Annotated in this window: 107 protein-coding genes (1 of these 107 only partly in view); 40 read left to right on the forward strand and 67 right to left on the reverse strand. The window is 63.2% G+C overall.

All coding sequences use genetic code 11. The features are described from left to right. Window positions 1-198: 198 nt before the first annotated feature. On the reverse strand, window positions 199-873 hold the full coding sequence (locus AWB77_RS28110; RefSeq protein WP_061137748.1) for an alpha/beta hydrolase: 675 nt from the start codon (window positions 871-873) through the stop codon (window positions 199-201). Window positions 874-890: 17 nt separating this feature from the next. Continuing rightward, window positions 891-1280, reverse strand: a complete 390-nt coding sequence (locus AWB77_RS28115; RefSeq protein WP_061137749.1) for an MAPEG family protein — start codon at window positions 1278-1280, stop codon at window positions 891-893. 108 nt (window positions 1281-1388) lie between these two features. On the opposite strand from AWB77_RS28115, the gene AWB77_RS28120 reads away from it, so the two are divergent. Further along, window positions 1389-1784, forward strand: coding sequence for a PPC domain-containing DNA-binding protein (locus tag AWB77_RS28120; protein ID WP_061137750.1), 396 nt, complete (start codon window positions 1389-1391; stop codon window positions 1782-1784). Here the strand turns inward: AWB77_RS28120 and AWB77_RS28125 are convergent. From AWB77_RS28125 to AWB77_RS28135, 3 genes are all read right to left on the reverse strand, one after another. Beyond that, complete coding sequence (locus AWB77_RS28125) at window positions 1768-2619, reverse strand: metallophosphoesterase family protein (protein ID WP_061137751.1); 852 nt, start codon at window positions 2617-2619, stop codon at window positions 1768-1770. The genes AWB77_RS28120 and AWB77_RS28125 overlap by 17 nt on opposite strands. Then, on the reverse strand, window positions 2616-3632 hold the full coding sequence (locus AWB77_RS28130) for a diacylglycerol/lipid kinase family protein (RefSeq protein WP_061137752.1): 1017 nt from the start codon (window positions 3630-3632) through the stop codon (window positions 2616-2618). Before AWB77_RS28130 ends, AWB77_RS28125 begins: the two co-directional genes overlap by 4 nt. 112 nt (window positions 3633-3744) lie before the next feature. After that, a complete protein-coding gene (locus AWB77_RS28135) occupies window positions 3745-4185 on the reverse strand; it encodes a CBS domain-containing protein (RefSeq protein ID WP_061137753.1) in 441 nt (146 codons plus the stop codon). A gap of 257 nt (window positions 4186-4442) precedes the next feature. Between AWB77_RS28135 and AWB77_RS28140 the strand changes: the two genes are divergently transcribed. After that, on the forward strand, window positions 4443-5396 hold the full coding sequence (locus AWB77_RS28140) for a chemotaxis protein (protein WP_061137890.1): 954 nt from the start codon (window positions 4443-4445) through the stop codon (window positions 5394-5396). 109 nt (window positions 5397-5505) lie between these two features. Here the strand turns inward: AWB77_RS28140 and AWB77_RS28145 are convergent, their stop codons facing one another. The 3 genes from AWB77_RS28145 to AWB77_RS28155 form a co-directional block, all read right to left on the reverse strand. Beyond that, a complete protein-coding gene (locus tag AWB77_RS28145) occupies window positions 5506-5784 on the reverse strand; it encodes a hypothetical protein (RefSeq protein WP_061137754.1) in 279 nt (92 codons plus the stop codon). 295 nt (window positions 5785-6079) lie between these two features. Then, window positions 6080-6508, reverse strand: a complete 429-nt coding sequence (locus tag AWB77_RS28150; RefSeq protein ID WP_244158679.1) for a response regulator — start codon at window positions 6506-6508, stop codon at window positions 6080-6082. 63 nt (window positions 6509-6571) lie between these two features. Beyond that, on the reverse strand, window positions 6572-6916 hold the full coding sequence (locus tag AWB77_RS28155; RefSeq protein WP_061137891.1) for a hypothetical protein: 345 nt from the start codon (window positions 6914-6916) through the stop codon (window positions 6572-6574). 247 nt (window positions 6917-7163) lie between these two features. Here AWB77_RS28155 and AWB77_RS28160 point away from each other — a divergent pair, with 247 nt between their 5' ends. Continuing rightward, the gene (locus AWB77_RS28160) at window positions 7164-8186 is read left to right on the forward strand and encodes a transporter (RefSeq protein ID WP_061137756.1); all 1023 of its coding nucleotides are present in this window, start codon (window positions 7164-7166) and stop codon (window positions 8184-8186) included. 22 nt (window positions 8187-8208) lie between these two features. Here the strand turns inward: AWB77_RS28160 and AWB77_RS28165 are convergent, their stop codons facing one another. Beyond that, window positions 8209-8676 (reverse strand): nuclear transport factor 2 family protein, encoded by a 468-nt coding sequence (locus AWB77_RS28165; RefSeq protein WP_061137757.1) that lies wholly within the window; start codon window positions 8674-8676, stop codon window positions 8209-8211. Between the two features lie 98 nt (window positions 8677-8774). On the opposite strand from AWB77_RS28165, the gene AWB77_RS28170 reads away from it, so the two are divergent. Then, on the forward strand, window positions 8775-9359 hold the full coding sequence (locus AWB77_RS28170) for a TetR/AcrR family transcriptional regulator (RefSeq protein ID WP_061137758.1): 585 nt from the start codon (window positions 8775-8777) through the stop codon (window positions 9357-9359). Here AWB77_RS28170 and pdxR read toward each other — a convergent pair. Further along, window positions 9350-10861 carry a MocR-like pyridoxine biosynthesis transcription factor PdxR gene (gene pdxR / locus AWB77_RS28175; protein WP_061137759.1) on the reverse strand — a complete coding sequence of 504 codons (1512 nt, stop codon included), beginning with the start codon at window positions 10859-10861 and terminating at the stop codon, window positions 9350-9352. The two genes, AWB77_RS28170 and pdxR, sit on opposite strands and share 10 nt — an antisense overlap. A 181-nt stretch (window positions 10862-11042) precedes the next feature. Between pdxR and AWB77_RS28180 the strand changes: the two genes are divergently transcribed. The 5 genes from AWB77_RS28180 to AWB77_RS28200 all read left to right on the forward strand — a co-directional run bounded on the left by AWB77_RS28180 (window position 11043) and on the right by AWB77_RS28200 (window position 16509). After that, on the forward strand, window positions 11043-12149 hold the full coding sequence (locus AWB77_RS28180) for an ABC transporter ATP-binding protein (RefSeq protein WP_061137760.1): 1107 nt from the start codon (window positions 11043-11045) through the stop codon (window positions 12147-12149). 56 nt (window positions 12150-12205) lie between these two features. Beyond that, window positions 12206-13240 carry an ABC transporter substrate-binding protein gene (locus AWB77_RS28185; protein ID WP_061137761.1) on the forward strand — a complete coding sequence of 345 codons (1035 nt, stop codon included), beginning with the start codon at window positions 12206-12208 and terminating at the stop codon, window positions 13238-13240. A gap of 64 nt (window positions 13241-13304) precedes the next feature. Further along, window positions 13305-14576 (forward strand): ABC transporter permease, encoded by a 1272-nt coding sequence (locus AWB77_RS28190; RefSeq protein ID WP_061137762.1) that lies wholly within the window; start codon window positions 13305-13307, stop codon window positions 14574-14576. 3 nt (window positions 14577-14579) lie between these two features. Continuing rightward, window positions 14580-15416 carry an ABC transporter permease gene (locus tag AWB77_RS28195; RefSeq protein ID WP_061137763.1) on the forward strand — a complete coding sequence of 279 codons (837 nt, stop codon included), beginning with the start codon at window positions 14580-14582 and terminating at the stop codon, window positions 15414-15416. Between the two features lie 625 nt (window positions 15417-16041). Then, the gene (locus tag AWB77_RS28200) at window positions 16042-16509 is read left to right on the forward strand and encodes a DUF3331 domain-containing protein (RefSeq protein WP_244158680.1); all 468 of its coding nucleotides are present in this window, start codon (window positions 16042-16044) and stop codon (window positions 16507-16509) included. Between the two features lie 26 nt (window positions 16510-16535). Here AWB77_RS28200 and AWB77_RS28205 read toward each other — a convergent pair whose 3' ends face one another. Further along, the gene (locus AWB77_RS28205) at window positions 16536-17150 is read right to left on the reverse strand and encodes an NAD(P)-dependent oxidoreductase (protein WP_061137765.1); all 615 of its coding nucleotides are present in this window, start codon (window positions 17148-17150) and stop codon (window positions 16536-16538) included. Window positions 17151-17587: 437 nt separating this feature from the next. Between AWB77_RS28205 and AWB77_RS28210 the strand changes: the two genes are divergently transcribed. The 9 genes from AWB77_RS28210 to AWB77_RS28250 all read left to right on the forward strand — a co-directional run bounded on the left by AWB77_RS28210 (window position 17588) and on the right by AWB77_RS28250 (window position 31800). Next, the gene (locus AWB77_RS28210) at window positions 17588-17785 is read left to right on the forward strand and encodes a hypothetical protein (RefSeq protein WP_061137766.1); all 198 of its coding nucleotides are present in this window, start codon (window positions 17588-17590) and stop codon (window positions 17783-17785) included. 516 nt (window positions 17786-18301) lie between these two features. Beyond that, on the forward strand, window positions 18302-18757 hold the full coding sequence (gene bcsD, locus AWB77_RS28215; RefSeq protein WP_061137767.1) for a cellulose biosynthesis protein BcsD: 456 nt from the start codon (window positions 18302-18304) through the stop codon (window positions 18755-18757). A gap of 119 nt (window positions 18758-18876) precedes the next feature. Continuing rightward, window positions 18877-19629 (forward strand): cellulose biosynthesis protein BcsP, encoded by a 753-nt coding sequence (gene bcsP / locus AWB77_RS28220; RefSeq protein ID WP_061137768.1) that lies wholly within the window; start codon window positions 18877-18879, stop codon window positions 19627-19629. Further along, window positions 19626-20414: a cellulose biosynthesis protein BcsQ gene (bcsQ, locus tag AWB77_RS28225; protein ID WP_061137769.1), complete on the forward strand. Its 789-nt coding sequence runs from the start codon at window positions 19626-19628 to the stop codon at window positions 20412-20414. The genes bcsP and bcsQ overlap by 4 nt, the downstream gene beginning before the upstream one ends. Continuing rightward, the gene (gene bcsA / locus AWB77_RS28230; protein WP_061137770.1) at window positions 20411-22627 is read left to right on the forward strand and encodes a UDP-forming cellulose synthase catalytic subunit; all 2217 of its coding nucleotides are present in this window, start codon (window positions 20411-20413) and stop codon (window positions 22625-22627) included. The genes bcsQ and bcsA overlap by 4 nt, the downstream gene beginning before the upstream one ends. A gap of 21 nt (window positions 22628-22648) precedes the next feature. After that, window positions 22649-25120: a cellulose biosynthesis cyclic di-GMP-binding regulatory protein BcsB gene (bcsB, locus tag AWB77_RS28235; protein WP_061137892.1), complete on the forward strand. Its 2472-nt coding sequence runs from the start codon at window positions 22649-22651 to the stop codon at window positions 25118-25120. A 1-nt stretch (window position 25121) separates the two neighbouring features. Continuing rightward, a complete protein-coding gene (bcsZ, locus tag AWB77_RS28240) occupies window positions 25122-26273 on the forward strand; it encodes a cellulose synthase complex periplasmic endoglucanase BcsZ (RefSeq protein ID WP_061137771.1) in 1152 nt (383 codons plus the stop codon). Further along, complete coding sequence (locus AWB77_RS28245) at window positions 26267-30817, forward strand: cellulose biosynthesis protein BcsC (protein WP_061137772.1); 4551 nt, start codon at window positions 26267-26269, stop codon at window positions 30815-30817. Before bcsZ ends, AWB77_RS28245 begins: the two co-directional genes overlap by 7 nt. A 29-nt stretch (window positions 30818-30846) precedes the next feature. Next, complete coding sequence (locus AWB77_RS28250; protein WP_061137773.1) at window positions 30847-31800, forward strand: LysR family transcriptional regulator; 954 nt, start codon at window positions 30847-30849, stop codon at window positions 31798-31800. 153 nt (window positions 31801-31953) lie between these two features. Here the strand turns inward: AWB77_RS28250 and AWB77_RS28255 are convergent, their stop codons facing one another. Continuing rightward, window positions 31954-32241, reverse strand: a complete 288-nt coding sequence (locus tag AWB77_RS28255; protein ID WP_157694934.1) for a hypothetical protein — start codon at window positions 32239-32241, stop codon at window positions 31954-31956. An 11-nt stretch (window positions 32242-32252) separates the two neighbouring features. On the opposite strand from AWB77_RS28255, the gene AWB77_RS28260 reads away from it, so the two are divergent. Together AWB77_RS28260 and AWB77_RS28265 are read left to right on the forward strand one after the other, a co-directional pair. After that, window positions 32253-34481, forward strand: coding sequence for a TonB-dependent receptor (locus tag AWB77_RS28260; RefSeq protein WP_061137775.1), 2229 nt, complete (start codon window positions 32253-32255; stop codon window positions 34479-34481). A 58-nt stretch (window positions 34482-34539) separates the two neighbouring features. Beyond that, window positions 34540-35223, forward strand: a complete 684-nt coding sequence (locus tag AWB77_RS28265) for a Fe2+-dependent dioxygenase (RefSeq protein WP_061137776.1) — start codon at window positions 34540-34542, stop codon at window positions 35221-35223. A 1-nt stretch (window position 35224) separates the two neighbouring features. On the opposite strand, the gene AWB77_RS28270 is transcribed toward AWB77_RS28265, so the two are convergent. Further along, the gene (locus AWB77_RS28270; protein WP_061137777.1) at window positions 35225-36184 is read right to left on the reverse strand and encodes a LysR family transcriptional regulator; all 960 of its coding nucleotides are present in this window, start codon (window positions 36182-36184) and stop codon (window positions 35225-35227) included. 160 nt (window positions 36185-36344) lie between these two features. On the opposite strand from AWB77_RS28270, the gene AWB77_RS28275 reads away from it, so the two are divergent. From AWB77_RS28275 to AWB77_RS28285, 3 genes are all read left to right on the forward strand, one after another. Further along, window positions 36345-38435, forward strand: a complete 2091-nt coding sequence (locus tag AWB77_RS28275) for an FUSC family protein (RefSeq protein WP_061137778.1) — start codon at window positions 36345-36347, stop codon at window positions 38433-38435. Window positions 38436-38654: 219 nt separating this feature from the next. After that, entirely contained in the window at window positions 38655-40151 is a 1497-nt protein-coding gene (gene scpC / locus AWB77_RS28280) for a succinyl-CoA:acetate CoA-transferase ScpC (RefSeq protein ID WP_061137779.1), read from the forward strand. Between the two features lie 122 nt (window positions 40152-40273). Beyond that, window positions 40274-40630 (forward strand): host attachment protein, encoded by a 357-nt coding sequence (locus AWB77_RS28285; RefSeq protein ID WP_061137780.1) that lies wholly within the window; start codon window positions 40274-40276, stop codon window positions 40628-40630. Window positions 40631-40681: 51 nt separating this feature from the next. On the opposite strand, the gene AWB77_RS28290 is transcribed toward AWB77_RS28285, so the two are convergent. The 5 genes from AWB77_RS28290 to AWB77_RS28310 all read right to left on the reverse strand — a co-directional run bounded on the left by AWB77_RS28290 (window position 40682) and on the right by AWB77_RS28310 (window position 49262). After that, window positions 40682-42070: an FAD-binding oxidoreductase gene (locus tag AWB77_RS28290; protein ID WP_061137781.1), complete on the reverse strand. Its 1389-nt coding sequence runs from the start codon at window positions 42068-42070 to the stop codon at window positions 40682-40684. A gap of 406 nt (window positions 42071-42476) precedes the next feature. Then, window positions 42477-43148 carry a DUF799 domain-containing protein gene (locus AWB77_RS28295; protein ID WP_061137782.1) on the reverse strand — a complete coding sequence of 224 codons (672 nt, stop codon included), beginning with the start codon at window positions 43146-43148 and terminating at the stop codon, window positions 42477-42479. Between the two features lie 9 nt (window positions 43149-43157). Then, on the reverse strand, window positions 43158-43520 hold the full coding sequence (locus AWB77_RS28300) for a DUF4810 domain-containing protein (protein ID WP_061137783.1): 363 nt from the start codon (window positions 43518-43520) through the stop codon (window positions 43158-43160). Window positions 43521-43545: 25 nt separating this feature from the next. Next, on the reverse strand, window positions 43546-44223 hold the full coding sequence (locus tag AWB77_RS28305; RefSeq protein ID WP_061137784.1) for a CsgG/HfaB family protein: 678 nt from the start codon (window positions 44221-44223) through the stop codon (window positions 43546-43548). 176 nt (window positions 44224-44399) lie between these two features. Beyond that, entirely contained in the window at window positions 44400-49262 is a 4863-nt protein-coding gene (locus AWB77_RS28310) for an NAD-glutamate dehydrogenase (RefSeq protein WP_061137785.1), read from the reverse strand. Window positions 49263-49481: 219 nt separating this feature from the next. Here AWB77_RS28310 and AWB77_RS28315 point away from each other — a divergent pair, with 219 nt between their 5' ends. Then, a complete protein-coding gene (locus tag AWB77_RS28315; RefSeq protein ID WP_061137893.1) occupies window positions 49482-49907 on the forward strand; it encodes a cupin domain-containing protein in 426 nt (141 codons plus the stop codon). On the opposite strand, the gene AWB77_RS28320 is transcribed toward AWB77_RS28315, so the two are convergent. Together AWB77_RS28320 and AWB77_RS28325 are read right to left on the reverse strand one after the other, a co-directional pair. After that, complete coding sequence (locus AWB77_RS28320) at window positions 49904-50398, reverse strand: LEA/WHy family protein (protein ID WP_061137786.1); 495 nt, start codon at window positions 50396-50398, stop codon at window positions 49904-49906. The genes AWB77_RS28315 and AWB77_RS28320 overlap by 4 nt on opposite strands. 25 nt (window positions 50399-50423) lie before the next feature. Beyond that, window positions 50424-50939 (reverse strand): metal-dependent hydrolase, encoded by a 516-nt coding sequence (locus AWB77_RS28325; RefSeq protein WP_061137787.1) that lies wholly within the window; start codon window positions 50937-50939, stop codon window positions 50424-50426. A gap of 259 nt (window positions 50940-51198) precedes the next feature. Here AWB77_RS28325 and AWB77_RS28330 point away from each other — a divergent pair, with 259 nt between their 5' ends. Beyond that, on the forward strand, window positions 51199-51705 hold the full coding sequence (locus AWB77_RS28330; RefSeq protein ID WP_061137788.1) for a YgjP-like metallopeptidase domain-containing protein: 507 nt from the start codon (window positions 51199-51201) through the stop codon (window positions 51703-51705). Between the two features lie 16 nt (window positions 51706-51721). Here AWB77_RS28330 and AWB77_RS28335 read toward each other — a convergent pair whose 3' ends face one another. The 10 genes from AWB77_RS28335 to nthA all read right to left on the reverse strand — a co-directional run bounded on the left by AWB77_RS28335 (window position 51722) and on the right by nthA (window position 65763). Continuing rightward, window positions 51722-52423 (reverse strand): 4'-phosphopantetheinyl transferase family protein, encoded by a 702-nt coding sequence (locus tag AWB77_RS28335; protein ID WP_061137789.1) that lies wholly within the window; start codon window positions 52421-52423, stop codon window positions 51722-51724. A 128-nt stretch (window positions 52424-52551) separates the two neighbouring features. After that, window positions 52552-55053, reverse strand: coding sequence for an ImcF-related family protein (locus tag AWB77_RS28340; RefSeq protein WP_341845006.1), 2502 nt, complete (start codon window positions 55051-55053; stop codon window positions 52552-52554). Window positions 55054-56046: 993 nt separating this feature from the next. Next, on the reverse strand, window positions 56047-57519 hold the full coding sequence (locus tag AWB77_RS28345; protein WP_157694935.1) for a KPHS_23130 family T6SS system protein: 1473 nt from the start codon (window positions 57517-57519) through the stop codon (window positions 56047-56049). Between the two features lie 2 nt (window positions 57520-57521). Further along, entirely contained in the window at window positions 57522-57779 is a 258-nt protein-coding gene (locus AWB77_RS34835; protein WP_074168983.1) for a PAAR domain-containing protein, read from the reverse strand. A 203-nt stretch (window positions 57780-57982) separates the two neighbouring features. After that, complete coding sequence (locus AWB77_RS28350) at window positions 57983-58840, reverse strand: T6SS immunity protein Tli3 family protein (protein WP_157694936.1); 858 nt, start codon at window positions 58838-58840, stop codon at window positions 57983-57985. A gap of 3 nt (window positions 58841-58843) precedes the next feature. Then, a complete protein-coding gene (locus AWB77_RS28355; RefSeq protein WP_082852770.1) occupies window positions 58844-60880 on the reverse strand; it encodes a Tle3 family T6SS lipase effector in 2037 nt (678 codons plus the stop codon). Continuing rightward, complete coding sequence (locus AWB77_RS28360) at window positions 60873-63356, reverse strand: type VI secretion system Vgr family protein (RefSeq protein ID WP_061137794.1); 2484 nt, start codon at window positions 63354-63356, stop codon at window positions 60873-60875. Before AWB77_RS28360 ends, AWB77_RS28355 begins: the two co-directional genes overlap by 8 nt. A 285-nt stretch (window positions 63357-63641) precedes the next feature. Then, window positions 63642-64457 (reverse strand): nitrile hydratase accessory protein, encoded by an 816-nt coding sequence (locus AWB77_RS28365; RefSeq protein ID WP_061137795.1) that lies wholly within the window; start codon window positions 64455-64457, stop codon window positions 63642-63644. Continuing rightward, window positions 64454-65116 carry a nitrile hydratase subunit beta gene (gene nthB, locus AWB77_RS28370; protein ID WP_061137796.1) on the reverse strand — a complete coding sequence of 221 codons (663 nt, stop codon included), beginning with the start codon at window positions 65114-65116 and terminating at the stop codon, window positions 64454-64456. Before nthB ends, AWB77_RS28365 begins: the two co-directional genes overlap by 4 nt. After that, window positions 65113-65763: a nitrile hydratase subunit alpha gene (gene nthA / locus AWB77_RS28375; RefSeq protein WP_061137797.1), complete on the reverse strand. Its 651-nt coding sequence runs from the start codon at window positions 65761-65763 to the stop codon at window positions 65113-65115. Before nthA ends, nthB begins: the two co-directional genes overlap by 4 nt. A 103-nt stretch (window positions 65764-65866) precedes the next feature. On the opposite strand from nthA, the gene AWB77_RS28380 reads away from it, so the two are divergent. Further along, window positions 65867-66061 (forward strand): DUF1059 domain-containing protein, encoded by a 195-nt coding sequence (locus tag AWB77_RS28380; protein ID WP_061137798.1) that lies wholly within the window; start codon window positions 65867-65869, stop codon window positions 66059-66061. A gap of 19 nt (window positions 66062-66080) precedes the next feature. Here the strand turns inward: AWB77_RS28380 and AWB77_RS28385 are convergent, their stop codons facing one another. From AWB77_RS28385 to AWB77_RS28400, 4 genes are all read right to left on the reverse strand, one after another. Further along, window positions 66081-66974 carry a GNAT family N-acetyltransferase gene (locus tag AWB77_RS28385; protein ID WP_061137799.1) on the reverse strand — a complete coding sequence of 298 codons (894 nt, stop codon included), beginning with the start codon at window positions 66972-66974 and terminating at the stop codon, window positions 66081-66083. A gap of 141 nt (window positions 66975-67115) precedes the next feature. After that, on the reverse strand, window positions 67116-67355 hold the full coding sequence (locus AWB77_RS28390) for a hypothetical protein (RefSeq protein WP_061137800.1): 240 nt from the start codon (window positions 67353-67355) through the stop codon (window positions 67116-67118). Between the two features lie 298 nt (window positions 67356-67653). After that, a complete protein-coding gene (locus AWB77_RS28395) occupies window positions 67654-68448 on the reverse strand; it encodes an alpha/beta fold hydrolase (protein WP_061137801.1) in 795 nt (264 codons plus the stop codon). Further along, window positions 68445-69482 (reverse strand): M14 family zinc carboxypeptidase, encoded by a 1038-nt coding sequence (locus tag AWB77_RS28400; RefSeq protein WP_061137802.1) that lies wholly within the window; start codon window positions 69480-69482, stop codon window positions 68445-68447. The genes AWB77_RS28395 and AWB77_RS28400 overlap by 4 nt, the downstream gene beginning before the upstream one ends. Before the next feature lie 239 nt (window positions 69483-69721). Between AWB77_RS28400 and AWB77_RS28405 the strand changes: the two genes are divergently transcribed. Beyond that, complete coding sequence (locus AWB77_RS28405) at window positions 69722-69973, forward strand: DUF4148 domain-containing protein (RefSeq protein ID WP_061137803.1); 252 nt, start codon at window positions 69722-69724, stop codon at window positions 69971-69973. 11 nt (window positions 69974-69984) lie between these two features. Here the strand turns inward: AWB77_RS28405 and AWB77_RS28410 are convergent, their stop codons facing one another. Beyond that, window positions 69985-71166: an acyl-CoA dehydrogenase family protein gene (locus AWB77_RS28410; protein ID WP_061137804.1), complete on the reverse strand. Its 1182-nt coding sequence runs from the start codon at window positions 71164-71166 to the stop codon at window positions 69985-69987. Window positions 71167-71249: 83 nt separating this feature from the next. Further along, window positions 71250-71630 carry a nucleotide pyrophosphohydrolase gene (locus tag AWB77_RS28415; protein ID WP_061137805.1) on the reverse strand — a complete coding sequence of 127 codons (381 nt, stop codon included), beginning with the start codon at window positions 71628-71630 and terminating at the stop codon, window positions 71250-71252. A 269-nt stretch (window positions 71631-71899) separates the two neighbouring features. Here AWB77_RS28415 and AWB77_RS28420 point away from each other — a divergent pair, with 269 nt between their 5' ends. Further along, window positions 71900-73105: an NAD(P)/FAD-dependent oxidoreductase gene (locus tag AWB77_RS28420; RefSeq protein WP_061137806.1), complete on the forward strand. Its 1206-nt coding sequence runs from the start codon at window positions 71900-71902 to the stop codon at window positions 73103-73105. A gap of 19 nt (window positions 73106-73124) precedes the next feature. On the opposite strand, the gene AWB77_RS28425 is transcribed toward AWB77_RS28420, so the two are convergent. Continuing rightward, on the reverse strand, window positions 73125-74108 hold the full coding sequence (locus AWB77_RS28425; RefSeq protein WP_061137894.1) for a 2-dehydropantoate 2-reductase: 984 nt from the start codon (window positions 74106-74108) through the stop codon (window positions 73125-73127). Window positions 74109-74480: 372 nt separating this feature from the next. Between AWB77_RS28425 and AWB77_RS28430 the strand changes: the two genes are divergently transcribed. The 6 genes from AWB77_RS28430 (at window position 74481) to AWB77_RS28455 (ending at window position 77855) form a co-directional block, all read left to right on the forward strand. Then, window positions 74481-74915 carry an Hsp20/alpha crystallin family protein gene (locus tag AWB77_RS28430; protein ID WP_061137807.1) on the forward strand — a complete coding sequence of 145 codons (435 nt, stop codon included), beginning with the start codon at window positions 74481-74483 and terminating at the stop codon, window positions 74913-74915. A 12-nt stretch (window positions 74916-74927) separates the two neighbouring features. After that, window positions 74928-75332: an Hsp20/alpha crystallin family protein gene (locus tag AWB77_RS28435; RefSeq protein ID WP_061137808.1), complete on the forward strand. Its 405-nt coding sequence runs from the start codon at window positions 74928-74930 to the stop codon at window positions 75330-75332. Between the two features lie 150 nt (window positions 75333-75482). Beyond that, a complete protein-coding gene (locus AWB77_RS28440; RefSeq protein WP_061137809.1) occupies window positions 75483-76262 on the forward strand; it encodes an ABC transporter substrate-binding protein in 780 nt (259 codons plus the stop codon). Window positions 76263-76322: 60 nt separating this feature from the next. After that, window positions 76323-76970: an H-NS histone family protein gene (locus AWB77_RS28445; protein WP_061137895.1), complete on the forward strand. Its 648-nt coding sequence runs from the start codon at window positions 76323-76325 to the stop codon at window positions 76968-76970. A gap of 162 nt (window positions 76971-77132) precedes the next feature. Continuing rightward, window positions 77133-77420, forward strand: a complete 288-nt coding sequence (locus AWB77_RS28450; protein ID WP_061137810.1) for a hypothetical protein — start codon at window positions 77133-77135, stop codon at window positions 77418-77420. 174 nt (window positions 77421-77594) lie between these two features. Continuing rightward, window positions 77595-77855: a hypothetical protein gene (locus AWB77_RS28455; RefSeq protein ID WP_061137811.1), complete on the forward strand. Its 261-nt coding sequence runs from the start codon at window positions 77595-77597 to the stop codon at window positions 77853-77855. A gap of 42 nt (window positions 77856-77897) precedes the next feature. Here the strand turns inward: AWB77_RS28455 and AWB77_RS28460 are convergent, their stop codons facing one another. Next, a complete protein-coding gene (locus tag AWB77_RS28460) occupies window positions 77898-79313 on the reverse strand; it encodes an aminotransferase-like domain-containing protein (RefSeq protein ID WP_061137812.1) in 1416 nt (471 codons plus the stop codon). Window positions 79314-79460: 147 nt separating this feature from the next. Between AWB77_RS28460 and aptA the strand changes: the two genes are divergently transcribed. Then, on the forward strand, window positions 79461-80789 hold the full coding sequence (aptA, locus tag AWB77_RS28465) for an omega-aminotransferase AptA (RefSeq protein WP_061137813.1): 1329 nt from the start codon (window positions 79461-79463) through the stop codon (window positions 80787-80789). A 53-nt stretch (window positions 80790-80842) separates the two neighbouring features. Here aptA and AWB77_RS28470 read toward each other — a convergent pair whose 3' ends face one another. The 5 genes from AWB77_RS28470 to AWB77_RS28490 all read right to left on the reverse strand — a co-directional run bounded on the left by AWB77_RS28470 (window position 80843) and on the right by AWB77_RS28490 (window position 86554). After that, window positions 80843-81292, reverse strand: a complete 450-nt coding sequence (locus AWB77_RS28470) for a PaaI family thioesterase (RefSeq protein ID WP_061137814.1) — start codon at window positions 81290-81292, stop codon at window positions 80843-80845. After that, entirely contained in the window at window positions 81289-82755 is a 1467-nt protein-coding gene (locus tag AWB77_RS28475; protein ID WP_061137815.1) for an efflux transporter outer membrane subunit, read from the reverse strand. Before AWB77_RS28475 ends, AWB77_RS28470 begins: the two co-directional genes overlap by 4 nt. Window positions 82756-82782: 27 nt before the next feature. Beyond that, the gene (locus AWB77_RS28480) at window positions 82783-84357 is read right to left on the reverse strand and encodes a DHA2 family efflux MFS transporter permease subunit (protein WP_061137816.1); all 1575 of its coding nucleotides are present in this window, start codon (window positions 84355-84357) and stop codon (window positions 82783-82785) included. 11 nt (window positions 84358-84368) lie between these two features. Then, the gene (locus AWB77_RS28485; RefSeq protein WP_061137817.1) at window positions 84369-85460 is read right to left on the reverse strand and encodes an HlyD family secretion protein; all 1092 of its coding nucleotides are present in this window, start codon (window positions 85458-85460) and stop codon (window positions 84369-84371) included. Window positions 85461-85618: 158 nt separating this feature from the next. Further along, the gene (locus tag AWB77_RS28490; protein WP_061137818.1) at window positions 85619-86554 is read right to left on the reverse strand and encodes a LysR family transcriptional regulator; all 936 of its coding nucleotides are present in this window, start codon (window positions 86552-86554) and stop codon (window positions 85619-85621) included. Between the two features lie 176 nt (window positions 86555-86730). Here AWB77_RS28490 and AWB77_RS28495 point away from each other — a divergent pair, with 176 nt between their 5' ends. Beyond that, window positions 86731-87267 carry a carboxymuconolactone decarboxylase family protein gene (locus AWB77_RS28495; protein WP_061137819.1) on the forward strand — a complete coding sequence of 179 codons (537 nt, stop codon included), beginning with the start codon at window positions 86731-86733 and terminating at the stop codon, window positions 87265-87267. On the opposite strand, the gene AWB77_RS28500 is transcribed toward AWB77_RS28495, so the two are convergent. From AWB77_RS28500 to AWB77_RS28510, 3 genes are all read right to left on the reverse strand, one after another. Beyond that, the gene (locus AWB77_RS28500) at window positions 87264-88037 is read right to left on the reverse strand and encodes a slipin family protein (RefSeq protein ID WP_061137820.1); all 774 of its coding nucleotides are present in this window, start codon (window positions 88035-88037) and stop codon (window positions 87264-87266) included. The two genes, AWB77_RS28495 and AWB77_RS28500, sit on opposite strands and share 4 nt — an antisense overlap. 2 nt (window positions 88038-88039) lie before the next feature. Continuing rightward, window positions 88040-89440, reverse strand: coding sequence for an NfeD family protein (locus AWB77_RS28505; RefSeq protein WP_061137821.1), 1401 nt, complete (start codon window positions 89438-89440; stop codon window positions 88040-88042). A 76-nt stretch (window positions 89441-89516) separates the two neighbouring features. After that, window positions 89517-90011 carry a hypothetical protein gene (locus AWB77_RS28510; RefSeq protein WP_061137822.1) on the reverse strand — a complete coding sequence of 165 codons (495 nt, stop codon included), beginning with the start codon at window positions 90009-90011 and terminating at the stop codon, window positions 89517-89519. Between the two features lie 124 nt (window positions 90012-90135). Between AWB77_RS28510 and AWB77_RS28515 the strand changes: the two genes are divergently transcribed. The 3 genes from AWB77_RS28515 to AWB77_RS28525 all read left to right on the forward strand — a co-directional run bounded on the left by AWB77_RS28515 (window position 90136) and on the right by AWB77_RS28525 (window position 92304). Next, a complete protein-coding gene (locus AWB77_RS28515) occupies window positions 90136-90555 on the forward strand; it encodes a secondary thiamine-phosphate synthase enzyme YjbQ (protein WP_061137823.1) in 420 nt (139 codons plus the stop codon). 80 nt (window positions 90556-90635) lie between these two features. After that, window positions 90636-91877 carry an aspartate carbamoyltransferase gene (locus AWB77_RS28520; RefSeq protein ID WP_061137824.1) on the forward strand — a complete coding sequence of 414 codons (1242 nt, stop codon included), beginning with the start codon at window positions 90636-90638 and terminating at the stop codon, window positions 91875-91877. Window positions 91878-91971: 94 nt separating this feature from the next. After that, window positions 91972-92304, forward strand: coding sequence for a hypothetical protein (locus AWB77_RS28525; RefSeq protein ID WP_061137825.1), 333 nt, complete (start codon window positions 91972-91974; stop codon window positions 92302-92304). Between the two features lie 169 nt (window positions 92305-92473). On the opposite strand, the gene AWB77_RS28530 is transcribed toward AWB77_RS28525, so the two are convergent. The 7 genes from AWB77_RS28530 to AWB77_RS28560 form a co-directional block, all read right to left on the reverse strand. Continuing rightward, window positions 92474-92749, reverse strand: a complete 276-nt coding sequence (locus AWB77_RS28530) for a BrnT family toxin (protein ID WP_061137826.1) — start codon at window positions 92747-92749, stop codon at window positions 92474-92476. 110 nt (window positions 92750-92859) lie between these two features. Then, on the reverse strand, window positions 92860-93624 hold the full coding sequence (locus tag AWB77_RS28535; RefSeq protein ID WP_244158681.1) for a CDP-diacylglycerol diphosphatase: 765 nt from the start codon (window positions 93622-93624) through the stop codon (window positions 92860-92862). Window positions 93625-93753: 129 nt separating this feature from the next. After that, window positions 93754-95217 (reverse strand): dihydropyrimidinase, encoded by a 1464-nt coding sequence (gene hydA, locus AWB77_RS28540; RefSeq protein ID WP_061137828.1) that lies wholly within the window; start codon window positions 95215-95217, stop codon window positions 93754-93756. Window positions 95218-95964: 747 nt separating this feature from the next. Next, window positions 95965-97452: an NCS1 family nucleobase:cation symporter-1 gene (locus tag AWB77_RS28545; RefSeq protein ID WP_061137829.1), complete on the reverse strand. Its 1488-nt coding sequence runs from the start codon at window positions 97450-97452 to the stop codon at window positions 95965-95967. A 74-nt stretch (window positions 97453-97526) separates the two neighbouring features. Beyond that, on the reverse strand, window positions 97527-98813 hold the full coding sequence (gene preA / locus AWB77_RS28550; protein WP_061137830.1) for an NAD-dependent dihydropyrimidine dehydrogenase subunit PreA: 1287 nt from the start codon (window positions 98811-98813) through the stop codon (window positions 97527-97529). A 22-nt stretch (window positions 98814-98835) separates the two neighbouring features. After that, entirely contained in the window at window positions 98836-100170 is a 1335-nt protein-coding gene (locus AWB77_RS28555; protein ID WP_061137831.1) for an NAD(P)-dependent oxidoreductase, read from the reverse strand. A gap of 86 nt (window positions 100171-100256) precedes the next feature. Next, window positions 100257-101537: a Zn-dependent hydrolase gene (locus AWB77_RS28560; protein WP_061137832.1), complete on the reverse strand. Its 1281-nt coding sequence runs from the start codon at window positions 101535-101537 to the stop codon at window positions 100257-100259. A 393-nt stretch (window positions 101538-101930) separates the two neighbouring features. On the opposite strand from AWB77_RS28560, the gene AWB77_RS28565 reads away from it, so the two are divergent. After that, entirely contained in the window at window positions 101931-102638 is a 708-nt protein-coding gene (locus AWB77_RS28565; RefSeq protein WP_061137896.1) for a TetR/AcrR family transcriptional regulator, read from the forward strand. A 166-nt stretch (window positions 102639-102804) separates the two neighbouring features. Here the strand turns inward: AWB77_RS28565 and AWB77_RS28570 are convergent, their stop codons facing one another. The 14 genes from AWB77_RS28570 to gsiB form a co-directional block, all read right to left on the reverse strand. Continuing rightward, window positions 102805-103131, reverse strand: a complete 327-nt coding sequence (locus tag AWB77_RS28570) for a DUF4148 domain-containing protein (protein ID WP_061137833.1) — start codon at window positions 103129-103131, stop codon at window positions 102805-102807. Window positions 103132-103436: 305 nt separating this feature from the next. Next, window positions 103437-104243, reverse strand: a complete 807-nt coding sequence (hutG, locus tag AWB77_RS28575) for an N-formylglutamate deformylase (protein ID WP_061137834.1) — start codon at window positions 104241-104243, stop codon at window positions 103437-103439. Between the two features lie 8 nt (window positions 104244-104251). After that, complete coding sequence (locus tag AWB77_RS28580; RefSeq protein WP_061137835.1) at window positions 104252-105631, reverse strand: formimidoylglutamate deiminase; 1380 nt, start codon at window positions 105629-105631, stop codon at window positions 104252-104254. A gap of 15 nt (window positions 105632-105646) precedes the next feature. Then, window positions 105647-106216: a HutD/Ves family protein gene (locus AWB77_RS28585; RefSeq protein WP_244158682.1), complete on the reverse strand. Its 570-nt coding sequence runs from the start codon at window positions 106214-106216 to the stop codon at window positions 105647-105649. A gap of 5 nt (window positions 106217-106221) precedes the next feature. Beyond that, the gene (hutC, locus tag AWB77_RS28590; RefSeq protein ID WP_061137837.1) at window positions 106222-106917 is read right to left on the reverse strand and encodes a histidine utilization transcriptional repressor HutC; all 696 of its coding nucleotides are present in this window, start codon (window positions 106915-106917) and stop codon (window positions 106222-106224) included. Further along, a complete protein-coding gene (gene hutH, locus AWB77_RS28595) occupies window positions 106914-108443 on the reverse strand; it encodes a histidine ammonia-lyase (protein ID WP_061137838.1) in 1530 nt (509 codons plus the stop codon). The genes hutC and hutH overlap by 4 nt, the downstream gene beginning before the upstream one ends. Before the next feature lie 122 nt (window positions 108444-108565). Continuing rightward, window positions 108566-109045 carry a GNAT family N-acetyltransferase gene (locus AWB77_RS28600; RefSeq protein WP_061137839.1) on the reverse strand — a complete coding sequence of 160 codons (480 nt, stop codon included), beginning with the start codon at window positions 109043-109045 and terminating at the stop codon, window positions 108566-108568. A gap of 163 nt (window positions 109046-109208) precedes the next feature. After that, window positions 109209-109586 carry a fluoride efflux transporter CrcB gene (crcB, locus tag AWB77_RS28605; protein ID WP_061137840.1) on the reverse strand — a complete coding sequence of 126 codons (378 nt, stop codon included), beginning with the start codon at window positions 109584-109586 and terminating at the stop codon, window positions 109209-109211. Window positions 109587-109619: 33 nt separating this feature from the next. Continuing rightward, window positions 109620-109838, reverse strand: a complete 219-nt coding sequence (locus AWB77_RS28610; RefSeq protein WP_096031204.1) for a hypothetical protein — start codon at window positions 109836-109838, stop codon at window positions 109620-109622. 93 nt (window positions 109839-109931) lie between these two features. After that, window positions 109932-110765, reverse strand: a complete 834-nt coding sequence (locus tag AWB77_RS28615; protein ID WP_061137842.1) for a M55 family metallopeptidase — start codon at window positions 110763-110765, stop codon at window positions 109932-109934. Further along, window positions 110762-111772, reverse strand: a complete 1011-nt coding sequence (locus AWB77_RS28620) for a DmpA family aminopeptidase (RefSeq protein ID WP_061137843.1) — start codon at window positions 111770-111772, stop codon at window positions 110762-110764. The genes AWB77_RS28615 and AWB77_RS28620 overlap by 4 nt, the downstream gene beginning before the upstream one ends. Next, the gene (gsiD, locus tag AWB77_RS28625; RefSeq protein WP_061137844.1) at window positions 111769-112659 is read right to left on the reverse strand and encodes a glutathione ABC transporter permease GsiD; all 891 of its coding nucleotides are present in this window, start codon (window positions 112657-112659) and stop codon (window positions 111769-111771) included. The genes AWB77_RS28620 and gsiD overlap by 4 nt, the downstream gene beginning before the upstream one ends. A 7-nt stretch (window positions 112660-112666) precedes the next feature. Next, a complete protein-coding gene (gene gsiC, locus AWB77_RS28630; RefSeq protein WP_061137845.1) occupies window positions 112667-113587 on the reverse strand; it encodes a glutathione ABC transporter permease GsiC in 921 nt (306 codons plus the stop codon). A gap of 46 nt (window positions 113588-113633) precedes the next feature. Further along, window positions 113634-114150 carry the 3' portion of a glutathione ABC transporter substrate-binding protein GsiB gene (gene gsiB, locus AWB77_RS28635; RefSeq protein WP_061137846.1) on the reverse strand. 1031 nt of this gene lie beyond the right edge of the window, so only the last 517 of its 1548 coding nucleotides appear in the window; its start codon lies off the right edge, out of view — the gene reads right to left on this strand; it ends in the stop codon at window positions 113634-113636.

Genomic DNA, 114150 nt, shown 5'->3' on the forward strand with positions numbered 1-114150 from the left:
CTTTCTTTGCCTACTTTCTTTGCAGCAGCAAAGAAAGTAGGTGCCGCCCCGCACAGGGGCAGTGCTAATAAACCAACACGAATACGGGATCCGGCGAATCGAAGCGATCACCACCGCCGCCAAGGGACCGGCCAAACCGCCGCCCCGCACAGGGTCAACGCAAATAAACCACAAAGAAAACGGGATCCGGCGAAAACCCTAAAAAACCAACCGCACCGCAAGCCAGTTCCTCAAAGCCTCAACCTCTTCCATACAAACCGAATGCGGCATGGGATACGTATGCCAATCCACATCACACCCTAACCCACGCGCAAACTCACAAGCCTGCTCTCCAAGACTCACATTGAGCACATCATCGAAATTCCCATGCGCGGCAAAAATCGAAATCGAGCGATTCGCCTCGGACAGCGCTTCATCGATAACGCCTTCCGACGGGATATAACCCGACAGCACGATCAACCCCGCGAGCTTCTGCGGATGCGTCAACCCGACGTGATAAGTCATCGCCCCGCCCTGCGAAAATCCCGCGATAAAAATACGCTCGCTAGGTATCCCACGCGCGTTCTGCTCCGCGATGAGCGCCCGCACACGCTCCACCGAAGCCACGATGCCCGCCTCGTCCACGCGCCGGTTGATGCCCTCGAACGACAATATGTCGTACCACGCGCGCATCACGTAGCCATTGTTGGCAGTAACGGCAATTTCCGGCGCGTTCGGAAACACGAAGCGGATAGCGGGCGCATCGGCGAGACGCAACTCCGGCACGAGCGGCACGAAGTCGTTGGCATCGGCGCCCAGGCCATGCATCAGAATCACGGCGAATTCGGGATTCGGCGCGGTCTCGATCTCGATGGTCGAAGCCTGGTCGGTCATAACCTTCACTCCTCTCGTCAGATGATGGGAACGAGTATCTGCACGATGCCCACGACCGACACCAGCCACGCGAGCGACCGCACGAACGGCACGCCCGCCGCGTAGAGCGGCACGTAGACCAGACGCGCGACGAAATACGCCAGCGCGCCGTAATGCGTGAGCGCGTTCTCGCGCCCCGTCATGTGCACGATCAGCACCGCGATGGCGAAAATCGGCAAAGTCTCGAACAGATTCGACTGCGCGCGCATCAATCTTCCGCAAAGCTTGCCGGGTGGCGGCCTCGCGGCATCGCGCGGGCCAGCCTGGTATTTGATGCCCACTTCGCGATTGCGCACCACAGCAGGCAGCAACACTTGCACCAGCGCAAGCACGAGCGTCCAGGCCAGCATCGTCAGTTCGAAACTCATGGCGTCTCCGCGTCAAGATCAGAATATAGCGACGATGGGTCGATCATCATGCCACCGCGACAGTCAGGCGTGTAGTCTGCAATGCATTGCGCTCCGAGGCTCTCACTCATGCATGCGATGACCCTGCGTCTGTCACCCGGCGACGACCTCCGCGCCGCACTCGATCACGCCTTTCGCACGCACGCGCTTTCGGCGGCCTACGTGCTTCAGGGCATCGGCAGCCTGAGCGTCGCGCGGCTGCGCTACGCGGGCCGCGACGACGCCGCCGAGTTGCGCGGCGATATCGAAATTCTCACGCTCGCGGGCACGCTGTCCGCGCAAGGCCCGCACCTGCACATGAGCATCGCCGATGCCGACGGCCGCGTCGTCGGCGGCCACGTCGCACCGGGCTGCATCGTGCGCACGACGGCGGAGCTCGTCATCGCGCATCTGCCCGGCGAACGCTACACGCGCGAGCACGACGCCGCGACAGGCTTCGCCGAACTCGTCATCCGGGCGTCGTGACGGCGACCGCAGGCTGCGCGACGCCGAGCGCAAGATCGTGGCGCGCGATCAGCTCGAACGCCTCGCTCGCCTCCGAGTAGTCCCAACGCTCGACCGTCGTGCGGCGGGCGCTGTCACCGGCGCCGCTTTCGTCATGGCGGATCACGTTCACCGAATTGTCGATGGTGCCGCGCGTGCGAGACGACAGCGCCGTGCCCGCCTGCACCGCCCACATGCGGCGCGCGAGTCCCGCGAAGGTATCGTGCAGCGGCAATACGTACGGCAGATGAATGTGGCCGCCGAGAATCAGGTCCGCGCCCGCGCGCGCCCAGCGTTGAACCGCGCGCTCGCGTCCATGCAAAAGATTTTTTTCGTCCTGCGTGCGCGTGACGGCTACCGGCTGATGCGTCACCACGACGCGCAACTGCGCCGCGCTCGCCGCCTCCAGCCGCGCGGCCACGCGCTTCACCTGCTGCATCGACACTTCGCCGTCCTTGTGGCGATACGCGCGCGTCGTGTTCACGCCGAGCACGAGCAATTCCGGCGATTCGAACGCCGGTTCGAGATCGGCCCCGAACGCGCGCTGATGATTCGCGTACGGATAGAAAAGCCGCGCGAGCGGATTGAAGAGCGGAATGTCGTGATTGCCGGGCACGACGAGCACGGGCGTCGCGCCGAGCGCATCGACGAACGTGCGCGCGGCGGCAAACTGCCGCTTGCGCGCGCGCTGCGTGATGTCGCCGGAGAACACGGCCAGATCGGGCGCGAGCGCATCGGCAAGACGCAGCAGCGCCGCGACGACCTGGGGCCGCTCGGTGCCGAAATGGGTATCGGATATCTGCAACAGCAAGGTCATGAGCGATTCGCTTCGGCCACCGACGGTTCGGGCTTGAGCAGGTAAAGCGGCTTGCCGGATACGCGGAATTCGAGCGGCATGCGCAGCTTCGCGACTTCGCCGTCGGTTGCGATCTTGACCGGCTTGCGCTTCTTCGACGGATGCGTCACCACGATACGCTCGAACGTCAGACTCACGACATGATCCGAGTCCGACAGCCGCCCCGCCGCGCCGTGCAATGACAGCCACAAGTGCATGAGCCGCCCGACCGGGCGCGGTGCAATGGCGACGAGCAAGCCCTGTTCCAGCGCGTGCGCCTCGTCCGGCATGCCAATCTGCTCCATCTGCAATCGATTGTTGCCGACGAAGAGCGTCGACGAGCGAATCTCGGTCGTGCTGCCTTCGTGATCGATATGCAGACGCAAATGCCGGTGCGGCTTGAGCAGCGTGAGCAGCGCCGACCACAGCGCAACCAGCCGGCTGCGGCCGAATTGACGCTTGTAGATTTCGCGGTCTTCGAGCAATCGCGGATAGAGGCCGAGACTCGCATTGACGAGAAACATCTGCTCGTTGACGAAGCCCACCTGCACCGGATACGCACGCGCATCGAGCAGAAGCCGGGTAGATTGTTCGAGATCGGCGGGAATGCCGTGATCGCGGCTGAAGTAGTTGAACGTGCCGCGCGGCAGCACCGCGAACGGGCATCCGGCTTCGTGCGCCGCATGCGCAACGGTGCATAGCGTGCCGTCGCCGCCCGCGCCGACGAGCACGCCGCCCTCGTCGCACGCCGCCGTGGCGGTTTTGCGGGCGACGTCCGCGAGACGATGCGGATCGTCGACGACATGCAACTCGAAGCGGCGGCCCGCCGCGCCGAGTTCGCGTTCGAGCACGTCGCGCGTCTCGTCCGACTGACGCCGCCCGGAACCGGCGTTCATCACGATGAAGAACGGCGCGTCGGCGGCGAGCGGCTTCGACGTATCGGCGGACGTGGATCCGGTTGGGGCTTTTGCGGCGGTTGCGGCTGTCGGCGTCATCGGCGGCGCTCCCTCGATTCTCGCGCGCGGGACCGCGCGGCAAGGTGGGCCTCACGCTCGCGCGCGAAGCCTGCCGATTATAACGAAATGCTTACAGCCGGATCGCCCGAGATTACGTGTGCTCGCCGCGAATGTAGTACTCGAGCTGCTGGATGGTGTACTGCTGCTCGGCCATGATGTTCTTCACCAGATCGCCGATGGAAATCATGCCGACGAGCTTGCCGTTGTCGATCACCGGCAGATGGCGCATGCGCTTGTCGGTCATGAGCGCCATGCAGTCGTCGGTGGTCTGGTCGGGGCGCACGTAGCGCACCTGCGACGTCATGATGTCGCGCACCGGCGTGTGCTTCGATACGCGGTCCATCAGCACGACTTTGCGCGCGTAGTCGCGCTCGGTCATGATGCCCACGATCTCGTCGCCTTCGGTGACGATCACCGCGCCGATGTGTTTGTCGGCCATCAGCTTGATTGCCTCGAAGACCGACGCCGTGGCGGGGACGGTAAAGACCGTCTGGTCGGGTTTCGAATTCAGAACCTGTGCGACTGTTGCCATCGAGCGCCTCCGTTATGAGCGGGGAACGTTGTTGCGCCTGGGCGACGGAAGATTCATGCGCCTGTATGCAGCGTAAAGCCTCGCGCGCGATGCCTTCATAGGCATTAACCCGACCATTCGAAAAAGTATAGGTCACTGGCGCCACGCGCATCGTCGCCGCATGCCTTCAGTTTCGTCGATTAATGCCGCTAATCATGCATCCGGTGGAAAGTCACGCCACGGGCAAATACACGAAGGCATCGCTTAGGGAGAACGAAGTGAGCAGTTCACAACAGGATATCGAGCAGCGCGTGCGGCTCGCGGGCAGCAACATGTTCGAATTGCTTCTGTTCAGGCTCGGCGAAGCGCCGGCCTCGGAACAGCGCGAGCTTTACGGCATCAACGTGTTCAAGGTGCGCGAAATTCTCGCGATGCCGACGATCACCGCCGTCGCCGGATCGAGCGACGAGATTCTTGGCGTCGCGGATATTCGCGGGCAGATCATTCCCGTGATCGATCTCGCGCGCATCACCGGCTGCCGGCCGAAGAACGGGCCGAAGATTCTGCTCGTCACCGAGTTCGCGCGCACGACGCAAGGTTTCGCGGTCGAGGAAGTCGACGACATCGTGCGGCTCGAATGGAATCAGGTGTTGTCGGCGGAATCGCATTCGGGCGGCAAGACCGTGACAAGCTTCGCGCGGCTCGACGGCAACGTCGACGGCTCGCGGCTCGCGCAGGTGCTCGATGTTGAGCGCATCGTGCGCGACGTGCTGCCGTCGCAGGAAAGCGATATCACCGAGGCCAGCACCGGCCGCCTGCAACTGAAGCCGGGCGCGCGCGTGCTCGCCGCCGACGACTCGGGCGTCGCGCGGGCGCTCATCGAGCAAAGTCTGACCGCGATGGGCGTGCCCTTCGTGATGACCAAGACCGGCCAGGAAGCGTGGGACGTGCTGGAAGCGGCGCTGCGTAAGGCGCAGAAGGAAGGGACGGAAGTCGCGGATCACATCGCGCTCGTGCTCACCGATCTGGAAATGCCGGAAATGGACGGCTTCACGCTGACGCGCCGCATCAAGGCGGAAACCGGGCTGATGCACATTCCGGTGGTGATTCACTCGTCGCTGTCGGGATCGGCGAACGAGCAGCACGTTCGCAAGGTCGGCGCGAACGCGTATGTGTCGAAGTTCGAGGCGTCGGAACTCGCCAGCGTGATGCGCGGCGCGCTCGCGGCCTGAAAAACGATCGGCGCCCGCCGAACGCAGACCTTTTGAGTCTGCGCCAGCGGGCGCCGATACGGTCGTTCAGCCAGTACGCCCGGCGGATAAGCCGGGCCAGCCGATTCGATTAGTGACCGAAGAAGACCGATTGCGGGTTGTTGCCCGATTGCGCCGCACGGTTGCCCGATTGAGCCAGCGTGTCGCGCGAACCGCCGAATGCCGAAGCGTTCACGCCGTGCGCGTTTTCTTCAGCGGCGATCGTTTGTGCGCTCGGGCCTTGCTGCGATGCCGGCGCGCCGACAGCCGGGCGGTACGACGGTGCCGGACCGTAGCCGCTTGCGAAAGCGGGCGCGGCGAGCGAAGCGGAAGCGGCGATCAGAAGGGTAGCGATAAGATTGCGTTTCATGGTGTGAGCTCCAAAGACGGTTGACGTTCAATCAGAAAGCGCCGCAGCGGTCTTGCGAGAAACTGTCTGCTACGTCGATGGAATGCAGTGTATACCCCTACTATCGGTTTTTTATCTCTATAAGTTTCAATTCACTTTTCGCCGTGCGCCAACAATCCCTGGCTGCACGAGCGTTCAGAATTCTCCGAGGGACTTGATCCATAAGGGTTCGCGCGTGTTGCATTGCCGCGCGTTGCGACGCGTCGTTCGGCGGGGACGGAACAATTAAAACAAGAACGAGCGTGCTAAAAATCGGTCAATGAAGGACGCGACCGATGAGACGGACGAGTTCCGCTGGTGGATTGCCCTTCTGACAGTAGCCGTCGAAGCCGGAATGCACGCCTTCGGCCCGCACGATGTCCTCGCCGAGCGCCGTGAACGCGATGATTACGGCGTCGCGCGTCCGGGCGATCCGGCGCAGCACGCGCGCGGTCGCGTAGCCGTCGTGTTCGGGCATCGTGACATCGAGGATGACGACGTGCGGCACCCAGCTGTCGATCGCGTGCAGGGCTTCGACGCCGGAAAGTGCGAAGCGCACGTCGAAACCGTCCGATTCGAGCGCAGCGCAGAGCGCTTCCGCGCTATGGGCGTTGTCGTCGACGATGAGAATGCGCCACGGATCGCGATGCACGTCGACACTGCGGTTCGTCCACAGCGCGCATTGGGAAGGCAAAGATACGGACATGGGCATTGGACGAGGACACATATCCGCGCCGCAGCATGATTCGCGCCTGCCCCGCCTGCAGGCTCAGGCGTCGCCGTCCTTCCTGCTTTTGCGGCGCTTGCCCGATGCACTTTCGCTCTCGCGCAGCCGCGCGTTCGCCTCGACGAGCGAGGCCGCGTCGCGCTGACGCAACGCGACATCCAGTTCGCCGAGCGCGCCGACGAGCGCGGACTGTTCGGCTTCGTCGAGCGGCGCCGTGCCGTGCGCGGAGACGCGCCGCGCTTCCTTGTCGAGCCGCTTCAGTAGCTTCGCGCCGAAGCGGGTATCGATCGCACCTTCGCGCGCGAGCCCCGCGATCACCGACGCCAGACGGACGAGCCCGCCCGCCGTGTTTTGCGTCGCCCCGTCCAGATCGTCACGGTCTTCCACAGCTTTCTCCCCAGTTTTTGCGCGGCGCATCGTGTGCGCCCGTCTTGCGTGGCGCGATGATACGCCGACAATATGACAGCCAAATTTGCACGCACACGCGCGCGCCAGGCGATCGTTTCGCCGGCGCGCACGCGTTACGATCGCGATTCGGGGCGCGACCGGTGGCACACTAGCGCGTGCCTGAAGCGCCGAGGCCCGCGTCCAAAGTACACACGCCGACATCCTCAGAATGCAACCGAACGCCCGCATGAATCCCGCTACCCTGCAAAGAGCGCCCTACGGCTCCGATTTCTCCGGTCTCGTCTGCGGCTTTCGCTTTCACGTCGATCATCCTGGCGAGCCGATCGATGCCGAAGGCGCGAGAGAATGGCTGGCTCGCGAGGATACGACCAGGGAATTCGTCTGGCTGCACTTCGATCTCGCCAACAGCGCGTGCGAGCGATGGATGCGCGGCCGCCTCGGCCTGCCCGACGCGTTCTTCGACACGCTGAACGAAGGCTCGCATTCGACGCGCATCGAGCACCAGGAAGGCGCGCTTCTCGCCGTCATCAACGACGTGATGTTCAACTTCGAGCTTACGCCTTCGGAAATCGCGACGCTGTGGGTCTACACGCATCAGAAGCTGATCGTCACGGCGCGGTTGAAACCCTTGCGCTCGGTCGATTCGCTGCGCGAGTCGGTGAAGCGCGGCGAAATCTTCCGCTCGCCCGCGGAATTGCTCGCGCATCTGCTGCGCGATCAGGCGGACTTGCTCGTGCATATCGTGCGGCGCACGAGCGTCGAGGTCGACGGCATCGAAGATCGTTTTCTCTCGATGCGCGGCGCCGCGACCCGCACCGATCTCGGCGGCTTGCGGCGCGTGCTCGTGCGCCTGCAACGGCTGCTCGCGCCGGAACCCGGCTCGGTGTTCCGTCTGCTCGCGCGGCCGCCGCGCTGGCTGCATTCGCAGGATATTCAGGATTTGCGCGACGCGACCGAAGAGTTCTCGCTCGTGCTCAACGATCTCGCCGGGCTCGTCGAGCGCATCAAGCTGCTGCAGGAAGAAGTCGCGACGCGCATGGACGAGCAGAGCAATCGCACGCTTTTCACGCTGACGCTGGTGACGGTGCTCGCGTTGCCGATCAATATCGTCGCGGGCTTCTTCGGCATGAACGTGGGCGGCATTCCGCTCGCGGAAAATCATCACGGCTTCTGGCTGCTGGTGGCAATCGTCGCGACGTTCACCGCGCTCGCCGGATGGTGGGCCTTCCGGCGTCGCCGCGACATGTAGCCCGTGATTGCCGTGAATGTTCTCAGAAGCCGAGGTCGCTGAGACCCGGATGATCGTCGGGGCGGCGGCCGAGCGGCCAGTGGTACTTGCGGTCCTCCGCCTTGATCGGCCGGTCGTTGATCGATGCATGACGATGCGTCATCAGTCCCGCTTCGTTGAACTCCCAGTTCTCGTTGCCGTAGCTGCGGTACCAGTTGTTGGCGTCGTCGTGCCATTCGTACGCGAAACGCACGGCGATGCGATTGCCCGTGTACGCCCACAATTCCTTGATAAGCCGATAATCCAGCTCGCGCGCCCATTTGCGTTGCAGGAACGCGACCACTTCCTCGCGCCCGTTTGCGAACTCCGCGCGATTGCGCCAGCGCGTATCCACGCTGTACGCGAGCGATACGCGCTCCGGATCGCGCGTGTTCCACCCATCTTCGGCGAGACGGACCTTCAGCTTCGCGGATTCTTCATCGAACGGCGGAAACGGCGGCTTGGATTCCATGGCGAGTCCTCTTTCGGGTCATTGGCGGGAGAAGTAGACAGGTCTGTCTACCCGACGCACTCTAGCGCAGGTAGACGAACCTGTCTACAATCGATTGCATGAACACTTCCGCTTCTTCCGGCGATGTCGCCGATCTTACGCCGGATGCGCGCATCCTTTACACCGCACACGATCTCTTCTATCGCGACGGCATTCGCGCGACCGGCATCGATCGCGTGATCGCGGAATCGGGCGTCGCGAAGAAGACTTTTTACCGCTATTTCCCGAGCAAGGACGATCTGATCGTCGCGTTCCTGGACTTTCGGCACGACAACTGGATGACGTGGTTCCGCGATGCGCTCGCGCGCCACGGCGGCACGCTCAACGCGCTCGTGCCCGCGCTGGCCGAATGGTTCGGCAGCGAAAACTATCGTGGCTGCGCGTTCATCAATTCGGTGGTCGAAGTCGGCGCGACGCTGCCGCAGGCCGTCGACATCTCACGCCGCCACAAGCGCGACATGACCGCAGCGATCCGCGCCCTCATGCCCGCCTCGCGCACGGCGAAAGCGGATGCGCAGGCGCTCGCATTGGCCGTCGATGGCGCGATCGTCGCCGCGCAGTTCGCGGCATCGCCCGCCGATGCGTTGAAGGCGCTCGCACGCGTGGTCCGCGCGATCAAGCGCGGCGCGGCGGATCAAGCCTGAGCCAGCGGCGTCGGCATTGGCGTGTGCATCGGCGTCAATGCGCGTTCGATGACATCGGCGAGCTTGTCGAAGTTGGGCGCGATATCGGCATTAGGCACGCATGCGTAACCGAGCATCAAACCGCGCAGCGCCTTGTCGTGATTCATGAAGTAATGGATGAGCGGACGCGTCACGACGCCGGCCGCGAGCGCGTCGGCGGTGACCGCGCGGTCATCGGCGAAATGGGGCAGTTCGAGCACGAAGTGCAGGCCGGCTTCGTCGCCGCGCACGGCGAGCGTGTCGCCGAAGCGCGCGCGGATCGCGTTTATGAGCAACTCGCGGCGCTCGCCGTACAGCCCGCGCATGCGGCGCACGTGCGAGGTCAGATGCCCATCGAGAATGAACTCGGTCAGCACGGCCTGCTGCATAAGCTGCCCTTCCCGATACAACTCCGCAACACCGAGCCGGAACGTCTCGACGAGCGCTTCGGGCACGACCATATAGCCCATCCGCAAGCCCGGATACAGCATCTTCCCGAGGCTGCCGACATAGATCACCTGCCCCGCGTCGTCGAGCCCTTGCAGCGATGACAGCGGCCGGCTGCCGTAACGGAATTCGCTGTCGTAGTCGTCCTCGATGATCCACACCTTGTGCTGGCGCGCGAATTCGAGCAGCGCACGGCGGCGCGCGAGGCTCATCACCATGCCGAGCGGATATTGATGCGAAGGCGTCACGAGCGCGATGCGCGGCGCTTCGACCATGTCGCGCGGCGTCGGGTTGAGTCCCTCCTCGTCGACGGGAATCGGCACGAGCGTCAATCCCGATGATTGCAGCACGCTGCGCACGCCCCAGTAGCACGGTTCCTCGACCCACGCGCGATCGCCGAAATCGGTAAGCAGACGAACGGCGAGATCGATCGACTGATGGATGCCCGTCGTGATGATGATCTGATCCGGCTGACACTTCACCGAACGCGCGACGCGCAAGTAATCCGACAGCGCGCGCCGCAGCGGACGATAGCCGCCGCCCGGCGCGTACGTCAGCAGATCAGGGCTTGCGCGCTTCCAGAGCCGCGCCTGCAGACGGCTCCAGGTGCGCGCGGGAAATTCGGCGACGTCCGGCACGCCCGGCATGAACGCGCCCCACTGCTTCGGCGACACGCCCGCCTGCGCGATCAGCCGCTCGCCGCGCCGCGAGATCGTGCACGGCGCTTTGCTTTCCTCGGTTTTCGCCTTCTTCGCGACGCCATCGCGCGGGGCCGTATCGGCGACATAGGTGCCGCTGCCGGTCGTCGAATTCACATAGCCTTCGGCCGTCAACTGATCGTAGACATGCAGCACCGTATTGCGCGCGATGCCCAGATCGATCGCGAGCGTGCGGGAACTCGGCAGCTTCGTGCCTGGCGCGAGTTGCCCCGTGAGAATGGCCTGCTGCATCAGTTCCAGCATCTGCCGATAGGTCGGTTCGGCGGCCGTGCGGTCGAGGCGCGCGCTCAGCCAGTCGGCCAGGATGATGGTATCCATGATGTGTCTCGTGGGACGGAACCACTCTTCGAAAAACGTTGAAGTGGTTCCATTTTGAATATTGAAATGGCTCCACATTGTAGAACCGTGGCGGGCTATAGTTATCGCACGACGTGGAAAAAATTTCCGGGCGCGGTGAGGCGTTCGGCAGTATCAGGGTTTTCCGAAGGAGACACGGAAGATGAAATCCGATCAGGTGATCGTCAGCTTTCGCGGCGTTCGAAAGACTTACGACGGTGAAACGCTCGTGGTCAAATCGCTCGATCTCGATATCTATCAGGGCGAATTTCTCACGCTGCTCGGGCCGTCCGGTTCCGGCAAGACGACATGCCTCATGATGCTCGCGGGCTTCGAGTTTCCGACGGGCGGCGAGATCTGGCTCGACGGCAAGCTGCTCAACAAGGTGCCGCCGCACAAGCGCGACATCGGCATGGTGTTTCAGAACTACGCGCTCTTCCCGCATCTGTCGGTGCAGCAGAACGTCGAATATCCGCTGACGGTGCGCAAGATGTCCGCCGAGGAACGCGCGCATCGCGTGAACAACGCGCTCAAGATGGTGCGCATGGAGAGCTTCGCAAAGCGTTATCCCGCGCAGCTTTCCGGCGGTCAGCAGCAGCGCATCGCGCTCGCCCGCGCGCTCGTGTTCGAACCCAAGCTCGTGCTGATGGACGAACCGCTCGGCGCGCTCGACAAACAACTGCGCGAGCACATGCAGATCGAACTCAAGGCGCTGCACGAGAAGCTCGGCGTCACGTTCGTCTATGTCACGCACGATCAGGGTGAAGCGCTTACGATGTCCGACCGCGTCGCCGTGTTCGACAAGGGCATCGTGCAGCAACTGGATACCGTCGATCATCTGTATGAAGCGCCGTGCAATGAGTTCGTCGCGAACTTCATCGGCGACAGCAACCGGCTGCGCGGCACCATCGAACAGATTCAGGGCGATTTTTGCGAGATCCGCCTGGCCGACGGCACGCGTGTCTCCGGGCTGAATGTCGCGAACGCGAAACCGGGCGCGGAGGCGATCGCGTGCATACGGCCGGAGCGCATGAAGCTCACGGATCGCACGCAAGGCAACGGACACGCGAACGGCAACATCAACGCGCTGTCCGGCGAAGCGAAAAGCCTCATCTATTTCGGCGATCACGTACGCATGCGCTGCGGCGTGCGCGAGCAGGACGAATGCTTCGTCAAGGTGCCGCTCGGCACTGCGGCGCTCGACGGGTTCACGCCGGGCGCGCCTATCGCGCTCGAATTCGCGCCCGAACATCTGCGCGTGTTCGCCTGAACTTCCCACCCGTAGGTCCACTGACAAAACCAAGTCGAAGAAAAGAGGAAACCATCATGAAGAAACTCGCTTTGTGTTCCATGGCGGCGGCGCTGGCGTGCGCGTCGGCGGTGTCGGGCGCGGCGGAAATCACCGTCGTCAACTTCGGCGGCGCGAACGGCGACGCGCAGAAAGTCGCGTTCAACCAGCCGTTCGAGCAATCGTCGAAGAACAAGGTCACGGCCGTCGAATACAACGGCGAGCAGGCCAAGGTCAAGGCGATGGTCGAAGCAAAACACGTGAACTGGGACGTCGTCGAAGTCGAATCGGGCGATCTCGGGCGCGGCTGCGACGAAGGTCTGTATGAAAAGCTCGACTGGTCGAAGATCGGCAAGAAGTCGGACCTCGTGCCCGAATCGCCGCAAACCTGCGGTGTCGGCTTCTTCGTGTGGTCCACGGCGCTCGCCTACAACGGCGACAAGCTGAAAACCGCGCCCGCCGGCTGGGCAGACTTCTGGGACACGAAGAAATTTCCTGGCAAGCGCGGCATGCGCAAGGGCGCGCGCTACAACCTCGAATTCGCGCTGATGGCCGACGGCGTCGCGCCGAAGGACGTCTACAAGGTGCTTGGCACGAAGGCCGGTGCGGATCGCGCGTTCAAGAAGCTCGACGAGCTGAAGCCATCGATTCAATGGTGGGAAGCCGGCGCGCAGCCGCCGCAATTCCTCGTCGCGGGGGATGTCGTGATGTCGACCGCGTATAACGGCCGCATCGACGCGGCGCGCAAGGAAGGCAAGAACCTGAAGGTCGTGTGGAACGGCAGCATCTACGACCTCGACTATTGGGCGATTCCGAAGGGCTCGCCGAACAAGGACGTGGCCCAGCAGTTCATCGCGTATTCGGTGTCGCAGAAGCCGCAGGAAACCTATGCGAAGAACATCGCATATGGCCCGGTGAACAAGGCCGCGATCGCCGCGCTCGACGCGAAGACCAAGGCTGACATGCCGAACTCGCCGGAAAACGCGAAGAACGCCGTGCTGCAGGACATGGCGTTCTGGACCGATCACGGCGACGAGCTGGAGCAGCGTTTTACCGCGTGGGCGTCGAAGTAAGCACTTTGAAGGAGCGACGGTCGTGCGTCGTCGAGAGGCCGACCGTCAAGAAGGAGACACAAGCGTGAACACCATGACGATCCCCGCGGACGAATCGCGCGAATCGAGCGCGCGTCTGAAGCGCGAACTGAAAATCGCCGATGCGAAGAAGCGCGCCATGGCGCTCGCGCTGATCGCGCCGCTCGCCATTTTTCTGTTCCTGATTTTCGTCGTGCCGATTGGCGCGCTGCTCACGCGCGCCATCGAAAACCCCGAAGTGGCGAACGCGCTGCCGCACACCGGCGCGGCGCTCGCGAAATGGGACCGCAAGACGCCGCCATCGGATGAAGCGTATGCCGCGCTCGCTCAAGATCTGACAGTCGTCTCCGACGGCGAATCGATGGGCGCCCTCGCCCGGCGGCTCAACACCGAGATTCCCGGCTATCGCTCGCTCGTCGCGAAAACCGCGCGCGCGATGCCGCTCACCGGCGACGACGGCAAGCCGCTGCCGGCGGCGCAGATCAGGTCGAAGATCATCGAGATCGACGAACGCTGGAACGATCCCGCCTACTGGCAGGCGATCGCGAAGAACGCGGGCCGCTATTCGCCGTTCTATATTCTCGCGTCGCTGGATCACAAGCAGGATGGCTTCGGCAATATCGTCCATGCAGACCCGGACCAGTCGATCTATCTCAACGTCTTCGGGCGGACTTTCGTGATCGGCGTCGGCGTGACGCTGTTCGCGCTGCTGCTCGGCTATCCGCTCGCCTACTGGATTTCGACGCTGCCTGAGCGCCGCGCGAATCTCGTGATGGTGCTCGTGCTGATTCCGTTCTGGACGTCGGTGCTGGTGCGCGTCGCCGCGTGGATCGTGCTGCTGCAAAGCGAGGGCCTCGTGAATACGGCGCTGATCGGCGCGGGGCTGATCGGATCGCCGCTCGCGCTGCTGTTCAATCGTGTCGGCGTTTATATCTCGATGACGCACATCCTGCTGCCGTTCATGATCCTGCCGCTTTATAGCGTGATGAAATCCGTGCCGCCTACCTATCAGCGCGCGGCCGTGTCGCTCGGCAGTCATCCGTTCGCCGCGTTCTGGCGCGTGTACGTGCCGCAGACGTATCCGGGCATCGGCGCGGGCGTGCTGCTCGTGTTCATTCTCGCGATCGGCTACTACATCACGCCGGCGCTGCTCGGCGGGCCGAACGATCAGATGGTCAGCTATTACATCGCGTACTTCACCAACGTGACGATCAACTGGGGCATGGCGTGCGCGCTCGGTGCGCTGCTGCTCGCCGCGACGCTGCTGCTCTACGTAGTCTACGGCCGCTTCACGCGCACGAACGTGAGTCTGGGGTAAAAAATGAAACTCGCCAAACCGATGTTCGCGCCGCACACGTCCGCCATCGAACGCGTCTGGTATTTCGCATTGCGCATTCTCTGCGTGCTGACGCTTTTGTATCTGATCCTGCCCGTGCTGGCGATCGTGCCGCTGTCGTTCTCATCGAGCACCTTCCTCGTCTATCCGATCCCGGGCTGGTCGATGCGCTGGTATCACAACCTCGTGATGTCGCAGGAATGGCGCATGGCTGCAAAGAACAGCTTCATCGTCGCGCCTTCCGCAACCGTCGTCGCGACGATACTCGGCACGCTCGCGGCGGTCGGGCTCACGAAGGCGAAGTTCGTTGGCAAGAGTTTGCTGATGGCCGTGCTCATTTCGCCGATGATCGTGCCGGTGATCGTCGTCGGTGTCGGCATGTATTTGTTCTTCGCGCCGCTCGGCATTGCGAATACGTACTTCGGGCTGATCCTGGCGCACGCGGCGCTCGGCGTGCCCTTCGTCGTGACGACGGTCGGCGCGACGCTGCAGAACTTCAACTACAACCTCGTCCGTGCGAGCCAGTCGCTTGGCGCGAGCCCGCTCGAGACCTTCTTTCGCGTGACGCTGCCGGTCATCGCGCCGGGCGTGATTTCGGGCGCGTTGTTCGCGTTCGCCACATCGTTCGACGAGGTCGTCGTCACGCTCTTTCTCGCCGGCGCCGACCAGACGACGCTGCCACGACAGATGTTTACCGGCATCCGCGAAAACATCAGTCCGACGATTGCCGCGCTTGCAACGATTCTCATCGTGTTCTCGACGAGCCTGCTGCTGGCGCTCGAATGGCTGCGCGGGCGTGCGGCGGCGCGGGCCGTGGCGTAAATTCGCCAGTCCGAGGTAGCGATGGCGGACTGGCCGAAACCGGTAATGCGCCTGACTCTGAGCGGGCCTTCGACACCGTCCAGATCCGCCCTTTTGAAGTGTCGTGACTGTCTTTCTGGCCGCAGACGTTCAAACGACGGCTTAGCCAACATCCGCGAAAACATCAGTCCGACGTTTACCGCAGCCGCAGTGATCCTCGTCGTGTTCTCGACTAATCGGCGGCTCGCGTTCGGATGGCTGCGCTGATGTGCACGCGCCGAAGCGTGAACTTGCCGGTCCGAGCTCGCTATGGCGAACCGGCAGAACCCTTAACGCGCCTGCTTCGGAGTGGGACCGCGACGTCAAACACGGCCCGACACTGTTCGGTATTGCCGTACAAAAGCAGCCGCTAGCAAAGAAATCCTTCCTGGAACCAGGTGATTTTCGCATTTGAGACGCTCCGAGCCGGTCCGAGCCACGCCTTACGAATCGCTTAGACGCCCGCCCAGTAAGGCGCAGCTTGGGCCCATTGCGAACGCGTCTCGATTATTCGCAACAACGGGATAGTGTATTCACTGATGCAGTATTTATCGGAATATGCTTAATGACGTACGTTCTAGGTCGAGTCAAAGCCTGGAACAATGCCATGACAGCTTTTTCGAAAAGAGCGGACCCGTGGTCACAGACGGTTCACCTGCTCGAGGCGATGCCCACGGATATCGCCCGCACTGCCCCTTCCCAGAAATCCGCGCGGGCCGAGAGCGCGTTTCTCGAGCGCCTGACGCGCGACTGGAACCGCACGCACCCGCATCATTCCGATGACCGGCTGCCGTTTCCGCAAGCCGTCGTGCGTGTGATAGAGCGCCCGAGCAGCGCGACGGCGCTCGTCTATTGGTCCGATCCCGGCACCTGCCACTATGGCTATCAGGGCTGGCGCGCGACCACGGCGACGGCCGAAGGCGTCTGCTCGTTATCGGGGATGCCGATTCATCGCGGCGATCAGGTGTATCGGCCGTCGCAACGCGATCCGAAGCCGCAGAACGCATCGGCGATGATCCTCGCCGCGGCGATGCCCAAGAACGCCGAGGAGATGGAAGCCGATCTCCACGGCTGAGCGCGCCGCCGCGCGCGTTCGCCCGCTCAATAGCCGACGGTGATGCGCTGTTTGATGTGCGCATCGCGCTCGAACTCATCGAGGAAGGCGATCGCGTAGTCGTCGAAGGAAATCCAGCTCCGCCCCGCGCCGTCGACGAGCAGTTCGTCCACGCCGACGCGGAATTTCTGCGTGCGCGCGCCGGGCACGAATTCCGCCGATGGCGACACGAAGGTCCAGTCGACTTCGCGTTCCCGGCGCAGCGCGTCAAGAAATGCCGCGCCCGCCGTGGCTTCCGGCTTGTAGGCGGCGGGAAATTCGGGCAAGTCGAGCACGCGCTGGCCCGGCGCGGCGTACAGGCTTCCCGCGCCGCCGACCACCAGCAGCCGCCGCACGCCCGCCTGCTTCACCGGCTCGACGATTGCGGGTTCGGAGACCGTTGCGAAGCGCGTTGCGCTGAACACGGCGTCGTGACCGGCGAGCGCGGCCGCGAGCGCATCGGCGTTCAGCGCGTCGACGTTCTTCGCGGTCACGCCGTCGCGTGCGGCAAGCCCGCTCGTGTCGCGCGCGATCGCCGTTACCGTGTGTCCGCGTCGCAACGATTCTTCCAGCAGACGGCTTCCGACGTTGCCCGTCGCGCCAATGATCGCGATTCTGCTCATTGCCACCTTCTCCTTTTTCTAGGGCGTTGCGCCGGCTCGGCCGACCGGCCGGATCATCATAAACGGAAACAAACCACGGCACAGCCGCCGCTTTCGATCGGATTTGTTTTCCGTAAGGACGCAAACGGAGAATCGATTAGCGCGCGGCGATTATTAATAGCCTGCATGGCAAATCATCGGTCATGCAATTTCCGGGCCGTTTCCACCGGGCAAACGCAATACCGATACACCATCTTCATATTGGAACGGCGCTTTCCGACAGACACGACAACGTTAAACTAGAGGCCCCGCACTCTTTCGAGACGCGCGACAGCGGCGATTACCGGCGCGCCGCGCGCAGCAGTTTCGGAGCGAGTTTCCAAATCGAGTCGCCAAAATGTCATGACATTGGTTTATATTGCAGTTCCTCGCCGCTCCATTACCGGAAGGAGTTAATCGTGAAGAATCCGCAATTGCAGGGTGCCATCGAAGGACGCGACAATCCGGCAGGCGAAACCGCCTACGAAGCGATTCCGGTACGCGCCGTCCAAAAGGAGTCCGCCGACGAACCCGGCTACTCCGATTCGCTGGACATCCCGCTCAATTACGGCATTGTGATGGACGCAGTCAGGGACGCGGTACGCGCAAACCCCTGAGCGTCCAGGACCTCATGCAAAGCGCTCCAAATGGAGCGCTTTTTTTTCGCCATCATCGGGCAACTCATTGCCTTTCAGCAGCTTTACTAAGACGAATCAAAGACTTAGAAACTGCCGTCGTATAAAAGTCAATCGGGGCGAATCAGAAGCCGCCCCGCATTGCACTGCTTTAACGAGATGGTACACTGCCGCCTCGCTGCGGCGGGCGGGCTGGAACCGTGCACGGGAACCGCCCCACGCTGTCCACGACTTGTCCATCACGCCCGTTCAAACGTCGGAATTGAGTCGACTGTCGCGCCCTGTTCGCCTGATCCGGCGACGAATCCCCTGTTAGTGTTTCTACTGGCGAAAAAAACTGCATTGAAGTAAGTTCAGACGTGTAATAGCGCCTGGACAAGCGCCCGGATCAATGCTCACGGGTTCAGATATTCCCGGCGAGGACGTTAACAAGACGTCAAGAAGACGTTTTCCAGACCGATCAACACGCGCTGTGGCGAACGCCGCGCTGAACAAAACATGGCCGCTATTTTCGATTATCTGTTGGACAGTCAGATTTCCCGTCAATGGCGTGGCCTGCTGGCCGCCCTTGCGGACGAGTTCGAAGCGCAGATCGGGCGCAACGAACTTCGCCAGTTGATGCACCGTGTCGGCAGCCGCTTCGCCGAGGCTCGGCCGCTGCCCGCCTGCGATTCGACATCCGCGCTCGCCGACGCGCTCAACGCGCTGTGGCGCGACACCGACTGGGGCTTTGTCGAACTGTCCGACGAGCGCGACTTTCTGAGCATCGTGCATTACTGCGCGCCGCTGCCGGCTTTCGGCGAAGACGCACTCGCCTGGACGCCCGCGTTTCTCGAAGGCGCGTATCAACAGTGGCTTGCCGCGCTTGGCGCGCAGGGACTCGCGATCCGGCAGGCGAGCGAGTTCGGCGACGACGCGGCCATCGAATTCAGGCTCGCGCGCGTCGCGGCCTGAAGCGTCTTTCGCGCAGTCCGACCGCCGCCTCGATGCGGCGGCACAGACCGCCCCGACGGGCGGCTCAAAACAGGCAGCACGGCCAGGCATCAAGCACAGCACGACGAGGAAGCGGCATCATGAATACTTCGCGCGATATCGAGAAGCTCTTCGATCATTTCGGCGGCAACGCAGGCGATTATCAGGAAATAGGCCGGGAAAACGAGGCCAAGACGGCCCGCACGCGCTGGCCGCTGCTCGCGACGCTCGACTTCGCGCAGCCGGCGATTCCGGAAATTGCGCCGCGCCGCGATGCTCAGCCGACCGCCGCGCGGGCACGTCCGGACGAAGCGCCCATCGAATCGGCCGACACGCCGACCGACAAACCGACGCCGATTCATCGCGGCCGGCCACAGCTTTTCACGCGGGCACATCGACGTACGATTCCGCCCGTCAACCCGCCAGCGGCCGAGTCGCTCAGCGCGTTGCGTTTTTCCGTGCTCGGCGAAGCGGCGTCGAATGAAACCGGAACGATTCCGGATTCGCCGCCCGCTGCCAAATCGAGCGCGCCGCCGGTTCAGGCGCCCGCGCCAGTCGAACCGGAACCCGCGCGCGCCGCTGCCACGTTCGGCTCGAACTTCCTGTCGCGCCGCGCGCCCGCTCCCGCCGCACCGGTCGCGTCCGTCACGGAGCGAACGCCCGCCGCACCGCAATCGATTCTCGGCAAGCTCTTCGAGCCGCAAACACCGGACGTGCCGAGCGCGAGCACGCGCGCCGGCTCGCTCGACGCCGTCTTCGAGCGACTGCGCCACGCCCGCGCGCCGCGCGACGAATCCACGAACACGCAAGGCAGCACCGTTCCGGCGCGCGCGAGCCGCCTCTCACGCTCATGAAAGTCATTACGGTAGTTTCCGCGAAAGGCGGTGTCGGCAAAACGACGCTCGCCGCCAATCTTGCCTCGGTGCTCGCCGCGCGCAGCCGCCGCGTGATCGTGCTCGATCTCGATCCGCAGAACGCGCTGCGCCTGCACTTCGGCATTCCGCTCGACAGCATCGACGGCATCTCGCGCGCGACCCTCGCCGGCGACGCGTGGCAAACCGTGATGTTCGACGGCGTCGACGGCGTGACGGTGCTGCCCTACGGCGCGGTGATCGAAGACGACCGCCGCCGCTTCGAGGCGCTCGTCGACGCCGATCCCGCGTGGCTCGCCCATGCGCTCGGTTCGCTCGCGCTCGACGCCAACGACATCGTGATCGTCGATACGCCGCCCGGCTCCTCCGTCTATACGCGCACCGCGCTGACCGCGGCGAATTTCGCGTTGAACGTCGTGCTGGCGGACGCCGCGTCCTACGCCGCGATTCCCGGCATGGAGCGCATGATCGACGCCTACGCCGCGCCGCGCGCCGATTTCGCGGGTCAGGGCTATGTCGTGAATCAGGTCGATCAGTCGCGTCAGTTGAGCAAGGACGTGTTGAAGGTTCTGCGCAACATGCTCGGCGTGAAGCTCTTTCCGGGCGTGATCCATCAGGACGAAGGCGTCTCCGAATCGCTTGCGTGCGACACGACGCTCATCCATTACGATCCGCTCTCGCAAGCCGCCGCCGATCTGCGCGCGTGCGGCGACTGGCTGCTCGCCGCCGTCGATTCGATCGCCGCTTCGTCGAGGAAACTCGCATGAGTTCCGCCAAGATTCCCTCGCCCGAAACCGAGGTGAGCGTCGCGACCTCGCGCCTCGAACGTTTCGTCGATGCGGGCATCTGGGGCAGCCGCCTCGTCGTGATCCTGCTCACGCTCTTCGCCGCGTTCGCGCTCTACTTCGTGGTCACGGTGCCGCTCGCGTTCGGCCAGCAACTCGCCTTCGCGACGATCTGCTTTCTCTTCGCGCTCGGCTTTCGGCGCTTGCAAGGCCAGTACGCGACGCTCGTGATGATCATGTTGTCGATCGTCGCATCGGGCCGCTACATGTTCTGGCGTCTCACAGAAACGACCTACTGGGAACGTCCGCTCGATGCCGCATGGGGCCTCCTGCTCGTTGCCGCCGAAGTCTACGCGACACTCGTGCTCATGCTCGGCTACTTCCAGACCGCGTGGCCGCTGAAGCGAAAGCCCTTGCCGCTGCCGGTCGATCGCAGCCAGTGGCCGACCGTCGACGTCTTCATTCCGACCTACAACGAGCCGCTTTCCGTCGTAAAGCCGACGATCTACGCGGCGCTCGCGCTCGACTATCCCGCCGACAAGCTTCAAATTCACGTCCTCGACGATGGCCGCCGTCCCGAGTTCAAGGCGTTCTGCGAGGAAGTCGGCGTCAACTGGACGATCCGCACGCACAACCGGCACGCGAAGGCGGGCAACATCAACGAGGCGCTGAAGATCACAAAGGGCGAATTCCTCGCGATCTTCGACTGCGATCACATCCCGACGCGCTCCTTTCTGCAAATCTGCCTCGGCTGGTTCCTGCGCGACAAGCTGCTGTCGATGCTGCAGACGCCGCACCACTTCTTCTCGCCCGATCCGTTCGAGCGCAATCTCGGCACGTTCCGCAAGGTGCCGAACGAAGGCGAACTGTTCTACGGTCTCGTGCAGGACGGCAACGATCTCTGGAACGCGACCTTTTTCTGCGGTTCGTGCGCCGTGCTGCGCCGCTCGATGGTCGAAGAGATCGGCGGCATCGCGGTCGAGACCGTCACCGAAGATGCGCATACCGCGCTCAAGCTGCATCGGCTCGGCTATACGACCGCGTATCTCGCGATTCCGCAGGCAGCGGGTCTTGCCACCGAAAGTCTTTCGGGGCACATCGGGCAGCGCATCCGCTGGGCGCGCGGCATGACGCAGATTTTCCGCATCGACAATCCGCTCACCGGGCGCGGCCTGAAGATCGGCCAGCGGCTGTGCTATCTCAACGGCATGCTGCACTTCTTCTACGGCGTGCCGCGTCTCGTCTTTCTCACCGCGCCGCTGTCGTATCTGTTCTTCGGCGCGCACGTCATCGAAGCGGCGGCGAGCACCATCGCGGTTTTCGCGCTGCCGCACATGATGCACGCGAGTATCACCAATTCGCGGATGCAGCGCAGCTTCCGCCACTCGTTCTGGGCCGAAGTGTATGAATCGGTGCTGGCCTCGTACATCACCGCGCCGACGCTGCTCGCCGTCATCAATCCGAAGCTCGGCAAGTTCAACGTGACGGCCAAGGGCGGCCAGATCGCGAAGGACTATTTCGACTGGTACATCTCGCGGCCGTATCTGTTTCTGCTGCTTCTGAATCTGCTCGGCTTCGTTGCGGGCATCGTGCATATCGTCATCAACTGGCATGTGCGCAGCGAAGTGAACACGACCATCCTCAATCTCTGCTGGACGGTCTACAACATGCTGATTCTGGGCGCATCGGTAGCGGCGGCGAGCGAGCGCAAGCAGGTGCGCGCGACGCATCGGGTCACGATGAAGATGCCCGTCATGCTCAAGTTCTCGACGGGCCGCACGCTCGCGTGCGAGACCATCGACTATTCGGAAGGCGGCGTCGGCGTCGCGCTGCCGAGCAAGATCGAAGTGCCGATGCACGAGCGCGTCACCGTCTCGCTCTTTCGCGGCGACGAGGAATACGCGTTCCCGGCGACGGTCGGCTATACCGAGCCGGGGCGCGTCGGCCTGCGCTTTTCGCAGCTCTCGCGGGAGCAGGAATACGACTTCGTCAAGACCACGTTCGCGCGCGCGGATGCCTGGACCGGCTGGTCCGAAGGACGCCGCCCGGACACGCCGTTGCGCGGGCTGTCGCACGTGCTGCTCGTCGGAACGCGCGGCATCGCCGGATTATTCGATCATTTGTACAGCGACCTTCGTACCTGGATGAACAAGCGCCCGGTCGACGTGAAAAAGCTGAAAACCAAAGACCAATAAAAAATGGGCACGGGTATGTCGATGTTGCGCGTTGAAAAACAAACGGGCGAGCGCGCGCCACGTTTTCACGAAAGACCGCTGGGCCGCGCGCTGGCCGCTTTCATGGCGTTGCAGACCGCGTTCGCCGCACCGTTCGCGTCCATTGCGGCCGCGGCCGAAAGTACGGCCGCAAGCGGCGGCGCGCAGCAGGCGACCGGCGCCGGCGCCGTGCCCGCGCCGAGTCCCGCCGTCGTCTACAACCCGGCGGCGATCCAGCAGCCGGCGCTCGCGATGCCCGTTCCCGCTTTCTCCGGCAAGCCCGAGAAGCCGCTCACGTCACGCATTCCGACGACCGCCGATCCCGGCACGCTCGTGCCCGGCGGCCGTCGCCAGACGCTGACCTTCGCCGATTACGGCGCGCTCGATCCGCTGCAATTGCGCGGCACGGACGGCCAGAACGGCATCGCGTTCTCGGTGCGCGGCGACGAAGTCGTGACCGGCGCGGTCCTGCATCTGATCTATAGTTATTCGCCGTCGCTGTTGCCGTCGATATCGCAATTGAAGGTGCTCATCAACGGCGAAGTGGCCGCGACGCTGCCCGTGCCGAAGGAACAGGCCGGCACGCTGGTCGCGCGCGACGTGGCGATCGATCCGCGCTTCATCACCGAGTTCAACCACCTCAACGTGCAGTTGATCGGGCATTACACGCAGCAGTGCGAAGACCCGTCGAACTCGACGTTATGGGCGACCGTCAGCAACGCGAGCTCGCTCGATCTCACGTATGCGTCGATCGCGAACAAGCCCGACCTCGCCGCGCTGCCCAATCCGTTCTTCGATCGCCGCGACGTGCGCCGTCTCGAACTGCCCTTTGTGTTCGCCGGCAAGCCGGGGCTGCCCGCGCTCGAAGCGGCGGGCATGGTGGCGTCGTACTTCGGCTCGCTCGCGGGCTATCGCGGCGCGATCTTTCCGGCGCAGACCGACAACGTGCCGCTCTCCGGCAACGCGGTCGTGTTCGCCGTCGGCGACGCGAAGGTTGCGGGCGTCGACATTCCGCCCGTTTCCGGCCCGACTATCGCGCTCGTCGAACGCGACGCCAACGCGCGCGGACGCCTTCTGCTCGTGCTCGGCCGCGACGAAAACGAGCTGAAGATCGCCGCGAAGGCGCTGGGTGTCGGCCAGAACACGCTCTCCGGCACGAGCGCGACGATCACGCAGTTCAACGACCTGCAGCCGCGCCGCCCGTACGATGCGCCGAACTGGCTGCCGACCGATCGCCCCGTGCGCTTCGGCGAACTGGCGGAAGCGCGCGACCTGACCGCGCACGGCTACGATGCCGACGCCGTGCGCGTGAATCTGCGCGTGCCGCCCGACCTCTTCATGTGGCAGACGAAGGGCGTGCCGGTCGATCTCGGCTATCGCTACACGGTGCGTCCCGCGCCGGATCGCTCGTCGCTCAACATCAGCGTGAACAACGGTTTCGTGCAGTCGCTGCGCATTCCGGCGGTGTCCACGTCGACGTTCGATCTCGGTACGTACTTCAGCCGCGTGCTGCCGGACAAGACCGTCGCCGCGCGCCGCGAGATCTTTCTTCCGCCGCTGCTCATCACGCCGCGCGCGCAACTGCGCCTGCACTTCTACTACGACATTCCGAAGACCGGCGAGTGCCAAGGCCGCGTGCTGGATAACGTCGTCGGCGCGGTCGATCCGAATTCGACCATCGATCTGTCCGGCTTTCCGCACTACATGGCGCTGCCCGATCTGGCCGCGTTCGCCAACGGCGGCTTCCCGTTCACGCGCATGGCCGATCTGTCGCAGACGGCGATCGTGCTGCCGAACGAGCCGAACTCGGCGGACTACAGCCTGTACCTGCTCGAAATGGGCCGCATGGGCGCATCGACGGGCTATCCGGTGACGGGCGTGACGGTGACGAGCGCGAACGATGTCGACCGCTTCGCCGACAAGGACTTGCTGATTCTCGGTTCGCCGGGCCGCCAGCCGCTCTTGCAGCGTTGGGCGAAGAACATGCCGTTTTCCGGCGACGGCGACGCGCGCACCTTCCAGCTTTCCGATGTCGCGTTCAAGCTCGTCGACTGGTGGCACGGCGAGCAAGGCCCGGAACGCTCGCCCGCGCGCGCGGACCTGTCGCTCGTCAGTTCCAACGGCGATGCGCTTCTGACCGGCTTCGAATCGCCGTTGAAGAGCGGGCGCAGCGCGGTGGCGCTCATCAGCGCGGCCGGCCAGTCCGACGCCGATCTGTCCGCCGCCCTGCTCGACAACGATTTGCTGCCGTCGATTCAAGGCGCGATGGCCGTGATCCACGGCCGCACGGTGACGGTCACATCCAACGGCGAGGCGTACTACGTCGGCCATCTGTCGCCGATGCATTACATGCGCTGGGCGCTCTCGTCGCATCCGCTTCTGCTGGTGTTCGCGGGCGTGCTCGCCGCGCTCATCATCGCCGCCTTGTTCTACCGTACGCTGCGCTCGATCGCCGCGCGGCGCCTGAGGGATTGATATGCGGCTATCGACCGCCAAGATTTTCGCCGGTGCAATGATCGCCGCGTCCGCGACGAGCGCGGATGCAGCGCAGCAATGCGACTGGCCCGCTTACCGCCTGTTCGTCGAGCGCATCGTGCAGGCCGATGGCCGCGTGATCGACCGCTCGACCGAAGCGCAGCAGACGACTTCCGAAGGCCAGTCCTACGCGATGTTCTTCGCGCTCGTCGCCAACGACCGCGCGACTTTCGACCGCGTGCTCAACTGGACGCGCACCAATCTGTCGGCCGGCCAGTTCGATTCGACCAACCTGCGCCTGCCCGCGTGGCAATGGGGCAGGAAGCCGGACGGCTCGTTCGGCGTGATGGACCCGAACTCGGCGTCGGACTCGGATTTGTGGATCGCATACGACCTGTTCCAGGCCGGCCGTCTGTGGAAAGAGCCGATGTACACGAAGCTCGCCTACGCGCTCGCCACGCAGATCACGAAGCAGGAAATCGTCGATCTTCCGGGTCTCGGTCCGATGCTGCTGCCCGGTCCGCAGGGCTTTCGCATCGGCGACGTGACGCGGCTGAATCCGAGCTATCTGCCGCTGCCCGTTCTGCGCGGCCTCGCGCACGACATGCCCGACGGCCCGTGGACGAAGCTCGCGCAAAGCGCCGCGAGAACGATCAAGGTGACGTCGCCGCGCGGCTATGCGCCGGATTGGGCGGCTTACCAGGCAAACCAGAACGGCCAGTTCGTCGTCGATCCGAAGAATGGCGATATCGGCAGTTACGACGCGATCCGCGTGTATCTATGGGCCGGCATGGCGTCGATGAGCGACCCGCTCGCGCGTCCGTGGCTCGATGCGCTCGGCGGCATGCGCCAGAGCGTCGCGCAGACGGGTTTTCCGCCCGAGAAGGTCAACGTGACGACGGGCGCGGCGACGGGCGAAGGGCCGCTCGCTTACTGGGGCGCGCTCGCGCCGTACTTCAAGGCGCTCAACGACGAACGCGGCCTCGGCCTCGCGCGCACGCATCTCGAAGCGCTGGCGGCACAGCCGGGCGCGGGACGCGAGCCGGTCTACTACGATCGAGTGCTCGGGCTCTTTGGCGGCGGTTTCATCGACGGTCGATATCGCTTCGACGAAAACGGCCGCCTCGTGCCGAACTGGAGAAGCGCATGCTGATCCGGACGAGAAAACGCGTGATCGCGGCGCTGATCTGCGCCGCACCGGTGATGGCCTTCGCGCAGACTGCAGCCGACCCGTTGAACGTGCTCATCGACCAGGGCAAGTACTGGCAGGCGCACCGGCGCGGCGATCTCGCGGAGCAGGCGTGGCAGAAAGTACTGCGCATCAATCCGAAGCAGCCCGATGCGCTGTTCGGCATGGGCATGGTGCTCGCCGATCGCAAGGACGGCAGCGGCGCGCAGCAGTATCTCGCGCAGTTGCGTCAGGTCGCGCCGAATTATCCGAACATCGACGAACTCGGCCGGCGTCTCGGCGAAACCAGTTCGCGCGATCAGACCGTGAACGACGCGCGGCGTCTCGCGCAAAGCGGACAAAGCGCGTCGGCGGTGCAGGAATACAAACGCGCGATCGACGGCAAGCCCGCGACGCCCGGCCTGCAACTGGAGTATTACCAGGCGCTCGCCGCCACGCCGCAAGGCTGGGACGAAGCGCGGCGCGGCCTCGAACAGCTCGCGCGCGACAATCCCGACGAGCCGCGTTATCAGCTTGCCTACGCGCAACATCTGACGTATCGCGACGCGACGCGGCGCGACGGCATCGCGCGTCTCGCGAAGCTGTCGGGCGATAGCGCCGTCGGCGCGGACGCGAAGAAGAGCTGGCGGCAGGCTCTGTTGTGGCTCGGCGCGCGGGCATCGGATGCGCCGCTTTATCAGGCGTACTTGCAAGCCGCGCCCGACGACGCCGCCGTGAAAGCGCGTTTCGATTCGATGGTGCAGCAGGACAAATCCGCCCGCGAACGCTCGCAGGCCGACGCCGCCGTCGATGCGCGCGGACGCACCGTCGCGGAAGGTTTCACCGCGCTCGATCGCGGCGATCTCGTGACGGCGCGCGCGCGTTTTTCGTCGGTTCTGTCGAGCAATCCGAACGACGCCGACGCGCTCGGCGGGATGGGCATCGCGGCATTGAAGCAGGAGCGTTTTTCCGAGGCGCGCACGTATCTCGAACGCGCGTCGCGGGCTGGCAATCCGGCGCGCTGGAAGGACGCGCTCACGAGCGCGAACTACTGGACTTATACGAGCGACGCCATCGGCGCGCGCAGCAACGGCCAGATCGCGCAGGCGAAGGCGCTCTTCGAGCGCGCGATCGCCACCGATCCTTCCGATGTCACCGCGCAAGTGCTGCTCGGCGAAATGCTGCTGGCCAACGGCGACCCGCGCGGCGCGGAAGCGTCGTATCGCATGGCGCTGCGCCGTCAGGCCGACAATCCGGATGCGATTCGCGGGCTCGTCGGCGCACTGGCCGCGCAAGGACGCGGCGACGAAGCGCTCGAATTCGCAAACCGGCTGAATACGGAACAGCAGGCGAAGGCCGGCGGCATCAACAAGCTGCGCGGCGAAGCGCAGGCGGCGCAGGCGCGCGCGGCGGAAGCGCGCGGCGATCTCGGCGCGGCGCGCAGTCTCTTCGAAGACGCACTGCTCAACAATCCCGACGATCCGTGGCTGCGGCTCGACCTCGCGCGCATCTACGTGCGTCAGGGCGCGGTCGGCAATGCGCGCAGCATGATGGACGGCCTGCTCGCCACGCATCCCGACATGACCGACGCGCTCTACGCGAGCGCGCTGCTTTCCGCCGAAACGCAGGACTGGTCGACGGGCCTCGCGCAACTCGACCGCATTCCGGCTGCGCAGCGCACGCCGGCGATGACGGCGCTTCAGCATCGGCTGTGGGTGCAGCAGCAGGCCGAACTCGCGACGCGCGCCGCCGCCGCGGGTCAGCGCCAGCAGGCGTTCGCGATGCTGCGCCGCGCCGAACCCGTCGCGGCGGGCAATGCCGAATTGATGGGCGCGGTGGCGTCGGCGTATGTGAAGGCGGGCGATCCGTCGCGGGCCTTGTCGCTCGTGCGCGGCGCGATGGCGCAGGCGCCGAACGATACCGGTCTCCTGTTGCAATACGCGGGCATTCTGTCGGCGACGCAGCAGGAAGCCGAGCTCGGCTCGGTAATGCGCCGCCTGCAATCGATGCCGCTCACGACGCAGCAGCGCGCGGACTTCAACAATCTGAACGTGGGCATCGTCGTCGCGCGCGCGGATGTCGTGCGCCGGCAAGGCGATCTCGCCGCCGCTTACGACGTGATCTCGCCGTGGCTCGCCGCGATGCCCGACAACGCCGATCTGCAAGCGGCGCTCGGACGCATGTACACATCGTCGGGCGATGACCGCAACGCGCTCACGTGCTATCAGAACGCGCTGTCGCGCCGTCCGGACGATGTCGGCCTGCAGACCGCCGCGATGTCGGCCGCGAGCGGCGTGCGCGATTTCAAGCTGGCCCAGACCTACGCGAATCAGGCTTATGAAGCCGCGCCGAACGATCCGGGCGTGCTCGCCGCGATCGGCCGGATGTATCGCGCGCAAGGCAAGCTGGATCTGGCCGCGCAGTTCCTGCAGCGTTCGCTCCTCGCCGCCAATACACCGGCGCCGGCTTCGCCGGCATCCGCCCGGGGCCGAAGCAATGTCCCGCCTGGCTGGGAGACCGCGATGAGCCGCATCGGCTCGAATCCGCTGCCCGGCACCAATCCGTTCGAAGGCAAGACAGCCGTCGATACAGCGTCGAATCCGGCGCTCGCATCGGGCGCGTCTTATCGCCAGGCCCTACCTCAGAGTTATTCGCAGCCCGTGCCGAACTATCTGCCGCCTCCTCAGCCCGCGCCTTATACGACGCCTTACGTCGCGCCTTCCTCCGCTCCGGCGACGATGCCCAATGCCGCGCCGCGTCCGGTGATGGGCGGCGGCTATGGGCCCGACACGTATGGCTCGGGCCAATCGGGCGCGCCGTTGCAGCCGTATCCGGGACAGGATGCGGGATATCAGCAGCCGCCGGTTTATCAGGCTTATCCGCAGCAGCAGGCTTATCCGCAGCAGCAGGCTTATCCGCAGCAGCAGCCGTATGCCGCGCAGCAGCAGGATCCGTATTCCGAACCGTGGCCGATGTCGCCCGGCGCGCGCGAAGCCCAAGCCAACGCGTACAACGCGCCTTCGGCCGCCAGCGCGAAGAAGAAGCCGACGCCCGCGCGCAAGAACACGGCGACGCGTTCCGCCGATCCCTACGCCTACGCCGCGCCGCCGCAGCAACAACAGCAGTACGCGCAAGCCCCCTACGGCCAGCAGCAGCCCTATTACCCGCAGCCGCAACAGTACGCGCCGCAATACGCGCAGCAGCAGTACATTCCGCAGCCGCCCGCGGGCTACGCGCAGCCCTACTATCCGTCGCAGGCGCAGCCCGCGCAGCGCGCCGCCGCCGCCACGATGAGCGCGGGCGGCGTCCCCGTCGCGGTCGCGAATTCGCAGACGGCGGGCGTCGCGGAAGAACTCGCGCAGATCAATCGCGAGCAGTCGAGCACGGTGTCGGGCGGACTCATCTTCCGTAGCCGCGACGGCGAGGATGGCCTCTCGAACCTCACCGACATCGAAGCGCCCATCGAAGGCCGCATCAAGGCGGGCAACGGCCACGTGATCGTGCGCGCGACGCCCGTCACGCTGGATGCCGGCACCGCGAGCAGCGAAGCGAACACGCTCGCGCGCTTCGGCTCCGGACTCGGCGCGACCGCCACGCCGCCGACCAACAACTACGGCTCGCAGACGGCGACGGGCGTCGGCTTGTCGATCGGCTACGAGAACCGCAACATCAAGGGCGATGTCGGCACGACGCCGCTCGGCTTTCGGGAAACCAACGTCGTCGGCGGATTGCAGTATCAGAACGCGATCACCGACAAGGTGTCGTACTCGCTCGCCGTCGCCCGGCGCGCCGTCACCGACAGCCTGCTCTCCTACGCCGGCGCGCGCGATCAGGGCGCGAATCTGGAATGGGGCGGCGTGACATCGACGGGCGCGCGCGCCGACCTCGCCTGGGACGACGGCACGAGCGGCGTCTACCTGAACGCGGCGTATCAGTTCCTCGACGGCAACCAGGTCGCGACCAACAACGCGGTGAAGGGCGGCGGCGGCATCTACACGCGTCTCATCAAGGATGCGGATCAGGCGCTGACCGTCGGCGCGAACACCACGTTGATGCACTACGACAAGAACCTGTCGTACTTCACTTATGGGCAAGGCGGCTATTTCAGCCCGCAGCAGTACGTGATCCTGAACTTCCCGGTCGAATACATGGGACGCACGGGGCTCTTCACGTACGACCTGAAGGGTTCGATCGGCGTGCAGCACTATCGGCAGGACGAGTCGAACTATTTCCCGACAAACGCCACGTATCAGGCGCGCGCGGCGAATTCCGGCGCGACGCCGGATGCGGGCGCGGTCTATCCCGGCCAGAGCAAGACCGGCGTGTCGTACTCGCTCAGCGCGACCGGCGAATACCAGCTCGCGCCGCAGCTCGCGTTCGGCGCGACGGCGTCGTTCGGCAACGCGTATCAGTATCGCGAGTGGCTCGCCGCCGTGTATGTGCGCTACAGCTTCACGCGTCAGAGCGGCGCGCAGCCGGTGTTCCCGCCGCAGGCGTTCAGCTCGCCGTATCTTTCGCTGTCGAACTAAAGGGTCTTGCGCGCGCCGGTATCGCTCCAATGAAAACGCAAAGCGCGCTCGTCGCGAACAACGACCAGTTCCTGCGCGACCTGCAGTTGTTCTGCATCGTCGCGCGGCGCTCGAGCTTCATCGCCGCCGCCACCGAGACCGGCATCTCGCCGGCGCACGTGAGCAAGCGCATCGCGATGCTGGAGACGAGCCTCGGTGTGCGGCTCTTTACGCGCACGACGCGCCGCGTCTCGATCACGAGCGACGGCGAAGCGGCCTTCCAGTGGGCGCAGAAGATTCTCGACGACGTGCAAGGCATGGCCGACGCCTTCGCCGGCCTCGACGATCCGCGCGGCCTGCTGCGTATCGGCACGAGTCTGCGGCTCGGGCGCGAGCATGTATCGCCCGCGCTCACGCTGCTGCGGCGTCGCCATCCGGCGCTGGAAATTTGGCTCGAACTGCTCGACCGGCGCGTCGATCTTGTCGGCGAGAACTTCGATATCGATATCCGTGTCGGCGAAGTGCTGGAGCCGCATCTGATCGCCCACAAGATCGTCGACAGCTTTCGCGTGCTCGCCGCCGCGCCCGCTTATCTCGAACGGCGCGGCACCCCGAAGACGCTCGCCGAACTCGCGCATCACGACTGCCTGCTGTTTCGCGGACGCGATCAGCGCTTCGGCGTCTGGCGGCTCGAAGGCCCGAACGGCGAGGAAAGCGTGAAGGTGACGGGGCCGATCGCGTCGAATCACAGCGACATCGTGCGGCAATGGGCCGAGGAAGGCTTCGGCATCGTGATGTGCTCGATCTGGGACGCCGCGGGCAGTCTTCAGACCGGACGGCTCGTGCCGGTGCTGCCCGCGTATCGGCAGCGCGCGGATGTGTGGGCGGTGACGTCGGCGCGATCGTCGCATTCGGCGAAGATCCGCGTGTGCATCGACTTTCTCAGGCAGCAACTGACGAGCGGACCTTACGCGCTCGTGACATCGGGCGTCGCCGGTTTCTGACGTTGCGCCCGCACTTCTGCGCGCGCCGGCGGTAAGAGGTCCGTCCGGCGATTCTGTTCGTAAGCATTCTCTATCCCCTCTCTTAGAACCAGCCCTCCGAGAAGCCCACCGTGGGAGGCGCAACGCATCGCCAGATGCGTGCCTGGCGCCACCTTACACATCCTTACGTTGCGCCAACCTCACAGCGCTCAAAAAAGACCTGACCCCGAAGTCGGAAATTTCCAAATATTTCTGAGACGTGTAATGATACTGATTCGCATTTAATTTATCGCGATGATAGGGCGCCTCAATGAGGCCCGCTGCGAGCACGGGCGCTTTCAGGACGACGTCGCCGGCGATGCCGTTTTCGACGACGTCGCCCGCTTCGCCTTGATCCCGTTCGATCAATCTCGGCAGACGAAAACCCGTTTCGCTGCCGATTCGGAATTCACTAACAAGCATCGGGGAACGACATGTTGAGAAAGACGCCGCTTGCCGCGGCATTGGTGACTATTGCCGTCGCGCCCATGGCCGCGCCGCTTTACGCCCAGACCGCTCCGCAATCCGCGCAATCCGCACCGCAGTCCACGCAACCCGCTCCGTCCGCGCCGCAAGACGCACCCGAAACCGCCGCCCTGCCGGCCGTCAACGTGACGGGTCAGGCGAGCACGCCCGATTTCCAGCCGGACGTATCGAGCGTCGGCGCGAAGGTGCCGACCGCGCTGCGCGACATTCCGCAGGCCGTCGTCGTGGTGCCGAAGGCGGTGCTGGAATCGCAGGCGGTCAGCTCGTTCGCCGATGCCTTGCGCAACGTGCCCGGCATCACCCTCGGCGGAGCGGAAGGCGGCCAGATCGGCAACAACATCAACTTGCGCGGCTTCTCGGCGCGCACGGACATCTACCTCGATGGCTTCCGCGATCGCGGCCAGTACTATCGCGATACGTTCAACCTCGATTCGATCGACGTGCTGTACGGGCCGTCATCGCTCTACTTCGGGCGCGGCTCAACGGGCGGCGTCATCAATCAGGTCAGCAAGCAGCCGACGCTCAAGCCGCGCGCCGATGTCTCGCTGCAGGCCGGCACGCATGACCGCTTCCGCACGACGGTCGACATCGATCAGCCGATGACCGATACGTCCGCGTTCCGCATCAACGCGTTCGGCCAGTCGCTCGGCTCGACGCGCGACGAGATGCACAACAAGGATTACGGCATCGCGCCCGAAGTGAAGTTCGGCATCGGCACGCCGACGCAGGTCACGTTGTCCGCGCTGATCCAGCACAATCGCGATCAGCCCGACTACGGCATTCCGCCGCTGAACGGCCACCCCGCACCCGTCGATACGAAGACGTTCTACGGCTTCACCGACGACCGCACGATTCAGGACGTCCAGACGGTCAACGCGCGCGTGGAGCATCGCTTCAACGACATGTTCACGATGCGCAACCAGACGCAGTTCAGCCACTACAGCACCGAGGCGCGCGCGACCAACGCGGCGGCCGTGCTGACCGGGCCGCTCGGCACGTCGCCGGCATTGTCGAACGGCAATTACACGACGCTGCCGCTATCGTCGTTGTTCGTGCGTCTGCAAGGCAAGGACCGCAACATCAACGATCACTCGGTCTACAACTCGACCGACGTGCAAGGCAAGTTCGCGACCGGCTTCCTCAAGCACGACATGCTCGCGGGCGTCGATCTGAGTCACGAAACGTACAGCAACCAGACCTTCACCGCGACCACGCCGGGCCTGCCGTCGAACACGCTCGCGATCGTGCCGCTCGTGAATCCGTCTTACGTGCCGCGTCCGTCGAACTATCGCGAAGTGGCGACCAATCTCGCGGAATCGAGCGCGAACGGCATCGGCCTCTATTTGAACGACACGATTTCGATTGGCGAGCACTGGAAGTGGATCGGCGGCGTGCGCTGGGATCGCTATGAAGCAGCCATCAACAACTCGATCAACGCGCCCGGCTACGCGACGCAGACGAACTACTTCACGAGCGTGCGCACGGGCGTCGTGTGGCAGCCGGCCGACTGGCAGTCGTACTACGTGTCGTACGGCACGTCGTTCGATCCGTCGCTCGAAGCCCTCACGCTCACCAACGGCCAGCAGAACCTGCCGCCCGAGCACAACAAGTCGTATGAAGTCGGCTCGAAGTGGGACCTGCTCAACGGCGGGCTGTCGGTCACGCAATCGCTCTTCAACATCGAGAAGACGAACGCACGCACGCTCGCATCGGATGGCAGTTATTCGCTCGATGGCGATATCCGCGTGCGTGGCTATCAGCTCGGCGTCGCGGGGCACATCACGCGCCAATGGCAGATGTTCGGCGGCTACACGTACATGAACGGCACCATCCGGAAGGCCTTCGACGGCACGCAGGGCAACGTGCCCGCGAACCTCCCGAAGCACATGCTCACGCTGTGGACGACCTACGACTTCACGCCTGTATGGCAGATCGGCGGCGGGCCTTCGTACGTGTCGTCGCGCTATGCGGCGAACAACAATCTCGTCGAAGCGGGCGGCTATGTGCGCTGGGACGTGATGGCCGCGTATCATCAGAAACGCTACGATATCCAGTTCAACGTCCAGAACCTGCTCGACAAGAAGTACTACGACGCCCTGATTCCGTCGGATGGCGGACGCGCGGTGCCGGGCCTTGGCCGCACGTTCATCGCGACGTTGAATTACCGCTTCCGTTGATTCGATGTGATGTGAACACGCGCGCCATGCAACACATGGCGCGCGAAGGCAAACAGTCATGATTCTTTCGATACCGAACGTGCTCTCCACCGACGCCGCCGCCACCATGCGCGCGCGGCTCGAGGCAAGCGACGCATGGGTCGATGGCCGGGCGACCGCGGGCTATCAGGGCGCGCCCGTCAAGCGCAACATGCAGATCGCGGAAGGCTCGCCCATCGCGCATGAACTGGGCGATGCGATCGTCGGCGCGCTCGAACGTCATCCGCTATTCATCAGCGCGGTGCTGCCCAACCGCGTGTATCCGCCGCTTTTTAACCGCTATGAAGGCGGCATGCATTTCGGCAGTCATGTCGATGGCGCGATCCGCATCGTGCCCGGTCATGGCGCGCGCGTGCGTACCGATGTTTCGGTCACGCTCTTTCTCACGCCGCCCGACGAGTACGACGGCGGCGAGCTCATCATCGAAGATACGTATGGCGTGCAGGAAGTGAAGCTGCCCGCGGGACATGCGATCGTCTATCCCGCGACGAGTCTTCATCAGGTGCGTCCCGTCACGCGCGGCGCGCGCGTATCGAGCTTCTTCTGGGCGCAAAGCCTCGTGCGCGACGATGCGCAACGCGCGCTGCTGTTCGATCTAGACAACTCGATCCAACGCCTGAACGCCACCAACGGCGACGAGGCCGCGAAGCGCTCGCTCGTCGGCTGCTATCACAACCTGCTGCGCATGTGGAGCGATACGTGATTCAGGCGGCGTGGAGCACGCTCGAAGGCAGTTGCGACACTTCCGCGAGCAACGCTTCGTCGCGCGCGATCACCTCGGGCAGATGCGTGCGCAGGAACTCGACCCACGTGCGCGTCTTCGCATCGACGAACTTGCGCGACGCATAGAGCGCGTAGAGATTCGTGCGCTGCAGCGTGTGCTGCGGCAGCACGCGCACGAGCGAGCCGTTGCGCAAGCCTTCGATCGCCGCATAGAGCGGCAACATGCCGATACCCATGCCTTCGCGAATCGCCACCACGAGCGACTCCGCGATATTCACCTGCACCGTCCCGCTGATATGCAAGGTCTCGCGGCCGTCCGGTCCTTCGAGCGTCCATTCGCGCGCGGGAAACGCGGGCGTCTGCAACGTGAGGCAATCGTGTTCCGCGAGATCGGCCGGCACCCGCGGCGCGCCGCGCGAGCGAATGTATTCCGGCGAGGCGCACAGAATACTGAAGGTCTCGCCCAGCTTGTGCGAGATGACTTCCGAATCCGACAACGCGCCCGCCGACACCACGGCTACGTCGCTGCTGCCTTCGAAGAGATCGGGCATGCGCTGCGATAACGTGAGTTCCACTTTCACATCGGAATGACGCTCTCGATACCGGGCAATCGCGGGCAGTATGTAATGCTGTCCGACGCTCGCGTAGCTCGACATGCGCAGCGTGCCCGACGGATGTTCGTGCGCGCAGCTCGCTTCTTCTTCGGCGCCGTCGATGTCGGCGAGAATCTGACGCACGCGCTTCAGATAGCGCTCGCCCGCCGACGTGAGCGCGAGGCGCCGCGTCGAGCGATTCATCAGGCGCGTGCGCAGATGCGCTTCGAGTTCGGAGACGGCGCGCGACATCGCGCCGGTGGTCGAGTTCATCGACTGAGCCGCAGCCGTGAAGCTGCCGGCTTCGATCACGCGGGTAAAAACCCGCATGTTCTGTAGGGTGTCCATCAAACTGTCACAATTTCTTCGGAAGTATGATTGTCCGCCTTTGCGCCCCATCGATTGTTGTTGAATCAGGAAAGAATGTTCCCTCATTCACGCATTAATCCGGCAAGACGGCTTGCCTACAATCGGCGCCTTCATCACGAGAAGGCGATCGGCGGATTGCATGTCGTTTCAGGAAGCACGCTTGTCGATGCGCGACTGGATCGCCACCGACGGCCACGTCTGGCTGCATCTCGCGAAGACCTTATGCGCGGCGTTCATCGCGATGATCGTTGCGATGCGTCTCGAATTGCCCCAGCCGCGCGTCGCGATGACGACCACGTTCGTGCTGATGCAGCCGTTCTCCGGCATGGTGCTGGCGAAGAGCGTCTATCGCTTTGCGGGCACCGCGCTCGGCATGCTGGCCGCGCTCGTGCTCGGCGCCGTGTTCGTGCAGCAGCCCGAGCTCTATGCGCTCGCCCTCACGACATGGGTCGCGGCCTGCACGGCGCTCGCGGTCCGTTACCGGCAGTTCCGCTGGTATGGCTTCGTGCTCGCGGGTTATACGGCCGCGCTGATCGGCGTTCCCGCCGTCGCCGATCCGGACAGCCTGCTCATCGCGACGCTCACGCGCGGCGCGGAAGTGATGCTCGGCATCGTGTGTTCGAGCGCAATCAGCGCGCTCGTCTTTCCGCGCCATGCCAGCGCGACGCTCGCGCAGTCGCTCGATGCGCGTCAGGCGCGCTTCGCCGCATTCGCCGCCGATGTCCTGCGGGGCCGTCTCTCGCGTCTTGTGCGTGAACGTCGCTTCGCCGATTTCGTCGATGAGATCGTCGGCTTCGAAGCGACGCGCGGCTTCGCTGCATACGAGTCGCCCGCGATGCGACGAGGCAACGGCAAGCTCGCGCGGCTGAACAGCGCGTTCATGGATGCATGCGCGCGCCTGCATGCGCTCGATCAGTCGATGAAGCGCCTGCGTGGAAGCGATGCCCTTGCGCCGTTTTTCGAAGAGCTTGCGCATATCTTTGAGCGTCAGCCGTTGAACGAGCATCTCGAACGCTATAAGGCAACGCTGCCGAAGCGCCTGCGCGATGCGCAGCGCAATCTCCCGCTCACCGATCGCGCGACGGAGCTCGACTTCACGACATCGGCGGAACTGCTGTATCGATTCATCGCCGATACGATCCGCTATGTATCGATCTCGGATGAACGTCCTGCGCCGCGCTACGAAGCGAGGACCAACCGCTTCGTCATCGGCGCGACCTTCGCGCGCACGGGCATCGTCATCGGAGCGACGGCGTGGTTCTGGATCGTGACGGCGTGGCCGAGCGGCGCTTATGCGGTTATCGGCGCGACGCTTGCGTGTGCGTTGTCGTCGGCATCGGCGCGGCCTTCGAAGTTCATCGCACAGATGGCGGCGGGCGCGGCGCTCGCGGTCGTCGTCGGCTACGTGTTTCTGTGCCGCGTGTATCCGGCCATCGACGGCGCCGCGCTCTTGTGCGCGATGCTCGCGGCACCGCTCGCGGCCGGCGCGTGGCTCGCGATGCGGCCTGCGAGCGCGGGCTTCGGCATCGGCTTCTGCGTGTTCTTCTGCCTGCTCGCCGTGCCCGATAACCGTATCGTCTACGATCCGGGCCTGCTGCTCAACAACGGCCTCGCCGCGGTGATCGCGATGCTCGGTGCGGCCATTGCGTGCGCGGTGCTCGTGCCGCCGCGCACGCAATGGCTCGTCAACAAGACGCTCGATGCGTTGCGCGCGCAGGCGGCGCTCGCGTGCGAAGGCAAGCTCGCGGGCATCGGCGAGCGCTTCCATTCGGGCACACACGATCTGATGTCGCAGTTGCGCGGCTTGCTGACGCGGCGTTCGCGCGAACATCGACATGCGCTTTCCTGGATGCTCGCCACGCTCGAAGTGGGACAGGCGGCGATCGATCTGCGGCACGAAGCGCGCATGCTGGACCCGCAGCGCTTTCCGGACGCATTGCGCCTTGCGTGGAGCACGGCGCTCGCCCGCCTGTTGCGCGATATCGCCGTGCTGTTTCGCGCGCCGGACAGCGCGACGCTGCGGCGCGCGATCGCGTCGGTCGTCGGCTCGATCATCGTCGCGGAAGACATGCTCGCGCTCGTGTGCGCCGAGCGCGACGCAAGGCACGACATGCAGCGCGTGCTCGCGTGTCTGCACTTCATCCGCGGCGCGCTCGTCGATGCCGATGCGCCGTATCTCGAACGCATCTTTCCGCCGCATGCAAAGAAGCCTTCCGCGTCCGGCGATTAATCCACGGCGGCGCGCGTCTTATAGTGGACTCGCTTCATCGCCCGCGCGCTCATTTGCCGCATCTTCGTGACGAGTGCCCACGCATTCGCGTGCATCGAATTAGACAAAGCGCAACGTTGCATGGCATTGGAACAATGTCTTGCAACGTTGGACTTCGCCGGCAATCCGCGCTACCTATAATCGCCTTCCGTTAAACGAAGCTTCAGAAGATAGACGTCGATGTACGAAGACCGTATTCGCTGTACCGCGTTGCGCGGAAAGATCACCTCGGCCGAAGATGCAGCGCGGCTCGTGCGCGACGGCATGATTGTCGGCATGAGCGGCTTTACCCGCGCCGGCGACGCGAAGGCCGTGCCGCTCGAAATCGCGCGCCGCGCGCGTGAAGAGAACGAACCGATGCGCATCACGCTCATGACGGGCGCGTCGCTCGGACACGACACCGATCGCATCCTGACCGAAGCCGGCGTGCTCGCGCGCCGCATGCCGTTTCAGGTCGACAACACCTTGCGCCGCGCGATCAATCGCGGCGACGTGATGTTCGTCGATCAGCACTTGTCGGAGACAGTCGAACTGCTGCGCGCGAGTCGCCTGGGCAAGCTCGATATTGCGATCATCGAAGCGGCCGCGATCACCGAAACGGGCGGCATCGTGCCGACGACATCGGTCGGCAATTCCGCGAGCTTCGCAATTCTCGCCGAGCGCGTGATCGTCGAGATCAATCTGGCGCAGCCCGCCGCGCTCGAAGGATTGCACGACATCTGGATTCCCGAGCGGCGGCCCGCGCGCGAAGCGCTGCCGATCGTGCGCGCACATGACAGGATCGGCATGCCGGCCATCGAGATCGCGCCCGGCAAGATCGCGGCAATCGTGATTACGGACAAGCCGGACAGCGCATCGACAGTGCTGCCCGCCGATCAAGACACGGCATCGATCGCCGGCCATCTCATCGAATTCTTTCAGCATGAAGTCTCGCGCGGACGCCTGCCGAAGCAGTTGCCGCCGTTGCAGGCGGGCATCGGCACGATTGCGAACGCGGTGTTGTCGGGGTTCGCCTCGTCGCCGTTCGACGCGCTCACGATCTATTCCGAAGTGCTGCAGGATTCGACCTTCGATCTGCTCGACTCCGGCAAGGCGACGTTCGCATCGGGCGCATCGATCACGCTGTCGGCGCAACGGCAGAAGAAGGTGTTCGACGACATCGAACGCTATCGCGACCGGCTCGTCCTGCGGCCGCAGGAAGTGAGCAATCATCCCGAGGTGATCCGGCGTCTCGGGCTCATTGCGATCAACACGGCGCTCGAAGCCGACATCTACGGCAACGTGAATTCGACGCATGTCGGCGGCACGCACATGATGAACGGTATCGGCGGCTCGGGCGACTTCGCGCGCAATGCGGCTTATGCGATCTTCGCGACGAAGTCGGTCGCCAAGGACGGCCGCATTTCGAGCATCGTGCCGATGGTGCCCCACTGCGATCACAACGAACACGATGTCGATATCGTCGTGACCGAACGCGGCCTCGCCAATCTGACCGGCCTCGCGCCACGCGAACGCGCAATGAGCGTGATCCAGAACTGCGCGCATCCGCTCTATCGCGATCTTTTGCGCGACTATTACCGCGATGCAGCAGCGCTCGGCGGACACACGCCGCATCGTCTGGATCAGGCGTTTTCGTTTCATACGCGCTTTGCGGCGAGCGGTTCGATGCTGCCGTGATGGAGAAACGCGCGCGCGATGCTGCGCCGCGAGAACGAATGCAGGCGATTGCGAAGCCGCTATACGAAGATTAGGCGCACAATGGCGGGAGCCCGCATGGGCTGGCGAACGGGAGGAGCATCATGACCGCCATCACCTGGGTGCTCGCCGCCGACGGCAGCCGCGCCCGGATCTTCGAAACGCAGGGATTGAAGCTGGATTTGCGGCAGGTCGAGGACATCAGGAATCCGGCTGCGCGCGCGGCGGAAACAGCAGAACGCGATCGCGAGAAGTTCGCGCTGAGCGTTGCGGACTATCTCGAACAGAGCCGCTTGCATCAACGATTCGATCGGCTGCGACTCGCGGTCGAGCCCAGGTTTCTGGGCCTTTTGCGTTCACATTTGAGCGTCGAGACGCTCAAGCTCGTCTACGAGGAAGTCGATAGCGAAGTGTCGAATGCGAGTACGCGCGATATCGGCCGTCATCTCAACCGGCCTTGAACCACGCTTGCGGTGCGCCGTGTTTTACCGCGAGACACGGCGCACCGTCTTTCACGCCGAGGGCGTGATGTTCTGATTGCTGCGGAACAGGTTATCCGGATCGTAACGCCGCTTCACTTCCGCCAGGCGTTCGTAGTTTGGACCATAGGCGGCCCTCACGCGATCGCCTTCCTCTCCCGTCAAGAAGTTCACGTAGACGCTGCCGATGGCATGCGGCGTCATCGCGTTGAACATGTCGCGCGCCCACTTCGTGCAGGTTTCGTCGTAGGCGGCGTCGCTCCATCGGCCGTGGATGTTGATCGTGTAGATCGAATCGCGATTCGCGTACGCGGTCGCATCGACGGGCACGCGGTTCGTCTGCCCGCCCATCGCGCCGATGAAGACCTCGCATTGCGGCGATGGAAGTGACTTCACCGCATTCGTCAGGATGGCGAACGTTTCGTCGTCGAGGCGCGCGAAGTTATGCGACTTCCAGTAGTTGCGTTCGCCGGGCGTGAGCAGCGGATCAAATGCCTTCTGCCATGCGACGAACGGCATCGGGCCGAGATGTTCGCCATAGGGCGTGCCGAAGCTGCGCACTGGCGCAAGCGCGCGCTCGCCGTTCTCGACTGGCCCGACATAACAGCTCGCCAGCACGACGACCGGCTTGCCGTGCGCGTCCTCGGGCAGGAACGGCAGCGGCGGCGCGAGACGCAGCACGGCCCAGACCGTGAGTTCGTCGGGGCATTGCGCGACGAACTCGCGATACTTCGGCAACACCTGATCCGCTTGTTCTAGCGGATAGACGACGAGGCCGCCGTAGATCTGCGGACCGAGTTCATGCAAGCGGTATTCGAAGAGCGTCACGACGCCGAAGTTGCCGCCGCCGCCGCGCAAGGCCCAGAAGAGATCAGGTTCGCTTTCGGCGCTCACCCGCCGCCATGTGCCGTCCGCGGTGACGATCTCGGCGGCGACGAGGTTGTCGACGGTCACGCCGAACTTGCGGCTGATCCAGCCGAACCCGCCGCCGAGCGTGAGGCCGGCTACGCCTGTCGTCGAATTGATGCCGAGCGGCGTGGCGAGGCCGAATGCCTGTGCTTCGTGATCGAAGTTGGCGAGCAATGCCCCAGGCTCGACATACGCGCGCTTCGCTTGCGGATCGATACGCACTGACTTCAGTGCGGAGAGATCGATCATCAAGGCGTCGTCGCTGACCGCGCTGCCCGCGATATTGTGCGATCCGCCGCGAATCGATACGAGCACGCCCTGCTCGCGCGCGAACGAGAGCGCGGCGATGACATCGGCCGCGCCCGCGCAACGCACGATGAGCGCCGGGTGCCTGTCGATGGTCGCGTTCCAGACCTTGCGTGCTTCGTCGTAGTCGGCATCGGATGGTGAGATGATCCTGCCTCTCACCGACGCTTTGAGGGTGTCGATCGCTTCGCCTGAGATGTTGCTCATTGTGAGACCTCGCTGCTGAGTAAAGCGCTGCGACGTTTCCGACCCTGCCAGTTGGTACGCGAAAGCGCAAGGAACCCGCCATCGGATCGTGCGTGGCATGTCGATCGGATGCGCATCGGAGAGATCGCGAGAACGGGGATAAGTGCGACACGCGGACGCTTCGGCCCGCCTGTTGATTTAATGCCTTGAATTACGCGATGTAAAGTGCCCGACCAGTGAAATCGTGCATGCGATCTAGCATGTATCGGACAAAGTTGCCGATGCGGGCGAGAAGCGAAGTCAGTGCTTCATGGGTTTTATCTGTATTCCTTATTTAATGATTATCTATTAAGGAAGCGGCGGCTTAAGCGCATAAAAAAACGCGCCGATAATTCGGCGCGTCGAAGCTTGCTGCAATGTGTCCGGATCAATCCGTTCCGTATTTCGGCGAGCGCGGTCCATACAGCAGACCGTTCGGTCCGCCCGTTGCCAGCAGCCGCTGACTCGTAAGCCCCGCCACCGGCCATGACTTGTCGCTGCTGACATTGACGACGTGGGTCACAGCGGCTTGCACGAGCGCGCCGATGAGACCCACGCCGACATTGACATTGGTACCGACTTCGTTGCCGTTCGCCGATGCCGAGCCGCTCCACAGCGTGTCGCCCGAACGCAGGTCGACGAGCTTGGCTGTCGCCGCAACACGGGTCGTACTCGCGATGACCTTATACGACGAACCGTAATCGGTGATCTTCGTGTACAACGCGGCATCCGCGCCGAAGATGTCGCGCAGTTTTGCGGGCGAAACGTCCTGGATATCGTTGGCCGTCGTCAATCCATTGTGCCTGAAGGTCTCTTCCATTTCGGCAACCGGGACGACGTAGTACCCGCCCTCGGCGAGCGGCATCGTCATCTGGGACAGCATGCCGTAGGTCGCGCCGACTTCCTTCGAATCGTTGACCGGCGGAAGCACGAGAATCGAACGCGGCTTGCTATTGCGGAACGCCGTGTAGTCCTGGCTCGGCGAGCGCGACGCACATGCCGTCAGCATCAGCAGAATCGACAGCACCGCGATAAGTTTGCGGGAGATATTGAAAGTCATGGTCCGTGCTTACTGAAGTTTGCTCAACAGAAAATCCATATACGTGGAGGACTCGGGAAAGCGCTCCTTCTCCTCGATCAGTTGTTGCCGCGCCTCGGCGCCCTTTCCGACGCTCGCGTACAACATGCCCAGGTGAGCGCGGAAGCCGGGAGGCAGCGTTTTGTCGCTCGCAAAGACTTTCTCGCGCGCCGCTTCGAGCGCCGCGATCTGCTCGGACGGGCTCTTCTGCCCTTTGAAGTATTCGTAGACTTGCGGCTGATAGCCGTCCCATCGATAAAGCGACGTGGTCTGCGTCGCGCACCCCGTCAGCAGCGCGCACGCCACCGTGACCGGCAGCACGAGGCCGGTCAGTGTTTGAATCTTTTTGATCATGCCGTTCGAATGAAAACGAGTGAAATTACTTTGCGGCTTGCAGCGCACCCGCGTCGACCTGTTCGGCCAGACGATTGACCGCTTCGGCGATCGCCAGATCCAGAACTTTGCCGTTGAGCGTGGAGTCGTAACTCGAGGTCCCGCCAAAGCCGATCACCTCACGGCTCGACAGGCTGAATTCGCCCGCACCCTGGCTCGACGTGACGACCTCGGAGGTAGTCGTATCGACGATATTCAGACTGACCTTCGCGTAGGCCACCTGAGTCTTCCCGCGCCCGAGAATGCCGAACAGTTCGTGATCGCCAACGTCCTTACGCCCGAACTCCGTGACGTCGCCGGTAATGACGTAGTTCGCCCCCCGGATCGACTGTGCCTTATTCGCGAAGCCCGACTCTTGTTTGATCTCGCCGAGATTGTCGCGGTCCAGCACGGAGAAGCGACGGCTCTGCTGCAGCGCGGTCGCGAGAATGGTTTTCGCCTGACTGCCGAGGCGATCGACACCGTCGGAGAACACGCCGCGCATGTAGCTCGAGCGGTTATCGAATTTGCCGATGGAAACCGCCACTGGCTTGCCTGCAAACGGTTTTTGGGCGCTGGCGACGGCAGGCACCGCCAATGCGCGTGAAGATTCAGTCGCGCATCCGCCGAGCACGGCGAACGCCGACGCGACGACGATCGCCGCGCATCCTTTGGATAGGTTCATTAATTGCCTCAAGTACGTCGAGTAACGAAACCATCTGCCCACAATCAGATGATTTCAAAAAGCCGACGATTATTTGGCAATTTCCGGGTTTCGAAAAGAAAGATAATTCCTAAAAGTTATGCGGCGATGGGCGAACGGTATCGTCCGCGCCATCGCAAAAAATGCGGAACCAGCCTTCACGCCCGCTCCAGCACCGCCATCTCCCGCACCACCACCAGCAGCATCGACAGACTCGCCCCACCGCTCGCCCGCAACTCCGCCAAGAGCCGCGTATACCGATCCAGCGCATCCTGCCGCTTCGCGCGCCAGCTTTCGACGATCACATCGGCCTCCTCGATGCCGCGCGATTGCTCCAGCGCACTCACCGTCAGCGCGCGCTTCAAACGCGCGAGTTCTTCCAGCGCGGCCGCGCGCGCGAGCAAGTCCCAGTGCGTCGTGATCGGCAGTGCCATCGCCCGTTCGGCGATGCCGCGATAATCGAGCAACGTGCCGATGCCGAAGTACACGCTCGCGACAATTTCCAGACCGCGCCCGGAACACGCCGCCACTTCGGCGCTGTCGAGCACGGCGGTCGCGTTCTCGCCGCTCGCGACGCGCGCCGCGAGACTGCTCTCGACGCCCGCATCCTCGAACTCGCGCCGCCGCGCATACCACGCGTCGAGCTGCGTCGCGGGCAACAGCGCCAGCAGTTGCGGCGCGAGCCGTTGCGCCGCCTCACGGCAACGCGCGAGCACGCCCTTCGCTTCGTGCGTGCCCGATCCGTTGTGCTTCAGATGACGCAGGAACCACAGCGACGTATCGTCGAGAAGACGCACGACATCGACGAACATGCGCGCCTGCACTTCATCCGCGACAATGTTGTCGAGCCCGTCGATGCTGCGCCACAGATCGTCGAGATCGAAGACATCGCGCGACATCAGGGCTGCACGCACGATATCGCTCGGGCGCGCATCGGTCTCTTCCATCAGCCGATGGACGAACGTGCAGCCCACGCGATTCACGAGCGCGTTCGTCAGATGCGTCGCCAGTATCTCGCGCTTGAGCGGATGGCGCTGCATCGTGTCGCTGTAGCGCTGCTGCAAGGGCTTCGGGAAATACTCGGGCAGCATATCGGCGACGAGCGCATCTTCGGGCACGTCCGATTCGAGCAGTTCGTCGTAGAGCCACATCTTGCCGTATGCGAGCAACACCGCGCGCTCCGGCGACGTCAGCCCCGATTTCGACGCGGCGCGCTCGCCGATCTCGTCATCGTTCGGCAGGAACTCGATACGCCGCTTCAGACGCCCCGCGCGTTCCAGGAAACGCATCATGCGCGCTTCGGCATCGAGCGTCTCGGCTTCGTGACGCTTCGCGATGGATAGCGCCTGCGTCTGCGCATAGTTGTCCTTCAACACGAGCAGGCCGACTTCATCGGTCATCTCGGCGAGCAGCGCGTTGCGTTGCTTCTCGGTCATCTCGCCATCCGCGACGACAAGTCCGAGCAGAATCTTGATATTTACTTCGTGATCCGAACAATCCACGCCTGCCGAGTTATCGATCGCATCCGTGTTGATGCGGCCGCCCTTCTGCGCAAACTCGATGCGCCCCAGTTGCGTGAGCCCCAGATTACCGCCTTCCGCGACGACCTTCACGCGCAACTCAGCGCCGTTCACGCGCACCGCGTCATTCGTTCGATCGCCGACCTGCTGATGCGTCTCCGCGCTCGATTTCACGTATGTCCCGACGCCGCCGTTATAAAGCAGATCGGCTTCTGCGAGCAGAATCGCGCGGATCAGCTCGTTCGGCGCGAGCACGGATGTAGTTATGCCGAGCGCGGCCTGCACTTGCGGCGATATCGGAATCGACTTCGCCGTGCGCGGATACACGCCGCCGCCCGTGGAGATCAATGCAGCATCGTAGTCGGCCCAGCTGGAACGCGGCAGCGCGAACAAACGCGCGCGTTCGTCGAAACTCGTTGCCGCATCGGGCGTCGGATCGAGAAACACATGCCGATGATCGAACGCCGCGATGAGCCGAATGTGGCGCGACAGCAGCATGCCATTGCCGAACACATCGCCCGACATGTCGCCGATGCCGACCACGGTGAAATCGGTCGTCTGCGTATCGAAGTTCATCTCGCGAAAATGCCGCTTCACCGATTCCCACGCACCGCGCGCGGTGATGCCCATCTTCTTGTGGTCGTAGCCGACCGAGCCGCCGGACGCGAAGGCATCGTCGAGCCAGAAGCCATACTCGTGCGCGATCGCGTTCGCGTAATCGGAGAACGTGGCCGTGCCTTTGTCGGCCGCGACGACGAGATACGGATCGTCTGGATCGTGGCGCACGACATCGGGTGGCGGCACGATGCCATCGGGCGTGCGGTTGTCGGTCACATCGAGCAGGCCGCGCAGGAACATCTGATAACACGCGACGCCTTCGTTGAGAAACGCTTCGCGATCCGATACCGGCGGCGGATTCTTCACGACGAAACCGCCCTTCGATCCGACCGGCACGATCACCGTGTTCTTCACCATCTGCGCCTTCATCAGTCCGAGTACTTCGGTACGGAAGTCCTCGCGCCTGTCCGACCAGCGCAATCCACCGCGCGCCACACGTCCGCCGCGCAAATGCACGCCCTCGACGCGCGGCGCGTAGACCCAGATCTCGAACATCGGCTTCGGCTCGGGCAAGCCTGGCACTTTCGATGGATCCAGCTTGAACGATACATACGGCCGCGCCTGACCCTGCGCATCGCGATGAAAGTGATTCGTGCGCACCGTCGCCGTGATGACGCCGAGGAACTGCCGCAGGATGCGGTCCTCGTCGAGGTTCGGCACCTTGTCGAGCGCGGCTTCGATATCGGCGAGTACGCGCTCTGCGGCCTTGTCGCGATCTTCCGCCGAGCCGCCGCGCGCCGGATCGAAGCGCACCATGAAGAGTTGCAGCAGCTTCTTCGCGATCTGCGGATTGCCGATCAGCGCCCGCTCGATATACGCATCGCTGAAGGTGGAGCCGACCTGTCGCAGATACTTCGCGTAGGCGCGCATGATCGTCACGTCGCGCGCGCCGAACTCCGCGCGCAACACGAGGCGGTTGTAGTCATCGTTCTCGATCTCGCCCGACCACACGCTCGCGAACGCGTTCTCGAAGAGCGGCTTCACACGGTCGATATCGAACTCGACATCGTCCTGCAACTCCAGCCCGAAATCGTGAATCCACGCATTCGGCGCGCCCGTCGGCTCGATGAGATATGGACGTTCTTCATCGACGCGCACGCCGAGATGTTCGAGCATCGGCAAGCTATGAGACAGCGCGATCGGATCGCCCACGCGGTACACCTTGAAGCGAAACGCGCGGCGGCCCGCTTCGATCGGACGATAGAGACTCATCGACAAGCCGCCCGCGCGCGTGTGCGTCGCCTCGATCAGCTCGATGTCGCGCACCGCCGTGCGCGCCGGATAGTCCTCGCGATAACCCGCCGGGAACGAGTCGGCATAACGCTGCAAAAGACGGTTGCCCGCTTCCTCGCCATGACTGTCGATGAGCGCATCGGCGAGATCGTCCTGCCAGCGGCGCGCGACCTGCACGATGCGCGCTTCGAGCTCGCGCGTGTCGACTTCGGGCATCGCGCCCCTGTCCGCACGCACGACGATATGAATGCGCGCGAGCGGCGACTCGGACAAGAGCGGCGTGAATTCGATGCTTCTGCCGTTGAACGCTTCCATCAAGACCTTGCTGATACGCCGGCGCAAGTCGGTGTTGAACTTGTCGCGCGGCACGAACACGAGACACGACACGAAGCGGTCGAAGCGGTCGCGCCGCACGAAAAGCCGCGTGCGCTGATGTTCCTGCAAACGCAGCACGCCGATGGCGATATCGAAGAGCACGTCTTCATCGGCCTGAAAAAGCTCGTCGCGCGGATACTGCTCCAGCACCGTGATGAGCGACTTCGCCAGATGCCCCTTCGCGAGAAAGCCCGCGCGCCGCACGATGTTGGCGCACTTGCGCCGCACGATGGGAATCTCGGAAGTAGGCACGAGATACGCCGTCGACGTGTACAGGCCGAGAAAGCGCCGCTCGCCGATCACCTTGCCATCGGGCGACGTGCGCTTCACGCCGACATAGTCGAGATAGCCGGGCCGATGCACCGTCGCGCGTGAATTGGCTTTCGTCAGAAAGATCGGCGCCGCGCCTTCGATGATCGCAGCCGCGCCCGGCGGCAGCGGCGTCACGTCGCCATCGGACGGCGCCCGCAAGGTCTCGCGCAGAATGCCGAGACCCGAGCCCGGCACGCCGCGCAGCGCGAAGCCGCCTTCATGCTCGACCAGTTCGTAATCGCGGCAGCCGAGGAACGTGAAATGATCCGCGACCATCCATTCGAGGAACGCGCGCGACTCGATGCCATCGGGTGTCGTGTCGCGCGTCTTCAGATCGCCGATGGCGACACGCGCCGCTTCGGTGACCTTCGGCCAATCCTCGACCGCCGCGCGCACATCGCCGAGCACGCGCGCGATGTTCTCGCGTACTTCGTCGAGACGCTCGCCGTCGCCGCAGCGATCCACTTCGAAATGAATGAACGATTCGAGTTCGGAGTTGCCGTCGCCCGCATCGGCGTGACCGGGGCCGATGCGCTCGATCGCGCCAGTTTGCGCGCCCTTGCCGCGCCACACGCGAAACACCGGATGAATCGCCGAATGCAGCGCGAGACCCAGCCGGTTGAGTTCCATCGTCACCGAGTCGACGAGAAACGGCATGTCGTCGTTGACGATCTCGACGATCGTGTGATCCGAGTGCCAGCCGTGCTGCTCCAGATTCGGGTTATAGACGCGCAGCACTTCGCGCCCCGGCACGAACTTCTGCGCGGTCTGCCAGTGCGCCATCGCCGCGCCGTAGAGATCGGCGACATCGCGGCTCGCGATATCCTCGACATCGACCTGTTCGTAGTAGTAGCGAAGAAGCGGCTCGATGACCGTGAAGGCCGGTTCCGGCAGGCGTCCTCTCGCGAATTCAAGGAGATCGTTGATGAGCTGTTCGACCCGCGCTTCGTTCTTGACCAGCATGGTGTCCTCCCGAGGCTTTCGGTTGCGATGCGGTTGCGGCACGCTCTTCTAATCAAGGTGATTATGCGCCGGCGCGACCCTTTGCTCCCGCGCCGGCCATGTGCGGTTGCACAAAGACGGTGCGCGCATCGGCCACGTTAGATGCATCGCGTGACCTTTGCGCGACATCGGCTTTCAGCTATTGTCGATAACGGCGCATCGGCCGACGGAGGCATCGACATGCAGGACTTCACGGAAGGGACAACGCAGCAGACGGTCGTCACGGTGCGGCCGAAAGAGAAGCTCGCGACGGTGCAGCATCTGCCGTATTTCATCGGCTTGTCGGCGGCGACGGCGGGCACCCGCGGCCTCGCGATGCATCTCGTCGTCGTGCCGCCGGGCGGGCGCGGCGAGCCGCATGTGCATGTCGGCTACGAGACGGGCATCTATATTCTTGAAGGGCGCATCGAGACGCGTTATGGCGCGGGGCTCGCGGAATCGGTCATCAACGAGCCGGGCGACTTCGTGTTCATTCCGCCCGGCGTGCCGCACCAGCCGGTCAATCTGAGTGCGACCGAACCGGCGCGCGCGGTGATCGCCCGCAACGACGCGAACGAGGCGGACCGCGTCGTCCCTTACGATCCGGCGGAGGCGCGGGTGGCCTAGTAGCCGGACGCGCCCATGCCCGGCAGATCGACGTAACCGCTGTCGGCGAAGCGCGCGCCGCCGAACGCGCCGCCCGCGAGCTTGCCGCGCACCGCGTACGAGACTTTGCTGACGGTATCGCCGTTCGCGAAGCCGAACGCCTGGCGCGCGACCGAGAACGCCGACACCGTCACCGGCACGGACACGACCGATTCGCCGAAGCGCGGCACCGTCCCGCGCTGGTCGCTGACGCCGCTCGCGAATGCGCGGCCGTTGAGGTCGAGATCGAGCGCGACGCCGTCGTAGTCGATGGGCGCATCGTTCGGATTCTGCACGCGCAGCTTCACGACGAAGCGCATTTCGAGCCCCTGACCTTCGATCGGCTCGATGCCCGCGACGCTCACGCGCATCGCGTCGCGATTGAAAAAGCCCGCGCAGCCGCCGAGCGCGAACATCGCAAGGAAAGCGGCGAAGAAGAGAACGAGGCGATTGCGCAACGTGTTGGTTTGCATGTGTACGTGAATCCTCGCGATATCGTCAGATGCGCAGTGCGTTGAGCAGCATGCGGCCATAGACATGATGAAACCAGACATCGTCGACGACGAAAAGCGCCGCCGCCCACGCCGCCGCCACGATGATGAGATCGCAATGCCCGCTCGTCCACAGATTGAGCGAATGGCGCGCGGCGATCCACGGCACGCCGAGCGGATTCGGCCAGTCCGCGAACAGGTGCATGAGACCGCCGCACGCGAAGCCGAAGCCGATCGGCGCGGCCGGATGCCGTCCGAGAAAGTGATACGAAAGCGCCAGCAGCGCGATCCATCCGATGCCCCAGTGCGTGAGCGTGCGATGCGTGATCCAGAGCCGGCGCGCGCGCGTCCACCACGCGACTTCGAGCCAGTCCGGCGCGGTCGCCCCGGCGACGCCGGCAAGCAGCGCAAGCACGCCCGCGAGCAGGTTCGCGCCGCCCGCCGTGGACGGATGCGTGACGACCGCAGCCGCGATGATGCCTGCCGCCCATCCCGTCGCATGATGAGCCTTGCTCGATGCCATGAAGAAATGCGCCTTGTCGCCCGTGCCGGAAAAGCGCGCATGTTCGCACGGCGTTTGGGGCCGGAACCGCTCTGAAACATAAACTTACGCAAATGCGTGCGGCGAAACACGCTTTGTCGCACTACGACGGCGAGGCGGCGCGGCGTTGACTAAAATGTCGTTTAGATTGCTGCGCAAATCACGCTGCGGACGCAACCGATGCGACCCACGCCCGCCTGCGCATCCAGGCATTGAACGTATATATCCGAATCCGGCCGTCATGCAACACCTGAAATACCTGAGCGCTTACCCGAACACGCTTCAGGACAAGGTGCGCCGACTGATCGCCCAGCAACAACTGGGCGCCTATCTCGACGCGCGCTATCCGAGCAAGCACGCCGTCCAGTCGGACCGCGCGCTCTACGAATATTGCTCCGATCTGAAGCAGGAGTTCCTGCGCGTCGCGCCCGCCATCGACAAGGTCTTCTACGACAGCAAGCTCGATGTGCTGCGCCACGCGCTCGGGCTGCACACCGCGATCTCGCGCGTGCAAGGCGCGAAACTCAAGGCGAAGAAAGAGATTCGCATCGCTTCGCTATTCCGGGACACCGCGCCCGAGTTTCTTCGGATGATCGTCGTGCACGAGCTCGCACATCTGAAAGAGAGCGAACACAACAAGGCGTTCTATCGGCTGTGCGAGTTGATGCAGCCGGGCTACCATCAGATCGAGTTCGATTTGCGGCTCTATCTCACGCATCGGGATTTGCTGCGCACGAAGGTCGCGTGAGCGTCGCTGCGATGCATCAATGCGACCAGGCGAGCGCGGCGGCGTAGCCATCGGGCGCGGTGAGCGCGACCGCGTCGAATGCGCCTGCGTTGGGCGCGACCGGATACCGAACGCCATCGCGCGGCAGCACAGAGAAGAGATGCATCGGGATCGCGGTGCTGCCGATGCCATCGCCGTGTGCTTTCAGAACCGCTTCCTTCGCCGTCCAGCAGTCGAAGAATGCAAGGCTTCTGGCGACTTCGCCGGGCAACGCGTCGATTGCGTGGCGGTCGGTTTGGGCGAGCACGGCGGGCGCGAGATCGCGCCAATGAAAATCGCCGCGCGCTTCTTCGATGTCGACGCCCACGCGCCTTCCTCGCGACAACGCGATCAGTCCATACCCGCCCGAATGCGACACGTTGAAGTCCGGCGCGTCGGGATGCACGAGGAACGGCCTGCCCCGCTCGCCGGCGTCGAAGACGAGACGCGCGGGATCGTTGCCTGTTTCGGCTGCGAGAAGATGCCGCAATGCGCAGCGCACGGCACCGAATCGCGCGGCGTCCGCGTGACGCAGGAAGCGCGCGGCGCGGGCGCGTTCGCCGGTGTCGAGCGCAGCGTAGGCGGTATTGTCGAGCGCGATCGAAAAATCGATGCGAAGCAGAAGGACGCGCACGTCGTCGGGCGCGTCAGGCGGAAGTTGGATGGGCTGGATGTCGAAGGGGATTTTTGCTGCGGTCATTGCGGTGAATATTGGGCTTCGCCGTTGCCGAAGGAAATCGAATATACACCGAAGCGTATTGCGCGGACGCGCCGCGGACGGACCGAAAACGTCCGCCCGCGCGATTGATTGCAACGTCTTCGTGCCCGTCACTTCACCTCCGGCAGCGGCACGCCGACCTTCTGCGCGGCGGCCAGCGCGCCCGGCGGCAAGGGCGGCGGTGTCGGCCCCGCCGACTTCTCCGCCATGGTCCGCGTGACGAAGACGCGCGACGGCAGCGTGAAATGCCTGAGCGCAAGCACATCGAGCGGACCGGCACCGGCTTCGGCGCGCACCTGCACCGACAGCGGCGGGCTCATGCCCTGTTCCGGCGTCCAGGAAAGCACGTAACGTGCGTTGTCCTGCTGCGTGACCTTTGCGCGCTCGAACAAGCGGATGAGCGCAAAGCGGCCTTGCGCGTACATCGACGAGCGCAAGCCGCCCGCCTCGGTTTCCCATTGGATCTGGGCGTTGTTGTCCAGCGCCTGCCCCGGCCACTCGAACGGCACCCACTGCTCCATCTGGTTGAAGTAATGCAACTGCTGGCCCGACGCGGTGAGCTTCAGGTCGGTGATGCCGGGCGTCGGTACGCCGCGTAACTCAAAGCGCATGCGTGCATCGCCTGACGGGAACAAGACGGCGGACGCGCGCCCGAGCTTGTTCAGTGCCGCGAGAAACGCGGGGTCGACCGTGAGACCGCCGTGATCCGCGCTCTGCGCCGCCACCCATTGATTTCCTTGCCGTTCGATGATGCCTGCGAGTTGCGTCGCCACGAACTGTGCGATCACGCCGTTGTTCATGCGCATGAAGTTGGCCATGTCGGGGATCGACGCGTCGTTGTCCGAGTCCGCGAAGGGATAGCGGCCATCGAAGATGCGGTTCCAGTCGGCAAGAACGGACGTCCGCCAGATTTCGTTCAAGCTCGACGAAGCCGGTTGCACGACCACTTGCCATGTCTGTTCGAGCGGCGCTTCGAAGAGTTTGCCGAAGCCCGACCATTGTTCACCGAGACTTGCCGCGAGCCGGCTCGCGTAGTCGCGACTATCGGCGATGTCCGACGTCTTGCCTTGCAGCACGGCTTGGGCGGCGATGCGCGACATCGCGTCGGGGTCGGGGCTTTGCATCATCTGTTGAGTTTTCAGGCGCATTGCCGTGACGCGCTCCAGATAGCGCGGCAAGCTCAGTTCGCCCAGGGCGGCGGTTTGCGCGGACGTTTTGCCATTCGCGGGCGCGGGCGTGGCGAGATCGGTGCCGGTCAGGCGCAGGATCGGAGCGAACGCCGTGGCCAAGGGAGCCAGTTGCGGCTGCGTTTGCTTCGATGGGTCGCGCTCGTCTTTGCCCGCCCAGTGCTGCGCCTTTGCGATCAGGTTGTCCGAGAGCGATTGCGTCGCGGCGCCCGCGCCCGCCTGATAGACGATGGCGTTCATGAGCGCGACCAGCGGCGAGCGCTGCGGATCGCCCAGCAGCGTCAATTGATCGACCGTGCCCGACAGCGACGACGCGTTCTGCCAGCGGATGCCGTTCAGGAACTGTGCCCAGGCTCGCGCGTAGTCGTCGAAGTAGCGTTGGCGCAATTCGGCTTTGAGCGTCGACGGCGCGGTGTTGTCGATCTTCGCGTCGGACAGCACCCAGTCGCCGGTAACCGTGCGTTGTTCGCTCGCCTCGTCGATCGCTTTGGGAATGCGCTCGTCCCACGCGGCGCGCGTGAACACGCCGGGAACGGTGGCCGTCGTGTTGAACAGGCCGCGGCTCGGGTGATCGCCCAGCAGCGTCGCGAGCGTGACGGGCGGGTACTTGGGCTTTGTTTCGTCGATGATCTGCTGATAGATCGCATCCGTCGAGTTCTGCAAGCCGCGCACACCGATGATCGTCTGACGCGCCGATGCAATGAGCGCGGCGTCGGGCTTGATCGCCGGCGGCGCGTCGCGCTTCAAATGGCTCGCGTAGAACGCGATGGCGTGTTGACGCACGTCTTCCCATGCGCCCGGCGTCACCGACGCGTTCTGCGGACGCATCGGCGCGCGGGTTTCCAGCAACTGCCTGATCAGAAACGCGGCGTCGACGTGCTCGGGATGGGCCAGCATCAGATACGTTTTGAGCGTGTCGTAGGCAGCCTGCACTTGCGTGTTGCCGCCGCTGGCGATTTCCGCGTCGGAGAGCGACGCGAGTTGCTGCAGGCGTTCTTCGAGCTTCGTCCTTATCGGTTCGATCAGCGCGAGTGAGGCTGCGCTACGATACGCGGGCCAGATGGCATCGTAGAGCGCGGCGTCGCGGTTCAAGCCGAAGCGCGCGCGCAGCGGCGCGCCTTCCATGCGATGGACTTCCAGCGTATCGAGTTGCTTGGCCAGTGCGTCGAGGGCGAAAAGAGCCTGCGTCGGGTTATGCGTGGAGGAAGCAGCGCTGAGCGTGGAGGAGGCCTCTTGTATCGACGAATGGTTGACGGTGCCGGAGATCATCGTTCCCAGCAGCCAGATCGCGGCGACGGCGAGCGTCGCCCATGCGCCCAGGGTCGCCCAGGAGAAGCCGACGCGGCGGCCCTGGACTTTGCGGCTGTGGGTGGCGATGGTTTGCCAGAGCACGGGATAGCGCATCTGCACACCGCGCACAGCCACGTTGTGACTTGCCGCGATTCCCGGGAAGAAAGGGGCGAAGAAAAGTCCGCTGAAGTCGTTGCGCCAAACGTCGGACTCGACGATGCGCGTAAGAAAAGCGCATATCCGCTCACGTGCACCTTCGATATGCTGGGACAGTTCAGCAAGAACGCGATCCCTCGAATCTTGTGCGAGGCGAGCAATGCCTGCGTCGGCAAGCTCTTCGGCAACATCCACCAGGGAAGAACTCAACATGGTCGTGGACATCGGCCCGTTCGACCAAGTCACTCCGATCCCCTTATCCAGATCGCTTGCCGTTCCGTGACATTTGGCAACGTCGACCAAGTACACGGGTGCAGCCCACCTCAATGAGCGCGCGGTTCGCGCAAGGCGCTGCGGCAGTTGGTCTGCATCGAACGCGTCGCTTGCCCCGAGCGCATCGGAGGTAAACGCCACCACAGCATCGATCGGACGACGACGACGCAAACGCCGAATCTGCGCCATCCAATCGTGATCAGGTCCGCCGTCCTTCTGGTTCACGTACAACACGACCGTGTTGCCACGAACTACATAGCACGCCGTAGTCAGCCCGGGTAAGAAGTGCTCGATGAATTGCTTCTCTCCCAAAACGAGTAGCCAACGTGTCCGATAGCGCCAGTAAGGCACGTTCTCAAGAGCCTCCTTTAGTTCCCTCGCTGCGACGGATGGAACGAAGCGGACAGGATTTCGCGAGCCCATGGTATCCGGTGCGTAGTGGAGTCCTTGCGTGCCGACCCACCGTGCCTTCATGATCCAACGATCGACGACCAAAGTCGAACTAACTGCCGTCAGTAAAACCGCAAGAAGTCCAAATCCGATTCCGACATAACGCTCGACGCTCCAGCCAAGTTGCCTGCCGACGAACCAAAGCACGACAGCGACAATGATCAATGCGCAAACAGTCGTCCAGAACAGCGAAATCGATTTGTCGGCGTTTGGTTCTCGTTCGCCTAAGTATTTTGTTGAACTCATCTTTTAATACTGCTCTAGCGTCCGGCTCGCTTTGAACGCGCCATTCCCATCGACTGTAGACGGCAAGTGCCCGCCCAACGCTTCAACCTCTCCGATCGCCCTCGTTCGCAACGAGTTCGCATGAAACAGGCGTAGCGCCAGCGCGAGGACGACTGCACCCGTCACACCTGCCGCCATCCACGCGAATAGATCCGCTGCCTTCAACAACACTCCGAGCAAGACAGCGAGAATTGGTAGAACGCTCACGAGGATGGCAGACGCGTGCGATGCCGACGACGGCGGAACACCTATCCGAAGCGAAGAAGCTGGCTCGTCTGCACAGGCTATGTAGAGCCGAGCCTGTTTGCCCTCCTGGCTGACCAGTAGTTGAGGACCCTGACCGTACTGAACCAGCTCCGCTGCCAGCGCGAGAGAGATCCACGGGCTGATCGGGCCGACCGGACCGATGTAGTCACTGATGTTCACCATTCCGCTTGTTCCACCTTCGAGCACCAAGCCACAATCGCCGAAGGCACGGGACAGCGAATATCCCTCGGCCTTCCCGAGATTACAGTTCCAGCCCGAGCGAATTCTCGATAGCGGGACTGCTCCCGCCTCGCCCAGTTGCCGAAAGTCCGCAAGCATGGAAGCGGTCGCGGCGGGCATCGAGCGATAAATCCGGACGACGGGCACTCCCGAATCAAGCGGCGGTAAGTTTGCTTGAAATAGAAGCGCCACAGCAGATTCAGTAAAGTGGGTAAATGCGTCACTATTGTCTTGAAGTTGCACGCACAATAGGAGTAGAGCCGCGCGCTCCTCAATAACACTGCGCTCGATCACTGGCCAACTTAGCTTGGTAACTACTTCGACGTCGATGTGCACAGGAAGATCGAATGCATCCCACCGTATCCGGATATGTTGCTCTATTACGCTTACATCCGCGTTGCCGCCGGTCCAGGCGACGATTCGCAGCGTGTCGTTGATTCCGGATGACAGTACGGCGTCCTTCGATTCTGTCAGCAGGCGTTCGAGAACTTGTTCCGTCCGGCTTGACCGATAGTCGTCAGTGATTTCATCCAGGCGAAGAGCCTCATTCCCGTTCTGCGGCGCAGTTCCTGACAATCCTCCAATCTTTTCGGCGAGAGCATCCTCGACAAGCAGAACGGAGAATCCACTCAACACGACGTATTGACGAGCCCAGCGCTGCCAAGCAACGAGCACCGCATTCTTGTAGTAGTCCGTGCAATTGACACCAAAATCTGCCATATCCAAGCAGTGGAAAATTGCGCTCCAAAGTGCCAAGCCCATTATCAGAGGTATGCCTACTAGACAAAGCCAGAACTCAGCACCATTGGACTGCTGGTGAAATATTGGCCAGGACACCAAGACCACCACAGCTGCGGCCAGTACTATGCCCATCGAATACGCGCCCACCAGCCACAACGACGGCTTTTGGCTTGCTGGCCGCGCTTCAAACATTGGAATAGACCAACCCATGCTCAGAGTCCGAACTCGTCAGTGCTTGCGAGTACCTGTGCGCCACAAGATGTTCGACAACCATGTACCGCAACGGGACGGCTATCTTCAATATAGCCGTCATCGCCGTCAATGATCTTTACCGTACCGTGCTGCGGGCACCTCACTAAATCGCCACGCAGCGCGCAGGCTCGTCCATCTATGACGAGAGTGGTAGAGGCTGATATGACACATCCACCGTGAGTTGTCGTGTCGCCATATCGGATCGGTGCTTTACTCATTGATTGGCCTTCTTATTCGCTAACAAAAATCTGCCAGCTTGCTAACACATTAGCTCGGATGACCCGAATACTTTCGCCGCGCCACTTCGCCGTCACAGATTCCGATCTATTTCGGACGACAACTGCGGCTTGATGGTCTGAACGTTGATATGCCGCCGAAATGATTCGTCAGTGAAACGTTCCGGATCACGATTCATCCGGCCTCATGGCCGACCATTCTTCTTGAAGATGCGCGAACCGAAATAGATCGGCGCGCCAAGCGTATAAGCCTCTAGCGAGTAAATCAGGCCAGGCACTCCCGCCAAGCTGGTCCTCTTCGGCACGATGCCCACCTTCGGATCGCACTGCATGTGCGTCCAGCCAGCGTAGCTTTTCACTTCTGGAGGCTTGCTCTTCAGGTCCTGAAATTCAGGGAAGTCGTAGTCGACTATCGAGTGCTCCTCGCCCTTCACGGGATAGTCGAGATAGGTTTTTCCCCAACCCTCTCCCATCGGCAGAGAACTCTGGAGCACCCGCCCATCTTTCATCTCGATGAATCCACGGTCATTCGCGACGACAAACTGCTTTACGTTTTGCGGCATGGGAAATTGACTGTCGTAGTGCCCCCACAAAGGAACAAATACATGCGCGGGCGTTCCGAATGTTTTTCCTCCATTCTGAGATACCCATATTCCGCTGAAATCATCGACCGGAATAGCGATATATCTCGTCGACGGGTGAACATAGCGGTAAAAAACAATGCGATACGAATGCGGCACCACTTCGGTCTTGATTCCCAGCTTCGAATCGAGATACCACAACGCGCCCTCGCATTCCCAACCCTTCAGTTCCAGCCAACGATGATCGTCGAACCGATAGATCACCTGCGTAGGCGGCTCCTTCGGCATGCGCGCTGCGAGACCCGGCGCCAGCGGGACGGTTGCGATGACCGCCAATCCGGCGAGCATCAGACTCAGCACCTTGCAAGCACGCTTGCGCAGTAGCACAGAACCGAACACCATGCACCCGGCACTCCACAACGGTATCGTCCACCAGACCAAATCTGTGAAATTGGCATTCATCAGTTAGCCCTCCGCCTTGGGCACGGGCAAGGGCCATTGCCCCGTTCCGCCCGCCGGTGTGGAGAATGCATCATAGGTATCAAGCACGGTCGTCAAGACAGGCGCGGCCATGATGGCGACTTTTCCTCTTGGCGCAAACATACTTACGATCCCGGGCGGTAGCTTCGGCTTGTTCATTTGCTGCTTCGTGATTGGCGGCAAGACTCCGTTTTTGAAATAATTCCTAGCATCCAAATCAGGATTCTTTGGATGCCGCCAATCGGCCCAATGCAAGAGTCGCCACCAAAATTTTTCATCATCGAACGCCATGCACAGGCCTATCGCGACGTCGAACGCCATGCACTTCTCGATCGTGTCATGGCTCAATGTAATAGCCGAATGCTGCGACCAGTCCCCTTGCCGTTCCGCCAATCTCGAAAGTGCCTCCTCCTTCGTCTCGATGCGTTCGACCAAAACAAGGTTTGGACTGCCACGCATTGTCCAGATCCGAGTCGCATTGTATGGGTAACCGCGAGCCCGCAGCGTCGCTTTGATTGAGCTTTCCGAAGCGGCCACATAAGGCACCTGTGCTGCCGAAGGATCGCTCTCCACGCCCGTCGCCAGATTGACTACCTTGCGAACTGGCTTGGCGCCTTCGGCGGCGAGCGCCGTACCGGACAGATGCTCGCCCAGCCGGTCCTTTCCAGTCAATATCGCAAACCTGTAGGGTTCGGGAATGGCCGGACCATTGATCGTTCGCCTGCCTTCATCCAGAGGAACTGGAAATGCTCCATGGGGAACGGTGAACTTCTCCGGTCCTGCGCCCACGGTGTGTCCGTCCGAAAAAACGCGTTGAACAAAGTTCGGTCCGAATAGCGGCAACGCGGCGTCTTCAACGCCCTGCCAACCTATCCCCTGGACATTGGGCAAGCTCACCACGCTATCCTGAGGGCAGAAGTAGTTGAAAACCCCGCCAAAGTTGTCGCGGGCATGGCCCGGCTGGCTCCACGCTCTTTCATTGGCGACGCCGGTACTGACCACACGCGAGGCTTCCACTGGTTTGCGCGCCTCACGCATTAGCTTCGCAAAATTTGACAAGGTTTGAACACGTGCCTCCCGCGATTGGTGCTTCCCTGGAAATTCCAGTTCGACAGCGTTCGGTTCAAGCGCATAGGGCGAATCGCATAGAATCACGTTGTCGGCGGGACGAAGCTTGGCCTCCTGCACAATGAAGTTGGCAAGCATCGTAATTTCGGTTCCCTGACTATGGGCAATAATATTGATCACATCGTTCTTAGCTAGCGGATGCCGCCGAATTTCGAGAATCAAATCCGCCAACCGCCGGGCCGCATGCACATAGTAAATGCGGTGCGGATTCCTGTAGAGCCGACCTTCAGAACCAAGTACCAGCCCTGTGGCCGCAACACCGGTGCTATAAAGTCGACCGCTGACGCCAGGGCCCCACATGTCCACCAAATTATTCGTAGCATTGGGGAAGGGACCGCCATCCTTCGCGTATGCTTCGCTTAGCCAGTTATCGAAATTGTCGTGGCATGAATAGCCTTTTCTCGCATCGTTACGTTCATCGATGTAGTACGCGTCGTAAGGCAAGTCGGGATCGCGATTGCTACTATCCAGCTGGTCTTTGTAACGACGTTGATCATCCAGATAGGCCTTCCTATCTACGGGACGATAACCCCAATGGAACGGAATGACCGGGGAGCGCCCCTCTTCGAGAATGCAGGGAGACGGAGAAGGAGCGCCCGGGACCAGTTCTGGGACGGTGTTCTCCGAGCCTTCTGTCCACACGCCCCACTTATGCGGCGTTAGATCGTCGCGCCCAAGACGCTTGTTCAATCCTGCGCAGATATGTTTGTCGATCAACGGCATGAACTGGCCGTCATCATTGACCCCGTGGATTGCAATGATGATACAAGGCATGGGCCTCTTTGCCGGTACCTTGCAGGTAAGCATTGCGCCGCTACCGGCGGGCATCGGCATCGCTTGCTGACCTTGTTTTGAGTTACGAATCTTATTCCGCTTGTTCGATGTATCAGTCATGAGTAACGCCCAACACTTCAATATTCAGATTCTCGACGTCGTCGCGGTTGAATAACTGGCTCATGCCATTTGCGTCTGTGACACCATCGGCAGTCGACCCGTCAGATAGATGCACACGGAATCGATGGTAGCCAAGGGGTGTATCAGGATCCCCCTCGGGGTGCAGAAAGAACTTACGCGCGAACGATCCGCTGGCAAATGACGGCATGACCGACGCCGCAGTCTCGGCGCCTGCCTTTGAGATTGAAGGCGTCTTGACGAGAAAATTGCTGCTGCCGCCCACTTGCGGTTGACTGTCGGCCAGTTTGAAGAACGCGCCGCCGCCGTTCGAGATAAGCACCTCTTCTTGTCCAGCGAACAGCAAGCGTTTCCCTTTGATGATCACATCCCCGTTTGCGGTCAGTTCAATAGGTCCAGAATGCGCCTGTACCTGAACCGGGCCATTGATAGCGAACAACTTGAGCCCAAGTCTTTGAGCGAGGAGCGACACGGCCTTGCCTGCGGCGACAGTGAACTTCTCGACGACACTAAATTCGGCGTTTCCGCCAGTGGTCGCGGTAATGTGCCTTCCGCTGGACATCTGAATGTCGGCAGGAGTCGCCGATACGATGCCATCCGGCGCACTTAGAAGCACAACGGCCTTCTTCAGCTCGGCATAGTCATTCTGGAGGCGCGCTTGCTGCGCTTTGACATCGGCGAGTTCGGCTTGGGCAGCTTGGGCGATGGATTGCAGCGACGCCGCCTGATCCATGGCGGCCTGCAACTGCCTCATCGCTTCCGGAACGTCGAGTTGCGTTCCTGATGCGTTAGGCTTGACCTCTGCGGTAATGAGCACACCCTTCCCGCCTCTCACAGCGATATGCTCATCGCTTCGCAATTCCGCGCCTCGCCCGCGCTCCTTGCGATTCGCATCGACCATATGCCCCAGATTCAGCTCGCTCGTCTGAAACGGCGTGCTCAGGTGGATATGCTCGATGCCTTCCTTGTCCTCCATGCGCAATTCGTTCCGCCCAGCCGTGCGGATCAGATTGCGGGTGTTATTGAGGTTATTGACCAGGTCCGGATTCAGGCTGTCATGGAGCGATCCCATGATCACCGGCCGATTCGGATCCTGCCCGGTAAAGATGAGGGCCACCTCCGTGCCATCGGTCAGCGGAAAGTGATGGCCGTAGTCGGCGCCCGCATACGGCTTGGCCATCCGGATCGCGCGGCTCTGCCCGCCCGGACTCCACTCGTCTAGATCGAACGGCATCTTGACGACATACAGGCCCTTCTCCGTCAAGTAGCTGTACTTGTAATGCCCGGGCGAGTCCACTCTGGCCGGAAGAATGCCTTCGATCTTCGGTTGCGCCACCGAGCCGATGCTCGTGCGCCAGCGTCGATCCGCCGGAATCGCGCGGAAGGTCGTCCAGTACGACGAGCTGCGCCCGCCGCCACAGCGAATCGATGTCACAAGCAGCCCGTTCGGTGCATCCTTCGGGTTCACATCGAGTCGCACGACTTCACCCACTTCCAGCGCGAACGGATTGCCTCGTGCCCGATAGGTGATCTGCGTGGCCAGATGCGCCTCGTGACGTCGGCGCGCGATGTCGCGGCCTTCTTCCAGCGTCTCGTAATGCTCGCCCCAGTGGTTATCGACGCCGTCGGTGGTCGGGTCGCCGGGCGCGGCGTTCTGCTCGACCAGCAGCGATACATCCGCCTGCCGATGGTTGTAATCGTTCAGCTGAATCGCTTCGGGCACGCGTTGCGTGATAGTCCTGAGCGAGCGGACGGACTCCGCGCCCGCGCTCTCCAGACCCGAGTGCGACCGCACAGGCAGAACGCGCTGCTTGCGTGCATACGCGTCCAGATCATCGCCAAAAATGATGACGGCGCGATCCTGTTTCTGTTCGAAGCGAAACCAGATGCCGGCTCCCGCGCACAGCCGTTGAATGAACGCGAAGGTCGTCTCGTGATACTGGGTGATGTACTCGAATCGCCTGTAATTGCCGCGCAAACCCTTGAAATCGAAATCGACGCCCAATCGATAACCATAATGACGCAGCGTGTCGGTGATGATCTCCACGACGGACTGCTTCTGAAACAAGCGGCTCTTTCGCGCTCTGGCCAAATCCGCGATCTTCGGCACGAGCGTCACGCGATAACGCGTTTCGTCGGCCGATGACCCGAGGTTCTCGAAACGCTGAATGATTCCGTGCGTCGAATGCTTCGACGGCATCTTGCTGAAGTCTTTCCATCGGCCGCCGAACATCTTCTCGAGATAACTCTGGTCCGGATCGACCGGCTCGATCGAGAACGTTGCCGGCCGGCCTACGACCTGATCCATCGGGATGTCGGCAACCGGACTGGTGAACTCGATGCGGTATTCGTAAAGCTTGCTGATGTCCGCTTGTCCGCTGAAACCAAGGACCGAAATGGGCGCTGGTTGCGGCTTCAGGGTGAGGCTATACGCCTGAGTCGGTATGACCATCGACATGCGAAAAGAGAACTCCCTAGGATTGTGCTGTGCGGTTTGCAGATAAACCGACCTGGTCGAATGTGGATTCCGACGCGCGATGCATCGGTTTTTCAGCGTCCGACATTCGACCAACACGCGCGATCTTTACATACAAAATCGCTGCCTAGAGGCATCTATATATCGCAGTCCAAACCTTGATCTATGTTACTTGTGCTAAATCATTTACTTAAACCAATTTGACGATTCGCTTTTCAGAGTCGTCTTAGACTTCTTGTCTAAGTCGAAGCTGGCCTTCAAACTCCATCACTCGGACAACGAGCGTGATGCGACATTTACCCGCAACTCCGGCACACCCCCACGCTCGACGAACACGACAGCGTTCTGCTCAAATTCCGACATCAACGCATCGGCGAGTTCTTCCGTCGCGCCGAGCACGAAGAGACTGGCCTCGGCGCTCCAGACATCGAGCGGATCGATGCCCTCGCCCGGCAGCGCGCGCAAACCCATCTCTGCGACCCGCGCAATCAACACCCGCTGACGCGCCGCATTCTCCTCGGGCGTCAACACGCGGCCGAACGGATTGAACGTCGTGACAAACACCGCGCTCTCGACCCCGTGCGTCTCCAGCAACGCAAGCACATCGCGATTCTCGACGCCAATCTTCATCTCGATGCAAGGCTGCGCATCGATGCGATAAATCGCCGCACGATACACGTCGAGCGTCGCGGCGGGCAGTCCGTGCGTGCGCTCGAGAACGATCGGCTGGCCATGCGGCGTGGCGTGCGCGGCCTCGTCCCATTCGACGCGACGGCGCGCGAGCAGCGCCTCGCTCACGCAGCCTTTCTCGGTCGCGATGCGCTCCAGCGCACTCAGCCAGTGCGCGTAATAGGTATCGCCGCGATCGGGATCGCCCGCCGCCTGCGCATCCTCGATCGCGACGCTCAGCGCATGCGCCCACTCCTTCCACGTGAACACGCCGCGCTCGTACAACGCCAGCGTCATCGCGAACGCCTGCGCTTCCCAGGGCGCGCGAAACACCGGACCATCGTCGTCGAAAGGCAACTCGGGCAACGCCGCTCGCAGTTCGTGCAGCTTCGGTCGTTTATCGGTCGATGTCATTCGAAGTACGATTCCCAGCAATCGACACACACCGAAGACGCGGTCGTGTCCGGTCCCCACAGCGCCTGCGCATCGAAGCGAACGGTGTAGAGCCATTGCGGATGCTCGCCGTGGCCGAGCGCGTTGGTATCGGGAAAAACATGCGTGCCGCGCACCGCGACGATGCGCCCGGACTTGCCGCGGCAATAGCGCGGCAGGCGCGTGTGCGTCGGCGGATTCATCAGCTTCGTGCGGACTTCATCGCCGATGGAAAAGCGCGCCGCCGACGTGGCCGGCCGATCGACCGGCGCACCGCGCGCGAGCGCCGCGCTCACGTCCGCCGCCTTCAGCACGCGCACGCCCGGTTTCGCTGCGGCTTGCGCACGGCCGCTCGCGATTTCTTCCGCGCTCGCGAGACCCTTCGCGATCAACAGTTTCTTCAAGCCCTCGAACCAGATCTCGTAGTAGCTGCTGCCGAGATACCGCGCGGGCGGCAGGCTTTCGCGCGCCGCGCGTGATGTGTCGATGTTCCATTGCCCCGTCGCGCCCATCGCGAGCGTGACGGCCAGCACGCGCCGCTCCCATTGCGCGTGAAAAGGCGATGCGCCGGGCGCGTCGCAGGCATCGATCTCGACGGGGCCGAACGCCTGCATGCCGCCCATGTCGTGCGCCGCGTTCATATCGATGCTCCCGCTGTATTCGACGGCGCGAGCGCGAGGCCCGTGCCGATCATCGAGTCGCGCGTGACGAGTTCGGCGAGCGCGTCTTCGTCGAGATGATCGGAGCCTGCGGGACGCATCGGCACGACGAGATAGCGCACTTCGGCGGTCGAATCCCATACGCGCAACTCGACGTGTTCCGGCAACGCGACGCCGAAGTCTTGCAGCACGCCGCGCGGATCGATCACCGCGCGCGAACGATACGGCGCCGACTTGTACCAGACCGGCGGCAGGCCGAGCACCGACCACGGATAGCACGAGCACAGCGTGCAGACAACCATGTTATGTATGTGATCCGTGTTCTCGAGCGCGACCATGTGCTCGCCCTGCCGTCCAGTGAATCCAAGCGATGCGATGGCGGCGGTGGCGTCGTCGAAAAGCCGTGCGCGAAACGCTGGATCGCACCACGCTTTCGCGACGACGCGCGCCCCATTGCGCGGCCCGACCTTGTGCTCGTAGGTCTGGACGAAGACATCGAGCGCCTGCGGATCGATATAGCCCTTCTCGATCAGCAGCGATTCGAGCGCGCGCACGCGCAGATCCATCTCCGGCAACTCACTGCCGGCGTGTTCGTGGTCGTGATGATGATGCGGATGTTCGGGGCTCATGAGCGGGCTCGCGCGTGGCACAGACGTCACACGTTACCGGAGCGCGCGCACACGTGCAAACGCCGCCTATACTGGATTCAGCGTCTCATGCGAGGAGGATGTCATGACACGCAAGTACATCGATTGCCGCGAGTTCCCGAGCGACACGAATTGCAGCGTCGCCCTGTCCGCCGACACCGAAGACGAACTGCTCGAAGCGGCCGTGCAGCACGCCGTCGCGGTTCATCAGCACACGGACTCGCCCGAGTTGCGCTCGCAACTGAAGACCCTGTTCCGCGACGGCACGCCGCCCGCCTGATCCCCGCGTCGCCGGGGACTCAGCCGAGCTCGAAGCTCGTCACGCCGAACACATTGCCGAGCGGCACGTCGGGTGCCGCCCGCGTGTACATGCGCGCCGTTTCGAACACGCTCTGCATGTCATGTTCGACAGCGAGCGCGACCGCCGCCGGGTTGCTTTCGGGCACGTCGAGAAAGACGGTCTCGCCCGGCAGAACGGACACGAGCGCGCGATACAACGCCCGCGCCGTGCTCAGATCGTCGGCGAAGAGCGGGCCGATCTTGTGCCCCGTGCCGCAGCGGCGGATGACGGCGAGACCGCTGACCGCGTCGCCCTCGAACGCCGCGAGCGCGCGCGCGTGCGCCTGCGGCTGCGACAGCCACGCGCGCAGAAACGCGGCGCGCTCGCACGCGAACATGCGCGTGTCGTAGCGAAGCAAGAGGTCGAAGGGTATGTTCCGCGCATCGGTGACGGTGATGGCATCGGCGCCGTCTTCATCGGTCGATGCGACGCCTCGATATCGCACGTTGCGATACGCAAGCACGAAGCCGGACTTGCGATAGTTCGGCTGCTGCGCGAGCACGCCGTCGAGCCCGATGTTGCGCGCGCCGAGATAAGTCGTGCCCGCGGTCCACAGGCGCAGACCGAAGCCCTTGCCGCGCCATTCCGGACGCACGATATAAAGCCCGATGAAACCGAACGCGTCGTCGTAGGCGACCGCGGAGATGCAGCCGACCGGCGCGCCGTCCCATGTGCCGACGAAGAATCCGTGCGGATCGGCGGCGAAGAACGCGCGGGCATCGTCGAGGCCGGGGTTCCATCCTTCGATCGCCGCCCAGTCGAGTGCGACTTCGACATCGCGCGGCGTCATGCGGCGAATCGCGAAGCGGGCGTCTTCAGGCGTGGCGCCGGGCGGACAGGGAACGGACGACATGAGCGCGCCTTGTCGAAGTGCGGAGGCGTCCAGTGTCGCGCGTTTTCGGTGCAGGGAGAAGATGCGGGGAAACTAGGAAACGAAACGAAGAGCGTTGACGAGAAGAGTCAGGACAGCGAGGCGAACGTTCGTCCGCCCCGATCAGGAATAGCCCTGACGGCGTTCGCTGCGGCTGAAGCTCTGACGCGAGCGCCAGTCTTCCGAGCGCAAGACATACTCGCCGTCCTCGCGCGCTTCTTCCTCGGAATCGAAGCCTTCATCGCTATATGCGACAACCTTCATTCCGCCTCCCGCCGCTCGCTCGACGGTGATGCCCCAATGCCAACCGTCTTCCTGATTGAAGACGTGCAGCGTCGGTTTCGACGATGTGGTCAGTTCCATATGTGCGGCTCCCTCGGACGCCCGTAATGCTTACCGGCCGTCCGGTGAAACGCTCTTTGCTTACCGGCGTTTGATTATTCGTGTCGATGCTGTTCGGTGCATGATTGATACGGCGGACATGCCGCCCGCCAGAAACAGCATACGCAATGCGATGCTGCGTTGCAACACAGGGTTTCCCTAAGCGTGGTGAGAATGGCGAATGCTTGACTGGAATTATCAGCAACGTCATGGCTACTACGTGCAACGACGTTCATCTCGATTTTTGGAACGTCCTGACGAGCGTAGTGAATTTTTGGTGTCACACGCTCATTGTGTGATCGTCACGCGCGCGTTCGAGCCCCGCGAGCCAGACAGCAACGGATTCGCAGGTCCAGTTCGCGTCGTCGTGAGGCAAGTCATGGCCCGCCGCCGGATGCACCGCGTGCGACGCGTGCCATTGTCGTGCGATACGTGCCGAACACACCGGATCGACGAGCCGATCGGCCGCCGACGACAGCAGCAGCACCGGACAGCGCGGCGCATCGGAACCTGCGCGAAAACGCGCCGCCGCCGCGAGTTGCCGCAGCGCGTTCGACGCGCTCGCGCCGTGCGTGCGCCGCAAATGCGTCCAGTGCGCGATGTCCGCGTCGCGCGTGTCATCGCGATTGGACGTGAGCGCATGGATCAGCGCTTCGCATCGTCCGGCTTGCGTCCATGTCATCGCGATGCGCGCGAGCATCGGCCATGCGGCGGGACGCAAGCGCTCGGTCATGCGCGCGAACGGCCGCATGCTGGTGTTGATCAGCACAAGCCGCTCGACCTCGCCGGGATAACGCTCGGCCCACGCGGTCGCGACCATCGCGCCGAGCGACATCGCGAGCACGCGGCACGGTCTGCGAACATTCAGCGCGAAGGCGCGCTCGCGCACGAACTCCATCATCTCGATGACGGAAAGCGGCGCCGCCCGCGCATGTTCGACGCCATTGCCCGGCAAATCGATGCACACCGCGCGCCCGCCCGCGCCGACGAGCCCGTGCGCGGCGAGCGCGGCATCGAACGCGCCCCAGTGGCGCGCTTCCCGCGTGAGGCCGCGAAGCAGAATCCACTCGCTCATGACATGCTCGTGCGCTGCCAGTGCGCGCGCGCCCGGCGCAGCACGTCTTCGCGAAATTCTCCGCCAGGCAGCCAGCGACGCGACGAATACGCCGCGCGCGTAAGGAAATCGAAAAAATTCGGATGACGCCGCAAGACGCGCCGCGTGCGATGCGCCTTGATGGGATTGAAGATGCCGAGGCGCGAAAACAGTTGCATCGGGTTCTTGCGAATCCAGCGCCATGAACCGAGTTCGAGCGTCATCGGCAAGAAGATGTTGGGTGCGCGCGAGCGGTCGTATGCAAAATCCCACAAATCGCCATGCAGCAGATATTGGTGACTCTGCGGCTCGAACGCGTAGCCATGATGCGGATACGACTCCTCGAACATCGTCTTGAGTAGATACATCTCCGGCAGATGCGCCATTTGCCGCTCGGTGCGCGCATACGGAAACCAGATGCTGTCGTCCCAGCCGAAGCCCGAGTGGCAATCGAGCGCGAAGCTCAGCGGCCGCGACATCAACTGTTCCTCGACGACGGAAAGCAGCGCCGCGCTCTCCACTTCCATGCGGCCATCCGCCGGACCGCGATACCACGGCAGCCACGGCCCGATGCGCTGTCCGCCCGCGAGAAAGGGCACGCGTCCCTCGGCGCTTTGCGGCGCGTTGCGCATCAGATCGACGCCATTGGGATTCGCGCGCGTGCGTGCGAACATGCCGCCCGGATTGACAATCGGCATGAAGATGAGGCGGATCGCGCGCAATTGATGATGCAGCGTGTCGTCCCATTCGAGACGGCGCAACAGCGCGCGCATGTATTCGAGCACGAGCTGCGTGCCGATGCATTCGAGCCCATGCACGCCGCCGAAGAAGCCGATGGCGGGCGCTTGCGGATCGTCGGAGCCGATCGATGCGGTCCAAATCGGAAACGTGTGCTGGCGCGCGTGGACTTCGCCCATCGTGCGCCACGCGAAGCGCGTCCCGCCCGCGATGCGGATCGCCCTGAGTTCGTCCATCTCCGGAAAGCTGCTCGCGACGGCAACGCTCGACGTGCTCATGACTGCGGCCTGTTGTGTCGTGTATTCGTTGGATCAGGCTCTTTGGCTCGATGCTTTCAGCTCGCGCTTTTGGCTCGATGATGCGCCGGAATTCCCCGCCCGAAACGATCGAGTATAGGGTGCTTCGTCAGTACACGGCAGATCGAATGTGACGCAGCGCGCGAACGAACGGCTTGTGCGCGTTTTCGTTCTGTCACCTAGAATGAAATGACCGCGCAAAGCGGCATGAGGTCTTCGTCATGACATCCATTTCACGCATTGTCCTCGGCGCGCTCGCTTTGTGCTGCGCGGCGTCCGCGCTCGCACAAACGCAAGCGCAAACCACCGATCCGAACGCGCCCAAAACGCGCGCTCAGGTCAAGCAGGAATTTTTGCTCTGGCGCTCGGTTGGCTACGATCCGAATGACTGGCTGAACTATCCCGACAATGCGATCCGCGCGAGCCGCATCATCGCGCAACGGCAGGCTCGCGGCGAAACCGCCGTTCAATAACCGCGCATTCGTCAGGCGGATTCCGCGCGCGGTTTCGAGCCGCGCAGGATGCGGCGCGCGATGCTCCAGCGATGCACTTCCGACGGACCATCGTAGATCCGGAACGCGCGCATGTCCGCGAAGATCCGCGCGACGACGGTTTCGTGCGTGACCCCTTGGCCGCCCAGAACCTGCACCGAACGATCGACGACGCGCCACAGCGCCTCCGATGACACCACTTTCGCGACGCTCGATTCGTGCTTGCCGAGCACGCCCTGATCGAGCACCCACGCGCAATGCCAGATGGCAAGGCGCGTCACGTGCAGGTCCATCTCGTTGTCCGCGAGCATGAAGCCGACGCCTTCGTGTTCGCCCAGCGCACGGCCGAATGCCTGACGCGCGCGCGCGTGCGCAATGGCGACATCGTGCGCGCGCCGCGCAGCGCCGAGCCAGCGCATGCAGTGCGTGAGACGCGCCGGCGACAGCCGCACCTGGGCGTAACGAAAGCCTTCGCCCGCCTCGCCGAGCACATTTTCTTTCGGCACCCGCAAGCCTTCGAAGCGCACGACGCCGTGGCCGCCCGGAAAGCACGTATCGAGCGAATCCATCGCGCGTTCGACCACGATGCCGGGGCTCGACATGTCCGCGAGGAACATGGTCGCGGGGCCGTCGGCGAACTTCGCCATGATGATCGCGACCGATGCGCCTTCCGCGCCCGTGATGAACCACTTGCGCCCGTCGATCACGTAGTCGTCGCCGTCCTGCACGGCGATGGTCTGCAGCATCGCGGGATCGGCGCCCGCGCCTGGCGGCGGCTCGGTCATGCAGAAGCACGAGCGGATATCGCCCGCCGCGAGCGGACGCAGCCAGCGCTCCTTCTGCTGCAGCGTCGCGATGGCTTCGAGCAGATGCATGTTCCCTTCGTCGGGCGCGGCGATATTCAGCGCGACGGGACCGAGCGGCGAGTAACCCGCTTCTTCGAACAGGATCGCCTTGGCGACGTGATTCAGGCCGAGGCCGCCGAATTCGGGTGACACGTGACTCGACAACAGCTTCGCAGCGCGGCCTTTCGCGATCAGTTCGGCGCGCAACGACTCGTTCGGGCCATGCGGCGTGCAACGCGGATCGCGCTCGAACGGCATGATTTCTTCTGCGATGAAAGCGCGCACGCGCGCCTGCAGGTCGGTCAATTCCGGCGAAAGCGAAAAGTCCATCGGCAATCCTCCAGGGAAACGGGCTGAACGCCAAGCTTAACCGCGCGGGCGCATCGTGCGCCAGCGGCATTGCCGTTGGCCCCTCATTCGTCGTAGTCGGTGTATTTGCGCGCGTCGCCCTTCACCTTGTGCGCCGGATACTTCGACCGGTTCAACCCCATCTTCTCGATGAGCGCGTCGTGCAGATCGACGTCAAGCGAATCGGCGAGCATCACGAGGTACGCGAGCACGTCCGCCATTTCATGACGGATCGCCTGCAGTTTCGCTTCATCGAGCTCGGTTTTGTCGCCGGTGGCGAGCCACGTGAACGGTTCGAGCAATTCGCTCGCCTCGACGGACAGCGCAGCGGCAAGATTCTTCGGCGAATGAAAACGGCTCCAGTCCCGCTCGCGAACGAATTCGCGCAGCATGTCGCGCATCTGGATGAGTTCGCGCGTGTTTTCCGGCTGATTATGTTGCTGCATGGGCTTCCTCTGACGTTTCGTGGCCTGCGTTGCGTAGCTTAACGCGACGGCTCGGCGCTGGTCCATGCTTCACAACTACGCTTCTTTATATCTCAGTTTACCTCGTCGATTCCCGGAATTCCCTTCGCTGTACGAGTTCGAGACAATCTGTGCCGTAACGGACAATTTCCTTGCACGATGTTTCTACGACTCATAGAATCGCAGTTATTGATCGCGAGACGCCACCTTCGCCGCGCGATCCCAACATCGAATCTTTCAGGAGCATCGAGATGTCCAGGCGCATTCTTGTCATCGGAGCCGGTTTTGCCGGCATGTGGAGCGCGCTGTCCGCGGCGCGTCTCATCGATCAGCACGGCAGGAACGATATCGAAGTCGCGCTGATTGCGCCGGAGCCGCATTTGCACATGCGTCCGCGCCTGTACGAAGAGAACGCGGCCGGGATGAAGGCGCCGCTTACGGACATCTTCGCGTCCACGGGCGTCCGTTTCGTTCAGGGCACGGTGGACCGCATTCACGTCGAGCGCAACGAGGTCGATATGACCGACGCGCACGGCGCACCATCGACGTTAAACTACGACAAACTCGTTCTGGCAACCGGCAGCCGCCTGTTCCGTCCGCAGATTCCGGGACTGGCGCAACACGCGTTCAGCGTCGATCAGGTCGATGAAGCCGCCGCACTCGAAGCGCATATCGGCGGTCTTGCGGCGAATCCTGACTCCATCGCGCGCAACACGGTGGTCATTGCGGGCGGTGGCTTCACGGGCATCGAAACGGCGGCGGAAATTCCGGCACGTTTGCGCGCGGCGCTCGGCGCGAACGCGGACGTGCGCGTCATCATCGTCGAACGGGACAAGGAGGTCGGGCCGGACCTCGGCGCCGGTCCGCGCCCGGTGATCGTCGAGGCACTGAAGTCGCTCGGCGTGCAGTGGCGGCTCGGCGCGGCGGTCACATCGGTCGATGCGAACGGACTCACCACGTCCGACGGCGAACGTATCGACGCGAGCACGGTGATCTGGACCGCCGGCGTGCGCGCGAGCGCGCTGACCGCGCAGATTCCCGCTGAGCGCGACGCGCTCGGCCGTCTGCATGTGGATCGCAATCTGCGGGTGCGTGGCGTCGACACGGTCTACGCCACGGGCGACGTCGCCTATGCCGCCACCGACGACGAAGGCAATCACGCGCTGATGTCCTGTCAGCACGCGATGAACCTCGGCCGATCGGCGGGCCACAACGTCGCGGCGGATCTGCTCGGCGAGCCGCCGATTCCCTACAGCCAGCCGAAATACGTGACGTGTCTCGATCTCGGGCCTTGGGGCGCGGTCTATACGGAAGGCTGGGAACGTGAGGTGAAGATGTCGGGCGCGCAGGCGAAAGCGTTGAAAACGCGCATCAACACCGAGTGGATTTATCCGCCGGGCACAGGGCGGGCCGAAGCGTTCGCGGCTGCGGACCCGCTGCGTGTCGTTGTAGCCTGAGGCGTCGCGCGATGAAGGCTCACGCCGCCGGATAAAGTCCCAACGTGCGCGCGTGCAGGCGCGCGAGTCCGAGCAGCGCATCGGTGAACGGCGTGGGCACGCCGGTCATCGCGCCCAGTTCGCGCACCGACGCGACGAGTGCGTCGAGCTCGACCGCCTTGCCCGCCTGAACGTCCTGCAACATCGACGTTTTCATCGCGCCGAGCTTGAGCGTGACGGCGTGACGGTCCCGCGGTTCCTGCTCGATAGGAATGCCGAAGCGCGCGCCGATTTCCTTCGCTTCGAGCATCACGTTCGTGACGAAGCCGCGCACGAGATCGTCGCTCAAGATGCGATCGGTGGTGGCGCCGGTGATCGCGCTGATGGGGTTCATCGTCATGTTGCCCCACAGCTTGAACCAGACATCGCGTTGAATCTGCGCGGAGAGCGTGGCGTCGAAGCCCGCCTTCGAGAAGAGCGATACGAGCGATTCGGTGCGTGCCGCCGGCGCGCCTGTCGCTTCGCCGAGTATCAGACCCTTGCCCTGATGATGACGGATGACGCCCGGCGCTTCGACGAAGCAGCTCGCATGCACGACGCATCCGACCGTTTGCGCGCCCGGAATCGCATCGGCGATCTTGCCGTGCGGATCGACCGATGAAAGGCGCTTGCCTTCGAACGGCTCGGCGAGTCCGTCGCAGAACCACCAGGGCACGCCGTTCATCGCGGTCAGCACTACGGTTTCATTCGACAGCAGCGGCGCGATGTGCGCGGCGACGGAGTCCATCGCTGGCGCCTTCACCGCCACGACGACGAGATCCTGCACGCCGAGATCCGCCGGTTCCGCGCTCGCCGCGACCTTCACGGCATGCGTCGCGTCCGTTTCGACGAGCCGCAGCCCGTCTTTTTTCAGCGCATCGAGCGTCGCGCCGCGCGCGACCACGCTGACATCGCAGCCCGCCTGCGCGAGCTTCACGCCGATCCATCCGCCGATGGCGCCCGCTCCATACACGCATACCTTCATCGTCCGGTCCTCGCTCCTGGCAATCATCCGTTCGCCATTGTAAGAGCGGGACGGCGTGCGCGTCGTGCGATCCGTCGTGCACTCATGATGCGCGACGCGTCGTACGAAAAACAGCAGCAATTGCGCTCGATTGAACGGCAGCAGTCGAAGCCGGTTCGCTGCGTATCCGAAGCGCCCATTCGGACCGATATAAGCTCGCCTCGACTGCTTTCAAGACTCGCCGCGCGAAAATAAAACCCCTTGAAAACATAGGTCGCGGGTATTGAAACGATAGCCTGCGCACCTATTTTGGATGCAAGGGCGGCGATAACGAACGCGCTGCCGTGTGAACTTTCTGCTGCTGGCCTCGGGCCGCACTTTCGGAGACTGACCATGAGTGACTTCTATTTTGGCGGCGATGTTTTCTCGGAGCTGGACCGCATGCAACGGCAAGTGTCCTCGCTCTTCGGCAATCTGCCTTCGAGCATTCGTTCGAGCCGCGCGGATGCGTTTCCGCGACTGAACATCGGCAGCACGGACGATGCGATTCATATCGTCGCGTTCACGCCGGGCGTCGATCCCGCTTCCCTCGATGTGACCGTCGACAAGGGCACGCTCACCATCAGCGGCGATCGCCGAGCGCAGGCCGTGGCCGAAGGCGCGCGCACGTATGCCAAAGAGCGCTTCACGGGCAGCTTCCGCCGCGTCATCGAACTGCCGCAGAACGCGGATGCCGACAAGGTCGAAGCGCGTTATGAGAACGGCACGCTGTCCATCACCATCGGCAAGCGCGAAGCATCGAAGCCGCGCGCGATCACCATTCAGTAAGAGAGGCACATCATGACCGGGAACACACAAGTGGCCACGCAAAACGCTAACGAAGTGACACGCAAGAACGAAGACACCGCGCGTCGTGCGACGGTGACACCGGCTGTCGATATCGTCGAGGATAGCCACGGCATCACGCTTTGGGCCGATCTGCCTGGCGTGCCGCGCGAAAAGCTCGACGTGAAGGTGCACGATTCGCGCCTCACGATCGAAGCCGAAGCGGATTTGCCCGTACAGGGCGCGGTGCGTGTGCATCACGCGGAATTGCGTGCGCCGCGTTTCGCGCGCGCCTTCACGGTAAGCGATGATTTCGACACCGCGAAGATCGACGCCAATCTCAGCAATGGCGTGCTGAAGCTCACGATTCCGCGTCGCGAGGAAGCGCGTCCGCGCCGTGTCGAAGTGCGCGCGGGTTAAGCGACGATAACGACACCGATAACTTTTTCTCCGGACGGCCGCGAATTTTTCGTGGCCGTTTTTTCTTTTGCACCGCGTTCACGCCTCTATAATCTTCAGCGGCGGCTTAAGTTGCCGGCATTCTCATACTCAAAGAAATAAGGGACTATCGTGAAGAGGCTGTTGACGGTGTTGTTGGGTTCGTTGCTCGCCGTATCGATCGGAGCGCATGCAAAAGAATGGTCGACTATCCGCTTCGGCGTCGATGCGAGTTATCCGCCTTTCGAATCGAAAGCGCCCGACGGCACGCTGGTCGGCTTCGATATCGATGTCGGCAATGAATTGTGCCGGCGTCTCAACGCGAAATGCGTGTGGGTCGAGAATGCATTCGACGGCATGATTCCGGGCCTCAAATCGCGCAAGTTCGACGCCGTGCTTTCCACGATGTCGATGACGCCCGCGCGCGTGAAGCAGATCGCGTTTTCGAGCAAGCTCTTCCACGTGCCGACGCGTCTCGTCGCCAAGCGTGATGCTGGCATCCAGCCGACGGCGGAATCGCTCGCGGGCAAGGCGGTCGGCGTCGAGCAAGGCTCGATGCAGGAGACGTATGCGAAGGTGCATTGGGGCGCGAAAGGCGTGAAGGTCGTGTCTTATGCGGATCAGGATCAGGTCTATCAGGATTTACTCGCGGGACGTCTCGATGCATCGCTGCAAAACGCCGTGCAGGCCGAACGCGGCTTTCTCAATACGCCGCGCGGCAAGCCCTACGGTTTTGCGGGCGGCGCGCTCGAAGACAGCGCGATCTTCGGACCGGGAACGGCAATCGGCTTGCGCAAGGAAGACACCGATCTGAAGGAAAAGCTCGACGGCGCGATCGCCGCGATGATCAAGGACGGCACGTATAAGCGCATCGAAGAGAAGTATTTCGACTTCGATATCTACGGCGAATAATAGGGACGCTCAATCGTGCGCGGGCAGTCGCGCTCGAGGACCGGCCAAAAGGAGACGACGATGGCGACGCTCAAGCAGATGCAGGCGAAGTTGAAGAAGCTCCAGGCGCAGACCGAGCAACTGATCGCGAGGCGCGCCCAAGCCGTGCTCGACGATATTCGCGCGCTGATGGAGCGGCACGGCCTCACGACCGCGGACATCGACCGGCACGGCAAAAAGGTCAAGCGCGCGGCGAAGCCGCAGGTCACGCTGCCCGCGCCGGCAGGCCGTCATGAAGCGATGACCAAGCTCGCGAAGAAAGGCAAGCTGCCCGCGAAGTATCGCAATCCGAAGACCGGTGAAACGTGGAGCGGCTGGGCGCGTCCGCCCGCGTGGATCGCGAACGTGAAGGATCGAAGCAAGTTTCTGATCGATGCGGAGAGCGCCGAAAAGCTGAAGGCTCAAGCGAGAAAGACCGCGGCGAAGAAGGCGGCGGTAAAGCCGGCAGCGAGGAAGAAGACGGCCGCGCCCGCCGCAAAGAAAACCGTCGCGGCTGAATCGACTGAGAAATCAATAGCGACGTCGGCAAAGAAAGCGGCAGCGAAAAGCAACGCGCCACGCAAGCGCGTCGCTGCAAAGGCCGCGCCCGCGGACGACAACGCAGGTGCTTCGGTATCGACATCGACATCGACGGCTGCATCGTCGGCGCCGAGCGATACCTCCGCATGACGCGCGACGTTCCGCTTTAGCATTTTTGCAGGAAAGCACGGAAAAAAATGGCATGGGCTCCGTAGCGACGGTCACGCGTCCGTCACGCAAGCGCGAGACTTGCCGGCATCGGCATGGTGTTTGCATGGGGCGCTCGTACATGGCGAGTTTCGCGAGGACATCATGCATCATTCGATCGAGCCGCACGAGTTGACCCGAATCGATCTGGCGCGCTTTCAGGTCGTGCAGGTTTCCGACGGCACTTTCACCGTCGTGCTGTGGGAAGCGCCCGAGGCCCGCGCGAATGGTTCGCCTATGCAGCACGTGGAAACATCCACGCTCACCATTCGTCTGTGCGATCCGCTCAATCCCGTGCGCAGAAAAGATGTGTGCGAACGGTTGCGCGCGCATCTCGCAGCGTCACGTTTGCAGCGCACACGAACGAAGCCCTCGCGTCATCCCATTGTTTGAGATCGACGAAAAGTCAATTGGCTTTTCGTGCGATTAAAAAGCAGCAAGGTCCTTCTACACTGCGTTCACATGTCGGGGGCGATTCGTCGATTCATAGAAAACGATTCGCTTCGCCGATTGCGGTTGCTATCGCCAGTCAACTGCATCTCCTTATATCTTCGTCGGAGCAATCTCGTGAACAAGCGACTCGTAGTGGGCTTTGCTATTGCATTGAGTTCTCTCTTCGCCGGCTCGGCATTCGCGAGCGGTTATGGACCGGCGCCGCATTATCGTCCCGATGTCGGTGCGCCGGCATCGCAACACGGCGTGAGCGCGCAAACCTTCGCGGCGGAAGAATCGGCGCAAGGGCGCGGTGATTTCAGCAATACGGAACGCACCGCGCAGAATCAGCGCGGTCAGGTTTCCGCTTCCAATGCTACTCAAGTGGCGCAATAAAAATCGCGCGATCTGGACACGATGACATTCATCGTGTCCGCTTCATCGACCTTTGATGATTCTTTCCAGAAACGTCCAGAGCGCATCGTCTGCCGAATAAGGGACGTTGAAGCGAAAGCACGCGCTTTGCGCATCGTTCGGACGAAAGTAGGATCCCGGCGCGAGCCAGATGCCGTCCTGCAATGCGCGTGTCGCGACGGCGCCGCCATCGGCCGGATCGATCGGCAACGCGGCCCACAGGAACAATCCCGCGCGCGGCCGGCGAAACAGTTCGACGCCCAGCGCGTCCATACGCTCCTCGACGAGCACATGCGCATCCTTCAGTTTCTCCACGACGAATTCGACATGTCGCGCATAGCGCCCTTCCGTCAGCACTTTTTCGACGATGCGCTCCGTCGCCTCCGATGACGTCAGCCCCACGGCCATCTTCGTGCGCGCAAGCTCGCGCAACACATCGCGTTCCGCGACGACATAGCCGCAGCGCAACGCCGGCGTAATCGTCTTCGCAAAACCGCCGACATACACGACGCGGTTCAGCCCTTCCATCGATGCGAGCAAGGGCGCGCCGGGCGGCGCAAGCTCGCGATTCACATCGTCCTCGACGACCCACAGGCCGTGACGCTCCGCGATCTGCATCAGGCGAAACGCCGACGCCATGCCGAAGGTCGCGCCCGTCGGGTTCTGCAAGGTCGTGTTGAGAAACACCGCTTTCGGCCGGTGCTCGACGACGATGCGCTCGAACACATCCGTATCGATGCCCGCGGCAGTGCGCGGCACGCCATGCACTTGCAATCCGGCGAGCCGCAAAATCTGCAGCAGATTGCAGTAGCCGGGATCTTCGACGACGACCGCATCGCCGGGACGCAGCAAGGTCCGTACGATGAGATCGAGCGCCTGCGTCGCGCCCGCGGTAAGAAGCACGTTCGATGCGGCATCGACGGGCAAGCCATGCCGATCCATCTGCTCCGCGATGCGCTCGCGCAGCGGCGCGAAACCGTATGGATGCCCGTAGTCCGCGATACGCGCCGCCGGCACGCGGCTCACCGCGCGCAATGCATGCTGAAGGCCGCTCTCATTGACCCATTCGTTCGGCAGCCAGCCGCAGCCGGATTTGATCGGCACCGAATGGTCGGCGAAAACGTCGGAAAGAAGCCAGGTCGCGGTGAGACTCGGCGGCTGCCATTCGACCGCGCGCACGCGCTCGCTGCGTCCGCGCGCGGCCACGCGATAACCCGAGCCGCGCCGCGCGGTGACGAGCCCCATCGACACGAGCCTGCCGTACGCTTCCGTGACCGTGAACGTGCTGAGACTTTCCGCCTGCGCGAGACGCCGCACCGATGGCAGGAGCGCGCCCGCGCGCAACGTCTGCTCCTCGATCGCCGTGGAGAACGCGCGCACCAGTTGTTCGACGAGCGTCGGCGCCTGCCGCGTGCCGCGCTCCAGCCTGAGTTCGATCATGGATTCGAGAATAGCGTGGCTTTAGCGAATCAGCCAATACAGTTCCCCGCATTTTGCCAGCACAGTTAGCAGCGCAGTGAACCAACTGTCTATGCCGCGCAATTTTGCCGGGGAATACAGTGGCCGTACTTCCTCAGGAGACCCCGAATGAATGCTCGCCCCGTGATCGAAGATCTCTCGTCGTTCTGGATGCCGTTCACCGCCAATCGCCAGTTCAAGGCCGCGCCGCGCCTGCTGGAAAGCGCCAAAGGCATGTATTACCGCTCGACGGACGGACGCGAAGTGCTCGACGGCACCGCCGGCCTCTGGTGCGTGAACGCGGGCCATTGCCGGGAAGAGATCGTCGATGCGGTGCAGAAGGCGCTCTCGACGCTCGACTTCGCGCCGACGTTCCAGATGGGCCATCCGCTCGCGTTCGAGGCCGCGACCAGGGTCGCCGGTCTGATGCCCGAGGGTCTCGACCGCATCTTCTTCACGAACTCCGGCTCGGAATCGGTCGATACGGCGTTGAAGATCGCGCTCGCCTATCACCGCGCGCGCGGCGAAGGTCAGCGCACGCGTCTCATCGGGCGCGAACGCGGTTATCACGGCGTCGGTTTCGGCGGCATTTCAGTCGGCGGCATCGCGCCGAATCGCAAGACGTTCTCGGGCGCGCTGCTGCCGTCGGTCGATCATCTGCCGCATACGCACGATCTTGCGCACAACGCGTTCACGAAGGGCCAGCCCGCGTGGGGCGATCATCTCGCCGATGACCTCGAGCGCATCGTCGCGCTGCACGATCCGTCGACGATCGCCGCCGTGATCGTCGAGCCGCTCGCCGGTTCGACGGGCGTGCTCGTGCCGCCGCAAGGCTATCTGCAGAAGCTGCGCGATATCTGCACGAAGTACGGCATTCTGCTGATCTTCGATGAAGTCATCACCGGCTTCGGACGTCTCGGCAAGGCGACGGCGAGCGAATACTTCGGCGTGACGCCCGATCTCATCACGATGGCCAAGGCGATCAACAACGCGACGATCCCGATGGGCGCCGTCGCCGCGCATCGCAAGGTGCACGACACGGTCGTCGATGCAGGCGCGGCAAACGCGATCGAGCTGTTCCACGGCTACACGTATTCGGCGCATCCGGTCGCTACCGCCGCCGCCATCGCGACGCTCGATCTGTATCGGCGCGACAAGCTGTTCGAGCGCGCGGCATCGAAGGCCGGAAAGTTCGAAAGCGCCGTGCATGCGCTGCGCGATGCGCCGTTCGTGAAGGACATCCGCAATCTCGGGCTCGTCGCGGGCATCGAACTCGAACCGCGCGAAGGCGCACCGGGCGCGCGCGCGTACGAAGTGTTCGTCAAGTGCTTCGAGGCGGGCGTGCTCGTGCGTTATACAGGCGATATCCTCGCGTTCTCGCCGCCGCTCATTATCGAAGACGATCAGATCGATCAGATCTTCGGCACCGTGCGAAAGGCGCTGGAAAGCGTGGAATAAGCGCCTTTTCGTCGCTTAACAGCCCGGCTTCCCGCGATGAGAAGCCGGGCTTTTTATCGCTCCATGACGAGCAACGTCGAGGTCGCCGATGCGAACAAGCGGCCGCTCGCGTCCTTGAGCGTCGCTTCGGCGAATGCGGCGCGGCGTCCGATCGACAGCACGCGCCCTTCCGCGCGAAGCAATCCCGTATCGCGCGTGATGGCCTTGTGATACGCGACCTTCAGTTCGAGCGTCGTATAGGCTTGCGTCGCGGTCAGACATGAATGCACCGAGCAGCCGCACGCGGAATCGAGCAGCGTCGCTGCATAGCCGCCGTGCACGGTGCCGATCGGGTTGTACGCGTGATCGCCGGGTATGCCCGCGAACACCGCCCTGCCCGCTTCCACTTCGATGAAATCGAAATCCAGCGACAACAGAATGCCCGGCCTGCGCCCGCATGCGATCAGCTTGCGCAGTTGCGCGAGGCCGTCGAGGCCGGCGGCGGTTTCCTGTACCAAGCTCATTTCGTCGTCTCCGTTTTATTGCTGGCGGTCTTGATCGCGTCGTCGCCGGTCACGCTCCAGCCGCCGCCGAGCGATCGATAAAGCGCCACTGCCGCGAGCGCATGTTCACGCTTCGATTGATTGAGCGCATCGGCATCGCGCAGATAGGATTGCTGCGCGTCGAGCACATCGAGAAAGCTGGCCGCGCCGCCCTTGTACAACTGCGTCGACAGCGTGAGCGATTGATCCGACGCGGACAGTGCATCGGTGAGACGCGCGGTCGATTCGGTCGTGCTGACGAGATCGCTGCGCGTATCCTCGACATCCTTCAATGCTTCGAGCATCGTCTGACGCAGATGCAGTTCCGACTCGCGCATCCTGCTCTCGTTCTGCTCGATCTCCGCCGTGATGCGGCCCGCGTTGAAGATCGGGCTCGTCGCGTTGAGCGCGGCGGAGAAGAGGTTATCGGTCAAGGTCGGCAAGCCGAGATACGACGATGCAAGCAAGCCATCCGACAGACGCAGCGAGAACTTCGGATAGCGTTCCGCACGCGCGACGCCCACTTCCGCCGCGCGCTGCTGCACGGTCGCATACGCGACGAGCACGTCGGGGCGGCGCAACAGCGCATCGGACGGAAGCATCTGCGGCGCGCCGCTCGCGGGCACGGGAATGACCGGCGTTTCGCCCGCATTCGCGAGCATGAGCTTGTCGATGGATTCCGGCGTGCGGCCCGAGTACACGGCGATCAAGCTCAACTGATGCTGAATCGTCGATTGCGTTCGCGGAATGCGCGATTGCAGATCGCTTAGCTGATTCTGCGCGCGCGCGACATCGAGCTTCGTCGACAAGCCGTATTGCAGGCGACGCTGCGTGAGCTTCAGCGCGCGCTCGCGTATTTGCTCGTTATCCTGGAGTATCTTCAGTTCCGCTTGTGCCCAGCGCAGATCGACATATGCGGCTGCCGTATCGGCGGCGAGCGCGAGCCTGATCTGATCCGCCGCATGTTCACGCCCGACGAGCTGCGCCTGCGATGCCAGCAGTTCGAGCCGTTCGCCGCCGAACACATCCGGCGTCCAGCTCAGCGCAAGGCCGAATCCTGCCTGCTTCACGTAGCCGAGCGGCGGCGGCGTGTTCTGCCGCGTGTAGGCGCCGCCCGCGTTCGCATCGAGTTGCGGCAGCAAGGCCGCGCGACGTTGCGTCGTAAGCGCCTGCGCCTGCTTCACGCGCTCGACGGCGGCCTGCACATCGAGGTTATCGTTCAGCACGGAAGCGACGAGTTCGTGCATCGCCGGATCGTTGAACTGATTCCACCATGCGGCGGGATCGGCGGTCTCCCTGGGCACGTCGGCATCGACGCTCCAGTTCGCGGGCGCTGTCGCGTTGACCGTTGCGGGCAAATCGGCGTGTGCGGCGGGCTGGACCGCGCACGCGGCGAGCGTCAGCGCCGTCACGCCGGAAAGTAGTGCGACGAGAAGTTTGTTCATGATCGAAGCATCCGGACAAGGCTGGGTTCAATGCGCATCGGACGAAGGCGGCGCGCTCGTGATCGGCTTGGCGAAAAGCACCGTCGTCAGGCCGACGAGGAAGCACAGCGCGAGCACGTAGAAGCAATCGGCGAAGGTCAGCACGAGCGCCTCGCGCATCACGAGCGCATGCAGCGATGCAAGGCCCGCTTGCGACGCGTTCAGCGCATCGCCGGCGACGGATGCGAGATGCGCGGAACTGCGCGCGATGGTGTCGTCGATGACGGGACGTCCGATCGTCACGTTCTCGTTCAGATGCAGATAGTGGAGATTGAGGCGGTCGTTGAGCATAGTCGCGCTCACCGCGATGCCGATCGCGCCGCCGAGATTGCGCATCAGATTGAAGAGCCCGCTCGCCGACTTCAAGCGCGATGGCGGCAGCGAACCGAGCGCCATCGTCACGATGGGCGGCACCGCGAACTGCTGGCCGATCCCGCGCAACGCCTGCGGCAAGAGGAACTGTTGCCAGCCCCAGTCGTGCGTCAACGGCGTATAGAAGTAACATCCGGCGCCGAAGCAGACGAGACCGAACGCGAGCAGCACGCGCATGTCGATGAAGCGCGAAGCGAAGCCGTACACGCCGATCGAAAGCAACTGGAAACAGCCTACGGATAGCAGCGTGAGACCCGTGTGCAGCGAATCGAAACCACGCACGCGCGCGAGAAACACGGGCGTCAGAAACACCGACACGAAGATGCCGATGCCCGTCACGAAGGAAAGCAGACTGCCGATCGCGAAGTTGCGCACGGCGAGCGCGCGCAGATCGACGACCGGATCTTTCGCGGTGAACGCATGCACGAGGAACAGAAAGCCGCAAATCCCCGAAACCCACGCGCACGCGATGATCACATCGTCGCCGAACCAGTTCTTGCGCGGCCCTTCTTCGAGCACGTATTCCAGACAGCCGAGAAAGCCCGACATCAGCACGATGCCGAGATAATCGCCCTTCTTCAGCAACGCAATGTTCGGCTCGTCAACGTGCACATACTTCGGCACGAGCAGCGCGACGACGAGACCCGGAACAACGTTCAGATAGAAGAGCCAGTGCCACGACCATTGATCGGTGATCCATCCCCCGATGACCGGGCCGACGGCGGGCGCGAGCGACGCCAGCGCGCCGATCGTCGTCGATGCAATCAGGCGCTGCTTGCCGGGAAACAGCACGAACGCGGTCGTGAAGACGGTCGGGATCATCGCGGCGCCGAGCGCGCCTTGCAGGCCGCGAAAGAGGATCATCGAATTGATGTCCCACGCCATGCCGCACAACATGCTCGTGATCGTGAAGCCGACCGCCGAAGCAACGAATAGCCAGCGCGTGGAAAACACTTTAGAGAGCCAGCCCGACATCGGGATGACCAGAATTTCGGCGATCAGATACGACGTCTGCACCCACGACAGTTCGTCCTGGCTCGCCGACAATCCGCCGCCGATATCCTTCAGCGACGACGCGACGATCTGGATATCGAGCGTCGCCATGAAGAAGCCGAGGCACATCAGCGCGAAAGCGAAGACGCGCTGCTTGATCGGCTGGCTCGCGGGATCGGAGGGAACGGTGTGTGTCATCGCCGCGCTCCTCAACCGTTCGACTGCTTCGCGAGATGCACCTTGACCGTCGCGGAGAGGCCCGGACGCAGCACCGATTCCATGCCCTTCGGCACATCGAGGCGGATGCGAACCGGCACGCGCTGCACGATCTTCGTGAAGTTGCCAGTCGCGTTCTCGGCGGGCAGCACGCTGAAGGTCGCGCCGGTCGCGGGCGCGAGACTTTCGACGTGACCGCTGAGCGGCACGCTCGATGCGTCCAGTTCGACGTCGGCTGCATCGCCCGCGCGCATCTTCTTCAGTTGATCTTCCTTGAAGTTCGCATCGACCCACAATCCCGTCGACGGAACGATGGTCAGAAGCGACGTGCCCACGTTCGCGAGCACGCCCACGCGCGCCGTGCGATTGCCGACGTAGCCATCGACGGGCGACCGGATCGTCGTGTATTCGACGTTCAGTTCCGCGACACGGCGCGCGGCTTCGGCGGTCGCCACGCGCGCCTGCGCATCCGCGATCTGCGCTTCGATCACGCTCAACTGGCGCTTCGCCGCGACGAGCGATGCGCCGCTGCGGTCGACTGCCGCCTGCGCCTTCGTGTAGTCCGCGTCGGCGCGCTCGACGATCTGGTTCGATACCGCATCGTCCTTCACGAGCTCGCGATAGCGCACGCGATCCTGGCCGGTGCGCGTAAGTTCCGCCGACGACGCGCGCACTTCCGCCTGCTGCTGATTGATGACGGCCGCCTGCAATGCGTCCTTCGCCTGCAGTTCGACGACGGCCGCGCGCGCGCTGGACAGTTCGGCGTCGGCTTGCGCGAGGCGCGCGTCGTAATCGCGTGCGTCGAGTCGGATCAGCACTTGCCCCGCCGTCACGCGCTGGTTGTCCTGCACGAGCACGTCGGTGACGAAGCCGTTCACCTTCGGCGCGAGCACGGTGACGTCGCCGCCGACATAGGCATCGTCGGTCGTCTGGACGAAGCGCAGCACGAGCGCCCAATACGTTGCCGCCGCAATCAGCACGAGACCGACCAGGCCTAGCGCAAGCAGCATCCAGGGAATCCTGCGCGCCTGCCGCGCGACAGCCGGCGCCGCAACCGAGGGGATATTCGTCGTAGGTGTCGTCATTTGCGATTGTAGTGCATATGCACAATTCAATGTGAAGGAATGGGCGAATCCACTGCCCGTCATAGCCCCGAAGACTAGTTGTGCATATGCACGACGTCAACCGTCACGGCGCGCACGAGTGAATGACAGGGAAAGAAAGAATCGCGCAAAGCCTCGCGCTAGAAGGCGCGAAGCCGGTCTCGAGGTGCGTCGGGCAAGCCTTCGTCGGCGCAAAATCGCACCGCATGCTCGACAAACGCGCGCACTTTGGACGGCAGCAGCGCGCGCGTGCTGTAGGCGATACGGATTTCGATGGCCGAATCGACGCGCTCGTAGGCATCGAGCAGCGTGACGAGCCGCCCCGCCGCGACCTCTTCGGCGACGAGCGCCGTCGGCAGCACGCCAATGCCGAAGCCCTGCAACGCCATCTCGCGGTTGAACACCGCGCTGTTCGACGTGATGTCGTGATTGAGCGGCACGCGCAATTCCTCGCCGCCGATGCGAAACGTGAGCGCCGGCTTGCGGATCGATGGCGACATCGGCACGAACACGTGATCGACGAGTTCGGACGGATGGCGCGGCGCGGGACGTTGCGCGAGATACGCGGGACTCGCGACGAGCACGAGCGGAATGGACTCGAGCAGGCGCGTGACGGCCGTATCGGTGGATAGCATGAAGGGCAGCACGATCGCGAGATCGTAGCCTTCGCCGACGAGATCGATGGGCCGCTCGGTCAGCGTCACGTCGAGCCGCACGTGCGGGTGCGTGCGCCTGAAGCTCGCGACGAGCGGCGCGTAGCGGCTCATCATCACCGTCGTGTGCGAGACGAGCCGCAAGAGACCGGTCGCTTCGCTCGCGCGGTTCGATGCGCGCTCCTCCATCGCCTGCAATTCGTCGAGCAGACGCGAGCAGTCGGCGAAGAAGCGCTCGGCGGTTTCCGTCAGCGAAATCTGCCGCGTCGTGCGATTGAAAAGACGGCTGCCGAGCCGTTCTTCGAGACCCGCGATCGCGCGCGATACGACCGGCGGCGACAAGCCGAGAATGTCGGCCGCACGCGCGAAGCTCTTCGCTTCGACCACCGTGCAAAACACCTTCAGGCTCGTCAGATAGTCCATGTGCGCGTTCGTATCGCTTGCAAAGAGCCTCGATCATGGCATGAAGCCGCCGCATTCGCACGATGAGACGATCGCGCAGTTTTACGAGCCGCGCGAGCATTCACGCGAGAACCGCACGCGCCTAAAGTTCAACCCATGCCATCCACATGGCCAACCACTGAACGAAGGAGCACATCATGTCACGTCTTTCCCAGATCAACGTCAACGAAGCAACGGGCGTCACCGCCGACCTTTTCGCCGCCATCAAGAAGGCCGCGGGCAAGGTGCCGAACGCGTATGCGACCATCGGCACGCATAGCCCCGCCGCGCTGCGCGCCGCACTCGAAGGCGATGCGATTCTTGCGAAGAGCAGCATCGACAAGGCCGATGTTGAAGCGATCAAGCTCGCCGTCAGCGAACTCGTCGGCTGTGATTACTGTGCCGCCGCGCATACGCTCGTCGGGAAGATGGTCGGGCTGTCGCAAACGGACACGCAGCAGATCCGCGCGGGCGAACCGACCGGCAACGCAAAGCGCGATGCGCTCGTGCGCTTCGTGCGGCATGTCACGAGCACCACCGGTACGGTCGATGCGGCGCGGTTGAACGAAGTGCGCGAAGCGGGCTACTCGGAAGCGCAAGTGATCGACACGCTGTTCGCGATGAGCGTCATCAATTTCACGAACCTCGTGAACCGGGTGAACGATACGGCGATCGACTTTCCCCCGCTCGTCTAAGTCTGCGCCGGGCCTTTGGTCAGCCGGTCGATGACGGAGCTCACGATATCGACCGGCACCGGAAACACGATCGTCGAGTTCTTGTCGCCGGCTATCGATGTCAGCGTCTGCAAATAGCGCAACTGCATCGCCTGCGGTTGCTGGGCGAGCATCTGCGCGGCCTGCAACAGCTTTTCCGATGCCTGCAGCTCGCCTTCCGCATGAATGATCTTCGCGCGCCGCTCGCGCTCGGCTTCGGCCTGCCGGGCGATCGCGCGGATCATCGTTTCGTTGATGTCGACGTCCTTGATCTCCACGTTCGATACCTTGATGCCCCACGCGTCCGTCTGCGAATCGAGCACGCGCTGGATGTCGGTATTGAGGCGCTCGCGCTCGGACAGCAGTTCGTCGAGTTCATGCTTGCCGAGAATCGCGCGTAACGTGGTCTGCGCAAGCTGGCTCGTCGCATCCAGAAAACGCGCGACCTGAATCACCGCCTTCTCCGGATCGACGACGCGAAAGTACACCACCGCGTTCACCTTCACCGACACGTTGTCGCGCGTGATGACGTCCTGCGGCGGCACGTCGAAGACGACGGTGCGCAGGTCCATCCGCACGACCTGCTGCACGACCGGAATGATCAGCACGAGGCCGGGCCCTTTCACCTTCCAGAAGCGCCCGAGCATGAACACGACGCCGCGCTCGTACTCGCGAAAGATGCGTACCGCCGACGCGACGATGAAGATGACGAGCGCGATCAGAATGCCGCTGAAACCGAAAGTAAGCCCCATTTTCAAGCCTCGTTGTGGATGTGTTCAGGAGTCTCGCGCGCGCCTTCGACCGGCTCGACGGTCAGCGTAAGGCCGTGACGCGAGATCACGCGCACGCGCGTGCCTTCTTGCGGCAACGTTCGCGCCGCGGCCGCCTGCACGCGCCAGCGTTCGCCGTGCACGCGCGCCCAGCCGCCGCCGGACTCTTGCGCCAGCATCACGCCGATCGTGCCTGGCATCGCTTCGCTTCCGCTCACGACGGGCCGCCTGCGCGCCTTGAGCGCGACGCCCGATACGGTGAACACGAAGAGCGCAGTCAAGAGCGCAAGCCCGGCGACGAGGCCGATGGGAATGCCGAAGCCCGGAACATCGGTATCGATCAGCATGAGCGCGCCGATCGCGAACGCGACGATTCCGCCGATGCCGAGCGAGCCGAATGTCGGCAGAAACATTTCCGCGATCAGAAAGCCCATGCCGAGCACGATCAATCCCAGTCCGACGTAACTGATCGGCAGGAGTTGCAGCGCGAACAATCCGACGAGCAGGCAGATCGCGCCCGCGACGCCCGGCAGCACCATGCCGGGATTCGCGAACTCGAAGAAAAGGCCGTACATCCCGATCATCATCAGAATGAGCGCGACGCTCGGGTCGGTGATCGTCGCGAGAAAGCGGCTGCGCCAGTCGGGTTGAAGCACGACGAGCGGCGCCTGTTTCGTCGCCAGAGCGTGATCGCCGCTCGCGGTTTTGACATGCCGGCCGTCGAGTTTTGCGAGCAGATCGGGCACGTCGCTGGCGGTCACGTCGATGACTTTCTGCTCCAGCGCTTCCGCCGCCGACAGCGCCACCGCATCGCGCACCGCGCTTTCAGCCCATTGAGCGTTGCGTCCGCGCAATTGCGCGAGGCCGCGTATGTAGGCGGCGGCGTCCTGCATCTGCTTACGCGTTTCGGTCGATTGCGATTCCGCGGTCGATGCCGCTTTGCCCTCGCGATCCGCCCCGCCGATGCCAAGTTGCACCGGCGATGCCGCGCCGAGGTTCGTGCCGGGCGCCATCGCCGCAATGTGGCTCGCATAGGTGATGTACGTGCCCGCGCTCGCGGCGCGCGCACCGCTCGGCGCGATGAACGCGGCCACCGGCACCGGCGAGCCGAGTATCGCCTGAATGATCGAGCGCATCGAGAGATCGAGTCCGCCGGGCGTATCGAGTTCAAGCACGGCGAGTTGCGCGTGCTCGTCGGCGGCGCGCGCGAGCGAACGCACGACGAAATCCGCGCTCGCCGGTCCGATCGCGCCTTTCAGCGGAATCACGACGACGAGCGCGGGCGCGGGCGCCGCCACGACGCTCATCGGCGTGAACGCGAACGCGATCAGCAGCAGCGCGTCGCGCACACGCCTGCACAGCCACTCAGCGAGGTTCGTTTTCATCGGCGAAAACCGCGGGCGCGCGGGCGCGGCGGTTCCTCGTGTTCGGTCCCTCTTCCAGCTTAGGTCAATTGCGAAATCACGGCCGGCGCGTCGTTCGCCGCGTCGTTCGATCAATGATCTTTTCGACATCCGCAGTTTCGCCGAGTGCCGACACGAAGCGCGCCGTGTCGAAATCGCGGGACACGCAGCCGTCGAGATAGACGAACCGGCGCTGCAGCGTGATCCAGAGGCTCGTTTTTTCACGCCATTGCAGCGACGCGTTCAGCGAATTCAGGCGCCGCGTCACGCTTTCGGCAATTTCCTTGTCGTAGTCGTAGCTGTTCGAGAGACGGCAGCGGCCCGCGATCCAGCAGCTATTGCCGCGTTCGATGCGGTAATGCGCTTCGTCGAGCCACTCTTGCTCTGTTTCCAGCGGACCGGGCGGCGCGGGGCAATCGGCGATGGCGTTCGATACATGCAGGAATGGATCGTTGCCGCGGTTCTGGCGCTTATCGTCGGCGTTCGCGATGGATGGGGCCGCGGCGAGCACGGCCGCAAGCGCCAGCATTCTGTAAGCCGCGTTTGCTTTCATCGTGCGCGCCTTCTATCGAGCCATCGTCCAATCAGGATAGTCCATCCGCGCGAATGAATTCGCGCGCGGGAAGCCGGTAAACTTGCAGCGTGGCGCATCGCCCAACTCCCGCACCGAGACCGACATGAAACAGGCACTCCACCATCTGACGGTCGCGACAGGCTCGCGCGGCCTGCACGAAGTCACCCGCGAGATCGATCGCTGGATCGACCTTCAGGACATCCGCACCGGTTTGCTCACGCTGTTTTGCCGGCATACATCGGCGTCGCTGCTGATTCAGGAAAACGCCGACCCCGACGTGCGCGTCGACCTCGAACGCTATTTCGAAGCGGTCGCGCCGGAAGCGCCGGGCCGTTACGTACACGACACGGAAGGCCCCGACGACATGCCCGCGCACCTGCGCACCGCGCTCACGACCGTGCAGCTATCGATTCCGGTCGAAGCCGGCCGCATGGTGCTCGGCACGTGGCAAGGCATCTATGTGTTCGAACATCGGACGGCGCAGCACCAGCGCGAACTCGTCTTGCATCTGATCGGCGAGTGACCTAATATACGCACCGCGTATATTCAGGAGCGGTGACGGTGACTACGGGACTTCAGCAGCAGACCATTCTTCGCGACGCCATGCGGCGTCTGAACATGACCCGCGATGCGTTTGCGGCACGCATCGGCGTTTCGCGGCGCGCGCTCGATACGTGGCTTTTACCGGACGAGTCGCCGGAATCGCGAGCAATGCCGGAAATCGCTGCGCGCTACGTCGGCGAAATCCTCGGCGGCCTGCCAGAGACTGGAACATATACGCAAAGCGCACATCAGACCATCGAGTTCGAGGGCCGGCCGCAACTGGTGTCCATCGATCAGTTTTCGCGCGAATCGGCCGAGGCGCTGTTCCGCACGGCTGACATGATGCAGCCTATCGCGCGGCGCAAGAAGATCACGCGCGTGCTCGAAGGTGCGGTGCTCGCCAATCTGTTCTTCGAGGCAAGCACGCGCACTCGCGTAAGCTTCGGCGCGGCGTTCGCGCGGCTCGGCGGCTCCGTGTGCGACACGACCGGTTTCACGTTCTCGTCAATGGCGAAGGGCGAATCGATCTACGACACGAGCCGCGTCATCAGCGGTTACGCGGATGCGATCGTCGTGCGGCATCCGGAGCAAGGCTCGGTTGCGGAGTTCGCGCGCGCGACGAACATACCCGTCATCAACGCCGGCGACGGCCCCGGCGAGCATCCGAGTCAGGCGCTGCTCGATCTCTATACGATCCAGCGCGAATTCTCACGTCTCGGCAAGATCGTCGACGGCGCCCATATCGCGATGGTCGGCGACCTCAAGTACGGCCGCACCGTGCACTCGCTCGCCAAGCTGCTTTCGCTTTACAAGGGGCTCAAGTTCACGCTCGTCTCGCCGGGTTCGCTGGAGATGCCGGCGCATATCATCGAGCGCATCGGGCGCGGCGATCATGTGATCGAACAGACGACGGACCTACGCGCGGGTCTCGCGGGCGCGGACGTCGTCTACGCAACGCGCATCCAGAAAGAGCGTTTCGCCGACGAATCCATCGAAGGCTACACGCCGGATTTCCAGATCAACCAGGCGCTCGTCGACGATGTATGCGGACGCGACACGCTCATCATGCATCCGTTGCCGCGCGACAGCCGCCCCGGCGCGAACGATCTCGCCACCGACCTGAACCACGACTCGCGCCTCGCGATCTTCCGTCAGACCGACAACGGCATCGCGATTCGCATGGCAATCTTCGCGGTGCTGCTCGGCGTCGAACACCAGGTGCGTCATTCGATGCGCGATGCCGCGTGGAAGTCTCCCGCTTCGATAGGCCCGGACGACGCGGTGTTCCATGGCTTCGATTAATACGTTTTTTACGCGTCGTCACCGTATCTTCGCGTGCTGTTGATATCCGGTGGCCTATGCTTCTACACAGAAAAAACGTGATGGAGCAACGGTCATGGACATGTCGCTTGCGCGGGTGGCGAGCCGCCGAATCTCGCGCGATGTAACGTTCGGCCCGTGTCAGCGTGTGCGCGTGCTGGCGTCGGCCCGTTTCGCGGACAACGACGTTTCGCGGGAACGCATACGCGCACTGTTTCATTCGCCGCTCGGCATTTACGTGAGTCAGGCACAACGTGAAGGCTGCGAACTTCGCCTCGAATTCGATACGGCCAGCGAAGACCTCGCCTTCACGCTGCGCACGTTGAAACGCGTGCTGCCGGAAGCGCGTGTCGAACGGATTGCACCGCGCGTGTTCGCGCATCGGGTGGAGATGCGCGACGCGGGTTGAACGCGATCATGTAACAGGAGGCTGGTCTGCCATTTGCCCTTCGCGCTCATACAGGGCGGCCGGTCTCATTTGCCTGATCTCGTCGTCGCTAAGCTCCCACGTGTCCGGATCCAATGCGATACCCCGGTTGATCTCCGCGTCCTCCTCGTCAGTGGGGAGGATGAGCCCGTTATACATTTGCACCATATTGCCTTACCTCTCTTTTGTTGGCGCGGCGCAGGCTGATAATGCGTCGCGCTTCGTTCCTAAGCGTGTAAACCACGCAAAACATAAGGCCGCGAATAGGCACGATGGCAACTTCGCGAACCTCTCCATAATCTCGACGACCATCTACCTTCGGCACGATACGGTGCCACTCAATCTCCCCCGCAAGCTGAAGCGACACACCATGCTGAAGCCGATTGATCGCGTCCTTCAACGGGTCAAACGTGATGTCGAAGTGCATTCATTGTGGTTCCCGGAAGTAGAAGTGACAAGGCGCGAAACGTCTGATTCTCGGATTACGATTAATCCGAACTGCGAACGATTTCGCGTCCCTTCATTCTTCCGAAGACCTCATGGCTTTTCTATAGACCGATCGGCCAACGAGCACGTGTGATCCTGAAGCTCCTCGGACGACGCCCAGTCGCCGGGCTGCACATGATCGTTGAGCAGAAAGAACGCGTGCGCGCCATCGCTGCGCGCCGCGCCGACGAGCAGCAGCGTCTGCTCGCCCATCGTCTGACCGCGGCGCGCGGCATACGGCGCGACGAGCTTGAAAGGATCGGTGTGAGCGAGATCGGCATCGTCGATACGCATCGCGCTATACACATGACCGCGCAATCGCACGGGCAACGGCTGCCATTCCGTGCCGATGCCGGGCCCCACTTCGCGCAGCGTGCGTGCGACGTCGGGCGCAATGCAATCGACATGAATGTGCAACTGATTCTGCGTGCGCCCGCTCGCCGAATTGATCGCGAGCGAGACCTCGTCGCGCGGCAGCGTCCGGCCCAACGCGCGATCGACATAGACACGCGCATTCCACGCGTCGCGGAAATAGTTCGGCGCATCGGGCGCGAGCAGTTCGGGACTCTCGATGCCGCTCACGCGTACGGTCGGAATCAGCAGATATTGCGCGATGCCGACGATGTCCTTCAGCACCGCATAGCCGCCCGCGAGATTCACGTCCGCGCATTTCTGCCGGACCTGCGCGCCCTCGGCGGCCGGCTCGCAGTAGTCGTGGACGATGTGCCACAACGCGTTCGGATCGGCCGCGCACGCAAGCGGAAAACAAAGCGCGCCAAGCGCGGCGAGACGGCGAAGTGATTGCGGAATGTTCATTGGCATGATCGGGCAGCGCGAAAGAGTAGCCAGCCTGCCGGATTATGCTTGCACGCGTGTGAATGCGTCGAAACATGACGAAGCCCCGCATTGAAACCGACGCGGGGCTTTCGTCGAGCGGCGCGCGAATCAGGCTGCTTCGGCGCGATTCACCGGATGCGGTTCCTTCAGCTTGTTCGCCACGCGCGCCGCCTCGAAGTACGAGGCGTCCGGCGGACGCTTCAGATACTGCCCCGCGCCGCGCTCTGCACGCAGATCGCCGTCGACCCACGCGAGCGCGCCGCGCGTGAGCGTATGCGTCGCGACGCCTTGCACTTCCATGCCTTCGAAGACGTTGAAATCGACTTTCTGATGATGCGTCTTCACCGAAATCGTGCGCGTCGCGTTGGGATCCCAGACGACGAGATCGGCATCCGCGCCCACTTGCACCGCGCCCTTTCGCGGATAGAGATTGAAGATCTGCGCCGCGTTCGCCGACGTGATGCGCACGAACTCGTTGGGCGTGAGACGTCCCATGTTGACGCCGTGATGCCAAAGCACCGACATGCGATCCTCGACCCCGCCGCAGCCGTTCGGGATCTTCGTGAAATCTTCGCGGCCCATGGCCTTTTGCGATGCGCAGAACACGCAATGATCGGTCGCCGTCGTGTGAAGCTGGCCCGATTGCAGCCCGCGCCACAACGCTTCGCGATGCTCGCTCGTGCGGAACGGCGGGCTCATCACGTGCGCGGCGGCGCGCGTCCAGTCGGGATCGCGATACACCGATTCATCGATCACGAGATGACCGGGCAGCACTTCACCGAAAACGCGCAGCCCTTCGTTGCGCGCCTTCGCAATGACGTCGACGGCATCTTTCGCCGATACGTGAACGATGTAGAGCGGCACGCCGAGCACTTGCGCGATGCGGATCGCGCGATTGGCCGCCTCGCCTTCCACTTCCGGCGGCCGCGACAGCGGATGCGCCTCCGGTCCTTTGAAACCTTTCGCGAGCAGTTGCTTTTGCAGCTGAAAGACGAGCTCGCCGTTTTCGGCGTGGACGGTCGGCAGCGCGCCGAGTTCGAGCGAGCGCGTGAAGCTGTTCACGAGCACTTCGTCGTCGGCCATGATTGCGTTCTTGTAGGCCATGAAGTGCTTGAAGCTCGATACGCCGTGTTCGTGCACGAGCAGGCCCATGTCGCGATGCACGGACTCGTCCCACCATGTCACTGCGACGTGAAAGCCATAATCCGCCGATGCTTTTTCGGCCCAGCCGCGCCATTCCCTGAATGCGTCCATGAGCGGTTGCCTGGGACTCGGAATCACGAAGTCGATGATGCTCGTCGTGCCGCCCGACAGACCGGCGGCAGTGCCGGTGTAGAAGTCGTCGCTGGCGGTCGTGCCCATGAAGGGCAGTTCCATGTGCGTGTGCGGATCGATGCCGCCTGGCATTACGTATTGGCCGCCTGCGTCGATGATTTGCGTATCGGGAGGGGCTTCCAGGTCGGCACCGATGGCGAGGATGGTGCCGCCGGCTTGCGGGTCTGCGCAGAGGACATCGGCGCGGTAGGTGCGGTCAGCGTCGATGATGGTGCCGCCGCGGATTAATGTTGGCATTTGAGTGTCCCTCCGGTTGTTTGTTGCCTCTTGCTTTCGCTTTCGCTTTCGCTTTTGCGTTTGCTTTCGCTTTTGCGTTCGCTTCGCGGAATCCTGTAATCGTGTTGGTCTATTGGCTCTGCCCCTGTGCGGGGCGGCAGTCACTTTCTTTGCTGCTGCAAAGAAAGTAACCAAAGAAAGCAGCTTCTGTCACGCCCACGGTCACACGCACGTTGGGTAGTCCTCTCGTCCACCGTGGCACTCGCCTAACGTGTGCCCTCATCACAATCACCGGGCTTGGATCGCGCACGGTCCGTCATCTCGCGCCGCCTAGCTCATTGGTTCAGCACCAAATAGCTCCGGCCCCGCTGCGCGGCCGACCGATAAAGCAGGTCTGCACGTGCCTCACTACTGCGTGCCCCGCTGCATCGTCTCTACCTCACCGCACTTGCCGCCCATCGGTTTCCCTCGCAGACCCGACGGCAGCGCGTAGCGCTGTGCCGGAACCATTTCGCGCTGCACCGGTGTCCTCAACGGTGTTGGGCGGCAGACCGTGCGCGATCCAAGCCCGCTTGGGCCTACGATGGCACTCTTTAGGCGAGTGCCACGGTGGACGAGAGAACTACCCAAACTGCGTGTGACCGCGGGCTTGATAAGCTGCTTTCTTTGGTTACTTTCTTTGCAGCAGCAAAGAAAGTGACTGCCGCCCCGCACAGGGGCAGTGCTAATAGACCACAAAGAAACCGGGATCCGGCGAAACAAAAATATTCAAGCACTGAGAACCCTCGCCCCCGCGCCACCCCGCAACTTCATCCAGGACCCGTAAACGACAGCAGCAAGCAAGAGCCCAACAAACCAGGCATACGTATAGACCGTATTGAAGAACCCAGGCACATTCGGAAACGAAGCAGGAAACGCGGTATGCAAGAACCCTGGCAGATTCGGCAGCACGCCGACCAGCAACGCCACTACCGCCGCCACATTCCAGCCATTGCTATACGAATACTCTCCGTCCTCATCGAAAAGCTCGCGCTGATCGAGCCGCGTGCCGCGAATGAAAAAGTAGTCCACCATCAAGATGCCCGCAACCGGCCCGAGCAACGCCGAGTACCCAACGAGCCACGTGAAAATATACCCCTGCGTAGTAGCGAGAATCTTCCACGGCATCATGACGATGGCGATCGTCGCCGTAATCATCCCGCCCGCGCGATACGAAATCCCCTTCGGCCAAAGGCTGGAAAAATCATAAGCCGGCCCGACGAGATTCGCAGCAAGATTGCAGCACATCGTATCGAGCGTGAGGATGACGAGCGCAATGCCCACGCCGATGCCCGTCATGCGGCTCGTGAGATCGATCGGATCCCAGATCGCCTTGCCATAGATCACTACCGTCGCCGACGTCACGACCACCGATATCACCGAGAGCAGCGCCATCGGCACAGGCAAGCCGATCGACTGGCCGATCATCTGATCGCGCTGCGTGCGCGCAAAGCGCGTGAAGTCGGGGATGTTGAGCGCGAGCGTCGCCCAGAAGCCGACCATCGCAGTGAGACCCGGCCAGAACGTCGCCCAGAAAAGCCCTTCTTTCTTGCCGCCCGTGACGAACTGCGACGGCGCCGATAGCATCGAACCGATGCCGCCCGCCTTGCTCGTCGCCCACCACACGAGCGCGACGCACATCACGACCTTGATCGGCGCAGACCAGCTTTCGAGCCAGCGGATCGAATCGGTGCCATGCCAGATGAAGTAAAGCTGCAACGCCCAGAACACGAGAAAGCACGCGAGCTGCCCGAGCGATATGTCGATGACCGGCAGCGCCGCGCCGTGCAACGCGTTACCGGTGAGGATATTCAGGAGCGTATAGATCGCACTGCCGCCGAGCCATGTCTGAATGCCGTACCAGCCGCACGCGACGATCGCGCGCAACAACGCGGGCAGCTTCGCGCCCTGCGTGCCGAACGACGAACGCACGAGCACCGCATACGGAATGCCGTGCTTCGCACCCGCATGGCCGATCAACAGCATCGGCACGAGCACGATCATGTTGCCGAGCAGTACCGTCAATACCGCCTGCCACGGCGACATGCCCTGATCCGTGAGACCCGCGGCCAGCATGTACGACGCGATGTTCATCACCATGCCGACCCACAACGCCGCGAAGTGATACCACTTCCACGTGCGTTGCGCGGGGCCGGTCGGTGCGAGGTCGTCGTTGTACAGGCTGCTCGTTTCGACGTCATGCGCTGTCTGATTCATCGGATGCACTCCGTTTGAGTGTGCGGTTGTTCGTGAGAATTCAACGACGACGAGCGCTACGTTTATCGCTATTTTCAAGCCGCTTTCGCGGGTTCTTCCGCATCGATGCGCGCGGGATTGTTCGGGTGCGTGGTCCAGTTCGCGTACTCGCCCGCATCGACTCGCTCCATCGTGATGCACTGCTCGACCGGACAAACATGCATGCACAGATTGCAGCCGACGCATTCCGAATCGACCACTTCGAAATGGCGCTTGCCGTCCTTCTCTTTCAGGATCGCCTGATGCGACGTGTCCTCGCACGCGATATGACACAGCCCGCACTGTATGCACTTGTCCTGATCGATGCGCGCCTTGATGTCGTACTTGAGATTGAGGTACTTCCAGTCGGTGACGTTCGGCACGGCGCGGCCGCGAATGTCGTCGAGCGTCGCGTAGCCTTTTTCGTCCATCCAGTTCGAGAGGCCATCGGCGAGATCGGACACGATGCGAAAGCCGTAGTGCATCGCCGCCGTGCACACCTGCACGCTGCCCGCGCCGAGCACCATGAATTCAGCCGCATCGCGCCACGAGGAGATACCGCCGATGCCGGAGATCGGCAGGTTCGGCGTTTCGAGATCGCGTGCGATCTCGGCGACCATGTTCAATGCAATCGGCTTCACAGCGGGACCGCAATAGCCGCCGTGCGTGCCCTTGCCATCGACGGTCGGCATTGGTGCCATTTGATCGAGATCGACGGCGACGATCGAGTTGATCGTGTTGATGAGCGACACGCCATCCGCGCCGCCCTTGAACGCCGCGCGCGAACCCATACGGATATCGCTGATGTTCGGCGTGAGCTTCACGAGGCACGGCAACCTGGTGCCTTCCTTGACCCAGCGCGTGACCATCTCGACATATTCGGGCACCTGTCCCACGGCCGCGCCCATGCCGCGCTCGCTCATGCCGTGCGGACATCCGAAGTTCAGTTCGACCGCATCCGCGCCCGTGTCTTCGACTTGCGTGAGGATCCACTTCCAGTCGTGCTCGTTGCATGGAACCATTAGCGACACGATCAGCGCGCGATCCGGCCAGTCGCGCTTGACCTGTTCGATCTCGCGCAGGTTCACATCGAGCGGTCTGTCCGTAATCAGTTCGATATTATTCAGCCCTGCGATGCGTTGTCCGTTCCATTGCACCGCGCCGTATCGCGAGCTCACGTTGACGACATGCGGATCGAGCCCGAGCGTCTTCCACACGACGCCGCCCCAGCCCGCTTCGAAAGCGCGGTTGACGTTGTACGCTTTATCAGTCGGCGGCGCGGATGCGAGCCAGAACGGATTCGGCGACGTAATGCCGGCGATGTTGCAAGTCAGATCGGCCATGTTCGTGTTCTCCTTTTCTGGCTCAGGCGGCTTTGATCGCAGTCAGCTCGAACGACGCGTCGATGGACGCCGCCGCGAGCTTGCCGTCCTGCACGGCCTGCACGGTGAGATCGAGTCCTTCGTGGGTCGCGCAATCGCCGCCCGCCCACACTTTCGCGAGCGTCGTCTGACGGTTTTCATCGGTGACGATGCGCCCGCCATCGAGCGTCAGCAACTCGCAATCGATGCCGACGGGAACCAGCGCTTGCCCGATCGCCTTCAGCACCATGTCCGCTTCGATTACGATGCGCTCATCGCCGCGTTCGAACTCGACGCCGATCACATGGCCGTGATCGCCGAGCAACCGAAGCGGCTTCGCATGCGTGACGATGCTTACGCCATTGGTCTGCGCGAACTCGCGCTCGGCCCATGTCGCGCTCATGTTCTCGATGCCGCGCCGATACGCCATCGTCACCTGGGTCGCGCCGAGCTTGCGCGCCTGCACGCAGGCATCGACCGCGGTATTGCCGCCGCCGATCACGACGACGCGCCGCCCGACTTGCACGCTCGCAAGATCATCGGCCTGACGTACCTGCTCGATGAAATCGACCGCTTTCATCACGCCTTCGAGCGCTTCGCCTTCGAGCGCGAGTTCACGCACGCCGGCAAGACCGAACGCGATGAACACCGCATCGTATTGCTTGCGCAAATCGTCGAGCGTGATGTCGCGGCCGAGCGCTTTGCCCGCCTCGATCTCGATACCGCCGATCGAATGCAGCCATTCGATCTCGCGTTGCGCGAAGTCTTCGACCGTCTTGTATGCAGCGATGCCGTATTCGTTGAGACCGCCCGGCTTCTCGCGTGCATCGAAGATCACCGCGCGATGTCCCGCGAGCGCAAGCCGATACGCGCACGCAAGCCCCGCCGGCCCCGCGCCGACGATCGCAATGCGGCGCCCCGTTTCCGGCGCGCGCCTGAACAACGGTTCGCCCTTGGCCATCGCCCAATCGGTTGCGTGACGTTGCAATGCGCCGATCTTCACCGGCTCGTCGCCCTGATGATTGCGCACGCAGCTACCTTCGCAAAGTATCTCCGTCGGGCAGACGCGCGCGCACATGCCGCCGAGCGGATTGGCCGAGAGAATGTCGACGGCTGCGCCCTTCAGGTTGCCGTTGCCGATCTTGCGGATGAAGCCGGGAATATCGATGCTCGTCGGGCAGGCCTGCACGCACGGCGCGTCGTAGCAGTAGTGGCAGCGGCTCGCGGCGGCGTTGGCAGCGGTAGCGTCGAGAAGCGGCGCGACATCCGCGAACTCGCATGCGAGCTGTTCGTGCGTGAGGCGATGGCTCGCGATATCGCCGGTCGTTTTTGTGGTCATGCGCGTTCCTTGTGAGGACGTACGAGTGCCCGCCGTCCGCGTGCGACATCGCGGACGGTGTTGAACTTGAAAGAAAAAGCGCGCTGTTACGAAGCCGGTTCCGACGCGCGTTCGAGCATCGCGTGAAGCAGCACGTTCGCGCCCGCCTCGATCCACTCCTGCGTCGCGTCTTCGATCTCGTTATGGCTGATGCCGTCGACGCACGGCACGAACACCATCGACGTCGGCGCGACTTGCGCGAGATAACACGCGTCGTGGCCCGCGCCCGACACCATGTCGCGATGCGAATAGCCGAAGCGCTGCGCCGCCGCGCGCACGGACGCGACGCAAGCCGCATCGAACTTGACGGGCTCGTAATAGAAGATCTGTTCGAGTTCGGTCTGCAATCCGATCTCGTCCGCGATGCGCGCCACGCCTTCCCGCAATGCGGCGTCCATGCGCGCAAGCACGGCATCGTCGGGATGACGGAAATCGACGGTGAAGAACACGCGCCCCGGAATCACGTTGCGCGAGTTCGGATGGACCTGCATCATGCCGACCGTCGCGCAGGCGAGCGGCGCATGATCGAGGCCGATGCGATTCACGAGATCGACCACGCGCGATGCGCCCAGAAGCGCATCCTTGCGGCGCGGCATCGGCGTCGGGCCCGCGTGCGCTTCCTGTCCCGTGAGCGTGATCTCGTACCAGCGCTGACCTTGCGCATCGGTGACGACGCCGATCGTTTTGTCCTCGGCTTCGAGTATCGGCCCCTGCTCGATATGCAGTTCGAACGCCGCATGCAGCTTGCGGCCTCCGCACGGCAGGTCGCCCGCATAGCCGATACGCTTCAGTTCATCGCCGATCGTCTTGCCATCCACGTCCTTGCGCGAAAGCCCGTAATCGAGCGGGAACACGCCAGCGAACACGCCCGACGCGACCATCGCCGGCGCGAAGCGCGAGCCTTCCTCGTTGGTCCAGATGACGACTTCGATCGGATGCTCGGTCTCGATGCCGCGATCGTTGAGCGAGCGGATCACTTCGAGTCCGCCGAGCACGCCGTAAATGCCGTCGAAGCGTCCGCCCGTCGGCTGCGAATCCGCGTGCGAGCCGGTCATGACCGGCAGCGCGTCGAGGTTACGGCCCGCGCGGCGCATGAACACGTTGCCCATCTGATCGACGCTCACCGTACAGCCCGCTTCCTTCGCCCAACTCACGATGAGATCGCGTCCTTCGCGATCGAGATCGGTCAGCGCGAGACGGCAGACGCCGCCCTTCGGTGTCGCGCCGATCTTCGCCATCGTCATCAGGCTGTCCCACAGACGCTGGCCGTTCACCTTGATGGACGTATCGAGACCCGCCTCTCTGATTGCATCCGTTACAGCGTTCATTCGCCTCGCTCCTTACGATCGGACTTCGTATGTGAGTGACTTCGTTTCGTGCATGCCGGACTTCCGCGGTGCGATTCTGCACGGACCCGGTGCACGTTGTTCTTATGCGATGAATGATGCGAACCACGCGCCTCTGCGATGTTTCGAGCGCTCTTCAAATCCTGTCCAGTTGGACAGGTTGTAGCCGATTAAAATAAGCAAATCAACGTCTTTCGTGTGCGGGCAAACACGGAGAATACAAAGCGATAAGCATGCCATTGCGATGCAGCATCGGCGGGGATTGACCGTGAGCGCGCTTTCGTCGCGATGCAGCGCCGCACACGCGATTTACGCGCATGGCACGAACGGCCCGAATCAGGCACGATGCGGCACACACGGCGGAACATTTCGACGATGAGACACGACGACGCGGCTGAGCGCATCACCGGACACGAAGACATCGCGCCGCCATTACGGCGACGCAAGGCGCAAATACGCGAGAGCAACGAAGCACAACTGCTCGCGTGCGCGGAGGAAGTGTTCGCGGAGAAGGGACTCGAAGGCGCGAGCACGGCGATGATCGCGGAACGCGCGGGCTTGCCCAAGGCCAATCTGCATTACTACTTTCCAACGAAGCTCGCGCTGTATCGGCGGGTGCTGGAAGATCTGTTCGAGGACTGGCATCGCGCGGCGGATACCTTCGAATGCAGCGACGATCCGGTCGAAGCGATCGGCGGCTACGTGCGCGCAAAGATGGAGCTGTCGAGAAGAAGGCCGCTCGGCTCGAAGGTGTGGGCGAGCGAGATCATCCACGGCGCGCAGCACATGCAGGACATTCTCCACGAACGCGTGAAGCCGTGGCTCGATACGCGCGTGATCGTAATCGAAAGCTGGATCGCGCGCGGCTTGCTCGCGCCGGTCGAGCCGGACACGTTCATGTTCATGATCTGGGCGATCACGCAGCACTACGCCGACTTCGATGCGCAAATCCGCGCGTTGAAAGGCAAGCGCGCGCTCACGCGTAAGGCCTTCGACGAGCAGACCGAAGAAGTCGTGCGCCTCGTGATCCGCGCGTGCGGCGCAGTGTCGCCGCGTGTCGATGCGAAAGAGAACGCGCGATAAAAAACGCCGGCCGCTCGATAGCGGCCGGCGTCGACTGCTTACTACCTGTTGCTTACTGCTTACTTCTACTGCCGTACATCTGCGCTTTCTGATGTGCTGCTACTTCAACCGCTACTGCTCACTACCTCTACTGCCCTGCCCGGCGAAGCGTTGAATCGCGCTTCGCTCAATGACCGAAGTAGACCGAGTTGCGATCCGACATCGACACATTCGCGCGTGCGGCCGGCGCTGCCGCGCCCGATTGCGAAGTGCCCGCCGTCGAAGGACCGTAAGCGTTCGCGCCGTTCTCGGCGTTCACGCGTGCCTGCGCGGCTTGCAGATTTTGCGGATAGTTCACGCGATCTTCCGACGGGTTATAGCCGGCTTTTTCCAGCTGAACCAGTTCTGCGCGGACTTGAGCGCGGGTCACCGGTGCGTTGCTTTGTGCCGATGCGAAAGTCGGAGCGGCAAGAGCAGCGGCAACGACGAGTGCGGGAACGAATGCCTTGAACATGATGAACCTCCAATAGTCTTGTTTTGAGATCGAAACCGAATCGGAAGCGTTTTAAGCGGTTTCTGATTCCGTTTTGCTTGAAGACAGTGTAGGAGGCCGGGGCCCTAGGGGAAACCCCAATTTTCACGAAAAACAATTGTCAGAATCGCAATAATCCGTTTCGCTAGTTGGAGGCGTTGCACGCGAATATCGGAACCGCAACTTCCTGTTTAGATTAGATATTTTCGAGTCGGAATGATCGAAACGCGCCGTTTTGGGCGCTCGCGACAATTGCCACCATTGCACCGCCGCCAGCCAATCGCCATCTACGCGTCAGCGTTCACGTAGACGAGCGCCGCCGACACCAGTTCGCGCAGCAGCGGCTCGATCGCCCGCGCCTTGGTCTCGTCGTAAGCGAAGGGCGACGTCTCTTCCATGTAGCTGACGTGCGTCAGTTCCAGTTGAACCGCATGCACGCCCTTCGCGGGCTGCCCGTAGCGTCGCGTGATGTAGCCGCCCTTGAAGCGCCCGTTGGCCACCGTCGAATAACGTCCGTCACGCTCGACGATGCCCGCAAGATGCTCCGCGAGCCCCGGCGCCGCCGACGCGCCGTCCGCCGTGCCGAAGTTGAAATCGGTGAGACGGCCATCGAAGAAACGCGGCACGATCGAGCGGATCGAATGCGCTTCCCACAGCAGCACGCGGCCGTGCGCCTCGCGCAGCGCGTCGAGCTCGCCGGCGAGCGCGTCGTGATACGGCTGCCAGTACATCGCGCGACGCGCATCGATCTGCTCGCGCGACGGCTCGTGGCCAGGCTTGTAGAGCGGCGCCTTGTCGAAGGTATCGGTCGGGCACAGGCTAGTCGTGTCGCGGCCGGGATAGAGATTCGCGTCGTCGGGCGGACGGTTCAGATCGACGACATAGCGTGCATAGTGCGGGCTCAGGATCGATGCGCCCAGTTCGCGCGCAAACGCGTAGAGGCGTTCGAGATGCCAATCGCAATCCTCGGTGAGCTTCGCGACGGGCGTCATCTCGTCGGCGAGCGCGCAGGGAATCTGCGTGCCGCGATGCGGGATCGAAATCAGAAGCGGCGCGCTGCCGCGTTCCAGCGTGAAGATCGAAGAGTCGTTCATGGATGACCTCAATCCAGCAAGCCGCGCAATGCGGCGCGATAACGCGCGAGCGCTTCGTCTTCCTCTGCGTGACGGCGCGCATCGATGACCTTGCGGCCGGAGACGAAGACATCGCGGATCGGCGTTTCACCATGCTCGCAGAACACGGCGCTCGACAGCCACGCGTCGCTCGCATGTCCGCCGATGCCCGGGTTCGCATCGTCGAACACGAGCCAGTCCGCGCGCGAGCCGGGCGCGAGCACGCCCACCGGCCGGCCTGTCGCGTGCGCGCCGCCTTCGAGCGCGGCATCGAAAAGACGATCGGCGGGACGGCTCTGCGTCGGCGACGCCAGCACGTTGCGTTGCTGACGGCACAGGCGCTGGCCGTATTCGAGCAGACGCAGTTCCGAGCGCCAGTCGACGCCGACATGACTATCCGATCCCACGCCGATCCGCCCGCCCGCATCGAGATAATCGCGCGACGGAAACACGCCGTCGCCGAGATTCGCTTCGGTCGTGAGACACAGGCCCGCGATCGCGCCGCTCGACGCGAGACGCGCGCATTCGCTCGCATCGACGTGCGTCGCATGAACGAGGCACCAGCGCTCGTCGACATTGAAGCGTTCGAGCAGCCATTGAACCGGACGATGCCCCGTCGCCGCGACGCACGCGTCCACTTCGGCCATCTGCTCCGCGATGTGGATGTGCACCGGCGCGCGCTCGAAGCGCGCATCGAGTCCTTCGATGAGCGCCGCGATCGATTCGCCCGACACCGCGCGCAACGAATGCGGCGCGACGCCGTAACGCCGCGCGCCGTTTTCGGGCCGCGCGCGCGCGAGCGAATCGATGAGTTCGAGCAGCGTATCGGGCGTATTCAGAAAGCGCCGCTGATCGTCGCGCGGCGCGCTCTTCGCAAAGCCGCTGTATTCGTAGAGCACCGGCAGCATCGTCATGCCGATGCCCGCGCGCTCCGCTGCATCGACGGCACGCTCGGCCAGTTCCGCGCGATTCGCATAGGGCGCGCCGTTCGCTGCGTGATGCACGTAATGGAACTCGCATACCGACGTATAGCCCGCCTTCAGCATTTCGATGTAGAGCCAGTGCGCGATGTCCGCGAGCGATTCCGGCCCGATGCGCGCGGCGAAGCGATACATGAGATCGCGCCAGCTCCAGAACGTATCGGCGACGCTCGCGCGATATTCGGTGAGTCCGGCCATCGCGCGCTGGAACGCGTGCGAGTGCAGGTTCGGCATGCCGGGCACGACCGGCCCCTTCGCCCGTTCGACGCCCGCGGGCGCCGCGCTGTCCGGTTCGACGCGCACGAGCGCGCCCGCGTCGCCCCATTCGAGCAGCACGTTGCGCCGCCAGCCATCGGCGAGGCGCGCGTGCTCCGCAAAAAATGCGTTCATCTTGCGTCTCCCTGGCTACAGCATGTCGATGCCGATATGCAGCCACGATGCGCCGTCTTCCGCGACGCATTCCATCTCCGTTGCGCGATCGACGCGAAACGTGTCGCCTGCTTCGAGCGTATGACGCGTGCCGGCCGCTAGTTTGATATCGATGCAGCCGTGCGCGCAGAACAGGAAACTCACGTCATGCTCAAGCTCGAGCGAGCATGAAGCGCGCCCGATGTTCACCGTGGCGCGCGCGCGATCGCGGCGCACCATCACGTTGAAATCGCGCGTCGGGCCACGATGGAGCGTCGCGTGTATCGATGTTTCACCGGCGAAGCGCGCCATTGCGAGCGGCGCGTCGAGCGCATGCACGCGGCCGTGCGCTTCCGTCAGACGCATGCCCGCGCCGTCGAGCAGCACGAGCACGCGGTCGACGCCCGCGAAGGTCGAGAACGCGCCATCGGATGCGACATCGGCAAGCGACAAGCGCCACGCGAACGCATCGAACGATGCGCCCGCCGGCCCCGATGCGATCTCGCGGGTAATGCCACCGCCATTCTTCCACGGCACGCTCGCAAGCGAATCGGCACGAATGATCATGATGCTCAGAAGTGTCCGGTGAACTGATAGCGATCGCCCGGATGCCAGAGATTGGCCACCGATGCGACCGCTTCACGCGACCATGTGCGCCGATGCAGCAACAGACACGGCTCGTGCTCCGTCATCGCGAGCGCAAGCCGGATTTCCGCCGATGGCACCGACGCCTCGATCCGGTATTCGACGCGCTGCAACGGCGCGGCTGTCATCAAGTATTGATTCGGCGTGATCGTCGTAAAATCCTGGCGCGCGTATTCGGGCGCGAGCGCGGGATTCACGTAACGCTCTTCCATCTGCACGGGCTCGTCGTTCTCGAAGTGGAGCACGCGCGAATGAAACACCGGGCTGCCGAGCGCGAGATGCATTTCGGCGGCGAGCGATTCATCGACGATCGAAGCGCCCAGATGCAGCACATGCGCGCGATAAGCATGACCGCGCGCGACGATCTCATCGGAAATGCTGCGAATCTCGACGAGCGTCGACGCGTACTTCGGCTGCGCGACGAACGTGCCCGCGCCCTGCACGCGCGTCAGCACCTGTTCCGCGGTCAGTTCGCGCAGCGCGCGGTTCACGGTCATGCGCGCGACCTTGAACTCGCGCGCGAGCTCGTTCTCGGAAGGCACCTGATCGCCCTCCTTCCACTCGCCGACGTGAATGCGCTGGAGAATGTAATCCTTGATCTCCTGATACGCGGGCGTGCTCATTCGGCCTGTTCCGATGCGAAGGAGAACGGGCTGTGCCGCGCGATCGCGCCGTCCTGCACGAGCGTCGCGATGGCGGCGATATCGGGCGCGAAGTAGTGATCCAGGTCGTAATGCGGGACGTGCGCGCGCAGCGTCTTCATCACGTCGAGAAGCGGCGCACTAGTCTGATGCGGTGCGCGCAGATCGACGCCTTGGGCCGCCGCGAGCAGTTCGATCGCAAGAATGTTCGCCGTATTGCTCGCGATATCGCCGAGCTTGCGCGCGGCGAACGTCGCCATCGACACATGATCTTCCTGATTCGCCGATGTAGGCAGCGAATCGACCGACGCCGGATGCGCGAGCGTCTTGTTCTCCGACGCCAGCGCGGCCGCCGTAACGTGCGCGATCATGAAGCCGGAGTTCACGCCGCCGTCGCGCACGAGGAACGGCGGCAGGCCCGAGAGCGTCGCGTCGATCAGGAGCGCGATGCGGCGTTCCGCGAGCGCGCCGATTTCGGCGGCGGCGAGCGCGAGATTGTCGGCGGCGAATGCAACCGGCTCCGCGTGGAAGTTGCCGCCCGAGAGCACTTCGCCGGTGTCGGGGAAGATCAGCGGATTGTCCGACACGGCGTTCGATTCGATCAACAGCACGTCCGCCGCGTGACGCATCTGGTCGAGGCACGCACCCATCACCTGCGGCTGGCAGCGCAGGCTGTACGGGTCCTGCACCTTCTCGCAGTCCGCGTGCGACAGGTTGATGCCCGAGCCCTTCAGCAACGTGCGATACGCCGACGCTGCTTCGATCTGCCCGCGATGGCCGCGCAGCTCATGAATGCGCGCATCGAACGGAACGACGGAGCCGGCGGCCGCATCGACGGACAGCGCGCCCGCGACGAGCCCGGTGCGGAACAGGTCCTCGATCGCGAAGAGGTTGTAGAGCGCGAGCGCCGCCGACGCCTGCGTGCCGTTGAGCAGCGCGAGACCTTCCTTCGCCTGCAGCGTGAGCGGCTTGAGGCCCGCGATCTGGAGGCCGTCGAGCGCACTCGCGCGTTCGCCGCGAATCGTCACTTCGCCGATGCCGAGCAGCACCGTCGACATATGCGCGAGCGGCGCGAGATCGCCCGATGCGCCGACCGAACCCTTGACCGGAATGATCGGTAGAACGTCGGCATTGAAGAGCGTGATAAGCGCGTCGATGACTTCGCGGCGGATGCCCGAATGACCGCGCCCGAGACTCGACAGCTTGAGCGCCATCAGAAGGCGCACGACCGGACGCGACATCGGCTCGCCGACACCGACCGCGTGCGACAGGACCAGATTTTTCTGCAGCAGTTCCAGTTGATCGGCGGGAATGTGCGTGTTGGCGAGCCGCCCGAACCCTGTGTTGATGCCGTATGCCGGATCGCCCTTCGCGGCGATCGCGGCCACGGCGCGCGCGCTGGCGTCGATGGCGTCGAAGCTGGCCGGATCGAGTTGCAGCGGGTCCGAGCCTCGCGCGATGCGGCGCAGTTGCGGCAGAGTCAGCTTTCCGGGCGTGAGCGTAATCATGGATCGTCCTGTCTATACAAGTTAGACTCAAGTCTAAACGGGCAGACTGGACGAAACAAGAGGTTATCCGGGATTACACTAGGTCGATCCCGGAAACATCACGCTTCTTGTCTATACAGATGTCACTGGTACAGCACCTTCTCCATGACGAACTGGACGAAGCGCTGTTCCCGCACGACGACCGCGCGCGCGAGCAGCATCGTGAAGCCGCAATACTCGAAGAACGGGCGGCCGGTGACGCTCGAATACGTGTGCAGCGTGGTCAGTCCCGCGGTCTCGGCTTCGGCTTCGATGCGCGCGAGGAGCGAAGTCGCCACGCTTTTGCGCTGATGGATCGGGTCGACGAACATCATGTCGATGAGGCCGTTCTTTTCGAGATCGGCGAAGCCCGCGAGCTTGCCGTCGACGAGACCGACAAAGGTCGGACGGCTCATGCGGGCGAGTTCCCATTCGTCGCGATCGGCTTGCGCCCAGGCTTCGATCTGCGCTTCGGTGTAATCGGCCGAAGCCGTTTCGCGAACGGCGCGTTGGAACAGATCGATCACACCGTCGAGATCGCTCGCACGATACGGTCTGACTTCGATGAGCGGCAGCCCTGGCATTTCATCACCTTCGTTACTAAAAAGAAAAAAACGCTGCCGAGGCAGCGAGGGTTCGGCGTTATACACGCGGCAAAAATTTGTACGGGAAATGTGTAGGAATCGGCGTACGCAAACGTTCAAATCGCGGAGAGAGGAAGGTAGCGGCGCGGCGTCGGGAAGTCCTTCAGGAAGCTACGGCCACGGTCGCGATGCCGAGCGCGGTCATCAGCAGCGACGCCGCGACGTGAATCGCGATCTCGCCGATCGCCCAGCCGAGCCGTCCTTGCTGGAGATGCGCGACCACCTCGGCGGAGAACGTCGAAAACGTGGAAAGCCCGCCCATCAATCCGGTGATGATGAACAGCCGCCACTCCACCGGGATGTCGGGAAAGCGCGCGAAAAACGCGACTGCGACGCCGATGATGTAACCCGCGATGACGTTCGATGCAAACGTGCCCAGCGGCAAATTCGGAAAAATCGCATTCAGACGCAGGCCGAGAACCCATCTGAGCAGCGACCCCAACCCGCCGCCGAGCCCCACCGCGATGATCGACAAATACATGAAGTGTGTGTTACCGGTTTTAAGTTAACTGCGTTATGCCTCGCCGGCGAGCCGGTCGATCAGCGCGCCACGGCTCGTCTCGACGATCCAGCCGCCCTTGTGCCGCAGATGCGCCGCCCACGTGCCGTCGCGCCGCTGTTCCCAGCACCCGGCTTCGCGCCCGTCGATGAAAAGCGAGCCGCGCACGACGAGCTGCGGATCGGCGGGGTCGAGCACTTCGTCATCGTTATGTTCGAGCTTCACGGTATGCATGAGCGTCGTCTGCAAAAACACGTCAAGACCGGAAGGAAGCGGCCTCGCGAAAGACCTTATTCTAACGATACTCGAAGCGCGCGGTTCAATCCCTCACCGTAACATGAAGGACATTGCCGAAAGGCAATTGAGTGTCCGCACGACATGTTCGACCGAAGGCGCATCGAAAGCGAGCGTCACGGCATCGATGCGTTCGAGCGTCGGCCATTGGCAGAAGAGATCGGCGAATGCGCTCGTCTGCGCGCGCAGTTCGCATCGATGTTCATCGTGCGCCGCACGCTTCGCATGTTTCGCCGACGGCGCCGCTTCGATCGCCTCTATTGTTTCGCGCGCGGCGAGCCGGATCGCGTCGCATGCGGCGGCGGGCGTTTCGGTGATGCCGCTCGAATAACCGTGCGCGGTCTTCACGCACAAGAAACGCGCGCCGGGAAACGCGGGCAGCGTTTGCGCGCCGAACACGTCATCGCCAGTCAGGAGCGCGACGCGTGCGCCGTGCTCTTCGGCAAGCCTGCCATAAAGCCCCGCTTCGCCGACTTCTTCGCCGTCGAGCATGACGCGCGCAAACGCGGCGCTGTTGATCGTGTGCGCGAGGATGCCGCGGCTTTGCGCACGCGCGTGATAGCCGATCATGAACACGACCTGCGGCGACGCCTCCAGTCCCGCCATCATGCCGAACGTGCGCGGCTTGCCGAGAACGAGCCGCACACGCGGATCGAACAGATCGGGCAGCAGATTGCGAAAGCCGCCATGCGAATCGTTGATCCACACTTGCGTCGCGCCGCCGTCGAACGCGCCTTGCGCAGCCGCGTTCGCCTCGTGGGTCATCCAGCGGCGCGCGTGCTCGTATTCGGCATTGCCGGCGCGCGTCTGCTCGGGATGAAACACGCCCGCAATGCCTTCGATATCGGTCGAAATCAGCACTTTCATGGTGTTGTGCGCAATGCGTCCTTGAGCGAGACGCGCCGATGACCATCGCGGCCCGCGACCGTCTCCGCGCTGAAGAGCGCATCGAGTATCGCCTGTTCGACGCTGTCGGCGGCGGCCTGAAAAAGAGGATCGAGCCGCGCGTCGGCGATCAGCGGCGGCATCGTGATGAAGTCCGCGTCGTGCGGCAACGTGTACGCCGTCGAGAACGCCAGCGCGATATCGCCGCTTCCATGACCGTAGACCGATCCGGTGCGCGCGAGACCGGCGGCGGCGCGCATCGCGAGTCGGCGCAACTGACGCGCGTCGAGCGGCGCATCGGTTGCGATCAGCATGATGATCGAACCTTGCTCGGGCTTTTCATCGACGCTCGTTTGCAGTGTGCGCCCGAGCGCGTCTCCCGCGACGATCAACTGCTGCAACTTGCCGAAGTTCGCCAGCACGAGCACGCCCGTCGTAGAAGCGTTGCCGCCGATATGCACCACACGCGAGGCCGAACCGATGCCGCCTTTCAGCTCGAAGCACGACATGCCGCGCCCCGCGCCCACCGCGCCGCGCTCGAAATCGGCGCTGCACGCGTCGAGCGCGCTCGCGTAATGCGCTTCGTGAATCGCGAGTGCCTGCATGTCGTTGAGATAGCCGTCGTTGCATTCGAAGACGAGCGGATTCACGCTCGGGTCTTCCCGTCCGACACGCAGATTCGCGGCGATCGCCGCGCGAATCTGCGCATTCGCCACCGTGCCGACGCTAAAGGTATTGGTCAGCGCGACAGGCGTTTCGATGACGCCGAGTTCATCGACCTGAACGAGCCCGACGCTCTTGCCGAAGCCGTTGATGACGCACGACGCGGCGGGCGTCTTGTTGCGATACATGTCGCCGTCGTGCGGACGAATCACGGTGACGCCGGTTTGCACCGCGCCCTGCGCGAGCGTGCAATGACCGACCGTCACGCCCGCGACATCGGCGATGGTGCCGCGCGGCCCCGCGTCGAGCGAACCGATATGCGTCATGGCCGGTCGAGCTTCGGATCGAGCGCGTCGCGCAGGCCGTCGCCGAGCAGATTGAACGCGAGCACCGTGAAGAAGATCGCGAGGCTCGGGAAGATCGCGACGTGCGGCGCCATCGCCATGTCGGCGCGCGCTTCGTTGAGCATCGCGCCCCACTCGGGCGTCGGCGGCTGCGCGCCGAGTCCGAGGAATGAAAGGCTCGCGGCCGTGATGATCGACGTGCCGATGCGCATCGTGAAGTACACGACGACCGATGAAATCGTGCCGGGCAGAATGTGCCGCGCGAGTATCGTCCAGTCCGATGCGCCGATGCTCTTCGCCGCCTCGATGTACGTGAGATGCTTGAGCGCGAGCGTGTTGCCGCGCACGAGGCGTGCGAACGCGGGAATGCTGAAGATCGCGACCGCGCACACGACGTTGACCATGCCGTTGCCGAGAATCGCAACGACGCCGATGGCGAGCAGAATGCCGGGAAACGCGAACAGCACGTCCGCGATGCGCATGACGATGCGGTCCCACCATCCTTCGTAATAGCCCGCGAGCAAGCCGAAGAACGTGCCGATGACCGCGCCGAGCACGACCGAGAGCAATCCCGCCGTCAACGAAATACGGCTGCCGACGAGTATGCGGCTCAGAATGTCGCGGCCCAGCGAATCGACGCCGAACCAGTGCGCCGCCGATGGACCCGCGTTGAGCGCATCGTAATCGAAATAGTTCTCCGGATCGTAAGGCGCGATATACGGCGCGACGATCGCGATCACGATCAGCAGCAGCACGAACACGGCCGCGATCATCGCGATGTGCTGCCGCCTGAACTTGCGCCAGAACTCGGTCCACGGCGTGCGGATTTCTTGCGGCGCGGTCGACGCGCTTTGTACTGTCACGCTCATCGCGCCCTCACTTGAAACGGATGGTCGGATTGATGATCGCGTACAGCACGTCCACGATCAGATTGATGACGATGAACTCCAGCGAGAACAGCAGCACTTCCGCCTGAATCACAGGATAGTCGCGCATCTCGACGGCATCGACGAGCAGGCGGCCGAGCCCCGGCCAGTTGAACACCTTCTCGACGACGATCGAGCCGCCGAGCAGAAAGCCGAATTGCAGGCCCATCATCGTGACGACGGGGATCATCGCGTTGCGCAGGCAATGCTTCACGATGACCATCGGCTCATGCACGCCTTTGGCGCGCGCGGTGCGCACGAAGTCCTCGCCGAGCACTTCGACGAACGACGCGCGCGTGAAGCGCGCCATCACGGCGGCGACCGCCGCGCCCAGGGTGATCGACGGAAGCACGTAGCCCTTCCATGTGCCGTCATCGACGATGGGCAGCCAGCCGAGCTTCACCGAGAAAATTTCCATCAGCAACATGCCGAGCGCGAACGCCGGAAACGAAATGCCCGACACCGCGAGCGTCATCCCCAATCGATCCGGCCAGCGATTGCGCCACACCGCAGACACGATGCCGATCGCCATGCCGAAGATCACGGCCCACACCATGCTCGCGAGCGTGAGCCATAGCGTCGGCATGAAACGTTCGGCGATCTCCGTCGACACAGGCCGCTTGCTGCGTGTCGACGTGCCGAAGTCGAAATGCACGACCTTGCCGAAGAAATTCACGAGCTGTTGCGGCAGCGGCTTGTCGAGGCCGAGATCGGCGCGCACGAGCGCGACCGTGGCTTCGTCGGCTTCCGCGCCCGCCGCGAGACGCGCGGGATCGCCCGGCAGCATGTGCACGAAGAAGAACACCAGCACGGCGACGATGAAGAGCGTCGGCAAGAGACCGAGCAGGCGTTTGGCGATGAAGTTGAGCATCGTATTCGGTCGGATGCGGCCGGGCGGCGAAGCCCGGCCAGTGCGATTACTTGATCGCGATTTCGTCGAAGCTGAACGAGCCGTCCGGCATCACGTATGCGCCCGACAGACGTTTGCTGCGCGCATACACGACCTTTTCCGTGACGAGGAAAATCCACGGCGCATCGGCCCAGATGCGTTTTTGCGCATCGGCGTAGAGCTTCGCTTTCTCGGCGCGGTCGGTCGTGGCGAGCGCTTTCGAGAGATCGTCGTCGACCTGATCGTTCTTGTAGTACGCGGTGTTGAAGAGCTTAGGCGGGAACGACGCGCCGCCGAGCAGCGGCGAAATCGCCCAGTCCGCTTCGCCCGTCGACGACGACCAGCCGATGTACAGCATCCGCACGGGCGCCGTCTTCGGATCGGGCGCGCTCTCGATGCGCTGCACGCGCTGCCCCGCTTCGAGCGCTTCCACCGATGCCTTCACGCCCACTTGCGCGAGCTGCTGCTGCACGAACTGGATGATCTTCTGCGCGGTCGTGTGGTTATAACCCGACCACAACACGGTTTCGAAGCCGTTCGGATAG

The organism is Caballeronia fortuita (assembly GCF_001544835.2).
Taxonomy (GTDB): domain Bacteria; phylum Pseudomonadota; class Gammaproteobacteria; order Burkholderiales; family Burkholderiaceae; genus Caballeronia; species Caballeronia fortuita.

Coding starts and splice junctions, on each gene's coding strand:
- AWB77_RS28345 (WP_157694935.1), bottom strand. CDS start 57,519: ATGGGTTGGTCTATTCCAATGTTTGAAGCGCGGCCAGCAAGCCAAAAG.
- AWB77_RS28445 (WP_061137895.1), top strand. CDS start 76,323: ATGGCGACGCTCAAGCAGATGCAGGCGAAGTTGAAGAAGCTCCAGGCG.
- AWB77_RS28530 (WP_061137826.1), bottom strand. CDS start 92,749: ATGCACTTCGACATCACGTTTGACCCGTTGAAGGACGCGATCAATCGG.
- AWB77_RS28480 (WP_061137816.1), bottom strand. CDS start 84,357: ATGACACACACCGTTCCCTCCGATCCCGCGAGCCAGCCGATCAAGCAG.
- AWB77_RS28505 (WP_061137821.1), bottom strand. CDS start 89,440: ATGAAAACGAACCTCGCTGAGTGGCTGTGCAGGCGTGTGCGCGACGCG.
- AWB77_RS28570 (WP_061137833.1), bottom strand. CDS start 103,131: ATGTTCAAGGCATTCGTTCCCGCACTCGTCGTTGCCGCTGCTCTTGCC.
- AWB77_RS28260 (WP_061137775.1), top strand. CDS start 32,253: ATGTTGAGAAAGACGCCGCTTGCCGCGGCATTGGTGACTATTGCCGTC.
- AWB77_RS28490 (WP_061137818.1), bottom strand. CDS start 86,554: ATGGACTATCTGACGAGCCTGAAGGTGTTTTGCACGGTGGTCGAAGCG.
- AWB77_RS28125 (WP_061137751.1), bottom strand. CDS start 2,619: ATGACCTTGCTGTTGCAGATATCCGATACCCATTTCGGCACCGAGCGG.
- hutH (WP_061137838.1), bottom strand. CDS start 108,443: ATGATTACGCTCACGCCCGGAAAGCTGACTCTGCCGCAACTGCGCCGC.
- hutG (WP_061137834.1), bottom strand. CDS start 104,243: ATGAACGACTCTTCGATCTTCACGCTGGAACGCGGCAGCGCGCCGCTT.
- AWB77_RS28335 (WP_061137789.1), bottom strand. CDS start 52,423: ATGACCGCAGCAAAAATCCCCTTCGACATCCAGCCCATCCAACTTCCG.
- pdxR (WP_061137759.1), bottom strand. CDS start 10,861: ATGGATACCATCATCCTGGCCGACTGGCTGAGCGCGCGCCTCGACCGC.
- AWB77_RS28620 (WP_061137843.1), bottom strand. CDS start 111,772: ATGACGCATATCGGTTCGCTCGACGCGGGGCCGCGCGGCACCATCGCC.
- AWB77_RS28255 (WP_157694934.1), bottom strand. CDS start 32,241: ATGCTTGTTAGTGAATTCCGAATCGGCAGCGAAACGGGTTTTCGTCTG.
- AWB77_RS28325 (WP_061137787.1), bottom strand. CDS start 50,939: ATGGCATCGAGCAAGGCTCATCATGCGACGGGATGGGCGGCAGGCATC.
- AWB77_RS28295 (WP_061137782.1), bottom strand. CDS start 43,148: ATGACTTTCAATATCTCCCGCAAACTTATCGCGGTGCTGTCGATTCTG.
- AWB77_RS28205 (WP_061137765.1), bottom strand. CDS start 17,150: ATGAGCAGAATCGCGATCATTGGCGCGACGGGCAACGTCGGAAGCCGT.
- bcsB (WP_061137892.1), top strand. CDS start 22,649: ATGTTGCGCGTTGAAAAACAAACGGGCGAGCGCGCGCCACGTTTTCAC.
- AWB77_RS28115 (WP_061137749.1), bottom strand. CDS start 1,280: ATGAGTTTCGAACTGACGATGCTGGCCTGGACGCTCGTGCTTGCGCTG.
- AWB77_RS28130 (WP_061137752.1), bottom strand. CDS start 3,632: ATGACGCCGACAGCCGCAACCGCCGCAAAAGCCCCAACCGGATCCACG.
- AWB77_RS28320 (WP_061137786.1), bottom strand. CDS start 50,398: ATGCAAACCAACACGTTGCGCAATCGCCTCGTTCTCTTCTTCGCCGCT.
- AWB77_RS28300 (WP_061137783.1), bottom strand. CDS start 43,520: ATGATCAAAAAGATTCAAACACTGACCGGCCTCGTGCTGCCGGTCACG.
- bcsD (WP_061137767.1), top strand. CDS start 18,302: ATGGCCGCTATTTTCGATTATCTGTTGGACAGTCAGATTTCCCGTCAA.
- AWB77_RS28450 (WP_061137810.1), top strand. CDS start 77,133: ATGCATCATTCGATCGAGCCGCACGAGTTGACCCGAATCGATCTGGCG.
- AWB77_RS28600 (WP_061137839.1), bottom strand. CDS start 109,045: ATGCCAGGGCTGCCGCTCATCGAAGTCAGACCGTATCGTGCGAGCGAT.
- crcB (WP_061137840.1), bottom strand. CDS start 109,586: ATGTATTTGTCGATCATCGCGGTGGGGCTCGGCGGCGGGTTGGGGTCG.
- nthA (WP_061137797.1), bottom strand. CDS start 65,763: ATGAGCCCCGAACATCCGCATCATCATCACGACCACGAACACGCCGGC.
- hydA (WP_061137828.1), bottom strand. CDS start 95,217: ATGCCAACATTAATCCGCGGCGGCACCATCATCGACGCTGACCGCACC.
- AWB77_RS28310 (WP_061137785.1), bottom strand. CDS start 49,262: ATGCTGGTCAAGAACGAAGCGCGGGTCGAACAGCTCATCAACGATCTC.
- AWB77_RS28435 (WP_061137808.1), top strand. CDS start 74,928: ATGACCGGGAACACACAAGTGGCCACGCAAAACGCTAACGAAGTGACA.
- AWB77_RS28250 (WP_061137773.1), top strand. CDS start 30,847: ATGAAAACGCAAAGCGCGCTCGTCGCGAACAACGACCAGTTCCTGCGC.
- AWB77_RS34835 (WP_074168983.1), bottom strand. CDS start 57,779: ATGAGTAAAGCACCGATCCGATATGGCGACACGACAACTCACGGTGGA.
- AWB77_RS28520 (WP_061137824.1), top strand. CDS start 90,636: ATGCGGCGTCTGAACATGACCCGCGATGCGTTTGCGGCACGCATCGGC.
- AWB77_RS28350 (WP_157694936.1), bottom strand. CDS start 58,840: ATGAATGCCAATTTCACAGATTTGGTCTGGTGGACGATACCGTTGTGG.
- AWB77_RS28110 (WP_061137748.1), bottom strand. CDS start 873: ATGACCGACCAGGCTTCGACCATCGAGATCGAGACCGCGCCGAATCCC.
- AWB77_RS28580 (WP_061137835.1), bottom strand. CDS start 105,631: ATGAACGCATTTTTTGCGGAGCACGCGCGCCTCGCCGATGGCTGGCGG.
- AWB77_RS28185 (WP_061137761.1), top strand. CDS start 12,206: ATGAAGAAACTCGCTTTGTGTTCCATGGCGGCGGCGCTGGCGTGCGCG.
- AWB77_RS28245 (WP_061137772.1), top strand. CDS start 26,267: ATGCTGATCCGGACGAGAAAACGCGTGATCGCGGCGCTGATCTGCGCC.
- AWB77_RS28395 (WP_061137801.1), bottom strand. CDS start 68,448: ATGAGCGAGTGGATTCTGCTTCGCGGCCTCACGCGGGAAGCGCGCCAC.
- scpC (WP_061137779.1), top strand. CDS start 38,655: ATGTACGAAGACCGTATTCGCTGTACCGCGTTGCGCGGAAAGATCACC.
- AWB77_RS28160 (WP_061137756.1), top strand. CDS start 7,164: ATGAATCCCGCTACCCTGCAAAGAGCGCCCTACGGCTCCGATTTCTCC.
- AWB77_RS28425 (WP_061137894.1), bottom strand. CDS start 74,108: ATGAAGGTATGCGTGTATGGAGCGGGCGCCATCGGCGGATGGATCGGC.
- hutC (WP_061137837.1), bottom strand. CDS start 106,917: ATGAGCACGCCCGCGTATCAGGAGATCAAGGATTACATTCTCCAGCGC.
- AWB77_RS28305 (WP_061137784.1), bottom strand. CDS start 44,223: ATGAACCTATCCAAAGGATGCGCGGCGATCGTCGTCGCGTCGGCGTTC.
- AWB77_RS28430 (WP_061137807.1), top strand. CDS start 74,481: ATGAGTGACTTCTATTTTGGCGGCGATGTTTTCTCGGAGCTGGACCGC.
- AWB77_RS28535 (WP_244158681.1), bottom strand. CDS start 93,624: ATGAACATTCCGCAATCACTTCGCCGTCTCGCCGCGCTTGGCGCGCTT.
- aptA (WP_061137813.1), top strand. CDS start 79,461: ATGAATGCTCGCCCCGTGATCGAAGATCTCTCGTCGTTCTGGATGCCG.
- AWB77_RS28560 (WP_061137832.1), bottom strand. CDS start 101,537: ATGAACGCTGTAACGGATGCAATCAGAGAGGCGGGTCTCGATACGTCC.
- AWB77_RS28285 (WP_061137780.1), top strand. CDS start 40,274: ATGACCGCCATCACCTGGGTGCTCGCCGCCGACGGCAGCCGCGCCCGG.
- AWB77_RS28135 (WP_061137753.1), bottom strand. CDS start 4,185: ATGGCAACAGTCGCACAGGTTCTGAATTCGAAACCCGACCAGACGGTC.
- AWB77_RS28330 (WP_061137788.1), top strand. CDS start 51,199: ATGCAACACCTGAAATACCTGAGCGCTTACCCGAACACGCTTCAGGAC.
- AWB77_RS28475 (WP_061137815.1), bottom strand. CDS start 82,755: ATGAACAAACTTCTCGTCGCACTACTTTCCGGCGTGACGGCGCTGACG.
- AWB77_RS28410 (WP_061137804.1), bottom strand. CDS start 71,166: ATGGACTTTTCGCTTTCGCCGGAATTGACCGACCTGCAGGCGCGCGTG.
- AWB77_RS28495 (WP_061137819.1), top strand. CDS start 86,731: ATGTCACGTCTTTCCCAGATCAACGTCAACGAAGCAACGGGCGTCACC.
- AWB77_RS28390 (WP_061137800.1), bottom strand. CDS start 67,355: ATGGAACTGACCACATCGTCGAAACCGACGCTGCACGTCTTCAATCAG.
- AWB77_RS28200 (WP_244158680.1), top strand. CDS start 16,042: ATGACAGCTTTTTCGAAAAGAGCGGACCCGTGGTCACAGACGGTTCAC.
- AWB77_RS28420 (WP_061137806.1), top strand. CDS start 71,900: ATGTCCAGGCGCATTCTTGTCATCGGAGCCGGTTTTGCCGGCATGTGG.
- AWB77_RS28380 (WP_061137798.1), top strand. CDS start 65,867: ATGACACGCAAGTACATCGATTGCCGCGAGTTCCCGAGCGACACGAAT.
- AWB77_RS28555 (WP_061137831.1), bottom strand. CDS start 100,170: ATGACCACAAAAACGACCGGCGATATCGCGAGCCATCGCCTCACGCAC.
- gsiD (WP_061137844.1), bottom strand. CDS start 112,659: ATGAGCGTGACAGTACAAAGCGCGTCGACCGCGCCGCAAGAAATCCGC.
- AWB77_RS28610 (WP_096031204.1), bottom strand. CDS start 109,838: ATGCATACCGTGAAGCTCGAACATAACGATGACGAAGTGCTCGACCCC.
- AWB77_RS28165 (WP_061137757.1), bottom strand. CDS start 8,676: ATGGAATCCAAGCCGCCGTTTCCGCCGTTCGATGAAGAATCCGCGAAG.
- AWB77_RS28275 (WP_061137778.1), top strand. CDS start 36,345: ATGTCGTTTCAGGAAGCACGCTTGTCGATGCGCGACTGGATCGCCACC.
- AWB77_RS28355 (WP_082852770.1), bottom strand. CDS start 60,880: ATGACTGATACATCGAACAAGCGGAATAAGATTCGTAACTCAAAACAA.
- AWB77_RS28270 (WP_061137777.1), bottom strand. CDS start 36,184: ATGGACACCCTACAGAACATGCGGGTTTTTACCCGCGTGATCGAAGCC.
- AWB77_RS28510 (WP_061137822.1), bottom strand. CDS start 90,011: ATGAAAGCAAACGCGGCTTACAGAATGCTGGCGCTTGCGGCCGTGCTC.
- AWB77_RS28585 (WP_244158682.1), bottom strand. CDS start 106,216: ATGATCATTCGTGCCGATTCGCTTGCGAGCGTGCCGTGGAAGAATGGC.
- AWB77_RS28485 (WP_061137817.1), bottom strand. CDS start 85,460: ATGACGACACCTACGACGAATATCCCCTCGGTTGCGGCGCCGGCTGTC.
- AWB77_RS28150 (WP_244158679.1), bottom strand. CDS start 6,508: ATGTCCGTATCTTTGCCTTCCCAATGCGCGCTGTGGACGAACCGCAGT.
- bcsQ (WP_061137769.1), top strand. CDS start 19,626: ATGAAAGTCATTACGGTAGTTTCCGCGAAAGGCGGTGTCGGCAAAACG.
- AWB77_RS28290 (WP_061137781.1), bottom strand. CDS start 42,070: ATGAGCAACATCTCAGGCGAAGCGATCGACACCCTCAAAGCGTCGGTG.
- AWB77_RS28525 (WP_061137825.1), top strand. CDS start 91,972: ATGGACATGTCGCTTGCGCGGGTGGCGAGCCGCCGAATCTCGCGCGAT.
- AWB77_RS28615 (WP_061137842.1), bottom strand. CDS start 110,765: ATGAAAGTGCTGATTTCGACCGATATCGAAGGCATTGCGGGCGTGTTT.
- AWB77_RS28400 (WP_061137802.1), bottom strand. CDS start 69,482: ATGAGCACGTCGAGCGTTGCCGTCGCGAGCAGCTTTCCGGAGATGGAC.
- AWB77_RS28195 (WP_061137763.1), top strand. CDS start 14,580: ATGAAACTCGCCAAACCGATGTTCGCGCCGCACACGTCCGCCATCGAA.
- bcsZ (WP_061137771.1), top strand. CDS start 25,122: ATGCGGCTATCGACCGCCAAGATTTTCGCCGGTGCAATGATCGCCGCG.
- AWB77_RS28180 (WP_061137760.1), top strand. CDS start 11,043: ATGAAATCCGATCAGGTGATCGTCAGCTTTCGCGGCGTTCGAAAGACT.
- AWB77_RS28460 (WP_061137812.1), bottom strand. CDS start 79,313: ATGATCGAACTCAGGCTGGAGCGCGGCACGCGGCAGGCGCCGACGCTC.
- AWB77_RS28145 (WP_061137754.1), bottom strand. CDS start 5,784: ATGAAACGCAATCTTATCGCTACCCTTCTGATCGCCGCTTCCGCTTCG.
- AWB77_RS28415 (WP_061137805.1), bottom strand. CDS start 71,630: ATGCAGCAACATAATCAGCCGGAAAACACGCGCGAACTCATCCAGATG.
- AWB77_RS28120 (WP_061137750.1), top strand. CDS start 1,389: ATGCATGCGATGACCCTGCGTCTGTCACCCGGCGACGACCTCCGCGCC.
- AWB77_RS28500 (WP_061137820.1), bottom strand. CDS start 88,037: ATGGGGCTTACTTTCGGTTTCAGCGGCATTCTGATCGCGCTCGTCATC.
- bcsA (WP_061137770.1), top strand. CDS start 20,411: ATGAGTTCCGCCAAGATTCCCTCGCCCGAAACCGAGGTGAGCGTCGCG.
- bcsP (WP_061137768.1), top strand. CDS start 18,877: ATGAATACTTCGCGCGATATCGAGAAGCTCTTCGATCATTTCGGCGGC.
- AWB77_RS28405 (WP_061137803.1), top strand. CDS start 69,722: ATGACATCCATTTCACGCATTGTCCTCGGCGCGCTCGCTTTGTGCTGC.
- AWB77_RS28365 (WP_061137795.1), bottom strand. CDS start 64,457: ATGACATCGACCGATAAACGACCGAAGCTGCACGAACTGCGAGCGGCG.
- AWB77_RS28360 (WP_061137794.1), bottom strand. CDS start 63,356: ATGTCGATGGTCATACCGACTCAGGCGTATAGCCTCACCCTGAAGCCG.
- AWB77_RS28545 (WP_061137829.1), bottom strand. CDS start 97,452: ATGAATCAGACAGCGCATGACGTCGAAACGAGCAGCCTGTACAACGAC.
- AWB77_RS28315 (WP_061137893.1), top strand. CDS start 49,482: ATGCAGGACTTCACGGAAGGGACAACGCAGCAGACGGTCGTCACGGTG.
- preA (WP_061137830.1), bottom strand. CDS start 98,813: ATGGCCGATCTGACTTGCAACATCGCCGGCATTACGTCGCCGAATCCG.
- AWB77_RS28515 (WP_061137823.1), top strand. CDS start 90,136: ATGAAACAGGCACTCCACCATCTGACGGTCGCGACAGGCTCGCGCGGC.
- AWB77_RS28385 (WP_061137799.1), bottom strand. CDS start 66,974: ATGTCGTCCGTTCCCTGTCCGCCCGGCGCCACGCCTGAAGACGCCCGC.
- gsiC (WP_061137845.1), bottom strand. CDS start 113,587: ATGCTCAACTTCATCGCCAAACGCCTGCTCGGTCTCTTGCCGACGCTC.
- AWB77_RS28170 (WP_061137758.1), top strand. CDS start 8,775: ATGAACACTTCCGCTTCTTCCGGCGATGTCGCCGATCTTACGCCGGAT.
- AWB77_RS28470 (WP_061137814.1), bottom strand. CDS start 81,292: ATGAGCTTGGTACAGGAAACCGCCGCCGGCCTCGACGGCCTCGCGCAA.
- nthB (WP_061137796.1), bottom strand. CDS start 65,116: ATGAACGCGGCGCACGACATGGGCGGCATGCAGGCGTTCGGCCCCGTC.
- AWB77_RS28265 (WP_061137776.1), top strand. CDS start 34,540: ATGATTCTTTCGATACCGAACGTGCTCTCCACCGACGCCGCCGCCACC.
- AWB77_RS28565 (WP_061137896.1), top strand. CDS start 101,931: ATGAGACACGACGACGCGGCTGAGCGCATCACCGGACACGAAGACATC.